Genomic DNA, 111,208 nt, shown 5'->3' with positions numbered 1-111,208 from the left:
GGCGATGGCGCGATGGACCGGGAGATCCACCGCTGCGTGATCGAGCTGAAGACCCGGATCTGCCACAGCGTGCCGGACCTGGTCGCGGCCCTGGCCACGCTGCGCGGGCAGGCCCGCCATCGCGCCGCGCTGCAGGGCCAGCAGATCCTGATCGCCGGGGTGCATCCCACCGCACGCTGGCAGGATCAGGCGATGCACCTGGGGCCGGCGTTCCCGCACTACACCGCGCTGGTCGACGAATACCAGGACATCGCCCGCAGCGCCTTCAGCTTCGGCATGCACCTGCACCTGGGCTTCGCGCCGGATGCGCCGCGCATGGCGATCATGAACCGGCTGCGGCATGTGCTGCCGGAGGTGCTGGCGCTGTCGGCCAGCTCACCGTTCTTCGAAAGCCGGGACACCGGCCTGCAGTCGTGGCGGCACAGCCTGCTCGACCGCTACCCGCGGATGGGCACCCCGGACGTGTGGACCAGCGAAGGCGAATACGTCGCGCACGTGCAGCGGCTGCGCCGCACCGGCTGCATCGGTCCCCAGCAGGGGCTGTGGCAGGACCTGCGGCTGCACCACCGCTACGGCACGCTGGAGGTGCGCATCATGGACACCCATCCGGAGCTGGCGCGCATCGGCCTGATCGCCACCCTGCTCAAGTGGGAGGCCGAGACGCTGCAGATCGAACTGCATCACGGCCGCGCAGGACCAACGTGGGAGCGCGCATGCATCGACGAGAACAAGTGGCGCGCCCGGCGCCACGGCCTGGCCGCGCGCTGGATCGACTGGGACCGCGACGAAGTGCTCGACACCGCCACCCGCTTCGAGCGCTGGTGGTCGCGCATCGCCCCGCGCGCGGCGCATGCGGCCGAGCGGCACTACTGGGAACGCGAGCTGGCCGATGCGCTGGCCGAGGGCAGTTTCGCCGACCGCGTGCGCCAGCGCGCCGAACACGACGCGCGCTGGTCGAGCACGCTGGCCTGGATGATCGCCCAGGGCGAAGACGACGAGATGCTGCTGGCCCGTGCGGAGGGCTGGTCATGAGCGCGCATCCCCGGATCGCCCTGCACCCGATGGGTGCCGAACCGCTGCGCCAAGCGCTGGCCGACGTGCGTGCGCCCCACCTGCCGCAGAGCCAGATGTCCGACCACTACGCCACCGGCAACCGCGCCCTGCACGACGCACTGCAGGCGAAGGTGGCCCATCTGGTCGAGGCGCTCGGCCCGCAACTGCGCATGCCGCGTCCGCACTGGCACGGCGCGAGAGCGGACGTGCTGGCGCTGGACCTGGCCTTCGTCGAGCATCCACGGCAGCCGTTCGAGCTTGCGTGGGTGGAGATCCAGGCGTTCACCTCGATGCTGCCGACCTTCCACACCCTGCACCAGGCGCAGCGCCGCCTGCACCGGCTGGACCGCCACTGGCTGCCGCACGACCCGGTACCGCACGGCAGCGACTGGGTCGGACATCTGCGCTGCTGGGTCGCGCCGAAACCGGCGACGGTGCTGATCGAGGATCGCCCGCGGCAGCGCCCCACCTGGCCCGACCTCGATGCCGCGCGTCACTGGTGGCAGGTGGCCGTGCACGACTGGAGCGAGCTGCTGCCCGCGCACGGCCTGCTCTACCACCCGGGCACCGCGCGCCACTTCGGCCACGTCTGGAACCGGCTGATCCTGTCCGACCTGGACCGTTTCGACCGACGCCGCGCCGAGGGCACGTTGATGGCGGCGGACCGGGTGAGCTGGCACAGCCATCCGGCCTGGTACGAAGGCATCCACAAGGGCAGCCTGGCCGACGTGGTGCTGGCCGAGCACGAGGCCTGCCACTGGGTGGAGGCCAGCCCGCTGTGCGCCAACGGCTGGCAGGCCGCCGACCGCTGGGTGGCCAAGGCGGTCGGCGGCCATTCCGGCAGCGGCCTGCTGCTCGCACCGACCGCCGAGCAGCTCGCCGCCCTGCCCACGCCGCGCCAGTGGATCGTGCAGAACCGCTTCCGGCAGACGCCGATCGGTGCGCATCCGCAGACCGGCCAGCCGTTGTTTGGCGAGGTGCGCTGCATGCTCGGCCTGGCCGACGACCGGCCGCCGTGGGTGATGGCGTGGATCCTGCGCCTGTCCACCAACGGCATCGCCACGCTGACCGGGCGGCAGACCGTGCCGGGCGAAGGCATGACGATGCTGTACTTCGACAGGAGCGCGGCATGAACCATCCCGTGCGCCGCTTTCCCCACCCTCCGTCGCCCACAGGGTGGGCTCCTACAGGTCCCCTTTCTGTAGCAGCGCACCCTGTGCGCGAAATACTGCGCCAGTCGCGGATGCACGGCCTTTCCCTCCTGTCCCGGTCATCGCTCCGGCCAATGCCAGGCCGGCTCATCCAACATGCGCTGGCCGACCAACCGCGTCTGACTCAGTTCCTTTTCCAGCCGCAGCGTGTGGCAGGCCGGCGTCTGTTCCAGTGCGGCGATCAGCCGGGCGGCGTGCGAGACCACCCACACCTGGCTGCGCGCGGAAGCCTGCACGATCAGCCGTGCCAGCGCTGGCAGCAGGTCGGGATGCAGGCTGGTCTCCGGCTCGTTGAGCACCATCAGCGGCGGCGGTCGCGGCGTGTGCAGGGCAGCGATCCACAGCAGGTAGCGCAGCGTGCCGTCGGACAGTTCGCCGGCCGACAACGGACGCAGCAGGCCGTGCTGACGGAAGGCCAAGCCGAAGCGGCCATCGCTCACCGTCACCTCGACGCTGGCGCCGGGAAAGGCATCCTCGACCGCCGCGTCCAGCGCTCGCGGGTCGCCGATCTCGCGGATGGTCTGCCACGCCGCGGCGAGATCGTGGCCGTCGTGGCTGAGCACCGGTGTGCGCGTGCCGAGTTGTGGCCAGCGTGCCGGCGCTTCGGCATCGGAACGGAAATGGTCGTAGAAGCGCCAGCCGCGCACCGTCTCTCGAAGGCGCAGCACCTCCGGCGCGCGCTCGGGATCGGCGACCTGGGTGAACAGGCTGTCGAACGGGTCGAGGTCGTCGGCCAGCACCCGCCAGTTGCGCCCCTCGCGGATGCGCACCAGCGCGCCGCGGCGAGACACCAGCAGGTTGGCCGGGCGCAGGAACGGTCCGGCCCAGATCGCCTCGGCCTTGATCTGCGGATCGGAGGCGAACCGTGACGAGGACGGCTCGGGCAGCCCAAGGTCGATCGCATAACCGAATTCGTCTCCGGCGAAGCCCATGCGCAGCGCCACCACCTCGCGTCGCGGCCCGCCCTGCACCGGCACCTCGCCCTTGCGCATCGCCCGGGTGATTTCCTCCGGACCGGCCCACAGCGTGGAGCCGAGACCGCCCTCGCGGGCCAGCGCATGCACCACGCGCCCCTGCGCCGTATCGGCAAGCAGGCGCAGCGCGCGATAGAGATTGGACTTGCCGCTGCCGTTGGCGCCGGTCACCAGGGTCAGCGCCCCCAGTGGCAGCACCAGCGAGCGCAGCGAGCGGTAATTGGCGATCGCCAGCGTGCCGAGCATGAGAGGATGCCTCCGTTTCCGGTCGTGTCCATGGCGGCGCGCTGCCGCCTCCGGCATGCTGGCGCGCGAACGTCGCAGCGGGTGCGACGCGGTCCCTTTCCCGCAGCGAAACGATCCCAGGAGCGGTTCAACGATGATGCCATCTACCGACCATCGCGCGGTGCACGCATGAGCGAAGTCTTCCTCACCGGCGCCAGCGGCTTCCTCGGCGGCCACCTGCTGAGCGAGCTGGTCGGCGCCGGCCACACGGTGCGCGCGCTGTCGCGCAGCGAGGCGTCGGACGCGGCCATCGCCGCGCTGGGCGGACAACCGGTGCGTGCGCGGCTGGGTGACCCCGACTCGCTCGCCGCTGCACTGGCCGGCTGCGAAGCGGTATTCCACGCCGCCGCCGACACCAGCATGTGGAAGCGGAACGCCGCACGACAGACGGCCACCAACGTCGACGGCACCCGGCACCTGCTGGCCGCCGCCCAACGCGCCGGCGTCGGCGCCTTCCTGCACACCTCCTCGGTCTCGGCGTACTCGCATCTCGTGCACGGCACGATCACCGAGACCACGCCGCAGCGCGGCGGCGAGAGCTGGATCAACTACGAGCACAGCAAGTACCTCGCCGAGCAGGCGGTGCGGGACACCCCGCTACCGTGGATCGTGTTCAACCCCTCGCACATCCTCGGGCCCGGCGACCGGCACAACTGGTCGCGACTGATCCGGCTGGTCGATGCGCAGAAGCTCCCCGGCATCCCGCCCGGCATCGGTGCCTTCGCCGACGTGCGCGAGATCGCCCGCGCGCAGCTCCGGGCGTGGCAGCGCCAGCGCTACGGCGAGTGCTACCTGCTCGGCGGCGAGCAGGCCAGCTTCGTCGACTTCGTGCACCGGGTCGGCGCCGCGCTGGGCCGGCGCACGCCGCGCGGCGCCACGCCGGCCTGGGCGCTGATGGCCTACGCGCGGCTGCTCGGCACGGTCGCCCGCTTCACCGGTCGCGAGCCGGACGTGACCCCGGAAGGCGCGGCGCTGACCTCGCATCAGCTGCGGGTGGATTCGTCCAGGGCCATTCGCGAGCTGGACTACGTGGAGACGCCGCTGGATTCGCTGCTCGGCGACACGCTGGCATGGATGCGCAGCGAAGGCATGCTGGCTGCGCGCTGAGCGGTTCCCGGCTACTGGTCTTCGTCGGCAGCGGTCAGGTGCAGTGCCGGCGGGGTTCCCACTGCGAAGCCACGCTGCCAGCGGCCGATGACCGGACGGCGCCCGCGTTCGCGGAACCCGGCCTGCTGCCAGGCCGCATGGCAGGCCGCGCTGGCCATGCACTCCACCGAGACCGCGTCCAGGCCCTCGCGCCATGCCGCATGGAGCAGCAGGTCCATACAGGCACGCGGCACGCCGTCGATCGCGCCGGCCGACCAGAAGTCGCGCACGTGCAGGACACCGCCCTCGACCTGGCAGGCGAACCATGCGTGCAGCGTGCCGTCGCGGTCGGACACCAGCAGGTAGCGCGTCGCCACCATTGGCCAGGCATCGAAACGCCACCGCAGGAAGGCGCTGTCCCGCACGGCCAGGGCCGTATCGCCCAGTCGGGATGCCTGCCACAGGACATCCGTCCGGGGATCGACACGGTCGCTCCATCCGGCCGTGAGCGACCGCGTCCACGCACTGCGCGCGAACAGCACCACCGCGACGACCGCATCAACCGGCAGCGCGGCGAGCGCCGCCAGCCAGCCGGGCATGCGCCGCGCCAGATAGCGACGGCTGCGCAGCACCCGCGCGTGCCGGCGCATCTCGCCGAGCACCGCGTAACCGAGTCGCTTCACCACAGCGAGCGACTTCGGATTCGGCACGCCGTAGAGCAGATCGAACCGCCCGGCGGATGCCTCCATCAGCGCCGCCTGCAGGATCATCGCCGGCCCGAGGCTGCGGTGTTTCGGATGCACCGCGAAATCGACCAGTACGCCGGTTTCCAGCCCCTGTCCGCCGGCCACCATGCGTCGCGGCCCGGCCGAACTGACTCCCACCCGCTCGCCACTGGCCTGGTCGCGCAACAGGCACACCGTCGGCTCGCCGAACGGACATTGCCGGTAGAACCAGTCGATCTTGGGACGATGCGCCTCCGGCCGGCCGAGCCGGCTCGCCCCCCAGATCCGGACGATATCCGCGGCGTCATCCGGCAACCGCGCCGGTTCGACCGTGTATGCCGGGGTGGACGGTGCGCTGCTCATGGCATGGCGGGAGGCGAGATCAGGGTCAGCGGGGGGAGGTGAAGATAGCGCGTGGTGCGCCGCTTGGCGCGGATATCGGCGTAGACCGCCTCGGCCGCGGCGGGTGCGAGCCCGAGCGGTGCACACAAGGCGGAGGCCGGCAGGTCATGCTCGAGCGCCCACAGCGCCAGGTCCATCGAGCGCCACGGCAGGGCGAAATAGAACTCGTCCTGGCCCTGCGCCAGGCTGTAGGTATCGGTGGTGGGCTCGGCCGTGGCCACGCACTCGGGCAGTTCCAGGTAACGCGCCAGGGCATAGACCTGCGACTTGTACAGGTGCGCGATCGGCTTGAGGTCGGCCGAGCCATCGCCGTTCTTCACGAAGAAGCCCTGGTCGTACTCCAGCCGGTTCGGCGTACCGACCACGGCGTAATTCAGCCGGTCGGCGTGGTGGTATTCGATGGTCTTGCGCAGGCGCTGCTTGTAGTTGGTAGCGGCGACGATCTGCAGGTATTCCGGCAGCGCCATCGGCGCATCGAAGCGGCGCCCGTCCGGCGCCTCGGCGACCAGCCGGAAGTGGTTGATGCCGCCCTCCCGGCCGCCGGCGATCACCACCTTGATGCGCCAGTCCTCGCGATAGTCCGGCAGCACGCGGCGCACGGCCTCGTCGCGCGAGCGGTAGCAGCCGATCGCCTCCAGCGCCGGGGCGATGTCCTGGGTCTGTACACGTACCCCGAGAAACGTCGCCAGCTCGCCGGCATCGCGCGCGCTGCGGCCGGAGGAATCGCGCTCGGGCAGGATCAGCGAGTACACCCGCGACGCGCCCGCCGCACGCACCGCCAGTGCGGCGCACACCGAGCTGTCCACGCCGCCGGAGATGGCCACCACCAGCCCGCGCCGATGCAGCGTCTGCGCCAGCGTGGCGCGTATCCACGCGACGATGCGCTCCACCTCGGCGGCCGGATCGATGTCCAGCACATTCCAGTCCAGCGTGGCCGTCATGCCGTCGCCTCCCCCGCCATCCGCCCGCTCACGCCCGGCGCGCCAGCAGGGCGCGCACCACGCCCTCGGCATCGGACAGTTCGCGCACCTCGGCGTAGTTCGTGTCGCGCTGCAGTCGGCGCGACATCGCCGGCCCCTGCCCCTTGCCGACCTCGAATGCCAGCCAGCCGCCGGACCGCAGCATGCGCGGGGACTCCTCCACCAGGCGTATCAGCAGGGTCACCCCGAGCGGACCGCCATCGAAGGCCTCGCGCGGTTCGTGGCTGGCGATCTCCGGGGCCATCACGCCCACCTTTCCGCTCTGGATGTAAGGCGGCGCGGAGGTGATCAGGTCGACCCGGCCGGTCAGGTCCGGCTCGTCGAATGGCGCCAGCAGGTCGCCTCGGCGGAACTCCAGCCGCTCCTGCATGCCGAGCAGGCGCCCGTTCTCCCCGGCCAGCGCCAGCGCCTCTTCACTGATGTCGCCCCCCATCACGCGCGCGCGCGGCACGCCCCAGGCCATCGCATAGGCCACGTTGCCCGAACCGGTGCAGACATCCAGCGCCAGCGGTTCGCCGGGCACACCGTCGAGCAGATCGACCGCCGCCCGCGCCATCAACTCGGTTTCGGCGCGGGGAATCAACGCACCCGGCGCGCTGAGCATCTCCAGCCCCATGAAGTTCTGCCGCCCGGTGATATAGGCCAGCGGCTCGCCGAGCAGTCGACGCTGCACCAGTCGCTCCAGCACGGTGACCGCGGCCGGGCTGGCCTCGATCGCGGGCAGCGGCCGGCGCATCGCCACGTGTGCGGAACACGGACGCCCCGCGGCGGTGTGCCAAAGCGCGCGCAGGGCGCTCTCGGGCGTTTCCTCCGGCTTGTCGGGCAGCACCTGCAGGCCGTCGGTGAGACGGGACAGCATGCCCTCGAACAACACACTCATCGATGCGACCTCACGATGCGAGCGACTCCAGCAGCGCGCGCTTGCTGACCTTGCCCGAAGGCGTGCGCGGCAACTCCTGCACGAACACCACCTGCTGCGGCACCATGAAACTCTCCAGTCGCCGCAGGCACAGCGCGCGGATCTGCCCGGTGCTGAGGCAGGCATCGTCCTGCAGCACCACGTAGGCGCGGATCGCCTGGCCGAGCAGCTCGTCCTCGACACCGACCACCGCTACCTCGCGGATACCGTCGATGGCGCTCATCGCGTTCTCCACCTCGACCGGGCTGACCTTCTCGCCGCGGGTCTTGATGATGTCGTCGCTGCGACCGACGAAGTAGAGGAATCCATCCTCGTCCATGCGGAACAGGTCGTGCGTGCACAGCACCCGCTCGCCCGGCAGCCGTCCCGGACGCAGCATGTGCTCGGACAGGTCCGGGCGGTTCCAGTAGCCGAGCATCACGTGCGGACCGCGCACGTGCAGCACGCCGATCTCGCCCGCCGGGGTCGGTTCGCCGGAGGGCGAGAGCAGGTACACCTCGGTCCCCGGGATCGCCTTGCCCACCGAGCCGGGACGCTGGTCGACCAGCTCCGGCTCCAGGTAGCTGACCCGCTTGCACTCGGTCAGGCCGTACATCTTGTAGACCAACGCCTGCGGAAAGATCTCGCGCAGGCGCGCGGCACTGTCGTCGGACAGCGCCGCGGCGGTATTGGTCACCCGCGTCACGCCGTCGAAACGCAGCGGCGACTTGCGGTGCGCGGCCAGCAGCATGGCGAACATGGTCGGTACGCCGGGGAACACCGTGACGCCTTCGGCCTGCATCCGCGCGAACACCTGCGCCGGGAAGGTGAACGAGCGCTCGAGCACCAGCGTGGCGCCGAGCCTCACCGCCATCAGCAGCTGGTACAGGCCGTAGTCGAAGGCCAGCGGCAGCGCGCACAGGATGCGGTCGTCGGACGACAGTCGCAGATATTCGACCAGGCTGCCGCCGGCGAACACCATCGACTGGTGCGTCTGCATCACGCCCTTGGGCGTGCCGGTACTGCCCGAGGTATAGATCAGCGCGGCCAGATCGGGGCCGATCACGGTCGGCTCCACCGGCTCCGGCGCGGCGGCACAGGTGGCCGCATCGAAGGGCGATATCGCCCGGTGCTCCGGGCATTCGCCGGAGCAGATCACCCCGCCGGGCAGGCGCGACCCATCCAGCAGCGGCAGGAACTGCTCGCCGATGTGCGCGTCGGTGACCAGCACCCGCGCGCTGCAGTCGTCGAGGATGAAGGCGAGCTTGTCCGACTTGGTCTGCGGGTTGACCACCAGGAACACGCCCCCGGCGATCAGCACGGCGTAGATCGCCACCACCGCGGGCCAGCCGTTGTCGAGGTAGATCGCTACCCGGTCGCCGCGACGGACACCGCGCGCCTGCAGCGTTCCGGCCAAGCGCCGTGCCGCCTCGAGCAGCTCGCGGTAGGTGTATCGCTGGCCTTCGGCGATCACCACCGGCTTGTCCGCCGTGGCCGGGTCGCCGGCGTGGTGCAGCAGGCTGTCGTGCAGCCGGCGGATCTCGCGCGCCGTCATACCGCGGTCGCAGCTGCGACCTTGCCGCTGGTGGCGCGATGGACGAACCCGGCCATGCTGTCCACCGAGTCGAAGTTCTGCGGCAGCAGGTCGTCCGCCCTCACCGAGATGCCGAACTGCGTTTCCAGGAACATCGCCAGCTCCAGCACGCCGGTCGAATCGATCACGCCCTTCTCGAGCAGCGACGCGTCGTTGGCGAGGACGGAGCCGTCATCGCTGAACATCAGGTTCTCCAGGATGTACGTCCGGATCTCGGCTGTAATCCGTGCCAGTTCTGCACTCACTCACCACCCCCTGTTTTGTGAATTGCATCACATTTTCGGGTTGTCTGCTCGACCGGCGATCAGGCCCCCGATCCGGGCCTGACCCGTTGGCGATGCACCAGCATGGTCGACAGGATGCCGACGAAGGCCTGGTTGTCGGCGAAACCGATCGCCTGACCACGGCGACACTTGTCGAACAGCCGCCCGACCCGTTCCGGGTCGAAATAGCCGGCCTCGCGCAGGCTGTCGCCGCTCAACACATCGGCCACGTAGTCCAGCGGCTCGCCGTCGAAGAAAAAGCTGCCGTGGTCCGGCGCCCGGTACGGCTGCTTGGTGCGGTGGCGGATTTCCTCCGGCAGCAGTCCGGCCAGGGCACGGCGCAGCACATCCTTCTCGGTCAGGCCGCGGATCTTCCAGTGGTCGGGCAGGCGGTTGCCGAATTCCACCACGCGATGGTCGAGGAACGGGAAACGTCCCTCGACCGAGTGCGCCATCGCCGGCCGGTCGCCCTGCATCGGCAAAAGGTAGGACGCCAGCAGCGAATGCGCCTCCACGTACTGGTCGCGCGCCAGCGGGCTCCAGCGTCCGATCGCCGGCGGCAGCGTGGCCTCGAAGGTGGCCAGCGGGTCCCAGCCTTCCACCTGGGCACGCCACTCCGGCGAGAAAAAGGCCAGCGCGCGCTGCGAGGTGGTCCAGCGCGGCAGATGCGCGAACACCGCACGATCGCGATGTTCCATGCCGCGGCCGAAGAACGACTGGGCCATCGCCGCATTCGCCACCGGCGAGTGCGCCAGGTAGCCGTACAGACGCTCGAACAGGCGCGGGCGCCAGGTCGATCCGGGCTGGCGCGCCCAGAACCGGCGCACCTTGGCCTCCTTGAACAGGTCGTAGCCGCCGAATACCTCGTCCGCGCCCTCGCCGGTCAGCACCACCCGGAAACCGTGCGCGTGCACGTCGCCGGCCAGCAGCATCAGCGGCACGCCGGCGGTGCGCAGCACCGGCGCCTCGGTATGCTCGATCAGCTGCGGAAAGGCCTGCCCGATGTCGCGTCGGCTGCAATGCAGCGTGGTGTGCTCGGTGCCCATGTGGGCGACCATCCGCGCCTGGAAATCGCTCTCGTCGAACTCGGCGTCCTCGAAGGCCACCGAAAAGGTGCGCAGCGGGTTGTTCGTGTAGTGGCGGATCAGCGCGACCACACCGGAGGAATCCAGCCCGCCGCTGAGGTAGGCGCCGACCGGCACGTCGGCCCGCAGTTGCAGCCGCACGGCATCCACCAGCAGTTCGCGCAGCGCGCCGGCGGCCTCGTCGATGGAGCCGAACGGTCGCTGCTGGTGGCCATCCCGGAGCTCGGGAAACTCCCAGTCCCAGTAGCGCCGCAGCGAACGGCGACCGTCGGCCTCCAGCGCCAGTACATGCCCCGGCGGTACGCTCGCCACGTCGCGGAACACCGTGCCGGGATCGATCGCGCCCCAGTAGGTCAGTGCCTGCGCCACCCCGTGCGGGTCGAGCACGCCCAGTTGCGGCAGCACGGCCAGCAGCGCCTTCACCTCCGAGCCGAACCACAAGCGGCCACCAGCGCTGGCGTGGAAGAGCGGGCGGATGCCGGTGCGGTCGCGAGCCAGCAGCAGGCGTCGGCGCTCGGCGTCCCACAGCGCGATGGCGAACTGGCCGTTGAGGTGATCGACGAAATCGTCCCCGTACTGCTCGTACAGGTGGACGATGACCTCGGTGTCGGAGTGCGTGTAGAACGCGTGGCCCTGCGCCTCCAGCGTCCGGCGCAGCTCGCGGTAGTTGAAGATCTCGCCGTTGAGCACCGTCCACACGGTGCCGCGCTCGTTGCGGATCGGTTGCTGGCCGGTAGCCAGGTCGATGATCGCCAGTCGCGCGTGGGCCAGCCCGACGCCCTCGCCCAGGTGATAGCCGAACCCGTCCGGACCGCGGTGGCGCAGGGTCCGGATCATCCGCTCCAGCGTCCCGCGCGTCGCTTCCGGCGTGTCCTGCCCTCCGACGAATCCCGCTATCCCGCACATGCGATGGGGCTCCCCCTGCCCGGCCCGGACGCGCTAGTTCGCCAGCCCGGCGGCGCGCGTCGTTCCGGCGGGACGGGAAGCATAGCCGCTGTGCCGGGGCGGACGGCTCAGTCGACCACCATCAGCACGCACTCGTCGGCCCCCAGGGCCCGGCAGCACAGGCCGATCACGTGTGCGGAACCGTCTCCGGTCATCGGCTCCATCGCGCCCTGCAGCAGGCCGGCGAAGAAGGTGCAGCCGGAATGGTCCGTCTTGCCGCACAACGGGCTGGCCCCCAGGTGCACCTGGCCGCCCTGCAGCTTCGCTTCGAGCAGCTCGCCCAGTGCAGGCAGGCCACGCCTGGCCAATGCCTCGTCCGGACTAAGCGGCAGGCCGCGGGTGCCCTGCCGGGCGGCGATCCAGCGCCCCACGTGGACACCGGCCAGCTCCAGCGTCGCCACCCGGGCCCCGGGAACCACGGCCTGCTCCATCGCCCGGACCAGCGGCAGCATCGCCGGATAGGCCCCGGGCAACGCCCGCATCAGGCGCTCCACCGCCACCGGGTCGGCATCCAGCGGCGTGGCCGCGTCGGACATCGGCGCCGCTGCGGGGACCGGTGCGGGTGCGGGTGCGGGCGACGCCAGCGCGGCCTCTTCCCGAACCTCGCGCGCCGACGGGATCCTGGTCATCTCGGCCGGCCAGGCCGCCCACGGAGGATCGGCGTCGATATCCGGCACGGGCAGCGGCTCGATCGCCTCGGCAGGGACAGTGCGCTCGGGGGCCCGGTCGAAGAACGCCATCGCCTCGGCGTTGGGCACGCGCGGTGGTGGCGGCATCGGCGGCCCGGTCAGCGAGCGCTTGCCCGGCACGGGCGGTGGGGCCGGAGGTGGCGGCGGCACGTAGTCGAACTGGCGCGCTGCGGCGAAGTGGGGGCGCATGTCTTCTCCATCGGCGGGCTCGATCGTGAAGCTCACCACCCGCTCGAGCTTGCCCAGGGCCGCATCGAGCGCCCGCCGGGAGCGCCGGTGCCCGCGCACCAGCAGGGACAGCAGCACGCCGTTGCGGTCGTCGACCAGCCGGTGCCGATGCAGCACGAACCCGTTCGCGGCAACGATCCGACCGATATCCAACAGCAGACCCTCGCGTTCGAGGGCAAGGATCTGCACTTCCAGCTCGACCATCAGCGTCCCCTGTCACTTGGCGCCGGCGCCGGGCAGCCGGCGACGACGACTTGCCGCTCAGAAGGCAAGGGGGAGGACTGTCGCACAAACCGGACGCCGACGGCATGCCCGGCGCCGCCCGCTCAGCCGTCGAGGCGGCGCCAGCCCTCGAAGACTTCCTCGCGCGCAATGCGGCCGTCGCGCATGTGGAACACGTGCAGCAGGCGCAGCTCGGCGCGTGAGCCGATCGGCACCGGCACGTTGACCAGGCCGTCGCCGGTGATGCGCAGGCGCACCAGGCACTCGTCCACCACCCGGTTGGCGGTGGCGAAGCGGTCCATCGGCTGGATCTCGATCTCGGCCATCGAGGCGAACATGCGCACGTAGTTGTCGCGGATCGCCTCGGGCGAGTCGAAGCGCTGGCCGCGGCCGGGAATCTCCAGCACGGCGTCCTCGGTGTACAGCGCGAGCACGCTGTCCGGGTCGCGCGCCTCGTCGCGCATGTGGCGGTCCACCACCTCCAGGTTGCGGGCGATCGGATCGAAAGCGGGGTGAAGCTGGGCGTTCATGATGATCTCCTTATTAGTCAGTCTTACTGACTAAATTGGACAGACAATCTGACCATGTGTCAACATGACCTATGGCCACGACCTTTCCCGATCGCCAGCGTACGCTCGGCAGCCTGCTCCGGCTGCCCTACCAGGCCCTGCAGTCCGCCGTGTATGGCGCGCTGGCCGAACGCGGCTTCGACGACATCCGCGCCGCGCACAGCGCGGTGTTCCGCCACATCGACGCCGACGGCACGCGCCTGACCGTGCTGGCCGAGCGCGCCGGCATGACCAAGCAGAGCATGGCCTATCTGGTGGACGCGCTGGCGCAGGCCGGCTACCTGACCACCGCGGCCGATCCCCACGACGGCCGCGCGCGGCGCGTACTGCTGACCCGCCGCGGCGACCAGGCGATGACCGCCCTGCTCGAGCTCAGCGCCGACTTCGAGCAACAGCTGGCCGCGCGACTGGGGGCAGCCAGGATGAAGCGGCTGCGCACCCTGCTCGAGGAACTGGCGGGCGTGGTCGAGCCGGCCGGCGCGGCAGACACGCCGTGAGCGCCTCGTTCACTCGATGAAACGGGCGTAGGCCTCCAGCGGCAGCCGCTCGATCGCCGGCACCGTGCAGCCCTCGGCCGGATGCCCCACCACCAGCAGCAGAAACGGCATCTCGTTGCGCGGGCGCCCGAGCAGCTCGTTGAGGAAACCCATCGGGCTGGGGGTGTGGGTGAGCGTGGCCAGTCCCGCACGATGCAGCGCGGCGACCAGCAGCCCGGTGGCGATGCCGACCGACTCCTGCGGGTAATAGCGTTTGTGCTTGTTGCCCTCGGCATCCACCCCGAAGCGCTCGTAGAAGATGCCGATCAGCCACGGTGCGGTCTCCAGGAACGGCTTGTCCGCGTCGGTGCCCAGCGGCGCCAGCGCCTCCAGCCATTCGTCCGGCGCGCGCCGCTCGTAGAACTCGCGCTCCTCCGCCTCGGCCGCCTCGCGGATGCGCCGCCGCAACGGCCCCCGCCCCACCGCCACGAACCGCCAGGGCTGCTGGTTGGCTCCACTGGGCGCGCTGCCCGCCGCGCGCAGGCAATGCTCGATCACCTCGCGCGGCACCGGCGTATCGGCGAAGTCGCGTACCGTGCGGCGGCTGGCCATCTCCTGCGCGAATGCCGCGGCTGCGGCGATACGCTGGGCGTCGGTGCAGGCGGGACGTGGCGGCAGCGGCATGACGACGGGAGGCGGCATCGGCTGGAGTCCTTGAGCAGAGGGAGTCGCATCATCCTAGCCGCTCCCGCCCATCGCCCCGCGGGACTACCTGCGGATGCGCACCGGCACTCCCTTGGATGCCGGCGTCTTCGATGCCTCGTCGTGGTACCACAGCGGCACCAGCGCGTTCATTTCCGGGTAGTAGCCGCCGAGGCAGCCATCGGGCAGGTTGAAAGGGGTGACCGTGAGGCCTTTCACTTCGCGCACCACGTCGTCGCCGGCATCGCCCACCAGGCTGACCACGTCGCCTTCCTTCAGGCCGGCGCGCTCCATCTCGGCAAGATTGATCAGCAGGATCTCGCGCGAGCCTTCCAGCCCGCGCAGACGATCGTCGTGGCCGTAGATGGTGGTGTTGAACTGGTCGTTCGAGCGCATGGTGATCAGGTGATAGCGCCCCGGCGCGGCGCCGACGCCGAGCGCCGACATCACAGTGGGATTGGTGAACTCCGCCTTGCCGCTGTCGGTCTTCCAGATCCGTTCGTGCGCCGGGTTGCCGCGGTAGAAGCCGCCGGGCTGGAACATGCGCGCGTTGAAGTCGTGGAAGTCGTGCGGATACGTTTCGGCGATCAGGTCGCGCACGAGGCTGTAGTCGGCGGTCCATGCGTCCCAGCGCCATTTCGGGTGCGCCGGCAACGTAGCCTTGGCCATGCCAGCAACGATCGCCAGCTCGGACAGCAGCCCCTCGTCAGCGGGCTTGCGCTTGCCGACGGAGCCGTAGATGTGGCTGAAGCTGTCTTCGATCGACACCGACTGCGGCCCGCTGGCCTGCATATCCTCCTCCGCGCGCACCAGGCACGGCAGCAGGTACGACGCGCGCCCGTGCACCAGATGACTGCGGTTGAGCCTGGTGGCGATGTAGACGGTAAGCGCCTGCTCGCGCCAGGCCGGCTCCATCACGTCGCGATCGGGAATCGCGCGCACGAAGTTGCCGCCCAGGCTGACGAACCCTTTCACCGTGCCGTTGCGGATGCCTTCGCAGGCATCGACTGTGGTGAGTCCGGTATCGCGCGGCGGCTCGAAATCGAACATCGCGGCGAGCTTGTCCAGCGGCACCAGTTCGGGCTTCTCGGAGATGCCCACGGTGCGCTGGCCCTGCACGTTGGAGTGCCCGCGCACCGGCGACATGCCGGCGCCCGGTCGGCCGATGTTGCCGCGCATCAGCATCAGGTTGACCAGCATGCCGATACTCTGCGAACCGTGCACATGCTGGGTGAGCCCCATGCCGTAGACGCCGATGACGTTCTTCGCCTCCACGTAGACGTCCGCGGCGGCTTCCAGGTCGGCACGGGCCAGGCCGCTGACGCGCTCGATCTCGTCCCACGATGTGTTCCGCGCCGTTTCGACAAACGCCTCGAACCCGTGCGTGTGCTGCCTGATGAAGTCGCGATCCAGCACGTCGGCCTCGCCGGCCGCACGCGCCCTGTCGTCGGCTTCCAGCACGCGCTTGCACAGGCCGGTGAGCGCGGCGATGTCGCCGCCAGGCTTCACCTGCAGGTACATGTGCGCCAGCTCGGTGGCCTCGCCGGTGAGCATCTGCAGCGGGTTCTGCGGATTGATGAAGCGCACCAGCCCCTGCTCGCGCACGGGATTGAACACGATGATCCTGCAGCCGCGTTTCACCGCCTCCTGCAGCGGATGCAGGAAACGCGGACTGTTGGTGCCCGGGTTCTGGCCGAAATAGAAGATCGCGTCGCAGTGCTCGAAATCCTCCATCACGCAGGTGCCGACCGGCGAACCGATCACCTTCTTGAGGCCGACCGAGGTGGTCTCGTGGCACATGTTGGAGCTGTCGGGAAGGTTGTTGCTGCCGTACATCCGCGCGAACAGCGCGTACAGGTAGGAGGTTTCCAGCGAGGCCTTGCCGGAGGCGTAGAACACCACCGACTTCGGATCCAGCGCCTGAAGCTCGCGCGCGATGCCCTGGAAGGCCTCCTCCCAGCTGCACGCCATGTAGCGATCGGTCGACGGGTCATAGCGCAGCGGCGCGGTCAGCCGACCCTGCATTTCCAGGTCATAGTCATCCCAGCCCAGCAGCTCGGTCACCGTGTGCCGGGCAAAGAACTCCGGCGTGCAGCGATCGCGGGTGAGATCCCACAACGTCGCCTTGGCGCCGTTCTCGCAGAACTCGAACGTATGCGGATGGGTCGGCTTGCCCCACGCGCAGGAGCTGCACATGTAGCCGCCGGCCTTGTTCTGGCGCATCAGCGTCTCGAGCACCGCGGGCGTGGACAACTCGCGGGCGAATACCTCCCCGATGCCCTTGAGCGACCCCCAGCCACCGGCCGGGCCTTCATGCTGGATCGACTCGTCGCGCTCGTCAGTCATCACGTGCCTCCGGGATCTGCGGGTTGGGTCCGGCATCTGCCAAGACCATGCAGCCTAGGAGAGTCGATCGCGCCGTCGCGTGAAGAAGTCGCACCTCGCGGCGCAAATTTCCGCGCCACCGGGGCGGTCACATCATGCGCTGGTTCTGGTTGAAGATGATCCACAGCGACCCGGCGACCATCAGGCCGATGATCACCGCCGTGAACAGGATCAGCTGCAGGTCATCGCGATGCGACTGCTTCAGGTCGATATGCAGGAAGCATCGGAAATGCGCCACCAGCTGCAGCACCGCCAACGCCGCGACCACGCCGAGTGTGGTGCGGGCGGGCCACGGATCCCAGGCGACCAGCGCGAACGCCGCGCCACTCAGTCCGAGTGCCAGCACCAGGCCCACCACGTAGTCGCGAAGCTCGCGACGGAACCCGCCATCGCCGTCCATCACAGCATTCCCCGCAGAAAGACGAAGGAAAAGATCATCACCCACACGATGTCCAGGAAATGCCAGAACAGCCCCAGCCGCAGCAGCCGCGTGCGGGTGGTCCGATCCAGGCCGGACATGCGCAGCTGCACCATCATCACCACGATCCACACGCAGCCGAGCGACACGTGCAGGAAGTGGGTCGGCACCAGCGCGTAGAACGCCGAGAGGAACGCGCTGACCTGCGGCAGCGCGCCCTTGCCTTGCAGGGTCGCGAAGTCGTGAACCTCCAGCCCGAGAAAGCCCAGTCCCAGCAGCAGGGTCAGCGCGAGCATGCCCTGCAGCAGGGCCATGCCCCGCCGGTATTTCATGGCCAGCGAAGCGATGCCGAAGGTGAAGCTGCTCAGCAGCAGCAGCAGCGTCTCCATCGCCGCCGGGCCCAGCTCGAACACGTCATGCGGCCCGGGGCCGCCCGCGGTGTTGACACCCAGACTGGCGTAGACGGCGAACAGCAGCGCAAACAGCACCGCGTCGCTCATCATGAAGACCCAGAAGCCGAACATCACCTCGCCGTCGGAGGGATGGGCATCGGACTCGTGCAGGTTGAGCCCGGGATGCCGGCGCTTTCCGGTGGTCGACCCGACGCTCATGCCGCCACGTCCGCCAGACCACGGTTGCGCGGGTCGCATTCGTGCTCGCGCGACACCGGTACGGCGGCGACCAGCGCCGCATGCCAGCGCGTCTCGGTGCGCTCGACCTGCCGCTCGCCGACGGTGCGACCGGACCGGCGCACGAAGCTCCAGCCGATCACCGCGAAGAGTGCGCCGGCCGTGCCGAGCCCGGCCATCCAGCCGATGCGCCAGACCAGGCCGAATGCGGTCGCCAGCCCGAGCACCCCGAGCCATGGACCGATCGCGCTGTTCTCCGGGAGCAGGATCGGCGCATAGCGGTCCAGCGCCGGATAGGCGCGGCCGGACCGTTTCATGGTCCAGAACGCGTCGCGTCCCTCCACCTCCGGCACTTCCGCGAAGTTGTATTCCGGCGGCGGCGAGGATGTCGACCACTCCAGGCTGCGGCCGTCCCACGGATCGCCCACGGTCACCCGGTTGCGGTCGCGATGCCGGATGCTCATGGCCAGCTGCAGCACCAGCGCGGCCATCCCCAGCACGATCAGCACCGCGCCGCCGGCAGCCAGCAGCAGCCAGGGCCGGAACGCCTCGTCGAACACCTCGGCGCTGCGCCGCGGCATGCCCTCCAGGCCGAGCACGTACAGCGGCATGAAGGCGAGATAGAAACCGGTCACCCAGCACCCGAACGCCACGCGCCCCCAGCGTTCTTCCAGCCGGAACCCGAACGCCTTCGGAAACCAGAACTGGTACGCCGCGATCATGCCGAACAGCGTGCCGGGGATCAGCATGTTGTGGAAATGCGCCACCAGGAAGGTGGTGTTGTGGACCAGGAAATCCACCGGCGGGATCGCCAGCAGGATGCCGGACAGACCACCGATCACGAACGTGACCAGGAACGCCAGCCCCCACAGCAGCGGCGTGGTGAAGCGCACGCGGCCGCGGAACATGGTGAGGATCCAGTCGTACACCTTCACCCCGGTGGGGATGCCGATCAGCATGGTGGCGATGCCGAACGCCGCATTGATGTGCGCGGACTGCCCCATGGTGAAGAAGTGATGCAGCCACACGGTGAACGACAGCACCGCGATGGTCATGGTCGCGAGCACCAGCGAGGTGTAGCCGTACAGCTTCTTCGCCGAGAAGGTGGAGAAAAGCTCGGAGAACACGCCGAACGAGGGCAGCACCACGATGTACACCTCGGGGTGGCCGAACAGCCAGAACAGGTTGGCGTAGACCATCATGTTGCCGCCACCGCCGCTGGTGAAGAAATGCATGCCCAGATAGCGGTCCAGCGCCAGCAGGGCCGTCGCCACGGTGAGCGCGGGCATCGCGAAGATCATCAGGATGCTTGTGCACAGCGCCGTCCAGCAGAACAGCGGCATGCGGAACAGGTGCATGCCCGGCGCGCGCTTCTTGTAGATCGTCACCGCGAAGTTGATGCCGGTGAGGGTGGAGCCGATCGAGCTCAGCGTCACCGCCCAGATCCAGTAGTCCACCCCCACGCCGGGACTGAAGCGCAGCTCGGTGAACGGCGCGTAGCCGGACCAGCCACCGGTGGAGAACGGCGCCAGCACCAGCGAGATCATCACCAGCGCGGCACCGGCAGCGGTCAGCATCAGGCTGATCGAGTTGAGCACCGGGAACGACACGTCGCGCGCGCCGATCTGCAGCGGCATCACGTAGTTGATCACGCCGGTGAGGAACGGCATCGCCATGAAGAAGATCATGATGCTGCCGTGGGTGGAGAACAGCTGGCCGAAATGTTCGGCCGAGATGAACCCGGACTGGTTGATCGCGTCGGCCTGCTGCAGCCGCATCACCAGTGCCTCGATCACGGCGCGGGCCAGCATCACCAGCGCCAGCACCACGTACATGATGCCGATGCGCTTGTGGTCCACGCTGGTGAACCACTCCCGCCACAGGTAGCCCCACCGGCCCTTCGCGGTGATGTAGCCGGCCACGCCGAGCGCGCCGAGGACCGCAACGAGCGCCGCACCCGCCGCCACCGGGCTGTCGGTCGGCAGCGCGGACAGGCTCAGCCGGCCCAGCCACGGCCCCGCGAGCACCTCAATGCGCATCGTTCATCCTCCCGGTGGCACGTGAGGCCATGGTGGACACGTGCACCTGTGACGACGCGTGGTACTTCGCCACGATGCGCCCGTACAGGTCGGCGTCGACTTGCCCGAAGCATTCGGGCGCGGCCGGCACGCCGCGCCGGGCGACCTGCCGGTACCGGCGCGCATCGAGCACGCCCCCACCCGCGCGCACCTGCCCGACCCAGCGGCTGAAGGCGTCGGCATCGACCGCGTGCACCACGAACTTCTGCCGCGCGAAGCCGCTGCCGTTGTACTGGGTGTTCTCTCCGGGAAAGTCCCCCGGCCGGTCGGCGCGCAGCCACAGTTGCGTGATCATTCCGGGCATTGCATAGATCTGCCCGGCGAGGCGCGGCACCAGCAGCGACTCCATCACCGTGTCGCTGGTCAGGTGCAGATGCACCGCCCTTCCCACCGGCAGCACCAGCGTGTCCAGCGTGGCGATGTGCTGGTCCGGGTAGATGAACAGCCATTTCCAGTCCAGCCCCACCACCTGCACATCCAGCGGCGCGGCGGACGAGCCCTGGCCGGGGGCGATCGCCCGGTACGGGTCGAGCGCGCGCGATTGGGTCCAGACCCGCACGGCGAGCAAGGCCACCAGCAGCGCGGGCACGCCCCAGATCAGCACTTCCAGCAGCCGGGAAAAATCCCAGCCGGGTCGATAGGCACTGCGCCGGTTGCGGCGACGGAACCGCCAGGCAACCCACGGCGTGAGCACGATCACCGGAACGACCACGAAGAGCATCAACACGGCCGCCTGGACCAGCAGTTGCCGTTCGGCCGCGGCGACGGGCCCGGCGGCGACCGCAACAATCGCAGCCCGGGTCGGCATCGCTGCCAACCCGGCGCGCGACGCGGTGCGCTTCGCGTGGCGTTCCGTCGATGTGTCCTGCACCTGAGCTCCTCGCTGGATCGACGGGCGCGTCGAGCCGCCGCCGAAGATCGCCATGCCGAAACCGTGATCGGGCGCGGCATCACTGCACGACCCTAGGCAGGCACCGCGCAAAGTCGCGTGAAGCGCCCGCGAAGCCGGCGTGCCCGGAGGACCCGGCAAGCGGCCCCCTCGCCTGCCGCTCCATGGCTCCATGGCTCCATGGCTCCATGGCCGTGACCGGACTGGCGGCAACCGCCCCCTCCCGCACCCGCCGATTTCCGCAGCGCGTGCCGACGCCCTCGCCGGAGCCGCTATGCTGGCCGGCGAGTCGGCACCGGGGCCTGCATCGCGCGGGGCGTGGTGCGCCGGACTGCCCGTCGTCACCGCCGCATCGAGGCCTGGAACATGCTCAAGTCGCTTGTCGTATCCGCCCTGCTCCTGCCGGGACTGGTCGCGCCCGTCGCGGCATCAACGGCCAACCTCCCGCCACGCCTCGAGCGCGAGGCGCAGGCGGTGACGATCACCCGTGACGACTGGGGCATCGCCCACGTGCACGGCAAGACCGATGCCGATGCGGTATTCGGCATGGCCTACGCACAAGCCGAGGACGACTTCCATCGCGTGGAAACCAACTACCTGCTCTCGCTGGGCCGCATGGCCGAGGCCAAGGGCGAGTCGTCGATCTGGCTGGACCTGCGGCAGAAGCTGTTCATCGACCCGGTCGTCCTGAAACAGGACTACGCACGAAGCCCGGCCTGGCTGAAGGCACTCATGAATGCCTGGGCCGACGGCCTGAACTGGTACCTCGCCACCCACCCTGACGTGCACCCGGAAGTCATCACCCATTTCGAGCCGTGGATGGCACTCTCCTTCACCGAAGGCAGCATCGGCGGTGATATCGAGCGGGTCGACCTGAAGCAGCTGAAGGACTTCTACGGCCAGCCCGGCGACGCGCCACTGGCGACGGTCGAGATGCGCCCGAGCTGGGTCGAGCCGACCGGCTCCAACGGCATCGCGCTGGCGCCCAAACTCACCGCCGACGGCCACGCGCTGCTGCTGATCAACCCGCACACCTCGTTCTTCTTCCGCTCCGAGCTGCAGATGTCCAGCGACGAAGGGCTCGACGCCTACGGCGCGGTGACCTGGGGCCAGTTCTTCATCTACCAGGGCTTCAACCGGCACGTCGGCTGGATGCATACCTCCACCGGCCTCGACGCGGTGGACGAATTCGCCGAGACCATCGTGCACAAGGACGGCAAGCTCTACTACCGCTACGGCAAGGCGCTGCGGCCGGTCACCACGCGGCAGATCACCGTGCCCTACCGTCAGGCCAACGGCACGATGGGCCGTCGCACATTCACCGCATACTTCACCCACCACGGCCCGATCGTGCGCAAGGATGGCGACAAGTGGATCGCCGAGGCGCTGATGAACACGCCGATCCCGGCGCTGGAGCAGAGCTGGCTGCGCACGAAGACCCACGACTACGCCAGTTACATGAAGGTGGCCGAGCTGAAGGCCAACTCGTCCAACAACACGCTGTTCGCCGACGACAAGGGCGAGATCGCCTTCCTGATGCCGCAGTTCGTGCCCAAGCGCGACAACCGCTTCGACTACACCAAACCGGTGGACGGCTCGGACCCGGCCACCGACTGGCACGGCCTGACCCCGCTGGACCAGCTGCCGCAGGTGGTGAACCCACCGAACGGCTGGGCCTTCAACACCAACGACTGGCCGTACTCCGCCGCCGGCCCCTACAGCCCGAAGCCCGCCGACTTTCCGCGCTACATGGACACCTTCGGCGAGAACCCGCGCGGCCTGCACGCCACGCGCCTGCTCACCGGCGCGAAGGAGGTCACGCGCGCCTCGCTGATCACCATGGCCTTCGACTCGTATCTCCCGGCGTTCGCGCGCCAGCTGCCGGTGCTGATCCACGACTACGACGCGCTGCCCGCCAGCGATCCGCTGAAAGACAAGCTGCGCGGCCCGATCGCCCTGCTGCGCGGCTGGGACTACCGCTGGGGCATCGCCTCGATGCCGACCACGCTGGCGGTGTTCTGGGGCGACACGCTGTGGGACGAGGTGAGCAAGGCAGACACCGCCGAGGGCCTGTCGATCTACGACGTGATGGCCGAGAAGGCCGGTCCGCAGGAACGCCTGCATGCGCTGTCCGAGGCGGTGGACCGGCTGCAGCACGACTTCGGCCACTGGGGTGTGCCGTGGGGCGAGGTGAACCGCTTCCAGCGCATCAACGGCGACATCCAGCAGCCGTTCGACGACAGCAAGCCGAGCATCCCGGTGCCATTCACCTCCTCGCGCTGGGGCTCACTGGCCTCGTTCGGGGCGCACCGCTGGCCGGGCACGAAGCGCTACTACGGCACCAGCGGCAACAGCTTCGTCGCGGTGGTGGAGTTCGGTCCGAAGGTCAGCGCCCGCGCGATCACCGCCGGCGGCGAGAGCGGCCATCCGGACTCGCCGCACTTCAATGACGAGGCCGAGCGCTACACCACCGGCAACCTGCGCGAGGTGTACTTCTGGCCGGAGCAGCTGAAAGGCCACACCGAGCGCGTCTACCACCCGGGCGAGTAGGGCCGGATGTCACGCCGCAACCGATGCCGGCCGTGACCACCGTTGCCATTGGATCGGCGTGCCGATCTCGCGGCGAAACGCTGTGCTAATTTCCGGCCCGTGCCACCAGGGGATGTCCTCGGCTTCATGACTGACAGATCTGTTTCATGACTGGCGGCTCTCCCGAGCGGGGGATGACATCGCCCGGACGCATCACGGCGATCCTCATCGCCTATGTCGTCCTGTCGCTTGCGATGATCTGGTGGTCGCGCCATGCGGCCCACATCGCCCAGATCTGGATCGCCAACGCGCTCCTGGTCGCCATGGCGGTGCGCGGCAGCCTGCGCCCGATGTGGCTGGTGGCACTGCTGGCGTTACTCGGCTCGGTCGCAGCGAACATACTGACGAGCATGCCGTGGCCTGCGGCCAATGGCGTCGGCATCGCCAACCTGGCCGAGGTCGCCGCCTGCCTGGGCCTCGCCCGTGCGCTGGGCCTGCGGTCCGACCGGAAGTTCGACGAGCAACCGTTCTTCCTGGGGCTGGTCGCCCTGATCCTGCTCGGGCCGGCGGTCGGCGCGGCAGCAGGAGCCACCGCGCTGAACATCACCTACGGCGACCACTGGCCCCACTCGTTCTTCAAATGGTGGGTCGGCGATGCGATGGGCATGCTGATCATGCTGCCTCCGTTGCTGGCCTACCGCACTACCCGGCTGCAATCGCTGGTGTGCGGCGGACAAGCTCGCGCGTTCTGGGGAACCCTGCTTTTCTCGCTCGGCACGACGACCCTGGCCATGCGGTATGCGCGCGAGCCCTTCATCATCCTGTCGATACCACTGCTGTTCGCCGCCTTCAGGCTGGGCGTGTTCGGCACGACCGTGACCTGCACTGCGAATGTCCTGGTGGTCTTCGGCCTGGCCATGGCCAGCGATCTCGACCTGGTCTCCGCGCCGCTTGGACTCGCATCGCTGCAGTCGACCGGTATGGCCGTGTATTCCGCCATGGCCGTCACCGCTCCCTGGCTGATCAGCATGGTGATGGCCCAACGCAAGCGCATCGGCCGCGAACTCGAACAGCTTTCCGACGAGCTGAGGCTCGTCACCGACAACGTACCCGCGCTGATCGGCCAGGTGGACACGCAACTGCGTTACCGCTTCGTCAATCGCCGGTACGAGACTTTCTACGGCAAAGCCGCCGCCGACCTGCTGGACCGGACACCCCGCGAACTGTTCGGCGACGCGTTCGCACACGAGGTGGAGCCGCGGATGCAGCAGGCGCTTCACGGGATGCCGCAGCACTATGTGGCAGGCACGCCCCAGGGGCGGCGGCTGGACATGTCGCTCGAACCCCAGCGGGACCGCGATGGCAGCGTCATCGGGCTCTTCGTCATGGCCCAGGACATCACCGACCGGGTCGAGCTGGAATCACGGCTGCGCGAGATCACGGACAACGTCCCGGCACTGATCGCCTATCTCGACAAGCAGCTCGTCTATCGATTCGCCAACGAGCGCTATGTCGAACTGTGGGGTGTTCCTCCTGCGGAGCTGGTCGGTCGCGCCTCGGCGGACGTCGCCGGCGAGCGCTATTCGCCGATGCTTGTGCCCCTGCAACAGGCCTGTCTGCGGGGTGAACGGGTCGAACGGGAACTGCATCTCGACGACGGCCGCGTGTTCGACCTGACCTACGTACCGCATGTCGTCGACGGCACGGTGCAGGGCATCTACAAGCTGGCCATCGACATCACCGCGCGCAAGCGGACCGAGGCCCTGCTATTCGAGGCCATGGACAAATCCCAGTTGATGCTCGACTCCATCGGCGACGCGGTTATCGCCTGCGACGTCACGCTGCGCATCACCATGATGAACCCGGTCGCCGCGGCCATGACCGGCTGGCCCGAAGAGGAAGCGCTCGGCCAGCCGTTCACCGAGGTGGTACGGCTGATCGACCAGGAGACCGGGCTGGCTTCGCTCAATCCGCTGGAAGTCGCGATCCGCGAGAACCGCACGGTCGGCCTGCAGCTCAACAGCAAACTGGTCCGCGATGACGGGCAGGACATCGCGGTGGAGGACGCGGCCTCGCCGATCCACAACCGCGACGGTGAGGTGATCGGCGGCATCATGGTGCTGCACGACGTCAGCGAGGCGCGCAGCATGGCGCTGAAGATGTCGCACCTGGCGCAGCACGACCACCTTACCGACCTGCCCAACCGGGTGCTTCTGCACGACCGCCTCTCGCTGGCCCTGAACGGTTTGCGGGCCAGCGACCACGGGGCCCTGCTGTTCGTCGACCTGGACCATTTCAAGCACATCAACGATTCGCTCGGACATCCTGCAGGCGACCATGTGCTGCGCGAGGTGGCGCGGCGGCTGCGCCAGGTGGTCCGCGCCGACGACACGGTGAGCCGGCAGGGCGGCGACGAGTTCGTGATCCTGCTCAACCGGCTGGCCGACCTGCGCGACGCCGCCCGCGTCGCAAAAAAGATCATCGCCTCGATCGAGCAGGACATCCCGTTCGAGGGGCGGATGCTGCACGTCTCCGCCAGCGTGGGCATCGCGACCTTCCCGGAGGATGCGCGCGACGCCGAGACCCTGATGAAACAGGCCGACACAGCGCTCTACCACGCCAAGCAGAGCGGACGCGGCAGGTTCAGCTATTTCACCCGCAGCATGAGCGAGCGAGCGGAGCAGCGGCTGGCATTGGAGCACGCGCTGCGCCGTGCCCTGCAGGACGACGAGCTGTTCCTGGTCTACCAGCCCAAGTTCCTGCTTCCCGGCCAGCGCGTGTTCGGGGCCGAGGCACTGGTCCGCTGGCGCCAGCCCGACGGCACCGTCGTGCCGCCGGACCAGTTCATCCGCCTGGCCGAGGAAAGCGGCTTGATCCACCAGATCGACGAGTGGGTCATGCTCAGCGCCTGCCGCCAGATGCGTGCCTGGCAGGAAGCCGGCATCGCGATAGTGCCGGTCTCGGTCAACGTGTCCCTGGCGCGGCTCGACGTCGATCGCCTGCTGCAGGGCACGCGACGGGCGCTCGACGCCACCGGCATCGCGGCGCACATGTTGGAGATCGAGTTCACCGAGAGCCAGATGTTTGCCCAGCAGGACCTCGCCAGGGCACTGCTGGCACAGCTCAAGGAACTCGGGGTCAGCCTGGCCGTCGACGACTTCGGCACCGGCTATTCGAGCCTGAGCTACCTCGCCGCGTACGAGTTCGACACGCTCAAGATCGATCGCAGCTTCATCCACAACCTCCACGAAAGCGCCAGGCACCAGGCGATCGTGCGGGCGATCATCGGCCTGGGCCATGCCCTCGGCTACCGGCTGATCGCCGAGGGCGTGGAGAAGATCGAGGATGCGCAGACCTTGCAGAACTACGGTTGCCTCGGCATGCAGGGCTACTTCTTCAGCCGTCCGCTGGCCGCCGAAGACTTCGCCGCCGTGTTGATGAATGCGCCCGCGCCGCTGGATGCGCGCTCCGGCTGAAGTCGTCCCGGCCAGGCGCCGGCGGCCCGGAGGTGCCGTTCAGGCGGTGGCCGCCCCCAGGCCGCGCGGTCGTGACCGGTCCCGCAGCCGCAGGAACGGCCGCTCGACGGCCATGTGCAGCACGCTGCCCATGGCCAGCGCGGCGGCGGCATAGACCACGAAGATCGCCACACCGTGCAGGTGTTCGCCCAGCGCTACCTGCACCAGGTGATAGGCGATCTTGTGGCTGAGATACAGGCTGTAGGAGATGCCCGCCAGCCAGCCGGCGCCGGGCACGCGCCAGCGGCCGAGCGTGCTGTTTTGCCCCGCCGCGGCGAACACCAGCAGGCCGAGTCCCACGGACAGCAGCGGCCAGCCGATCGCGTTGGGCAGCAGCCCGGCCCGGTCGCGGAACAGCAGCAGCGCGCCACCGGTGACCAGCAGGCCCAGCCACATCGCGGCTTGGGCGCGGGCCTGTGCCTGCATCCACCACTTTAGCCGGAACGCCTTCAGCGCAGCCAGCATCACTCCGACGAACAGTCCGTCCAGGCGGTCCCAGGTCGGGAAGTAGAGATCCTCGATGTACCAGTTGCGATCCGGCTGCACGGCAGTGTCGTGACACCACACACCGGTGCGCAGGGCGATGCCGCCGAGCACCACCAGCAGTGCGACCGCGAGCAGGGCCCTGCCCGAACGCAACCGCACCAGCGCGATCGCCAGCAACGGGAACAGCAGGTAGAAATGCTCCTCCACGCACAGCGACCACGCGTGCGAGAACGCCGGCTGGCTGCGGTAGTCGATCAGCAGGTTCATGGTGAAGGTGGCGAACTGCCACCACGGCGCAATGCCGGGCAGCTCGCGCAGCACCGGCACGCACTGGTAAAGCGCCAGCACCACCGCGAATGCGGGCAGGATGCGGTAGGCCCGGCGCCGGTAGAAGTCGCCCAGCGCGAGCCCTTCGCCGCGCGCCAGCGGCGCCAGCACCTGGCTGCCGATCAGGAAGCCGCTGAGCACGAAGAAGATGTCCACGCCGACCCATCCGTAGCGCACCAGCGGATCGAATGTCGGCCCCATCCCGCCGACCACCCAGGAGTGGAAAAGCATCACCAGGACGATAGCCAGCGCGCGCAGCGTGTCCAGGCCGGGGAGTCGTTGCATGGGCGTCCTTTCCGTGGAGATAAAGACGCCAGCATGCCGCGGGCGGCCATGGCAGAACCATGACCGGACGCGGGCACGATCAGGGCATCGCGTTCAGCGCACGCCGACGGTGCCGTTGGCGGCCTTCACCAGCCTGGCCGGGTCATAGCCCACGCCGTCCTTGAACACCGTCACCACGTTCTCGATCGCCTTGATGTCGGCCGCCGGGTTGCCGTTGACCAGCACCAGGTCGGCGACCTTGCCCGGCTCGATGGAACCGATGCGGTCGCCTTCGCCGAGGTAGCGCGCGCCGTTGAGCGTGGCGATGCGGATCGCCTCGACCGGCGTGAAACCGGCCTCGACCAGCAGCTCCACTTCGCGCTGGTCGCCGTAGCCGGCGATCACGCCGCCGAAGCCGGTCGGATCCAGCCCGGCCAGCAGGGTGCCGCCGGCCTTCACGAAGGCCCGCTCGAACTGCATCTCCAGCGTGAACAGCGCCGGCCACGGCGAATCCTTCTGCGCGGCGATGCGCTCGCGGGTCTTCAGGTACTCCACCCGCGTCTGCGGCAGCATCGCGTCGAGCACGCGGGTGTCCACCGGCGCGCGGCCGGGCACGAAGGTCTCGAACACCGGCAGGGTGGAGGTCACCGCCACGTGCCTGTCGACCAGGTGCCGGATCAGCGCCTGGATCCGCGCGTTGCCCACCCGCATCTTCGCGAGGTTGGCCGAAGCCTTGCGGGTGTCGGGGCACACGTCCGGCTGCTTGCCCGGGGTGAACTCGGTATCCACCACCAGGCCGTGCTCGAGGTCGTCGATGCCCAGGTCCGCCGCTTCGGTGAAACCGATCGAGCACAGGTGGCCGGTGACGATGATGTGCCGCGCGTGCGCCGCGGCGATCGCCGCCGACAGCTCGGCGCGGGTGATGTGCATGTAGGCCTTGAACGAGGTCGCACCCTCGTCCATCCAGTACTCCACCGTGGCGCGGGCATCATCGGCGCCGGTGAGCTCGTGCATCTGCGGGGTGAAGCTGCCCTTGCCTTCCAGGTACGGCCCGGTGGTGTGCATCTTCGGACCCGGTATCAGGCCCGCATCGATCGCCTTCTTCAGTTCCAGGTCGGTGTAAGGCTCGGTGCTGCCGGTGGTGCGGATGGTGGTGACGCCGCCGGCCAGGTAGAACTTGGGAAAGCTCGAACCCTGCTCCGGATACAGCGCGTCCTTCGCCGCCGGGTTCACCTTCGGCGCCGGGTAGAACATGTGGTCGTGCATGCCGACCAGGCCGGGGATCAGGCTCATGCCGTGGCCGTCGATCACTTTGGCGCCCTTCGGTGTTTCGACATGGGACCCCAGGGCGACGATGCGGTCGTCGTGCAGCAGCACGGTCTGGTCCTCGCGCGGCGCGGCGCCGGTGCCATCGATCACGCGAACGTGTTCGATGGCGATGTCACCCGCCGGCACGCTGACGAAAGCCTGCGTGGCGCGCGACAGCGTCGATGCCGTCGCGGCGGCCGGTACGGCACAGCCCAGGAGGCACGCGACGATGGCCGGCGCGCGAAAGCACGCGGCGCGGAGACGGATGGAGCTGGACATGGCGGATCCCTCGGCGGACGCGCCTCCCCCGGGCGCGAAGGCTCCCATCCTACGGGTTTCCGCTGCCGGTGCGCCCGCCTAGGCGGGGATCGCCAGCCCGCGCTGCACCGCCGGCCGCGCCAGCACCCGGTCCAGCCACGCCGCCACGTGCGGATAGCGATGGAACTGCACCAGCTCGCGCGCCTCGTAGAAGCCGATCAGGTTGCGCACCCAGCCGGCGGTGGCGATATCGGCGATGGTGTACTCGTCGCCGATCAGCCAGGTGCGGTCGTCCAGCCGGCTGTCGAGCACACCGAGCAGGCGCTGCGACTCGGCCACATAGCGCTCCAGCGGCCGCTTGTCTTCGTATTCGCGTCCGGCGAATTTGTGGAAGAAGCCCACCTGGCCGAACATCGGTCCGATCGCCGCCATCTGGAAGAACACCCACTGGATGGTCTCCCAGCGACGCAACGGATCGGCCGGCAGGAAACGCCCGGTCTTCTCGGCCAGGTACATGAGGATCGCGCCGGATTCGAACAGCGCCAGCGGTTCGCCGCCGGGACCATCCGGATCGAGGATCGCCGGGATCTTGCCGTTCGGGTTGAGCGCGAGGTACTCCGGCAGCTGGCTCTCGTTCTTCATGATGTCGATCCGGTGCGCCTCGTAGGGCAGACCGGTCTCTTCCAGCATGATCGACACCTTTACCCCGTTCGGCGTGGCCAGCGAATACAGCTGCAGCCGATCCGGGTGCTGCGCGGGCCAACGTCGAGTGATCGGGAAATCAGCAAGGCGCGACATGGGGTGCTCCGGGGGAAGGGAGTCGACAGCCTGCCAGAACTTCCGCTGCCGTGGTGCGCGTGGAAACCGCTCCGCTCAGGAACCCGGTTGCGATGCCGCACCTGGCAGCGCAGCGGGTGATGCCACGGCAGCGATGCGACGCAAGTCGTCGGACGACATGGCCGGCGGCGGCAGGCGCATGTCGCGCACCAGGCGCACCCGGTCCAGGCCGCGCTGGAAGTGCAGGCCGAGGCGGCCGACCATGTAACCGGGACGCCCGTAGTCATCCGGACCGAAAGTGTCCGGCTGGGTCGTCACCTCACGGCAAGGCAGGCGTCCGAGGAAGATCTGGTCCACCGCGTTCGCGCGGTAGTGCTGGCGTTGCGGGTGACTGTGGATGTCCACGCCGGTGGCGAGCATGCCGAGCGGACAGGCGTTGGTCACCGGGCTGGCGACATGCGCCCCGACGGTGAGCAGCACCGTGCCCCATGTGGCGCCATCGGGCGTGCGGCAGAGATTGCCGATCGCCTCCACCCCGTGCTTGCGCGTCCACGCGCGCAGTACGTAGGCGACGCGCACGGCGAAGCCATCCATGCCGGCCGGCGTGTCCGGCGCACGCAGTTCACCGATCCGGTGTACCGGCACGTCGTGCCCATGCACCGTGGCATGGGCCACCACCACCGGCGCTTCCGCCCGCACCTGCCAGGGCAGCAGCACCGCCCACACCAGCACACCCACCTTGATCGCCCGACGCATGTCCCACATGGCTCGTTCCTTCCGCTCGGCCACCCGCGCATGGCGTGCAGGCGCCCGTCACGCCCGCGCCTGCGGGCATGCGTGGATGACGTCATGAATCACCCGGCGACGAAGCGACCGGGTCCCGTGCCGGTCCGGCAACGCCGGCGCAGGGCACGAGATTGATCCTGGGCTTGCCGCCGGCCGAGCGCGAGCGCTGCGCGACGGATGCGCCTCATCGGCGACGAAACCGGGTCCCGAAAGAACAAAAGCGCCGCGCGTCAGCCGGCGAGATGCCGCGCAGTGACGCCGATGCCCGCGGCCACCACTGCGGCCGGCGTGCCCTGCGCCACGATGCGACCACCCTCGTCGCCTGCACCAGGCCCCAGGTCGATCATCCAGTCGCAGGCGGTGATCACACGGCGATCGTGCTCGACCACGATCACGCTGTGGCCGGTCTCGACCAGCCCGCGCAGCTGCGTCATCAGGCGGTCGACGTCGGCCGGGTGCAGGCCGGTGGTGGGTTCGTCCAGCACGTACAGCGTGTGGCCACGCGCCTGGCGCTGCAGCTCGGTGGCCAGCTTGATGCGCTGTGCCTCGCCGCCGGAGAGTTCCGTCGCCGGCTGGCCAAGCCGCAGGTAGCCCAGGCCCACGTCGCGCAACGTGGCGAGCGAACGCGCCAGCGCCGGCACGGCGTCGCCGAAGAACGCTACCGCGTCGTCCACCGTCAGCGCCAGCACCTCGGCGATGTGGCGGCCGTTCCAGCGCACCGCCAGCGTGTCGTCGTTGTAGCGGCTGCCATGGCAGGCCGGGCACGGCGCATACACCGAAGGCAGGAACAGCAGCCCGACCGAGACGAAGCCCTCGCCCTCGCAGGTGGCACAGCGCCCCTTGGCCACGTTGAAGGAGAAGCGGCCGGCATCGAACCTGCGCCGTCGCGCTTCCGGCGTGGCGGCGAACAGCTTGCGCACGTGGTCGAACAGGCCGGTGTAGGTGGCCAGGTTGGAACGCGGCGTGCGGCCGATCGGGCGCTGGTCGACGGTGACCAGGCGAGTCAGCGTCCCCATGCCCTCGACGATGCGTCCGCCGGCCGGCGCGGGGGTATCGCCGGGCAGCTCGTCGCCCTCTTCTTCCACTGTCGGCGCCGTGCCCAGCGCACGACCGACCAGTTCGACCAGCGCCTGGCTCACCAGGCTGGACTTGCCCGCGCCCGAGACGCCGGTCACCGCGGTCATCACGCCGAGAGGAAATGCCACGTCGGGTCCATCGACGTTGTTGCGTGTGATCGCTTCCAGGCGCAGCCATCCGATGGGCTCGCGTGGTGTGTGCGGTGGCGCTTGTTCCTGATCGAACACGTAACGGCGTGTCGCCGAGGCCGCGCACTCGGCCAGCCCCGCCAGCGGACCGGCGTGCAGTACCTCGCCACCCCGGGTGCCTGCGCCGGGACCGATGTCGATCACCCAGTCCGCCGCGCGGATCACGTCCAGCTCGTGCTCCACCACGAACACCGAATTGCCGCCGGCCTTCAGCCGCGCCAGCGCGCGCAGCAGGGCTTCGGTATCGGCCGGGTGCAGGCCGGCGGACGGCTCGTCCAGCACGTAGACCACGCCGAACAGCTGCGCCTGCAGCTGGGTGGCCAGCCGCAGCCGCTGCAGCTCGCCCGGCGACAGCGTGGGCGTGCTGCGCTCCAGTGACAGATAGCCGAGGCCGAGCTCGACCAGGGTGTCGATGCGCGCACCGACGTCAGCGACGATGCGTGCGGCAACCAGCTGCATCTCGGGATGCCCGTCGTGGCGCGAGGCCATGTCGTCCAGCGTGGCCCGCAGCTGTCGCGCCAGCTCGCGCAGCGGCAGGCCCGAGGCGTGAGCGATGTCATGCCCACCGAAGGTGACCGACAGCGCCTCGGGCCGCAAGCGCCGGCCGTCGCAGGCCGGACACGGGCGCGCCACCATGTAGCGCGCCACGCGCTGCTTGATCGCCGCGCTCTCGCTCTGCGCAAAGCTGTGCATCACGTAGGCGCGCGCGCTGACGTAGGTGCCCTTGTAGTTGCCCGGCTCGCCGCGCGCGTAGGCGGCCTGCGCCACTTCCGGCGCCACGTCGCGGTAGACCGGCACCACCGGCTGCTCGTCGGTGAACAGGATCCAGTCGCGCTGCTCGCGCGGCAGCTCGCGCCAGGGCCGGTCCACGTCGTAGCCCAACGTGGTGAGGATGTCGCGGTAGTTCTTGCCCTGCCAGCCCTGCGGCCAGCAGGCGACGGCGCGCTCGCGGATGGTCAGCGAGGGGTCCGGCACCATCGAGGCCTCGGTGGCATCGAACACCTTGCCCAGGCCGTGGCAGTCCGGGCAGGCACCGGCCGGCGTGTTCGGCGAGAACGCATCCGACTCCAGCAGTGCCTGTCCCGGCGGGTAATCGCCGGCGCGCGAGTACAGCATGCGCAGCGCATTGGACAGCGTGCTCAGGCTGCCGACGGTGGAGCGCGTGCTGCTGCCGCCGCGGCTCTGCTGCAGGGCGACCGCCGGCGGCAGGCCGTCGATGCGATCGACCGCCGGCGCACCGGCCTGCTCGATCAGCCGCCGCGCATACGGCGCCACCGACTCGAAGTAGCGCCGCTGCGCCTCCGCATAGATGGTGCCGAAGGCCAGCGATGACTTGCCCGAGCCGGACACGCCGGTGAACACCACCAACGCATCGCGCGGGATGTCCACGCTGAGGTTCTTCAGGTTGTGCTCGCGCGCGCCGCGCACACGCACGCAGCCGTTGTCGGCGTCGCCTGGCCCGCCCTGCTCCGCCGTCATGCCTTCCGGCTCCACAGGTGAAAGGCCCGACGACGGGTGACGTGGCACTTGGCAGACATGCAGGAGACTCGCAGCAAACGGAGTGGGCCGGAGCGGCCCTCGCCACTCCGTTCAGCCGTGCAGTCTACGCAAGCGCAACGGCTACCGCCTCGTTTGATCTGTCGTGGACCGCCGACTCAATTGGCTGCGTGCATGCGCTTGATGCGCACCGCGGACCCGCCCTTGAAACGCACGACGAACGTCGCCCCCTCGTGCACCTCACTTACCACCGGCACGGCCTGCGGTGGCGTGGAGTCGAGCGTGGTGCGGCTGTTGGCCACTTCCAGGCCGACCGGTACCAGCGTCATCGGTGGACTGAACGGCTTGAAGGCGACGAAGTGCGAGGCGCAACCCATGCAGCCACCCTGGATCACCGGCATCCGCTGCATCCAGATGAAGTACTTGTTCTCGTGCCGTATCCACACCCGCGACTCGCTGTGCCGGATCGGGCCCACCGCACCATCGGCGTTCCATACCCGCACTACATGCGCGGTGCGGCAGTCCGCCGTGGCGCACTCCTGCAGCACCAGGTACTCGTCGTCATTGAGGTGCACCGGCTGCACGCTGAGGATGTCGTCCTTCACCAGCGCCCTGGCCGGGAACACCACGGTGGGCATCCGTGGATCCACCCGGAAATTGCCGGAGATGAGATAGCCGCCGTGGGAGCGCGTGTAGGGAGCGGTGACCGTCACCCCAGGCAGGCTGGTCTGGCCAATCGCCGCCAGCGGCACGAGGCACGCAAACGCAAGAAATCTCGGAAATGAGCGGGAAGCCATGCGCGGAGACTCCTGTCGTCGAGGCCTTCCTGTCGGAGCCCCGAACCTTACGCCGTATGGCCGGAACAGAACAGTGCGCGCGCTTCGCACCGGAGCACGTCGTGGCTATGCTGCGGCAGCCGGTCCGGCGCTGTGACCCGGGGGGGACGCCATGCTTCGACACTCGCTGCGGGTTCGCCTGTTGCTTCCCGTCCTGGCGCTCGTGCTGCTGGCCACCGTGGCGGTCACCGTGGTGCTGGCCACGGTCGAAGCCGGGCGCGTGCGCCGCGATGCGACCATCGCCATGGATCGCGAAACCAGCGCGCTGCAGAGTCTGCTGGCCGTCACCCGCACGGTCATGCTCGACCGTGTACACGACGGTATGCGGCTGCTGCAAAGCCAGGCAGCCGCGCTCGGTGCACCGCATCCCGGCGGGCCGCTCGCCCTGCCGGGGCGGTCGCAACCGGTGAACGACCTGCTGCTGGGCAACACCCCGCAGGGCGACCGCTTTGCGCTGGTGGACAGCGTCACGTCCATCATGGACGGTACCGCGACGATCTTCTCGCGCAGCGGCGACGAGTTCGTACGCATCGCCACCAATGTGCGCAGGGAGGATGGCAGCCGCGCCATCGGCACCGTACTCGACCCGCAGGGACCGGTGATCGAACGAATCCGCCGGAACGAGAGCTACTACGGCGTCGTCGACATCCTCGGCAATCCGTATGTGACCGGCTACGAGCCGATCGTTCCGACCGATGGCGGCCGTGCGATCGGCATCTGGTACGTCGGTTACAAGACCGACCTGAAGGCGCTCGACCGGGTGATCGGCAACAGCCGGCTGCTCGATTCCGGCTTCGTCGCGCTGTTCGATGCCCGCGGCACGCTGCGTTTCCATTCGCGAACCGGCGCCACCACACGCCCGGCCGACATCGATCGCATCGTGAAGGAACGGCCGGGGGACTGGGTGATCCGCAGCCAGGCGGTCCCGGGCTGGGGTTTCACCCTGGTCGCGGCCTATCCGGCCAGCGACGTGAACGGTGCGATCGTGCGGCAGTCGGCGTGGATCGTCGCGATCGGCCTGCTGGTGTGCGCCCTGCTGCTGGGGTTGCAGTCGGCACTGATCTGGGTCCGGGTGCTCAAGCCGGTGCAGCACCTGACGGACGTGGCCGAGGAGCTGAGCCGCGGCCGGTGGAGCCACACCATCGCCGAGGTGGACCTGCACGACGAGATCGGTACGCTGGCCAGGGCGATCACCCGGCTGGCCAACAGTGTCCGCCTGGCGATGGACCGCTTGGGCAAACGTTGAAGCCGCCACCCCGAAGCACGCAGAGGCACGTCGCCCCATGGCCAACGAACTCCGCCCCCTGATCGAGATCCTCCGCGACCTGCGGGCGCTTTCGCAGCAGAAGGCATCGGGCTTCTTCTTCGTGGTCACCGAGGACAATCACTCCTGCACGATCCGCCTGCACGGCGGCCAGGTGGAGGACGTGGTGTTCAGCCGTCATCGCGGGGACGAGGCCGTGCAACTGCTCGCACGCGTGCCGGGCGGCCGCGCCCGGTTCCAGGCCGACCCCGGCCGCTCCGGTCCGGTGAGCGTTACTCTCGGGGCCGCCTCGCAGTCCTGGCTCGCCGGCGGCTTCGAGCAGGAGGCTCCGGCACCGCCGCTGGCGCCGGAGCCGGCAGCGGAGACCGGCACATCGGCGCATGCCGGGGTGGAGTGCCTCACCGGGCGGCAACGCGGCATCATCGAGCGCATCGCGCTGGACCATTTCGGGCCGATCGCCGACCTGTTGTGCGAAGAAGCGCTGGGCCGCCCCGGCAGCATCGACCGTGCCCTGGTCGAGCTGGCTTCCAACCTGCCTGCGCGGGACCAGGAGGACAGCTTCCTCGCCGAGGCGCGCCGCGCCCTGGGCCTGTATCGCTGACCGGGTGGAACAACACCGTGCCGGAGGCGGACAATCGACAGCCCCATCCTGCGGGAGCCCGCCATGCCTCCACGTCCCGATCCTCGCCTGGCCCGATTGCTCGGCATCGAGCATCCGCTGCTGCTGGCGCCAATGGCCGGTGCTGCCGACGAGGCGCTGGCCATCGCCGTGGCCCGGGCCGGCGGACTGGGCTCCCTGCCCTGCGCCATGCTCGACGCCGACACGCTGCGCGCCCAGGTAACGCGCTTCCGCACCGCGATCGAGGCGCCGATCAACCTCAATTTCTTCTGCCACGTCGAGCCGCTGCCGGATACCGTCCGCGAAGCACGCTGGCGCGAGCGGCTGGCGCCCTACTACGACGCGCTCGGCGTCCCCCGCGACACGCAGGCCCCGGCCGCGCAGCGGCGCCCGTTCGACGAACAGGCCTGCGCCACGGTCGAATCGTTGCGCCCGGAAGTGGTGAGCTTCCACTTCGGCCTGCCCGCACCGGAACTGCTGGCGCGGGTGAAGGCCTGCGGCGCACGTGTACTGGGCAGCGCCACCACGGTGGCCGAGGCGCGCTGGCTGGCCGCGCACGGCTGCGACGCGATCATCGCCCAGGGCTGGGAGGCGGGCGGCCATCGCGGCTCGTTCCTGGACGCCCCGGTCGCGACGCAGCCGGGCCTGCTCGCCCTGCTGCCGCAGGTCGTCGATGCGGTCGATCGGCCGGTGATCGCCGCCGGCGGCATCGGCGACGCGCGCGGCATCCGCGCGGCACTCGCGCTCGGGGCCGCGGGCGTGCAGCTGGGCACCGCCTTCCTGCTCAGCGACGAAGCGCGCATCCGACCGTTGCATCGCGCCGCGCTGGCATCGGCGCGAGCCGCGCAGACGGCGGTGACCAATCTGTTCTCCGGCCGCCCTGCCCGGGGCATCGCCAACCGGCTGATGCGCGAGCTCGGGCCGATGTGCGACGACGTGCCCGCCTTCCCGTCCGCCGGCAGCGCCCTGGCGCCGCTGCGGCAGCGCACCGAACCGGACGGTATCGACGACTTCGTCAACCTGTGGGCCGGCGAGGCAGCCCCGCTGGCGCAAACCGGTCCGGCCGAAGCGATCGCCCGTGCGCTGATCGACGCTTTCCCGCCATCCGGCTGATCGCTGCCGTCAGCGCTTGCGCGGAGCCCCGGGCCTGGCCACTTTCGGCCCCTTGGGTTTGGGCCGCGGCAGCGCCGCGGCCGTGGCGACGAGCAGACGGCCGAGCCGCTCGCCGTCATCGAGCACATCATCCATCCGCCAATGCGGTTTCGCCCCCGGGTAGGGCGGCGCCTCCTCCACCGTATCGAGCAGCGCGCGACCGGCGGTGGTCGGCTTGACGAAAAGCATGTTGTCGCAGACCAGCGCGACCACGCGCTCGTCCAGGTAAAGCGCGTACTCGCCGAACATCTTCCGGTACGAAAGCGCGCCGCCGAGCCCGGCCTGCTCGCAGACGTAGGCGACGAAATCGACATCCGAGCCCATCAGGACTTCGCCCCCGGAGTGGCCATCGACCGGGCGCGGGTCTTCGGATCGGTGGGGCAGCCGGTCGTCTGTGCGTTGTAGGCGATGCCGCTGATGCGCCACTGCCCGCTGCCGTCGCGCACCAGCGAGAAGCTGTCGATGCCGCAGTGCGAGAAGGCGCCGTCGAGATGGAAATCGTAAGGGGCCCACACCTGCGCCAGGCCATCGCCCAGCAGCACCTTCGGCGACCAGATGCGCTCGCGCCACTCGCCCTTGCCGGTAGCCAGCGCCTGCAGGAAGTCCTCATCGCGCTCCATCCTGATCGTCCCGTCGGGCTTGCGCACCGCGAACACGGCTCCCGGCACGAGCAGGGCCCGCATCGCCGCCGCGTCGTGCCGGACCATCGCGGCGAAGGTCTGGTCGATCACGGCGAGTACCGCCTGGCGCCCGCTGGCGGACGTGCCCGCCGCGAAGACGGGTGCGGCGACGGCCAGAGCCGTCGCGGCGAACGGGATCATTGCGGCACGAAGCAGGGGGCGCTGGCGCATGGCGGCACTCGAAGAAGGAAAAGGTGGCCAGAGCATTGCGCGTTTGCCCGCGCCTTGCACCTGACTTCACCCGGGCCTTGCGGCACATGCGACTTGCGACGGGAGGCTTCCGTACCCATGCAGATGGCTTCCGCCAACGATCCACGCGAGGTATCCATGCGTTCCTTCGGAAAACTGGCCCAGGGCGCCCGGCTGGAACGCCTGCGCGACCTGCCGCTGTGGGACGGCGATCGCCTGCGCAACATCCACCCGATGCTGCCCGGCCTGCGCGATCCGGCGACGCCGCGCCCGTCCCTGCGTGAATTCCTCTGCGAGGACGCCGAGCGGCGGCCATCGGCGCCATTGCCCGCGCACGATCCGCGCGAAGCCTGGCAGCGCAAGCCGGCCAGCGGCCTGCGCGCGACCTGGCTGGGCCACTCCACCGTGCTGCTGGAGATCGACGGCTGGCGCGTGCTCACCGACCCTGTGTGGGGCGAGCGCGCCTCGCCGTTCACCCTGATGGGGCCGAAGCGCTTCCAGCCGGTCCCGGTCACGCTGCGCCAGCTGCCGGAAGTCGACGCGGTGGTGATCTCGCACGACCACTACGACCACCTGGACTACCCGACCATCCGCGCGCTGGCGAAGTCGAACGTACCCTTTGTCACCTCGCTGGGCGTGGGCGCGCACCTGGAGGCCTGGGGCATCGCGCCGGAACGGATCACCGAACTGACCTGGTGGGAAACCCATCGCGTCCCCGGGACCGGCCTGACCGTGACCGCGGCCCCGTCGCAGCACTTCTCCGGCCGCGGGCTGAAGGATCGCAACCAGACCTTGTGGTCCTCGCTGGTGCTGTCCGGCGAGCGGCACCGCGTGTTCTTCAGCGGCGACACCGGCCTGACCACCGAGTACGAAGTCATCCGCGACCGGCTCGGCCCCTTCGACCTGGTGATGCTGGAAGTCGGCGCCTTCCACCCGTCCTGGGGCGACATCCACCTGGGTCCGGAGAACGCGCTCCAGGCCCATCGCATGCTTGGCGGCGGCGTGCTGCTGCCGGTGCACTGGGGCACGTTCTCGCTGTCCACGCATGCCTGGGACCAGCCGGTGGAAACCCTGCTGGCGCAGGCCGATCCGGCGCACGCGCACCTGCTGCTGCCGCGCCTGGGCGAACCGGTGGAACCGGGCGAGCGACGGCCCGCCTCGCCGTGGTGGCGACAGGCGCATGCGGGCAAGGCTGCCGCCACAGGGGCGCCCCCCGCGTCGCCGATCGGCGAGGGCGACGACACCGGGCTGCCCTGGCCCCTCGACTGAGCGGGACACCCGGCCGGCTGCAAACGTATGCAACCGGCCATGCGCTTCCGGCGGCACCGGCTTGCTGCTATCCGTGACGCTTCGCAACACGCCCGCCCCCCGATGCCCACGTCGCCTGTCCGCCTGATCGCCCGCCTCGCCCTGCTGATCGCCGTCGTCGCCGTGCCGGCGATGGCCTTCGGATCACCGCCGCTGCCGCACGTGGCTGCCGGCCGCATCGTGCGGATGCAGGAGAGCTCGCGCTTCGTGCCGCCGCACACGGTGGACGTGTGGCTGCCGCCGGGCTACCCCGCGCAGGCGCCCTACGCGGTGCTGTACATGTTCGATGGCAACATGCTGTTCGACGCCACGCAGACCTGGAACCACCAGTCCTGGCGCGCCGCCGACACCGCCACCAAGCTGATCCGCGAGGGCCGCACGCGCCCGTTCATCATCGTCGGCATCTGGAACGCCGGCGACCGGCGCGAGAGCGAGTACTACCCGCAGAAGGTCTGGCGCTCGCTCACCCGCGCGCAGCGCGAACGCGCCCGCGCGATGGATCTGAAGCTGCCGGTGGATCCCTATTCCGATGCCTACCTGCGGTTCCTCGTGGAAGAGCTGAAGCCGCGCATCGACGAGCGCTTCCGCGTGGCTGGCGATGCCGCCGACACCGCGGTGATGGGCTCGAGCATGGGTGGCCTGATGGCGATGTACGCGATCAGCGAATACCCGCGGGTGTTCGGTGCGGCCGGCTGCCTGTCCACGCACTGGCCAGGGACCGCGCTCAAACCGCGGGAGGGCAATCCGAGCCCGGACGCCTTCGTCGCCTACCTGCGGGCGCACGCCCCTGCGCCGGCCGGCCACCGCGTCTACTTCGACCACGGCACGGCCACGCTGGATGCGATGTACGCACCGACCCAGCAGCGGGTGGACCAACTGTTCCGCGCACGTGGCTACAACGAGGCGGATTTCCAGAGCCTGGTGTTCCCCGGCGGCGCACACACCGAGGCCGCCTGGGCGGCGCGGCTGGATCAGCCGATGACGTTCCTGCTGCCGCCACGCCGTTGAACCTGATCCCCCGCTGCCCCACGTACAGGGGTTCCGTCTCTTCTGCAGGAGTTGCCGCCGTGAACGCATCCACCGAACGCGCCATCCTCGCCGGCGGCTGCTTCTGGGGCGTGCAGGAACTGATCCGCCAGCAGTCCGGGGTGGTCGCCACGCGCGTGGGCTACTCCGGCGGCGACGTGCCCCATGCCACCTACCGCAACCACGGGAGCCACGCCGAGGCGGTGGAGATCGTGTTCGATCCGGCGGTCACCAGCTACCGCACGCTGCTGGAGTTCTTCTTCCAGATCCACGATCCGACCACGCGCGACCGGCAGGGCAACGACACCGGCATGAGCTACCGCTCGGCGATCTACTACACCAGCCCGGAGCAGAGGGCGGTCGCCGAAGACACCATCGCTGACGTCGAGGCCTCCGGCCTGTGGCCGGGGAAGGTGGTTACCGAGGTGGCCCCTGCCGGCGATTTCTGGGAAGCCGAGCCCGAACACCAGGACTACCTGCAGCGCTATCCGGACGGCTACACCTGCCACTTCGTGCGGCCGGGCTGGAAGCTGCCCCGGCGCGACCGCGCCTGAGCGAGGCTCGCCGGAGCGGTGTGGGAATCACACGCCGGGCCCACCGGGGCGGGCCGCTGCCACGGGCCTGAGGAACCAGGAACTGTGGAACTCGTCTTCACCAAGGGAACCGGCAAGTACGACCGGATGGACGTGCGCAGGAACGGCGTGCCGACCGAGGCCATCGACTGCCCCAAGCAGGGGATCATTCCGCACGACATGGTCCACTGCGCGGTGGAAAGCACCCTGCATCGCCGGGGCTTCATCGGCAGGGTCCACGACGGCGAGCCGGCGTCGTTCCAGATGCAGGGCGACGCCGAGAGCGACGGCGTCGAGCGGTTGGTCGAAGTCTTCCAGGGCGACGGTTGGTCGGGCTGGAATACCCCTCCCGCCGACATGCTGGATCTGTACCTGGTCACCTGCCGGGCCCGTGCGTGCGAACCCTTGCCGGTGCGGGTGGACGACGTAGACGCGATCCGAAGCTGCCTGCTCGGGCTGACCGCGCGCTGGGAGCCCCTCGCTGCCGGCGAGTCGCTGACCCTGCAGTTCGAGCGGCCATGAGTCGCCGCGCCGTCGTGCTCAGCTGGTGTGGTCGAGGATGATCTTCCAGCCGTCAGGCGTCTTCTCCCACAGCAGCGAATAGACGCCATCGTCCTGCGCGACACTGCCGTGCGCCTTGCGATCGAGATGGAAGTGGCCGGTCACCACGGCGTAACGCACCGCGCCGGACGCACCGGGCAACAGGCGGACGTCCAGATCGGAGAAGGTGAGCTGCCCCATCTGATCCCTCGTCGCGTAGTGCTCACGGTAGCTGGCGAGGATCTCCCGGTAGCCCTTGCGCACCGAGCTGCCGACGAAGGTGGTGTCCGGGGCGTCCTTGTAGCCTCGCATGAAGCCATCGACGCCACCCCGGTTCCAGGCCGCCTGCTGGTCGGCCATGACCCGGCGGATCGCCGATGCATCATCGACCGGCGCAGCCGCGTGGGCCACGGCGAACGTGCCGGCGAGCAGCAGGACCACGACGGCGTGGCGAAAGAGACGGTGCATGGCGGTTTCCCGTGGTGGACAGGCCACCGATGCTAGCGCGTGCGTTGTGTCCGGTGCGTCCGGATCAGCGGGAAGAGGGTCTGCGCCGGGTGGCCTTGGTGCGCTCGGCGGACTGCACCTTGTGGGCATTCATGATGGCGCCGATCAGGCCCGGGAAGCGCTGCTCGATCTCCGGGCAGCGCGAGGTGTTGCGCATCTCCACGCCATGGCGCTCGCTGCGGATCAGCCCAGCCTCGCGCAGCACGCGGAAGTGCTGGGACAGGGTGGACTTGGGAATGTCTCGATCCCGGATGGTCAGGAAGGTGGAACAGGTCTGCGCGCAGCCGGCATTGGCCAGCTCGGCGTAGATCGCCACCCGCACGGGATCGGACAGCGCATGGAGGATCGCCTCCACGCTGATGTCTTCGATCGAGGGATGGGTCAGGGGCCGCATGGCGGCGATTCTAGCAGCCCTTGATTCTTTGTTCTTAAGTTCATAAGTTACGAACTACGGCATTTAAGAACCCGTTCATCCCACCCCGCACACAAGGAACCACCCCATGAGCAAGCTCACCGGAAAAGTCGCCCTGGTCACCGGCGCCTCCAAGGGTATCGGCGCGGGCATCGCCCGCGCACTGGCCGCCGAGGGCGCGGCCGTCGTCGTCAACTACGCCTCCAGTCGCGCCGGCGCCGACGCCGTGGTCGCCGACATCGCCAAGGCCGGCGGCAAGGCCGTCGCCGTGGGTGGCGACGTGTCCAGCGCGGCCGACGCCAGGGCACTGGCCGACGCGGCCATCGAGCACTTCGGTCGCCTCGACATCCTCGTCAACAACTCCGGCGTCTACGAATTCGGCGCGCTGGAAGAAATCACCGAGGAGCATTACCACAAGCAGTTCAACGTCAACGTGCTCGGCCTGCTGCTGGTCACGCAGGCGGCGGCGAAGCACATGGGCGAAGGCGGCAGCATCGTCAACATCAGCTCGCTGGTGACCCGCATCGTGCCGCCGGCCAGCGCCGTCTACAGCGGCACCAAGGGCGCGGTGGACGCGATCACCGGCGTGCTGTCGCAGGAGCTGGGCCCGCGCAGGATCCGCGTCAACGCGGTGAACCCGGGCGTGGTGTCGACCGAGGGCACGCAGTCGGCCGGCATCATCGGCTCGGAGTTCGAGGCGGGCGCCGTGGCAAAGACGCCGCTGGGCCGCGTCGGCCAGCCGCAGGACATCGCCTCGATCGTCACCTTCCTCGCTTCGGACGATTCGTACTGGCTCAACGGCGAGATCCTGTTCGCCGCCGGCGGCGCGCGGTAACGCTCTGATTGGCTGCGTTTTGCCCGTCATGCCAGCGGCTCTCAACGGCCGAGGGGCCGCTCATGCCGGGATCCAGCGTATACAGGCCGTTGAGAGCAACGGCGCTGGATTCCTGCTTGCGCAGGAATGACGAGCAAAATCAGAGTATCCACAAGCGTCGTCGCGGGCACCTTGCCGTGGATGCCCGAGCGGGAGACGGCCCGCCCTTCACCGGGCGGGCCGTTTCGTTTTTCAGTGCGCCGCCGCCTCGGCAGTGCCGATCTCGGACAGCTCGTCCATCACCGACGCATCCAGGGTGAGCGATGCCGCCGCGAGGTTCTCGCGCAGATGGCCGAGCGACGAGGTGCCGGGAATCAGCAGGATGTTCGGCGCGCGCGCCAGCAGCCACGCCAACGCCACCTGCATCGGCGTGGTATCCAGCCGACTGGCGATGGCCGACAGCGCGTCCGACTGCAACGGCGTGAACCCGCCCAGCGGGAAGAACGGCACGTAGGCGATGCCGAGCGGCGCCAGTTCGTCGATCAAGGCATCGTCGGCGCGATGCACCAGGTTGTAGTGGTTCTGCACGCAGACCACCTCGGCGATGCCACGCGCCTGGTGCACCTGCTTCAGCGTGGCGTTGCTCAGGCCCAGGTGACGGATCAGTCCACGTTGCCGCAGTTCCGCCAGTGCGGTGAACTGCGGCTCGATCGACGACTCGGTCGGCCGATGCACGTCGCCCATGATGCGCAGGTTCACCACGTCGAGGCGCTCCACGCCGAGGTTGCGCAGGTTGTCGTGCACCGCGGCGGTCAGGTCGGCCGGGCTCTGTGCCGGGTTCCACGACGCATCCGCCCCGCGCGTCGCGCCGACCTTGGTCACGATGGTCAGCTGCTCCGGATACGGATGCAGCGCCTCGCGGATCAGCTGGTTGGTCACGTGCGGACCGTAGAAGTCGCTGGTGTCGATATGGTCCACGCCGCTGGCGATCGCCTCGCGCAGCACCGCCAGCGCGGCGTCGCGGTCCTTCGGCGGGCCGAACACACCCGGCCCCGCCAGCTGCATGGCGCCGTAGCCCATACGGTTCACAGGCCGGTGCCCCAGCGTGAAAGTGCCTGCGTTCACTTGCTTGTCCATGGTGCGCTCCGTTCGGGATGCGGCCGGAATGCCGCGTTGGCCGACACTCTAGGTGCGCGCCGCCGTTCTGATAATCCGGCACAATCGGGACGACCCGTACGGAATTTCGCACAATGGACACCGAGCTTCGCGATCTCTTCGCCTTTCTTGCCGTGGTGCGCGCCGGCGGTTTCCGCGAGGGTGGGCGCGCCAGCGACATCTCCGCCTCGCGCCTGAGCGAAAGCGTGCGCCGGCTGGAATCGCGCCTGGGCGTGCGCCTGCTCCACCGCACCACGCGCAGCGTGGTCACCACCGAAGCCGGTGCGCGCCTGGCCGAACGCCTGTTTCCGGCGCTGGGCGAAGTGGAGGCGGCGCTCGACGTGGTGAACCACTACCGCGACCGCCCGGCCGGCACGCTGCGGCTCAACGTGCCAGCGACGGTGGCGCGGCTGGTGCTTCCGTCCATCGTCACGCCGTTCCTGAAGGCATATCCCGAGATCCGTCTCGACGTGGTGGTCGAGGAGAGCTTCGTCGACCTGCTGGCCGCCGGCTGCGACGCCGGCGTGCGCTATGACGAGCGGCTGGAAAAGGACATGATCGCGGTACCGATCGGCCCGCGCGTGCAACGCATGGCCACCGCGGCATCGCCGGCCTACCTCGCCGAGCACGGTCGTCCACGGCATCCGCGCGACCTGCTCGAGCACGCCTGCCTGCGCGGCCAGTTCGCCAGCGGCCACATCCCGACCTGGGAGTTCGAACGCAATGGCGAGATCGTGCGCATCGATCCGGAAGGCCCGCTGATGGTGCGCCTGGGCGCCGCCGCCGACCTCGCCCTGCGCGCGGCGATCGACGGGCTGGGTGTCATCCACCTGTTCGAGGCGTGGCTGCAGCCGTACCTGGAGCGCGGCGAGCTCGAACCGGTGCTGCAACCCTGGTGGCAGACCTTCAGCGGCCCGTATCTCTACTATCCCGGCCGCCGACACCTTCCCGCGCCGCTGCGGGCATTCGTGGATTTCGTGAAGGAGGCCCCTGCCCCGACATGAGACGGGGCGCTGGCCAGAGGTGGTATCGGATGCGCGCGGCGGCCCGCTTCCGCCCCTGCGTCGCAAGCGCCGCCGCTTCTCGGATACCCGCCTGAAAGGAGCCGGGCGTCTGAGCTGGAGAACCGACCACCCGGGGCCGGACCATCACGTCCGCGCCGCCCGCGCCGACCCGCCACCTCACTCCGTTCTTGGCCGACTGGGAGTGTGATCCATCTCAGGGCAGGGTCTGCCAGCCCCCGGCAACCGCCACCCGCTCGGACTGCTCCGACGCTGGCCCTTGAGCACGGCGTCGTGGCCTGCCGCACCAAGCGCTGAATCCGCCGCGGCAGAGTCGCCACCACGACATCGCGCCGAAGGTCATGCACCAGCGACGAAGCGCCGGATCGCGTCGGCGGCCTGCTCGACGGTCCAGTCGTCCGAGCCCGGCCCGATCTGGACCTCCACCATCGTCCAGCCGTCCAGCGGCGCCTCGGCGAACCCGTCGAACAGCCACCACTCGCCGGCTTCAGCCATCTGGCGATGCTGCGCGGCGAGGACGTCCGGCCGACCCGGCAACCACAACTGGAAGGCATTTGTGTGGGGGCGCGCCGGATGCACCCGCACCTGCGGCACGGCCACCAGCGCAGCAGCCAGGGCGCGGGCCCGCTCGACGAATTCGCCCATGCGCGGCGCCAGCCGATCCAGTCCGTCCAGTGCGCTGATCGCGTAGGGCCAGGCGGTGACGAGGTTGCCGCCGTAGCGGCTCTTCCACGGCGCCAGCGCGGCGATGAACGCCTCGCTGCCGGCCACCAGCGCGCCACCCAGTCCACCCAGTCCCTTGTAGTAGGCGACGTAGACGCTGTCGGCCAGCGCCGCCAGTTCAGCCTCGGCCACACCATAGCCGGCCGCCGCCTCCCACAGGCGCGCGCCGTCGAAGTGCAGCGGGATCGCACGCCCGCGGCACCACGTCGAGATCGCCCGCAACTCATCCAGCGGCGGCAGCAGGAAGCCGGCCCGTCGCAACGGCAGCTCCACCACCACCGCCGCCAGCGGTTCGGTCACGGCCTGCAGCGCGTCCAGCGAAAGCGGCCGGTGGCGACCCAGCCGGATCGCGTTCAGTCCCGCCGCCCGCTCCAGCGCACCGGCCTCGTCCATGTCCATGTGGCCCATGGGATGAATCGCCACGTTGCGGCAGCCGCGTGCGTCGGCGTAGGCCTGCAGCACGCACAGCTGGGCGGTGACGCCCTTGATGAAAAAGCGCCCGGCCGGCTTGCCCAGCCGTACCGCAGTCACCTGCTCCAGCGTCGCCACGGCACCGCCGGCGCCATACTCGTCCACCGCATCGCGTGCCGCCGGATGCGCCGCCAGGCGGGTCATCGTCTCGGCCACGGGTGGCGCGGGTGGGCGGGAGAGGAACAGCCGGCAGGCCTGCTTGAGGGCGGGGTCGGTCACGGGACGACGGCTCGGTCGGAAACAATCGTCCATTGTGCCCCGGCACCGACACCGGGGCACGGGCCGTTCGGCACGACTCGTCCAGGCTAGTGCCGCAACAGCGACAACACGACCTCCAGCACGATCAGCAGCACGATGGCGATCTCCAGCCACTCCGAACGCCGGCTCGAGGCCTCCTCGTACAACGCGGCGTAGGTGTCGCGGATGATCGCCAGCTTGCGGTCGACCGACGCGCTGAGCGCAGGCACGCGGAACAGGCCGAGTGCGGCGCTGTAGACGCGCGCCAGGTAGACGTCCTCGGTGACCTGCAGCGCGTTGTCCACCTTCTCGGTGAGCTCGGTCGCCTCGGCCACCAGCATGTACAGCCCGCGCGCAAGATGCGCGAAGCGACGCGCCGCCAGCAGCGAGCCGGTGCCGCGCGCCTCCTGCACCCGCGCGTACATCCGGGGCAGCTCGTTGTCGAGCAGCGTGTCGTAGTAGCGGAACTCGACTAGCTGGGCGTTCGCCACCTCGAGCACGTCGGCCACGTCGGAGTCGCCGCGCGGTTCGTAGACGAACGCGCGGTCCCAGGTGAGCAGGACCAGGTCGTCCGTGTAGTAGGAATAACCGTGCGCCAGCAGTTCCCGGCGGGCTCCCTCGGACAGCGGGCGCGACTCGCCCGACAGCAACGCCGCCAGGTCGACCCGTTCGCGCAGCGTGGCGGCGTCCAGCGGCTCGTCGAAGGCCTGCACCACGCCGAGCAGGTAGTCCTCCTGCAATGACGCGTCGACGGCCGGCCGGTCCAGCGCCGGGGCGATGGCTTCGACCACATGCTGGCGCAGCGTCGTCCACAAGGTATCCGGCGCGGCCGGCCCGACCTCACGGTCCAGCGCGTTGAAGCGCGCGGCGAACGCCGGCCACTGCACGTCGGCCAACGCAACGCGCACGGCGAAGGCGGCGACACCGAAGTCGTAGAGCCGCACGCGGACGCGGGCGGCAACCTCGACGCCGTCCAGCACGAGGGTCAACGGCTCCAGCGTCAGTTCCAGCGGCGGCACGTCGAAAGCCACCGCCTTGGGTGGCGCGGTGAGCAACCGGCTGCGCCGCCCTTCCGCGCCGGCCCGGGCCAGCCATGCGGCCTCGGCCCGACCCAGGTCGATCGCATAGGCGATATCGAACAACCGCAAGGCCACCAGCTCGCCGTTGCGCACCGTCACGGAAGATTGCTGTGTCATCACGCCATCTCCGAGGGTGGACTCCGTCCTTCGCGCGGACCCGCGGGCGCCCCGAAGCGCCCGGCGATGATCGGCCCGGTGCCGGGCAAGGTCAAGACGAGAACGGGAAGCCGGGGCCGGCACCGGATCCCGGGGGAACCGGCTAAGCTGCCGACGTCCCACAACTGGAGGACGACGGCGTGTTCCATCCCCTGGACTGGCTCGGCCGCCGCCTGGCGGATTTCCTCGCCAAGCCGCGCCCGGTGGAAATGCACTTCAGCACGTCCCGCTTCCGGCTGCTCCAGTTCTCGCTGCGCAAGGGCGACGTGCTGCTGGTGGAGGGCAGCAGCCGCTTCAGCACGGCGGTGAAATACCTCACCCAGTCGAGCTGGTCGCACGCGGCGCTGTACGTCGGCGACACAATGCTGGCGGAGCGACCCGAACTGGGACCGCACGTGCTCATCGAAGCCGATGTGGCCGATGGCGTGCGCGCCGTCGCACTGCACAGCTACAAGAGCATGCACACCCGCATCTGCCGGCCGATCGGGCTCGACAAAGAGGAGCTGGCGGCAGTGATCGAGCACGCCCGGCGACGACTCGGCCAGCAGTACGACGTGAAGAACATCGTCGACCTTATGCGCTACCTGATGCCCACCCCGCCGATTCCCGGCCACCTGCGTCGCCGCCTGCTGGCGCTGGGCAGCGGCGACCCGACGCGGGCGATCTGTTCGTCGCTGATCGCCGATGCCTTCCAGAGCGTGCGCTACCCGATCCTGCCCCTGGTCGAACCGGCCGACCGCCGGCGCAAGGGTGCGCGGCAGGCGCGTCGCGAGATCCTGCACATCCGCAACTCGCGGCTGTTCGCCCCGCGCGACTTCGACATCTCGCCCTACTTCCTGATCGTCAAACCGCTGCTGGAGCAGCAGTTCGACATCCACCAGCTGCGCTGGGCCGAGCCGGAACAGCTGCCCCGGGACGACGGCGAGGATTGAGCCGCCGCGCCTCGACGGGCGTCGCCGGCCGGAGGCGGGCGGCGGGTAACGGAGGCAGCGGCACGCGGAGAGCCTGACGGAGTTTTATTCGGCGCGCGCAGGTCGTAACGTTCGACCACTTCGCTCTGCGACCGCTGGCCCCGATGCTGCAACCCTCCACCACGCAACGCCTTCGCCAGCGACTGACCGCCTGGGCGGCGGTCGCCCGGGCCGACCGCTGGTTTCCGCAATGGCCGCTGGCGGTCCTGCTGGCGCTGGGCGGCCGCTGGCTGTTGCAGGCCCTGCCCGCGGGCTCGCTGCACACCGTGCTCGGCGACCTCGTGCAGGGGCGACACGATCTGCCGCCCGGATCGCTCCCGCCGCTGCTGATCGGCGCGGGCATGCTGCTGTCGGCACTGGGGCTGCTGATGCGCTCGCGGCTGGCCTGGACCCTGGCGCTGCTGCTCAGCCTGACCGCGCTGACCAGCGTAGCGATCGGGCAGGCGCCGCACGGGCTCCACGCCCTGATCTACTTCGCGGTGCTGCCGCTGCTGCTGTTGTCGGCCTGGCGGCGCTTCGATCACTCCAGCCTGACCTCGGGCACGCTGTTCGCCCTGACCTCGGTGGCGATGCTGCTGCTCTACGCCACCTTCGGCGCCTACTACCAGGGCAGCGCCTTCCGGCCGCAGATCGCCGACCTGCCTACGGCGCTGTACTTCGCCGTGGTCACCATGAGCACGGTGGGCTACGGCGACATCACCCCGCAGACCGCCGACGCCCGCCTATTCACGGTGTCGATCATCGTGCTCGGCGTGGCGGTGTTCGCCACCTCGCTGACCGCGGTGGTGGCACCGATGGTGAGCCGCAGCCTGCAACGCATCGTCAATCACAAGGGACGCCGCATGAAACGCGAGAACCATTTCGTCGTGGTCGGCGACACGCCGCTGGCGGTCAACACCTGGCGCGAACTCAGCCGCCGCGGCCAGCCCGTCACGCGCCTGCTGCGACGCGCGCCGGATACCGCGCTGCCGGCCGACGTGGATGCCGTGTTCGGCGATCCCAGCGATGGCGACGTGCTGCGCCAGGCCGGCGCAGACAAGGCACAGGCGGTGATGGCGATGCTGGACAACGATTCGGACAACGCCTTCGTGGTGCTCGCCGTGCGCGAGATCGCCAGGGGCGTGCGCACGGTGGCGGCGGTCAACAACGCCAGCTACCTCGGCCGCGTGAAACTGGCCCAGCCGGATGTGCTGATCGCCCCGCAGATCCTCGGTGGCGAACTGGTGGCGATGCTGATGACCGGCGAGGAGATCAACGCCGACTTCGTACTGCACCGCGTGTTCCAGACGCCGGAGGCGCCCGCCTGATACGCGTCAGCCGCCGTAGCGCCTGGGAATCGGCCGGTCCGGCCGCTCGCCCTGCCAGTAGATCGTCACCACCCACCAGCGATGGCCGTCGTACATCAGCTGGAAGCTGTTGATGCCGCGCTGGAACGGCTTCTCGTCGGATGCGGCATGGCGCGACTCGTAGGTGCTGAACACCTGGACGATGTCGCCGTAGCGGTCGATCACCCGATGCGTCTCGCGCTCGAAGAACCCCTCGCCCTCGAGGAACGGACCGGCTGCCTGGATGTAATCCTCCACACTCATGACGCGGGCGGTGTTCACGCCATCCTTGCCCGTGTGCACGGCGATCAGCCGCGCTCCCGGAACGAACAGCGAGCGCAGGCGGTTCCAGTCGCGCTTCCGGCCCTTGGGGCCGGAGATGACGTCGTAGACCGCGGCCATGATGGCGTCCAGCGAGGACACATCCGAGGCGCGGGCGGCCGGCACCGGCGTGGCCGGCGGCGAGGCCTGGGCGATGGCGGAGGATGACGCCGCCGCAGCCATCCACAGCAGGCCACAGGCGGCAAGACTTCGAAGCATCGCGATGGTCAAGGCGGTTCCCCTGTCGGTCCAGGAAGCAGGCCACGGAGGCGGCCCGGCCGGTGCGGCCCAGGTGCCGCCCAATCTACCTCGGAGCGTGGCTGCTGACACGACGCTGTCAGCAGGCCACCTCGAAGATGGCGTCTCTTCAGCCAGGGAGCCACGGCCTTGTCCAACATCACGCTGTACGCCACCCGACCCGCCTTCGGCCTGCCCGATTCCAGCCCGTTCGTGATGAAGACCGAGGTGCAGCTGCAGATGGCCGGGCTCGCCTACGACAAGGTCGCGTCGATTCCCCCGCAGGCGCCGAACGGCAAGCTGCCCTACCTGGTGGACGGCGAGGAGACGATCAGCGATTCCACCTTCATCCGAGCGCACATCGAGCGCAGGTACGGCGTCGATCTCGACGCCAGCCTGGATGCACGCCAGCGTGCGGAAGCCTGGGCGATCGAGCGACTGCTGGAGGACCACCTGTATTTCGCGCTGGTCTGGTTCCGCTGGATCGACCCGGGCAACTTCGCCAAGGGCCCCTCGCAGTTCGCCAGCGGCGCGACGGAGGTCGAGCGCGAGCAGATGCGCCGCCTGCTGCAGGATCGCAAGCAGGCGGACCTGCGCGCCCAGGGTATCGGCCGTCACGCCCCGGACCAGATCGCCACGCTCGGCGAGCGCTCGATCGATGCGCTGGCTCAGCTGCTCGGCGACCGCAGGCATCTGATGGGCGAAGCATCATCTGGCGTCGACGCCACCGCGTTCGCGATGCTGGCCGGCGTTTCCACGCCGTTCTTCGACACGCCCCTGCGACGCGTCGTGGAAGCCCGCCCCAACCTGGTGGACTATGTCGAACGGATGATGCGGCAGTACTTCCCACTGCATGCATGGGTGGCCGGCACGCAGCCGGCACCGGCCTGATCGGCCACAAAAAAGAACCCGACGCCAGGGGCGTCGGGCTGTCGGCAACACCGTGATCCGGCGACGCTCTTCCGACGCCTGGTGCCGGGCGGTTCAGGAGCGGTCGGCCGCCTTTGCGCAATCGCTTTGCGTGCAGTCAAAGTTGACTTGGCTGCCGCGACCGACCATCACCGGCACCCTCGGATGGACCTTTACCGCCTTGCCGTCCACTTCAAGAGTCACGTCGTATACGCCGATCGGCAACGCGCGCAGCGAATAGCGGCCATCAGCGCCCACATGCGTCTTGCGCTGGTTTCCGTTGATGGTGCTGTGCGCAGCAACTACGTCACCGGCCGGTGCATGACCGAACACCGAGCCGGTCGTGGATTGTCCGAAAGCGGCCGCGGAAGCGACGAGACCAAGGGCAGCAACCACGGCGAGGCGCATGCCGCGAAGGGAGCGCGGACGATTGGCGTGGGTCTTGTTCATGGGGACCTGTTTCCTTGTGGCATCGGGGGAGATGGATGCACGCGGGCCGCCAGGGGTTTGGCGATGTGCCCGCGACGCGCGCCGTCCGCATGCGGACCGACGGCTGGCGCAGGCTAACCGCACCACGCCCTGCCTCGATGCGCCAAAGGTCACGAGAAGGCCACAGGTCATGGCCCGTCCCACGTATCGCGCGTCGGCGATCAGCCGTGCCTTGCGCAGCGGAAGCGCTCGCGGAACCGGTTGGCCTGGGGTTCGCCGGCGCCGAGATCGAGGTAGGTCGCCGGCCCGTGACAGACCCGTTCGGCGACACGCTGGCAGAGCCCCTGCGGATCGTCCGACGCCGTGCCCGGCGCCTGTGCCGCCAGAGTGCCGCGACAGGCGATCCAGGCGATGCCGTCAGGGCCGGGAGGGATCGAGCGGAACGCCTCCGCCCTGGCCAGGTCTCCCGCCAGCCAGTGGCCGCCGAAAGCCGCCCCGCCCGCCACCAGCAGCACCACCGCCAGCAGCAGGCTCCATCGAATCTTGCTTCGCCGTTGCATCCGTCCATCCTCCTGAAGACGCCTTCGACCGGCCCGCGCCGGCATCGTTCCCCATCATCGTCCATCTCCGGCAAATGCCGATCCAGCATCCTTCCCGGATCACGCCCACGGCTGACGCCGTGCGGATTGACGCCGGTCACGATCCTTTTCCACCGGAGTGCTATTTCTACGAACGGTTGCCACAGGGGGCACGATGAACGACACCCAAGCCGCCGGCCTCGTGCCGGTCATCCGCCAGCCGGAACAACTGGTGGCCTATCTCCTCGCCTATGCCGCCGGCGAGCCGAATCGGGCCCTACAGGAGCTGCGCATGACGCAGGAAGCCTGGACCGGGCTGGCCGGCGACGACGGTGGCGCCGCCTGGGCCCGCGCGGAAGCGTTCGGCCTGCCGCTGATCGATCTGACCGCAGTGCAGGCCGACCCGGCGGCACTGGCCCTGCTGCCTGCGGCCAGCGCGCGCAAGCTGCACGCGCTGCCCCTGCTGAGCGCACGCGGTTGCGTGGCCGTGGCGGTGGACGCCACCACCGAATCCTCGCTGCTGACCGCGGTGGACTTCGTCTCGCGCGAACGGGCGGTGCTGCTGGTCGCCCACGAGCGGGCCATGCGTGAGGCCATCGGCCAGCACTACGACCTCATCGAAGATGCCGAACTGGCCCGCCGCCTGGGCCTGGACCACAACGGTGCCGAGCATGGCGTGGACGAATGGAAGCGCCTGGCCGGCGAGATGCCGGTGGTGAAGATCATCCAGTCGGTGATCGCCGACGCGATCGCCAGACGCGCCTCGGACATCCACTTCCGTCCGGGCGAGCACTCGGTGGAACTGCTCTACCGCATCGACGACGACATGGTGCCGATCCGCCAGTTCCTGCGCTCGCTGGCGCCGGCGCTGGTCAGTCGCATCAAGGTCATCGCCTCGATGAACCTGGCCGAGCACCGCATGCCGCAGGACGGCCGCGCCACCTTCACCACCGAACAGGGCAAGCAGGTGGACCTGCGCGTGTCGGTGCTGCCCACGGTGTTCGGCGAGAGCGTGGTGGTGCGCCTGCTCGATGTCGCCGAGAGCCTCAAGACGCTCGACGAGATCGGCCTGAGTCCGGACGACCGGCTGGCGCTGGACGACCTGATGAACTCCAGCCACGGCGTGTTCCTGACCACCGGACCGACCGGCTGCGGCAAGTCCACCACGTTGTACGCGATGCTGCTGGAGATGCGCCGGCAGCGCATCAACATCCTCACCATCGAGGAGCCGGTGGAATTCCACATCGCCGGCATCCAGCAGATGCAGGTGAACCGGCCGGCCGGCTTCACCTTCGCCAGCGCGCTGCGCAACTTCCTCCGGCACGATCCGGACACGATCATGGTCGGCGAGATCCGCGACCGCGAGACCGCGGACATCGCGATCGAGAGCGCGCTCACCGGCCACCTGGTGCTGAGCACGCTGCATACCAATACCGCGGCCACCACGATTACCCGGCTGCTCGATCTCGGCATGGAACCGTTCCTGGTGCGCGCATCGCTGCTGGCCGTGATGGCGCAGCGGCTGGTGCGCCTGACCTGCGAACACTGCCGCGAACCGGAGCAGCCGCCCGAGCATGTCCGCGCACTGCTGGGAGCGGCGCCGGACGAGACCTTTTTCATCGGGCGGGGCTGCCACCGCTGCAACGGCTCCGGGGTGTTCCGGCGTGCGGCGGTGTACGAGCTGCTGCGGATCTCGCCGGCGATCCGGCGGCTGATCGTGCCCGGCGCCGAGGCCGACCGCATCCACGAAACGGCATTGGCCGAGGGCATGGTGCCGATCACCCGGGCCGCACTGGACATGGCCCGGCGCGGGCTCATCTCTCTGACCGAGGCCTACCGGGTGCGCGCCGAGTAACCGCGGCTTCACCGGCGCGGGTGTCGAATCGGGGGTCGTACGCCCGTCGTGTCCGGGCGGGTCCCCAGTCACTTCGCTACCGAGGAGAGCACCATGTCCTACATCGATGGATTCCTGATCGCCGTTCCGGTCGCCCGGCGCGATGCGTTCATCCAGCACGCGGGGACGTTCGACGCGATCATCCTGGAGTACGGCGCTGTGCGCGTCATGGAGTGCTGGGCCGACGACGTTCCGCACGGCAAGCTCACCGATTTCCATCGCGCGGTGCAGGCCAGGGACGACGAGGCCGTGGTGTTCTCCTGGATCGAGTGGCCCGACAAGGCCACGCGCGACGCCGGCATGGCGAAGTTCATGAACGATCCACGGGTGACCGCCGGCGGCGACATGCCGTTCGACGGCAAGCGCATGATCTTCGGGGGCTTCGCGCCGGTGGTGAGCCTGCCGGGAGGATGACCGGCTCCGGCGCCGGATGCGCCGCAACGGGAGGACGCCCAACGACCGGGGCTTCAGCTCCGCCAGGAGGCTGCCGATAACATCCTCCGGATACCGCCGGTTTGCCGACGCGGTCATAGTTGCGGAGACAAACCATCAACGCCGAACGCGCCTCCATCCAGTCCGCCCTGCAGCAGCTCGACCTGGCGCTGCAGCGTCATAACCAGTGGTACGACGCCGTCATCCGCACCCTCGTGTGCGACCTGCCAGGGGAGCCCGACGACGTCGCTCCGGACGCACATCACCGTTGCCCGTTCGGACGCTGGTACTACGAGGATGCGCCGGACGTGCTGCATCGGCACCCCGGGTTCGCGGCGATCGAGGAACAGCACGAGCGCATGCACGGGCTGGCGGCGAAGCTGCTGGGCTCGCTCGGCAACGGGCAATCCGTGTCGGTCACCGACTTCGATGCGTTCGCCCGCGAGCTGGAGAACCTGCGGCTGGAGATCTTTACGCTGCGACGCGACCTGGAGAACGCGCTGTACAGCCTCGACGAGCTCACCGGCGCCGGCAACCGGATCGGCATGCTCGGCGTCCTGCGCGAACAGCAGGCACGGGTGGACCGGGCGGTGCAGTCGTGCTGCGTGGTGATGATCGACATCGACCACTTCAAGCGCGTCAACGATACCTGGGGACATCCGGCCGGCGACCGCGTGCTGGCCGCCTCCGCCCGGCAACTGATGAAGCAGCTGCGCCCCTACGACAAGCTGTTCCGCTATGGCGGCGAGGAGTTCCTGCTGAGCCTGCCGGACACCGACCTGGACACCGGCCATGCACTGGCCGAGCGCCTGCGCGAAAGCGTGGCCGCACTGCTGATCCCCCTGGATGGGCACGCCTCGATCCACGTCACCATGTCGTTCGGCATCGCCCGGATGGAACCGGGCCTGGTCGTGGAGCAGGCCATCGCCCACGCGGACAAGGCCATGTACGAAGCCAAGCGGGCGGGACGCAACTGCACCCGCGTGTGGGTCGAGCACACGGCTACGGCAGACGGCACGCCGTCGGCTTGAGCGCGCGGATCGTTGTCGCCGGCCCGCGAGGATTCTCCCGGCACCGGCAATCCATCCGGCACGGACCTGCCGCCATCACTCCTGCGCGCGTGGCCGACGCGGCCATTTCGCTTGTGCCTCGACCAGGAACGACAGCGCCACCAGCAGACTGCCGATCGAGCCAAGCACCTGGAACGCACGGTTCTCCAATACGCGGTCGGAGAAATCATGCTCCCGCAACTGCAGGCGCAGCAGGCGAAGCTCCAGCGCCACCGATTCGTCCGGACCGTTCTCGGCAGCCGTCTGCGCCACCGCATCGGCATGCGCCCGCAACCGGGCCAGGCGCGCGCGCGCGTCGAGGGCGGAACGATGCTCCATCGTGCCGGCTACCGCACTGGCCACCAGGATCAACAGGAAGCCCAGCCCACGGAGCAGCGGTGGCACGTGGTCGCGCGAACGAACGGCCGACGCCCTGCTCATGACGCCGGCGCCTCTGCGCGCCGCCCCAGTTCGATGAGCATCCGCGCGGTGAGGTACAGCCGTGGGGGAATCGAGTCGATCTCGATGTACTCCCGCTTCGCGTGGTAGCCCCAGCCAGCCAGTCCCAGGCCCTCCAGCACGGCCGCATGGCCGGATCGGCCCGCGAAACCCGCGTCGGTACCGCCGTTGGTGGCCGGATGCATCAGCAGTCGACGCCCATCGAGTTCGGCGTAGATGCCGCGCGCCATGTCGGCCAGCGCACGCCCCCTCGGACCTGCCTCGTACATCGGGCGCAGCGGTTGCAGGGTGACCGTGACAGCAGTGTCGGGCACCAGGTGGCCGGCACGAACCCTGGCCTGCAGCGCCGCCCGCAACTGGTCGGCAGCACCCGGTTCGGTCGTCCGCACATCGCCCCCGGCCTCCGCAGTCTGCGGTATCTGGTTGCGCGCGGCGCCCGCACTGGCGGTGGTCCAGTTCAGCTGGGCACCTTTCACGCCCGCCGCCACGTCGCGGGTCTGCACCAGCTGATAGGCCAGCTCGAGCAGCGCATTGCGCCCCTGCTCCGGTGCCGCCCCGGCATGCGCCGCGCGGCCCTGGACCGACATCGTGACCTCGGCGGTGCCCGCCGCGCTGAGCAACACGCCTTCGTCCCCCGCCACCGCCCTGGATGGCGAGGGTTCGTACGACAGCACCACGTCGCTCTCCGCCCCGAGCCTGGCGACGGTTTCGCCCGAGCCGGTCGAACCGACCTCCTCGTCGGGATTGAACAGCACGGTGATGCGGTCGAAATCGTTCCAGCCGCGCGCGCGCAACAGCGCCAGCGCATGCAGGATCACCGCCACACCACCCTTGTCGTCGGCAATGCCGGGACCGTACAGGACGTCGCCGTCGCGGTGGTAAGGCTCGCTGGCAAGGATGCCGTGGTCGTACACGGTATCCATGTGCGCGATCAGCAACGCCCTGAGCCGCCCCTTGCCGCGGAACACGCCGCGCACCATGTCCGCGCCGCCGAGGGTGATCGGCATGCGGTCCACCTGCGCGCCAAGCCGGCGCAATCGCTGCGCCAGATAGCCGGCGATCCGGTCCAGCCCGGCGCGGTCGGTCGAACCCGATTCGATCGACACCAGATCGTGCAGCGTGGCGATGACCGCCGGCTGCTCGGCGCGGGCCGCGGCGCGCAGTCTTGCATCGGCGTCGGCCGCGCGGGCCGCACTCCCGGTGATTCCGGCGACCAGCGCCGCCCCAAACACCCAGCCCCACCTGCCGAACACGTCCATGACCGACCTCCCTGATTCCCCGAGCCGGATCATCCGATCCGGCGACAGTCGAAGCGTCGCCCCTCGACGCCCCCTGACTCGCCTACGCGGCCACCCCGCCGGCGGATGCCATCGCCCCCGGCCCGACGTTGGGCCAGCATCGCACCGAAGGCCTCTCCGGAGTAGGCAGCCCCTGCCCCGAAAACCGGGCACCAGCGCCGCAGGGGCCCCGCCCCCCGGGGGTTGTCCCCACTGGAAGTCCGGCCTGTTGCCCGGGGGACCGTCCTGGACAGGGACGCTCTTTCCAGCGGGCATCCCGGACTGGTTGAACGCCCTGTTCACAAAACATTTGCCAAGCGGCCCGGCAACGACTACTGTGCACTGGCTGAGTTTCAAGGGTCACGCGAACTGTGGCCCGATGCTGTAGTGAGCAGTTACACCTACACCGTTGTACCCGTTTCCTCCTTGTGACCAGCTCCTCGCCGCGCCATGCGGCTTTCATCCGTTCCAAGGAGATACAACGATGTCCCAGTCTGAAACCGGTACCGTCAAGTGGTTCAACGACGCCAAGGGCTTTGGCTTCATCAGCCGCGAGAGCGGCGATGACGTGTTCGTGCACTTCCGCTCGATCGTGTCCTCGGGCTTCAAGAGCCTGCAGGAAGGCCAGAAGGTGCAGTTCGTCGTGACCCAGGGCCCGAAGGGCCTGCAGGCCGACCAGGTGCAGCCGCTCTAACGGCATCCGCCGTCTGAGAAGAAAGGCCCGGCCTCGCGCCGGGCTTTTTTTTGTTCATCGCCCGGCCGCAGCGCCCGGCACCCCGATTCCCTAGGTGGCCCATGACCGACTTCAGCACGCTCCCGCTCAAGCCCGCCCTGCTCGCCAGCCTGGACACGCACGGCTATGCCGCGATGACCCCGGTGCAGGCGCAGAGCCTGCCGCCGATCCTGGCCGGCCGCGACGTGATCGCCCAGGCACGCACCGGCAGCGGCAAGACCGCCGCGTTCGGTCTAGGCCTGCTGCAGGCGCTGGACACCGACACCATCCGGCTGCAGGCGCTGGTGCTGTGCCCCACCCGCGAACTGGCCGACCAGGTCAGCAAGGCGATCCGCCGGCTCGCCGCGGCCATGCCCAACGTGAAGCTGCTGACCCTGTGCGGTGGCATGCCGCTCGGGCCCCAGCTGGCCTCGCTCACCCACGACCCGCACATCGTCGTCGGCACGCCGGGTCGCGTGCAGGAACACCTCAAGCGCGGCAGCCTGCACGGCGGCGGCATCAGGGTGCTGGTGCTGGACGAGGCCGACCGCATGCTCGACATGGGCTTCGGCGACGCCATCGACGATATCGTCGGGCGCATCGCCAGGCACCATCAGACCCTGCTGTTCTCCGCCACCTACCCGGAGTCGATCCGCGCCGCCAGCCGACGGCTGCAGAGCGAGCCGGTGGAGGTCACCGTGGAAACGCCGGTCGAAGCCGTGCCCACCATCGAGCAGCAGTTCATCGAGGTGGAACCGGCACACAAGATCGACGCGCTGGCCCAGCTGCTGGCCGCCGACCGCGGCCAGCACGCGCTGGTGTTCTGCAACATGCGCAAGGACGTCGACGCAGTGGCGCAGGAGCTGGACCGCCGCGGCTTTTCCGCCCTCGCCCTGCATGGCGACATGGAGCAGCGCGACCGCGACGAAGTGCTGGTGCGCTTCGCCAACCGCAGCTGCGGCGTGCTGGTGGCCACCGACGTTGCCGCGCGCGGGCTGGACATCGCCGCACTGCCGCTGGTGGTCAGCTACGACATCGCCCACGACCCGGACACGCATACCCACCGCATCGGTCGCACCGGACGCGCCGGCCAGAGCGGTCTGGCCATGACGCTATGCACGCCGCGCGAACGCCCGAAGGCGGAGAACATCGAGCAAACGCTGGGCGTGCCGCTGCCCTGGCGGTCGCTCAAGCTGGCTCCGCCGCGAGGCAAGACCCTGCACCTGGCACCCATGAAGACCCTGGTGATCGACGCAGGCCGTCAGGACAAACTGCGCCCCGGCGACATTCTCGGCGCGCTGACCGGCGACGCCGGCCTGACCGCCGCCGACATCGGCAAGATCGATGTGTTCGCCACCCGCGCCTATGTGGCGATCATCCGCGCCCAGGCAAACCAGGCGCTGGAGCGCCTGCGCAGCGGCCGCATCAAGGGGCGCAACTTCCGGGTGCGCGCGCTGGGCTGAACGCCCTGGCCGGCGAACCGCGCCGCGCCAGCACGCTCGCCGACGTTGACCCGCCCGCAGGCGCCAGCGCGGACGCGCGCGCCCGGGCCGGTCAACGCTTGCGCGGCGCCGAACCCTTGCCCGCGGGATCCGGCTTCTCCGGCTGCATGCCGGGATGACCCGGATCACGTTTGAAGTGGTCCGAGCGCGAGTAGCTGAGCGTCGCAGGGCCCGCAGCCTCCTTGTCGTGCCTGGCCTTCGGCTTGGCAACGGGCGAGCTGGCGTAAACGGAATGGACGTCCGCGAGGGACAGGGGTTTGGCGGGTGACTTCATCCTGGCGTCCGGTTCGGCGTGTGGATGGGAGATCCCGAGAGGAACGCTCGAGGGCGGGTGCGCGATCGGCTGTCGCCAGGCACGCGGGGGTTGCCGTGGATGTGGGCAACCGGTGATGCACGTTCGGCGCATCGGGACTGCATCGGACCGACACGGCCACTTGACGACTATACACGCCCGGCGATCGATCCCGGGCCAGCGGCCTGGAGCGCCTTCGCGGCCATCGGCGACGCGGATGACCAGGCAGCCATCCCGCCTTACGAAGACTTCTTCTCCCGTGGCGACCAGGGCGCCGCATTCCAGCAGGCGTGGTAGAACACCTTGAGCTTGGCGTAGACGCCCCAGGGATGAATCGCGAAGCCGTCACGGAACGCGGCACTGCGGCCATCGACCCAGGCCCCGATGGAACCGGCGAACAGCAGATCGACCAGTCCCGACGGCGGATAGTCGCGGCGGATCACCAGCGTGTCGCCCTCCGCACTGACCCCGTCGTTCGACGGCAACACGGTGCGACCGTCCAGCTGCAGGTACGAACGCGCGCCCCGCTCCACGATCTGCCGTGCGCGCCGGGCGCCCACTCTCTCGTATGCGGCCACTTCGGTGCGACCGGGGCGGCAGGTGACGGTGAGCCGGTGCTCGCCCTTGCGGTCCACCTGGCGCAGATCGATCGAGGGCGTCGGCGAGGCGATGTCGTACGTCGCCGTTGGCGGCAACCGGCCGTTGTTCACCGCGCCGGTTTTCTCCAGCGCCGCCGCATCCAGCCACCCCGGCGCGCCGGGGGCGGCGCCCATCGCAGCCAGGAGGTCGGCGGGATCGATCTGCATGGACTGCAGGTACCCACGCGATCGCGTGCTGTCCAACAGCGGGCGGGCGATTCCGAGCCGGTCCTTGCCGCTCGGCGCCCAGCGATACACGCCGCCGAAGAACGCATAGGCGCAGGCATCGACGCAGGTCGCCGCACGACTGTGCCCAGCGCCGGGCCAGTTCTTGCGCGGGGCGCCAAGATGGGTGGCCATGCCGCCGCTGCGGATCATCCGGCCCAACGCCATGCCGGTGGCGACATCGCCCTCGCTCGAGCTCAGGTAAACGTCCGAACCGGGCGAAATGCGCCCCGCGCGCACCAGTTGCCCGAAGCGTCGCGATGCGCCGGCGTCGATACGGCCGTACAGATAGACCTGTGGATGTCCGGCGACGGCAAGCGTCAGTCGATCGCGAATCACCCGGATGCGCAGCTCGCCCCCTTTCGCGTGAGCGACATCGGTCCCCAGGCCGAGCAGCAAGAGCAGCAAGGCCGGCAGGCACCGCCAGCGCTTGTCGCCCCCGCGCAGACGCATGACCGCCGCCGGCTTCGTCACACCCTGGACCATGATCCATCCGCTCGTTGCAAACCCTGCAATCTGGTCGATCATGCGTGTCCCGCGGATGAACATTCCGCCGCGCGCCTGCTTCGGGCCTGCCGCATTCGCTGCACCACGTCCCACGCCGTCTGCTCAGTGGATCGGGAGCTCCCAGCGGCTCCGTCCCGACGGAACCATGCGTGTCGACGGGGATGCCGCATCGGCACCCGCCTGGCGCCAGTCCAGCTCGACCGGCGCGCCATGGTTGTCCACCTCGAGCACGGCGGCTGCACCTTCCCGTCGCCAGGCCAGGTCGACCAGACTGTCGCCCACGCGCACGCCCTGCACGGAAAGCTTCTGCCACGTCGCCGGGGGTTGCGGAGCGAACACCAGCCGGTGCGAGGATGCATCGACCTCGAGCCCGAGCATGCCGCGGATGGCAGCCGAGAGGAAAGCCGCGGACGACCAGGTCTGCTCCGGCACCGACTCTCGCTGCGGCACGAAACGCTCGCCCGACTCTACCTCGTGCATGTGCCCCGGGGCGTCCTGCCCCGCCCACGGCACCAGCCGCAGCCACAACGCATTCGCCTGTGCGGCCCGGCCGGCCCGCCACATCTGCTCGGCCGCCGTTGCGGTGCCGAGGCCCCACACGCTGCCGCGGGAGTAGGCCTCCGGGTCGAAGTCCGGCGCACTCGACGGCTTGCTGCGTAATCCCCATCCGGTGAGGTAGTCGGGCGACGCCAGCCGGTCGAACGTCGCGGCCGCCTCGGCCCGGGTGGCTGCGCCGCTGCCGATCGCCGCGAGGTCCGCACCGCTGAAAGACTCGCCCGGCCCGCCGTCGCGGCGGAAGCCGCTGATCCAGCGCCGGTGCATGTTGTCCCGGTAGCGCGCGCGAACCGACGCACGCGCGCGGTCGCGATCTGCTTCAGCCTGGCTCGCCAGTGCCGGGTCACCCATGGAGCGTGCCATCGACGCCATCGCGTCGGCCGCCTCGACCCAGGACGCCGAGAGGGTGAGCTCGTCGGTCAGCCGGTCCTGTTCGTTTGCGCTCATCTTGTCGCCGGGCACCCGCGGCAGGCCGTCGCCGGCGTCGATGGTCGAGAGGCAGTAGCGCCAGGCAGCCTCCACCTGCGGCCAGTGCTTGCGGAGGAGCGCCTCATCGCCACTGGCCCTTACGTACCCGGCCAGCACCGGAAGGAAGTCGAACGCGATATCCACATGCACGTACATGAACGGATAGTCGCGCGTCCAATGCAGGAATCCGGCGCTCTGCGACAACTCGTGCCACAGCATGCCGCTGTCCGGATCCTGATAGCGCAGGATGAATGCGAGCTCCTCGGAGGCCCGCTCGAAATCGCCTTCCTGCACCAGTGCCCGCGTGGCGACCAGCCCGTCGCCGGCGAAGTACCACGCATACTGCGGCCGGCGCGCGCCATGCGAGGGACCGTAGCCGGCCACCGCGCCGCAGCCCAGCCGGGCATTGCAGCTCCATGCCTGCTCCAGCGCGACCTGCGCCCAGCGCAGCGCGCGGTTGGCGTCGGCATCCGGCGTGGTGATGCGCATGTGCAGCGCGTCGTCGAAGCGCACCACATCCGACGCCAGCGGTGCATCCGGGGCCGCCAGCAGTGCCGATGCGGTGGCGTGGACCTCCTCGCCGGTTTCGCTCTGTCCGGCGAACACCAGCGTCGCGCAGCGGGCATTGCCGCATGCCGTCGGATCCATCTCCAGGAAGAGCGGGCGCCCGAAGGTGCTGCCGCGGCGATCGTTGTTCGGCTCGCTGTGCGCGGCGGCTTCGGGCGACGCGACCAGCGCGGCGAAATGCCGACTGGGTTCCTTGAACAACAGGCCATGCGCGGACGCATCCCAGCCGAACTCCTGTCCCCCGATGCCTGCCGGCCACATCAGGTTGAGCGAGGGCTCGAACCGCGCGCGCACGCGCAGCTTCGGATCGCCCTCCACGCGCAGACGCACCCGTACGCCCGGCAGCATGCCGCGCGTCTCGATCCGCTCGGATACATGGAACCCCTCGCCGTGATAGCCGCGCACGAAACCCAGGGGATCGACACGGGCCGAATCCAGCACGTCGATGCCGCGGACCACACGGCCGTCGCCCCGCACGAACTCCAGGGCGTAGCCGGAGACGATCTGCAGCGGAAAACTCCACACCTCCAGGCCGTCCTCGCTGTAGCCGCCGGCGAAGGCGCGCAGGCCATGCGCCGCGAGGTAGCGGTCGTGACGGGGTTGCTGCACCGTCCACGCCGGAAGCTCGTTGGCGCCCGCCTCCCGGGCCAGGGCCGGCATCCCCGATCCGGGCAGGCCGATCATGGCGAGCAGAAGTACGGCAAGACTGCGCTTGGGCATCGTCCCCTCCGGTGGCTGCGGAGGGTCATTCTGCCTGCTGCCGCCGTGACCGGGGAGCCGCCGATCCGGGCCGGGGCAGGAGCGCCCTGCGCCGGCACCGCGGTCGGCGATCGTCGCCTCATTCGCGCAGGCTCACCGTCTGGCTCTTCCACACCGCGTCTTCGTGACGATAGAACAGGCTCAGCGAAGACGGCTTGTCGGCCTGTCGGGTGGCCATCAGGGTGGCCATGTCGAGCACCTCGAAGCGGTGGACGAAGCGCCCGTCGACCCGCGCCTCACGCGCGGCAAGCATCAGGTGGCTACGCGGCACCCAGCCGGCGAACTCGATGTAGCCCAAGTGAGGATCGTCGTCCGCGGGCGGAACCACATCCACCATCCATCGCTGCCCGACCCGGTGGAACAACCAGAGTTCGCGCCAGCTGGGCATCGGCTGCACCGCCAGGGCCAGCGCGGTGCCCTGCGGATTGGCCCGCGCCGAGCTTGCCCAGACCGTGCCGTACGTGCAGCGCTGCAGCAGCGGCGAGCTGTCGGCGTGCTTGCGATCGACCAGCTTGATGCAGGTCTCGCCGGGGCGCCCCGCCACCGTGACGATGTGCAGCCCTGGGCCTGGCTTGAGCTCTGCCTCGGCGGCCCACCGCGAGGCACCCACGCGCATCGCCGCGTCGTTGTAGGCGGCGCGATCGCGCTCGACCAGTGCACGGGTATCGACGGCGGCCAGTTCATCCAGGGCCCGCGAAGCGGCCGATCGGGCGGGTTGCCGGCGGCGCGAGCGCTCGAAGGCGATCTGCGCCCAGACCGATGCCATGCGCATGTGCAGACGGTTCTGCACGTAGCGCGGCAGGCCTTCATGCGGCACGCGTTCGAGCAGGTCGGCGCGCCACGTGTCGAAGGCGTCCCGCTGCACCGGCGTGAGCGCCGGATCGACGCAGCCCGGATCGGTCAGCGCCAGCGCCGCGGTCGCCTTCTGCATGACCGTGGCCGGCAGCGCCATGACGCGCCGGAAGGCTTCACCGTCATAGCACAGCGTCATGCGGCCGTCGTGATCGATGCTGTGGATCACCACGCCATAGTCCGCCACCACCTCCAGCTGTCCGGACAACCGTTGCTCGGCGGACTTGTCCCGATTCGCCGATGCCCGCCGCGCCAGTCGCGCGGCCATCACACCCAGCGCATCGAACGGCTCGGCACCGATCGCCTTGCCCGGCGCGGCCTTCAGGTAGGCCGCCGTGTAGGCCACGCCCAGCGCCTCGCTGCCCGGCATGTCGCGCAGGAAGCGCACGATCGACAGCAGCGCCGGCGCGTCGTCAGCGCCCGTGGGGAGCAGGTGCACCTGGCTCGCGCGCACGAATCCGGCGCGCTCGATGCGATGGTCGTACACCTGCAGATAGTCCAGCGTGCGCCCGCGCACCTCCAGGCTCTCGCCCTGCCACAGCAGCGCATGCCGGGCGGATGAGTCGCTCGCCTGGGCTCGCAGGGCAATGCCGTCCTGGGTGACCACCGCCAGCGGATATCCGGCTGGCGCGGACTGTGCGTGGGCCAGGCCCACGCACAGCAGCAGAGCCATCCATCGCAGCGCCCTCATGGCGCGTTGCCCGCCGCCGCACCGGCCTTGCGCGGAGCGCCGTCGATCAGCGCCTGGCCGATGAACCCACCGGTAGCCGGGGGCGGCGCGATGATCACCGAGATCTTGTCCGACAGCTTGTCGGCCAGGGTCTTCTGGATCAGCAGCGGGTGCTTGTCGATCAGGCTGCCGTCGCGCTCGAGCTGCTCGCTGTTGACCTTGCCGATCTGCTCCAGGCGGTAGGCATCGGCGTCGGCGAGCTTGCGCCGCGAATCGGCTTCGCCGGCCGCCTCGATCCGTCGCGCCTCGGCTTCGCCCTTGGCGGCGCGGATCCGCGCGGCGCTCTCCGCCTCGGCCTCCAGCTCGCGCTGCTCGATCTGCTTGCGCTTGAACGGCAGCACGTGCTTCATCGCCTCCTCCTGTCCCTTGGCCGCGATCACCTGCTCGTCGGCCGCCGCCTCCGCGGCGGTCTCCCGCTGTGCCTTCTCGGCCTCGGCCTGAAGCCTGGACTCCTGTACCTGCTTGGCCTTCAGCTGCAGCGTGTACTGCATCTGCTCGGTTTCCAGTTCGGTGGCCAGCACCTTGTTCATGCCGTCGCGGTAATCGGGCGGCAGGTCGACGTTGCCCATCATCACGTTGCGCAGGACGATGCCGTCGGCCGCCAGCATCGGCTTGAGCTCGCTCTCGATCACGCCCTGGATCTCCTGCCGCTTGGTCGAGAAGATCTCGCGCACGGTGTAGCGCGTGAACACCTTGTAGATCACCCCCTGCACAAGCGGCTCGACCAAGTCGTGGCCGATGTGGTCCGGCAGGGACTTCGCCACCTTCGGCAGCGTGGCCGGATCCACCGCGTAGCGGATCGCGAGTTCGACCCCGATCGACAGTCCCTCCGAGGACTGGAACGGTGCCGAACCATTCGCCTTGGCGCTGCGCTCGGGACGATAGATCTGGTCCTGCAGCGGGAAGGTGCGCAGGCTGTGGATGCCCGGGATCATCAGGCACACGCCCTCGCCCACCTCGGTCACCGAGCCGGTCCATGCATTGAGACGGATGCCGACCTGCTGCGGCCCGATGGTCTCGATCGGCGGATGCCGGTACAGCTCGTATCCGCCCAGCGCGATCGGGGCCAATACCAGCACCTTGCGATTGAGTACGCGCGCTGCCGCGCCCCTGAACCTGTTCGAATGGTCCGCCATCTCATTCCCTCCCTGTGTCATGTCGGTCGAATCGATTCGCCTGCGGGCCCGACGTGCATCCTGTGCCGGAGTCGCTGGACGCATGCCTGCCGTCGGCTCGCGCTCAGTAGGCCGCGGAGCGCGGCAGCGGGCGGGTCCGGGATACGGCGGGCCGGAGACCGGATGTGGCAGCCTGCGGGCAGGCACAGGACCGGAGCCGGGCCCGGGGTGGAGGCCCGCCAGTTGCCCCACGCCTGGCAGGAAATCCGGAGACCGTGTCGATCCGCCGAAGCGTCACTCGTCGGGAAGAGGAAGACGTTTCTCGTCCCATTCGATCAGGAGAACGCCCATGCAAAGCAAGAACACCATCTGCCTCTGGTACGACGGCACCGCACTGGAAGCGGCGACCTTCTATGCCGCGACCTTCCCGGACAGCGCGGTGCACGCCGTACACCGCGCGCCGGGCGACTACCCGGCCGGCAAGCAGGGCGACGTGTTGACGGTGGAGTTCACGGTGATGGGCATTCCATGCCTGGGCCTGAATGGCGGCCCGGCCTTCCGCCACAGCGAAGCGTTCTCGTTCCAGGTGGCGACCGACGACCAGGCCGAAACCGACCGCCTGTGGAACGCGATCATCGACCACGGCGGCCAGCCCAGCGCCTGTGGCTGGTGCAAGGACAAGTGGGGCCTGTCGTGGCAGATCACCCCGCGCGCCCTCACCGAAGCGATCGCCGACCCCGACCCCGCCGCGGCCAGACGCGCGTTCGAGGCGATGATGACGATGGGCAAGATCGACATCGCGGCGATCGAGGCGGCGCGGCGAGGGTGATGCCTGCGCCATCGCATCCGCAGGCAACGACGACAGCCACGCCGGGCACTTCGCCCGCTGCACTCGCCGTCCATTGGAGCGATCGGTTGCAGATGCCATGGCGGCAAAAAGAAAGGGCGGCCAGGCCGCCCTTCCCTCGTCCAGCGGGCGCTATCAATTGATCAGCTTGGACTCGTCCACGCCCTTCTGCCCCTGCTGGGCGTCCACCTGATGCAGGGCCGAGCGGGCAGAAAACATGCCCATCTTCACTTCCTGCCACACGTAGTAGATCTTGCCCGCAAGCATGTCGATGGTCAGCGTGGCGTCCTTTTCGGTCTTCGACGTGATGGTGTGCTGACCGGGCGGCAGCTCCTTGCGGACGTAAGTGTGGGCGGCGGTATCGCCCACGCTCACGCCGTCAACCAGCAGCGGCATCTTGATGGCTGCCCCCATGGTCTCGTTGCGGTAGATGTAGAGGACTGCGTTGTCGGGCGACGGCGTAAACGTCTTGGCCTGAGCATCGGCCGAGGTACTGGCCATGGGCACACTGGCGCAGCCGCCCATCATCAGAGCCATCGACATCACGCCAAAAGCGATCAATTTGCGAAACATGAATTTCCCCCTGTGTGGATGCATCCCACCCACCGGGAATCATGGTTCGAGAGCGCAATGAGCACGCTGCCTCCATGCAAGGCCCGCCGGGCGAGAACGATACCGTCCCGATTTCCCCTGACGGCCGCGCGATCCTACTCAAGCCGCAGCGCGACCACCAGACGGCCGCCCCCTCGACCGCGCGCAGCCAACAGCCGAAAAGGACCACCGGCCCGTGCCACGTCCCCTGCCACAGCATGGCAGGCCTGCGCCGGCTTCCCGTCTGTGGAGGCATTCGTGGTCGATGCCCGGGGCGTGACCATCCCGTGCTCCAGCGAGACAGGCGGGTGCCGTCGCTGCGTTCCGCCTGGCCAAAGGCACTTCATTCGTTCGGTGCCCCCGGTCGGTGCTTGGGGAAAGGATCGAGGGGCGACACAGTGACCGGGCAACAGCGACGACGTCCCGCCCCTACGCCGGCGGCCAAAGTGAGAAGACGGCTATCGCGAGGTTGAGCAGCCCGGGCCACTTCCCAGCCTCACCGAAAATCGCGGCCAGGACGGCGAGCAGGTCTTCGCACTTGGCTCTCCCCTTGCGCCGGGCAGTCTGGCGGGCTTGTCGCGATCTCACCCTGATTGACCCGCCCGGCCCGCTCTGCGGTCCGCTTCCGGCACTCAGTCGCGCTCGCCCTGGATGTCGACGCGACCAGACGAAATCACTGGACAGGGTGCATTGCCCTGGATAAGCGGCCAGACTGCAACGTCGGACGTGGCAACCGGGGCAGGCCAGGCCATGCTCTCCAGGAAAGCGCCACCGACACGCCGCAAGCCACATCCCGATCCTTCGGACACGTTCCGGCAGAGGTGGTCCAACCCGGCGAAGGCCGCTTTTCGGACCACCGTCCGATGGCCGGGCTCGACTAACCCCGCATGGTCTTCCCGGGCTGGTCGACGGACTTGTCGCCCTCGCGCCCGGATTGCTTCTTCGATTGCTTCTGGTCCTTCTGTTTCTTCTTGGCGATTTCGCGCTGACGCTTTTCGAACGCATAGTTGATCTTGGCCAATGTGCTGGTCCTTTGGGTCTTGGGAGGGAGAAAAAAGAGAGCGATCTCGATGCAACGGTGCGCTTGCGCGGTCGTGCGTGGCGACGGGCTAGCGTTGGTATCGGAGCAGGCGACCGCGGTAGGGAGGAACATCGTTGTCGTCCATCGGGCAACGCACTTCGTCCAGGGCGAAGCCCTGTGCTGCCAGCATGCGGTTGAAGTCCGCGCAGTGCCCACTTCCGGGATCGGTCACCAGCACTTCCGCCTTTCGATCGGCATGCCGTTCCACCACCCCGGCCAGCAGCCATGCCTGGTCGCGCTCGTACAGCACGTCGCTGGCGATGATCAGGTCGAAATGGCCAAGCGACGGCGTCGGCACGTCCCAGCGCAGCGCGCGATAGCGCACGACAGGCAGCGCATTCAGTGCCGCGTTGTAGGCAAGAAACGACTCGGTCAAAGGGTGCATGTCCGAAGCCACGACATTGGCGCCACGCCGCTGCAGCACCAGGCTGGCCAATCCGATACCGCAGCCGAGCTCGAGAATCCGCCGGCCAGCGATGTCCTCCCGCAGCATGGCCTGGGCAAGCAGACGTCCGGACGGCCAGATCTGGCCGAACAGGCTCCACTGCGCGGGGGAGATGCCCAGTCGCCGGGCGTGGCCATCGGGGTCCGTGAACTGTTGTTTGTCGCTGAGTACACGCAGCCGGTAGGTGAGTCCTCCGACATACACCTTTTCGCTGCGGGTGGAATAACCTGGCATCGACTCTCCGGGAGCGTCATCCCGCAGGCCGCGGGCCACACATGAAAAAGAAGCGTGGCGTGCGGGCGCGGAGCGGCCGGGCGGAACGCGCGGGAAGATGCAGGTTGCGGGCATGCATCGTACACCCTCCGGGCGACCCCGATGGCCGTGGCCTTCGCCGTCGCGGGGCATTGCACGCACACCCTCCTCCGGACCGCGCGCCCAGGCATGCGGTCCTCGCTACGGGGCTGTTCCGACACCCTGCGCCAGACTGTGCACCGATACCGGCCCGCCCGAAGCGGGAGCCGGACGCACCGATGGAGGCGCGCCCGGCACACGAGCCGGTGGGATGCCTGCCGGAATCAGCGCTTGCCGAACCTCGACAACTTGCCCATGGGGTCCGGCTTTGCCGGCTGCATCCCCGGATGCCCGGCGTCCCGCTTGAAATGCTCCGATCGCTTGTAGCTTGCCAGCGTAGACCTGGCTGGTTCGCCCTGCTTCGTCGGCGAACTTCCGTAGATGTCGTGGATGTCGGTCAGTGACAGCGGTTTCAACGGTGACTTCATGGTGGCGCCCCGGTCGGAAAGGTGGAAAGGCAATCCCGAGAGGAACGCTCGAGGACAAGAATCACACCCGGCCGCGCCGGATGTGCGTTACGACGTCCGCGGCGCAAGAGCGTCCACGAGTTTCTTCAGGGCGTCGGAGCCGTGGCTCAGTGCGACGACAAAGCTTCCGTACGCTTCGGGATGCTCATCGAGGGCCCGGCACAGGCGGCACCACTGGCTGGCATCGATACCTTCACCCGGATCGGCAGCGCTCATGTTGCCGGACAGCAGGACGTCAAGGCGACGAATGGCCTGCCGCGCGGAAAAAGACACCGGCTGGCCAGAAGCGGCCGCTTCGAGCACAGGCCTCGCCGTGAGGTTGCACCAGTCGACCAGAGAACTGTTTTGGAGCATCGATGCCTCCACCCTATGCGGGATCACGGCCGGCACCTGACGGTGATGCTGACTTCTCCACCATACATCCCCCGGTGTTAATCAACTATCGGAATCGCCAAAGGGTGACCTGGACGACGTGCAACGCCTGCGCTGTCCGCGGGACGGGGGCGGCACGCCCCACCAGCCGTACCGTCCGCGACCGGACGCTTCGCAGCGAAGGTCCGCGAACCACGATGCGCCCTGCTCGGGCTGTCTACACCTCGCATCGCACCAGCCGCAGGCGGACCCGTCGGCACGCTTCAATCGCCGCCCAGCGTGCCAGTCAGACGAGAGGGATGTCACTCGCGCTGCACCCCGTAACACACCGCGGGGACATCCACGGCGCAGGGGCGCGCATGCAGCGCCTACCGGCAACCGCCGCGCGATCCGTTGTCAGACGTCGATCTGGCGGCCAGCGCACTTACCGCGAGCAGCCGCGCGCTGGGTCACGACGACTTTCGCGCCACAGCCGAAGCCTCGCAGGTATCCCCCGCTGCTCCGGCCATCGCATTCCGGAGTGTGACCGCGCCATCGCGTCCTGCTGCCTCGGTGTCCAGAAACTCAGACCGACAGCGATGGCGACAGCGTGCCAACCAGGATCTCCGCCAGCCGGGCCACGGCCGCAGGCGGCTCGGCCTCGGCGCGATGCAGCGCCAACCCCAGCGTCGGCAACGCGGGCAGGCCTGCATCCTTCGCGGTCAGCGCGCGCACGCCCGCCGGCAGGCCCAGCGGCGTGCGTACGCTCACCCCCAGCCCGGCCGTGACCGCCGCCCATGTGCCGGCAAGGCTGGCGCTGGTGAACGCGATACGCCAGGCGATGCCGGCGCGGTCCAGGGCGTCGATGGCGGCACGCCGAACCAGGCAGGGTGCATCCAGCACCACCAGCGGCAGCGCCTCTCCGCGCCGGCGCAGCCTTGGGGTGCGCGCGCCGGCAGAGCCGATCCAGCGCATCGGCAGCCGCGCCATGCGCTCGACATGCGGGCTGCTCTCCTCGCCCTCCCAGGCCAGCACCAGGTCGAGCTTTCCGTGGTTCACCCCGTGCAGCAGCTCGGCATTGCGCGCGATGCGCGCCTCGATGCGCAGCTTCGGGTGAGCGCGCGCAAAGCGACCCAGCACCGCGGGCAGCAGGGTCTCGCCGAAATCCTCCTGCAGGCCGAGCCGCACTCGGCCTTCCAGCTCCACCCCTCGCACCGCGGCGGCCGCCTCGTCGTTGAGCTCCAGCAGTCGCCGCGCATAGCCGAGCATCACCTCGCCTGTCTCGGTGAGCGCCATCCCACGCCCCGCCTTGCGGAGCAACGGTCGCCCCGCCTGTTCCTCCAGCCGCTTCAGCTGCGCGCTGACCGCCGAGGTGGACCGGTTGAGCCGCTCCGCAGCCTTGGCGAAGCTGCCCAGTTCCACGCCCTGCACGAAGCTGCGCAGGACGTCCGGATCGAAGGAGACGCGGGTCATCTGATCATCCCGTTTTTATGGATATAACGTTCAAAAAATTCTGATTTCCGGGATTATCCTGCGGCGGTACGTTACGCCCCGTCAACCCACATGCGACGAGGCCGCACGATGCCGCACGATCCCCACCACGCCCGCAAGGCCATCGGCGACATCGCCCCCAAGCTGGCCGAGCTCACCGACGAGGTGCTGTTCGGCGATATCTGGGCACGCCCCGGCCTCGCCCCGCGCGAACGCAGCATCGCCACGGTCGCCGCGCTGATCGCACTCAACCGCACGGAGCAGCTGCCGTTCCACCTGCGCCGCGCGCGCGACAACGGCCTCACCGATGAAGAGCTGGTCGAGCTGACCACCCACCTGGCCTTCTACGGCGGTTGGCCGGTGGCCATGTCCACCCTCGCCGTGCTGCGCCAGCTCGACGACAGCCACTGAGGACGCCGCCATGCTCGCGATGCAGTACGAGATCACCCTGCCCGCCGACTACGACATGACGGTCATCCGCCGCCGGATCGCCGAGAAGGGCCACCTGCTCGATGGCTTTCCCGGCATCGGATTCAAGGCCTGGCTCTACTCGATGTCCGACGACCCGGTGCTGCCGGGCGGCACCAACCGCTACGCCCCCTTCTACCTGTGGCACGACGGCGAAGGCATGAACGCCTTCCTGGGCGGAGCCGGCTTTGCCGCGCTGACACGGGACTTCGGACGCCCCACCGTTCAGGCGTGGTCGGTCTGGCAGGCGCTGTCGTCAGGCGACCTGTCCACGGCGGTCTGCGCCAGCCGCGAGATCGTCCCCATCCCCGAGGACGCATGGATGGAACGTTGGCGGGAGCGCGAGAGCGACATGGCCCATGCGGCCTTGACCGAAGGAGCCCTGGCCGCCGTGACCGCCTTCGAGCCCACCAGTTGGACGCTGGTGCGCTTCCGCCTGTGGCCCGACTTCCGTGCCGGGCTCACCGACAACGCATGCCGCCTCTACCGCGTCGGCCACGTCTCGCAGGCCGCGATTTCGCACTGACCACCCTTCGAAGGAGAACCCCCATGCCCCTCGTCCGCATCTCGCTGCGTCGCGGCAAGCCCGCCGCCCATCTCGCCGCCCTGCGCAACGGCGTCTACGAAGCCATGCGCGAGACCTTCGGCGTGCCGGAGGACGACCGTTTCATCCTGGTCCACCAGCACGATCCCGCGGAGTTCGACTGCGATCCGCAGTACCTCGGCATCGAGCGCAGCGACGACCTGGTGATCGTGCAGATCGTCTGCAACAACAGCCGCACGATGGCGCAGAAGCAGGCTTTCTATCGCCGCGTAGCGGAAAAGCTCGCCACCGCACCTGGGCTGCGCCCGGAAGACGTGTTCATCAACCTGGTGGAAACCGCGCGGGAGAACTGGTCGTTCGGCAACGGCGTCGCGCAGTACGCATGAGATGCCGAGCCGCGCCCGACTCGGCGCGGCGATCGAAGGTGCGTTGCCGGCGGCGGAACCGATGCACCGACAGCCTGGATCCCCCGGCGTAGCGCGGCACCGTTGGCGATGGCAGAAGTCTCCGGGGCAGCGCATCCCTGCCATCGGTCACGGCATGACTGACGCTACAGGCAGGCCCGCATACCGGTCGCTAGGGTCTCCCCTTCCCCACTGCCGGAACGACCATGCCAGCCCTGTCCCGACGTGCATCCGCCCTCGTCATCGCCCTGGCCCCCTTGGTCGCATTGCCCGCTGCCACCGCCGGCAACGCACCGGGCTGCGGGACGCTCACCCCGCGTGCCTGTCTGGATACCGCCATCGACGCGATGGGCGGGCGGGCCCGGCTCCAGTCCGTGTCGCACATCGAATGGCAGGGCATGGGCCACACGCTGCTGATGGAGCAGTCCTATCGTCAGGAGCCGTTCCTGGCCTCGTACCAGCGCTACCACGAGTGGCTGGACTTCGCCGGCGCACGCGTGCGCAGCGAGCAGACGCTGACCTGGCCGCAGGCCGGCGGCACCAGCCCCACCGACATCACCTCCACCTTGGTGATGACGCCCCAGGGAGGCGACTACCGCAGCGGCGAGCGCAGCCAGCCACTGCCGGGGAATGCCCGAGTCGTCCTGGACGAGCGGCTGCAGATGGAGCCGATGCGCCTGCTGCTCACTGCAGATCACGCCACTCATCTGCGCTACGGGAAGCCGCAGATGCTGCACGGCGTACTGCACACAAGCCTGGCTTTCGACGTGGACGGCCGCACCTGGCAGGTCCTGCTCGATCCGGTGACCCACCTGCCGGATGCGCTGCAGCGGACACGCACCTTCGACGACTTCTGGTACGCCTGGGGCGACGTCAGCGAGCAGATCGACTACGACAACTGGATCCTGGTCGACGGCTTCCACTATCCGAGCACGCGCATCGAGGAGCGCAACGGCAAGGTCTGGCGCTCGACCCAGGTGCTCACGGTAACCATCGATGGAGCCACGCCAGCGAGCACCTTCGACACCACCCACGCGCGGCCGGCCGACGGGACCTTCGCCAGTCGCTGGGAGCTGCCGTTCGATGGCAAGCATCCGGTCGCACTGGCACCGGGCGTGGACCTTTACCCCGGCGCCTGGAACACCGCGCTGATCAAGCAGGACGACGGCGTGGTGGTGCTCGAGTCGCCGATCTCGCCGGTCTATACCGCGGGCCTGCTCGACCTGGCCAGGCAGCGCTATCCCGATCTCCCGATCAAGGCGGTGCTGACCACCTCCGATTCGTGGCCGCACGCCGCCGGCGTGCGCGAAGCGGTCGCCCGGCACCTGCCGGTCTACGCGCTCGACCTCAACCTGCCCCTGCTGCAGCGCCTGGTGGACGCGCCCCACCGGATCCACCCGGACCACCTTCAGCGCCAGCCGGCCGCTCCCGACTGGCGCATCGTGTCCGGCCGCACCGTGATCGGCAGCGGCGCGCAACGGATCGAGCTTTACCCGCTTCGCGGCGCGGATACGGGACGCCAGTACATGGTCTATTTCCCGGCATCCAGACTGCTGTACGCGAGCGACACGCTGGTGCTCGATCCGAAATCCGGCGCGCTGTACCAGCCGGAGCTGATGGCCGAGGTGGCGCAGGCAGTCGACCGCGCGCACCTGGACGTGCGCACGGTGTTCGCCATGCATCAGGGGCCGACGCCCTGGAAGCAGGTGCTTGCCCTGCTGAAGGCAGCCAACAAGGGGGCCACGAAAGGTGGTACGGATTGATGCCCTGGTGCCACGTCGCGAAAGCAAACAGGCGCCAGGAAGCGGTACACCAGATCCAACCGCAGAACGCCGCCTTGAAGCTTGTCCTCAAGCTGGGCTTTGCCCAGGAGGGACGTTGGCGTGAAGCGGACTTCTGGGGCGCGGGATCACGAGTTGCTGTTGTTTGCGCTGCTCCGCCAGGACCGATCAGATAGTGTGACCCACGGGGGCGGTGAGTCGCTCGCTTCAAGACCGTGCGCCCGGCCCCTGCTTCCTATACAGATCGGGCAAATCAGACTCCGTTCCGTTCGACCACGGCACTACAATGGCCTGCCCATTCACGACGTGACCCTACCGTGCGCAACCCCCTGCAGGATCAACTTCTCAAGGCAGGCCTGGTCAACAAGGCCAAGGTCAACCAGGTAGCGCGCGAGCAGGCCAAGCAGAAGCAGGGCAAGCAGGGCGCGGCGGTGCCGCGGGAGCAGGGCGTCGATGTGGAACGCCTGAAGGCGGAGCGCGGCGAACGCGACCGCGCGCTGGCCGCCGAGCGCAATGCCCAGGCCCGTGCCGCCGAGCTGCGCGCGCAGATTCGCCAGATCATCGACACGCACAGGGTCAAGCGCAGCGGCGAGATCGACTATCGCTTCACCGACGGCAAGGCGATCCGCAGCGTGCTGGTGAACGAAGCCCTGCGCAGCCAGCTCGCCAGCGGCACGCTGGTGATCGCGCGGCTCGACCAGGGCTACGAACTGATCCCCCGCGCCGCAGCCGAGAAGATCTACGAGCGCGATGCCGGCGCCATCGTCCTCGATCACGGCCGCGGCGGATCCGAGGCACCAGCCAGCGAGGACGACGCCTACTACGCCCGGTTCCAGGTACCGGACGACCTGATCTGGTAGGTCTCCGCAGAGGGAGCGGACTCGACGCTTCACTGCAGGCGCCATCGGACAGCGCGATCCGCCCGCGGCCTTTCTCTCCGACATGCAGAGCCCCCTCGCCTTTCCCGCGACGGTCCCGACACGCGGCGCGATGCCGGCATGCTGGACGCCATTCAGTCCGGCTGTCGCACTGGGCCCATCGTCCTGGAGAGGCCGAACGGGCCCGGGTTCGCCGCCCTCATCCATCGCGCCGGCCCCGGCGCCGTGTGGATCCGGAGCCCAGGCCAGGGAGCACCCTCTCCTACGGCCATGGGGCACGAATTCCCTGGCCTCCGGTCGCCTCCCGGAAAAGGCTTCCGCCCCACCATGTCGAGCCAATCCACCCGTCCGGCCCAGCCGGCCAGGTCCGCCAGACACCGGAGCGCCGGATCCGGCGCCCGTTCCGCCCCGGGGGCCTGTCGATTTCCTTCCGCCCCGTTCGTCGGCTCAACGACGCGGCGATCCCGCCGCGGCATCCATCCAAAGGAAAAGTGCATGAGCAAGCTGATCTTCATCAACCTGCCGGTGAAGGACCTGGAGCGGTCGAAGGCGTTCTACGAGGCGTTGGGCGCAGGCAACAACCCCGCCTTCAGTGACGATACCGCCGCGTGCATGGTGTTCTCGGACACGATTCACGCGATGCTTCTCACCCACGAGAAGTGGCGCCAGTTCACCAGCAAGCCGATCGTCGATGCGCACGCGAACGCGCAGGTGCTGCTTTGCCTGTCGGCAGACAGCCGCGACGAGGTGTCCAGCCTGGTCGCCAAGGCCAGCAGCGCCGGCGGCAAAGCTGACCCCACGCCCGTGCAGGACTACGGCTTCATGTACGGACGCAGCTTCGAGGATCCCGATGGTCATATCTGGGAAGTGATGTGGATGGACCCCAACGCCATCCCACCGCACGCCTGAGCAAGCCAGGCGGGATGGGTTCGAGTCGCAAAACAGCGAACCCGCCCCTGTTGTGCCCCCCGTTTCCCAAACCGCAGGAGAAGGCTGGTGGATGCAGAAAAAGAGACTGCCAGTGGCAACCATGCCACCGACGTGAAGCGGGTCTCCGACCGTGAAATGGTGGTGACGCGCCTGTTCGACGCACCGGCGCGCCGCGTATTCGAGGCGTGGACCAAGCCGGATCTGTTCCGCCAATGGTGGACGCCGGCCTCGTTCGGCATCACCTTCCTGGCCTGCGAGATGGACGCCCGCACGGGCGGCACCTACCGCCTCGAGCTCGGCCACCCCTCGTCGGACCAGCCGATGACGTTCTTCGGCCGCTACCTGGAGGTGACGCCCTGCTCCAAGGTGGTCTGGACCAACGAGGAGGGCGGCGACGGCGGTGCGGTCACCACGGTGACCTTCGAGGAACAGGACGGGCAGACGCGTGTCGTCATGCACGACCTCCATCCGTCGAAGGAGGCGCTGGACGAGACCATGGCGTCCGGCGGCAGCGACTGCGCGGCGGAGCAGTTCGCGCAGTTGAACGAGCTGCTGAACGGCGCGCACTAGCCGCGCCGGGCTCCCGCCGGATCGCTCCCCGGCGGGCAAGCCGCAGAGGGGCCGGGGGCGATGATCCCGGCCGGATTGCCTGCGCCCCCGTTCCCCGCCGGTCAATGCCCCGACCGCGATTTCCCGGTGAGCAGACCGCTGTCGTAGACGATCTTTCCGCCGACCAGCGTCAGCTCGCTGTGGATGCCGGGCAGTTGTCGGGTCGGCCAGCATGCCCGGGGCGCCGCCATGTCGCGATCGAGGCCCCGCTCACCCCACCGGACAAACCGTTCAGGATCGGGCTCCACCGCGGAGTGCCGGCCGCCTCCCCGGTGCGCCCGCTCCCTGCTTTCGCTGGACTGGATGCCAGCGCTTCGGTGAGGATAAAAGACAAATGGCCGTCCCCCCCACGTCGCCCGGAGAACTGCTGCAACTGCTTCCCGAGGCGGTGGTGCAGACGGATGCGCTGTGGACCATCACCTACCTGAATCCCGCCTGGCACAAGCTCACCGGCCATTCGGTGGATGAGGCGCTCGGCCGGTCCCTGCTCGACTTCGTGCATCCCGACGACACGGGAACCCTGAGAGCAGGCATGCCGGTGTTCCGGTTGCGCCTGGCAACGTCGGACTATCGCTGGATGCGTCTGCATATGCAGCCGAAGACCGACGCGGCAGATCGGGTGATCAGTCGCCAGGGTGTGCTGATCGAGATCACCGAGATCACCGAGCAGGTGCTGATCGAGGTCCGCCAGCGCTTCCTGCGGCTGCTGGAAACCATCGACGGCGTGGTCTGGGAGGCCGAGCTCGGTGTGGGCAATACGTTCCTCAGCCCGCAGGTCGAGCGCCTCTTCGGCTACACGGTGGAAGAGTGGCGGTCCGACCCGGGCTTCTGGCGGCATCACGTACATCCCGATGACCTGCCGGCGGCACTGGTCATCGACGATGCCGCATACCACGCGACGCACAGTTATGCGTACGAGATGAGTTACCGGCTGATTGCCAAATCCGGCAAGGTCGTCTGGGTGCGCGACCTGTGTCGCGTGGATGTCGACAAGGGACGTCCGAATCGCATGATCGGCCTGATGATCGACGTGACCCAGCAGAAAAACACCGAGCTCGAACTGCTGCAATCGGACAACCGCTATGCGCTCGCCACCCGCGGATCCAATGACGGCATCTGGGATTGGAACCTGCAGACGGACGTGCTGCATGTGTCCCAACGCTTCAATGAGATTATCGGGCTGGACGACGGCGGCCACCTGCACGATGGCGGCTGGAACTTTCTGCAACAGCTCATCGATCCCGATGACCACGAGCGCGTGCAAGCGGCGTACCGCCGGCACCTGTCGGGCAACCGCCCGAACTTTTCGGTGGATTTCCGCGCGCGCCACGGATCGGGACGATCGGTGTGGCTCAATTGGCGCGGGGTCGCCCAGTTCGAAGACGGCGTCGCCGTGCGGATGGCCGGGTCACTGAGCGACCTGGCCGAACGCGGCAGCTCCTACGACGCCCTGACCAACCTGCCCGGCCGGCCGTTGTTTCGCGATCGCCTCGAGCACGCCATCGCGCTGCATCAGGACCGGGCGTCCAGAGGCGGCGAGCCGCGGACTGCGGGCGACAACACCATGTTTGCGGTGCTGCTGCTGGACCTCGATCGGTTCAAGGCCGTCAATGACACCCTTGGACACCATGTGGGCGACCAGCTCCTGCAGCAGGTGGCGCGCCGGCTCGAATCCTGCGTGCGGGCGATCGATCTCGTCGCTCGCATGAGCGGAGATGAGTTCAACGTGCTGCTCGAGTCGGTCGATCACGCCGACGCAACCGACCGTGCCCACCAGATTGCCGCCGCGCTCGCGGCCCCCTACCGCATCGGCCCGCACACCGTGACTTGCGGCGCGAGCATCGGCGTGGTCAGCAGCCGGGCCGGCTTCGCCACCACCGACGACTACCTGCGCGCCGCGGACGCCGCCATGTACCAGGCCAAGAGCCAGGCATTGGGCGTATGCGTTTTTTCGGGGAGTGAGGGCAAAAAAAAAGGGAGCAGGTTCATCTGATCGCGGGTTGTTCAAGAACGGGTTTCAGAGTCGAAATTGCACAGCGGGCGCCATGAAAAGCGCGCCCTGACCACCGCCCTTTCCCAGCGGCATCGCTACCTGCGGGAACTGCACCAAATCCGATGGCGGGAGTACTGCGCCGGGCATGTCCACGCGCAGATAGCCAACCTGCCGCACCGCCGCCGTCGTCGCCCCGCTCACCGCTCGATACGACGTGCGTCCCGGGGACACCCGAGCGAAGTTCGCAGAACTGCGGACGACGCTGTCCGCATCGCGTCCGTTGTCCGCAGCGAGTGTCCGCGGACGGACGGCGCTTTTTCCAGGCGAGGGCGAAAACGCCGTAGCCATGCGCTTTCCGACGGCACGCGCGTGCTGGCACGGCCCTTGCCACTTCCACCGTTGAAAGCTTCAACCTCACTCAACGGAGAGCCGCCATGTCATTCAAAATCGAAACCCTGCTGCTGCGGAGCCTGTTCGGAAGCTGCGTGCTGATCTGCGCGATCGGCGTTGTCAGCATGCTGCTGGCATGACCGGACGATTTCTTGCCCATCCGGGCAGATGTCGCAGACAACTCGCCTGCGTGTCGCCATCCGGTGGAACCACCCGCCGGATGGCAGCGGACGATGTGCATCGAGACGTTCGGCGGCGTGCCGCGATCGAACGCAGGGTCCGCGCATGTTGTGTACGGGTAAATGCCGCCCCCAGGCAATCTATCCCCTTCCCCCTTCGATAAGAAGGTCGCCGCTCTGAACCATACCCTCTCGATTCGCTCCCTCTCCCATCGTGTCGCCCGTGGTCTGGCTTCGGCCTGTGTCGCAGGTGCCTTGGCCGCGGCAGGCATCTCCCCGGCCAGTGCGCAGTCCACCGCGGGCACCGCCGCAGGCGAGGTGCCTGCGGGCGACAGGGTCACCACACACAACGAGCACACCAGTGCCTGTCGAACGATGACAGTGGGCGCTATTGGCCGCTACGCGGCATCGGACCTTCCACTCGGCGAGTACAGCGTGGCGCTTGCGCGGGACGGACAGGCGATCGCCCTCAGCTGCCACCTTTGCCGGCATTGACCGGGCTGTCGGAACGACTTGCATCCACGCACCTGGCGGATCCCGCCGCGCTGGAAGAAGCCGCCATCGAGCCGGCCGCCGGCGCACTGCATGTCGATGCCGTCCACCGTCCTTCGTCAGTCGCGCCGACGGCGCGCGATGCGTGCCGGGTTTCCGATGCCGCGAGCTGGATCGAAACCCGCGCGCACGAAGACGGCGGTGCGCCGTCGCTGGATGTGCTGGCACACTTGGCCGGCCTCAGCCCATGGCATTTTCTGCGCGTGTTCCGCAGCGTGATGGGCATGAGCGCCAGCGCATACCGGGCTGCGCAGAAGCACTGAGTGCTGGCCGGTCCGATTGACGGCGCGTGGCCCGGTCGCACCAGGCCCCGATCGCCCGCAACGGGTTTCGATGCCTTACGGCCGTCGGTCCTGCCCCCACTCCTCTCTTCACACGTCGATGGAAGAGCCGTCGAACGCAGGCAGACCCGCTTCCGATCGAAGTGCAAGGAACCTGTCCTCGTTATCCTGCCCTCACTATCCAGAGGCCAGCAGGTCATAAGGCGGAAGGTTGCTGCTATCCCGCTCCTCGGCTTCGTAGGCAACACGCAATGCATCGGCGGCGCGCACGTAACCGGCAAGCAGATCTTCCCGATCGGTCAGATCGTCATCATCCCCGGCCCGGTTCACCTCTTCACTCAGTAGGCGGATCTGCGCCCGCACCGCCTGCACCGCCATCAGCAGGGTCTGACCATCGACTTGAGCCATGACGTTTACTCGGCAAGATATCGCCAGCGAACAGGACCGGATTCACTTCGCCACCCCATTCAAGTGACTCCGTACCCGCGGGCCACCATGGTAGCGTTCTCCGCAGCAAGCGTTTCATGAGGTCCGCGCAGCCCCCGCTGCCCCTCGCATCGCCAAACCGCCGGCGCCGGCCATGACGATACCCGCCGAGCCCCGCGCCTTGGCCCACTGACATGGGCAGCAGCCGCGGGGCTGTACCTGCCGGATCGCCCATCGCCGCCACGCACGGGCAGCGAGGGCGATCGTCGCTGTCGCGATCAGCGGCGCACGAAATCGGGAAGTGCCCGGTACAACGACGCCAGATGCTGCAACAAGGCCTGCTGATCGCCATCCAGTGCGGCGCGTCGGGATGCGTCGTCCAGGCTCGCAAAGGGGCCTTGCCTCCTGGCCCGGGCCAACTTCGCGGCAAGCAGGCGATCGCCCAGCAACAGGCGGAGCGCGGGTTCATCCGCGGTATTGAGGTCAACCACCAGCGGCAGTTTGCGCTCGACCGACCAGGGTTGTTCCGCGATCCGCACGTCCGGGTCGGCCAGCCACAGCGACGGCCCGAGTGCGGCATCAAGCGCCGTCTGGCCGGCCGCGACACGGGCGTCCAGCTTCGCAAGCGCGCGACGATAGGCCTTCAGTGCCGGCACAAACCCCGTGAGTGCGCCGCGTGCCCCTATGCAGGAAAGCTGCTCGGCCTGGTCATGCAGCGCCATCGAAGCAGTGGCACCGTAGGTGACGTCCAGGAACAGGCGCGTCACATCGTCCTTTTCTCCGGGATAGACCTCGCCCCACGCGCGCACCAGCGCGACCAACGGTGCCTGTGCCGGCCATTTGCCGACATGGGCGAGCACCTGCACCAGTTGGGCGTAGCGATGCGCTACCGCCTTGCTATCGGCCCCCACGTCGAGCAGCCGATACAGGAAGGTCGCGGCCACCCCCTCGGAGGCCATCATCTGGTCGCCCGACTTGAGATGACACGGATCGGCGGGCAGCGACGTTTCAGCGGCCAGCCAGCGCGCGTAGGCATCGCCATTCTCGCCGGGTGGCGCCGGCGCGAACACGAAATCGTTGTGCGGCACCGCCGTCTCGCGCACCCAGGTTTCGCGCCGGCTCAACCAGAGATCGGCCGCCGACGCCGCCGACCGTCCCTCCACCCTGGCGCGAAAGCCAGGCGTCACGGTCATGCGCGCTGCCAGTGGCTGCATCTGTATGCCGAAGCCCTCGTCGAAGGCGGTGACCGGATCGGTCACCGTGAACACCGAATGTGGCTGGCGCGAGGGCGTGGGCGGAACCGGGCCCAGCAGGCGACGCAGCAGCACATGGCCGTACTCGTGCGCCAGCACTTCCTCGAACAGGCCATCTTCCAGCGAGGCGCGGTCCAGCGTGATGTCGATGAAATAGTCCTGGCAGAAGGCAGGTCGACCCGGCGCACGTTCCACATAGAGGTCCTTGCGGGCAAAGCCGCCGTCCTCGTCGGAGATGTAGATCGCGATGCCGTTGCCGAGCGACGGACAGCTCGCCGGATGACTCCCGACCCTCCGCACCTGCGCGTCGATCGCCGGCAACATCTCCGCCACCCCGCTGGCGAGCACGGCGCGTACGCGCGACTCGAGCGGACCGTGGTAAGGCCTGGCGACAGGAACGAGGCGACCGTCCGGAGCCTTCAGCTCCAGCGCGTGACCCGCCCCGTCGTGTACCGGTTCCAACAGTTGAAAGGATTCCGCCGGCACGCCGGCATACGCTGGCAGGCTTACCAGTGCCAGCCACATGCATGTAAACCAAGGCTTTCGCATCACTTCGCTCCGGATCGACTGCGGCGCGGGGCGTGACGATCGAGCCCGCGGCGCCGCGCCATCCTAGAGGGCCGCCGGCGGCGCGACGCAGTGCAGGTTGTCCTTAGGTCCAAAGTCACGCACGCCTCATGCGCCTGGGGTCTCCCCGGGCTTCGGCGCCCCTTGCGACCGCTGCGCCACCATCGCTTCCGCGCCGGCCGGCGCCATGCAGCGCCACGCCAGGACATCCGGCGCGTCGAACCCGGCCCGTTCGTGCCCTCGATGGACGACACCCACGCGATACCCGCCTGCCCGGACCGCCCCAACCGCTTCCCCGGACTCTTACACTCCGCCTGCCGTGGGGTCACGGAGGGCGCGATGCTCTGCTTTACCGGCGTGCGCGCGACGCGGCGTGCGATATCCGCAGGGGCCGTTCCCAGCTCCGAAGCGAAGATGCGGCCCGCCCAGCCATCAGACCGTTCCCGCCTCCCGCCCGCATGCGTTCCACACCCCTCCCCTGCTTCAACACCTGGCGGTACTTCCGGCACGCTCACCGGCCCGATCGGCGGGGCTAGCGTGGCGGCTGTTCGACCAACGCAGGCAGGCATCGACATGCCGACGCTCGACCGCCGCCAGTTCCTCAAGCTCGCTGCCGCCATGGGCGCTACCCTGGCCTCCGGCTGCGTGCCCTCGCGTCCATCCGCCAGTGGCTGGCACGAGCGCCGTGACCTGTTCCCACAGGGCGTCGCCTCGGGCGATCCCGACCATCACAGCGTCCTGCTTTGGACACGTCGCCCGTACTCCGATGGTCGCGAGGGTGCCACGCTGCGGGCCGAAATCGCGGAGGATCCGGCATTCACGCGCGTGATCGCGACTGCGACGGCGCCGATACTCGCCAAGGCCGACTGGACCTGCCGCGTGTTGGTCGGCGACCTGCCACCGGCCGGCGAATACTGGTACCGCTTCGTCGACAATGAGGGCCACGGCAGCCGGATCGGCCGCACGCTGACCGCACCCGCGCCCGACGATCCGCGCCCCGCGCGCTTCGCCTTCGTCAGTTGCCAGACGATCTGCGAGGGCGCGCAGAATGCCTACCGCAAGATGATCTTCGAGGACGAACGCGCGGCGCCCGATGAGCGGCTCGGCTTCGTGCTGCACCTGGGCGACTTCTTCTACGAGGTCGTGCAGACCCCGGACCAGGTCCGGAACGGTCATCGCTACGACCGCATCATCAAATTCCCGGTGGCGTTCACGCATGGCCGGAAGGTCGCCAACAACCGCTTCACCGTGCCGGGTTCGCTGGACGACTACCGCGCGCTCTACCACGCCTACCTGCTCGACCCGGACATCCAGGACGCGCGCGCCCGCTTTCCGTTCGTGGCGATGTGGGACAACCACGAGTTCTCCTGGCAGGGCTGGCAGTCGATCCAGGAGTTTCCTGGCGAGGCCGGGCCGATCCCCGCGCAGACACTGAAGGTCGCGGCCAACCAGGCCTGGTTCGAATACCAGCCGGCGCGGGTCACACCGCCGGAACGCTCGCTGGCCAGCTTCGATGCGCCGCACGTAGTGGATACGCCAATCACCGAGTTCGACGATCACGGCCTGGGACGCGAAGCGAACAACCTTGCCGCCATCGACAGCCTGATCGGCTATCGCGCGCTACGCTGGGGCCGGCACATCGATCTGATGATCACCGACCAGCGCAGCTTCCGCTCGCACGACCCGGCGAACCGCAACGAGCTCGGCCCGCTGTTCGCGGGCGTGCCCTTCAGTTTCTATCCGGAGACACTGGCGATGGAGATCGACGCCGGCCGCGCGTTCGCCGATGGCCATCCGCCGGCCACGCTCTCCTTCGGCGACAGGACCATCGCCAATTTCCGCGCCGACGAGCCCGCCCAGACGATACTGGGCGCGACGCAGAAGGCGTGGTTTCTCCAGCGTCTGCGCACTGCGAACGCTACCTGGAAGATCTGGGGCAATTCGCTGGGCACGCCCGACTGGCGCATCGATCCGCAGCACCTGCCGCCCGAGCTTGGCAAGTGGACCGACGGCTATGGCGTGCTGGCCAGCGGCGACTGGGGCACCACTTACCGCGAACGCGCGGAGATCTTCGACACCGTGCGCGATGCGGGGATCACCGGCTTCGCCATCCTGTCGGGCGATCGCCACAGCTTCTGGGCAGGCCTTGCCACCAAGGCCTTGCCGCCGGCCGCGTTCGAGCCGGTCGGAGTCACCTTCGTCGTCGGTTCGATCTCCGCCCCGGGCATGGCCGAGGCGAACGAGCACAACCTCAAGGAGACCGACCCATTGCGCCCGCTGTTCGTCGCCAACCCGGGCGGTGGCCCGCCGCAGCCCACCGTCAACCTGTTGCTGCACCACGGCGTGCGTTCGGCACTGGAATACGCGCGCAGCGGTGACTTGGCGAAGGCGCACGCGGCGCGCAATCCGGAGATGGCTCCGCATCTGAATTTCGTCGACATGGGCGGCCACGGCTACGCCACCGTGCGCGTCGATGGCACATCGATGACGACCGATTTCGTCTGCATCCCGCGGCCGATAGAACGCAGCCCAGGTGTCGATGGCGGCCCGTTGCGGTATCGCGTCCGCCACACGATTCCACTCTGGCGGGCGGGCGAACGACCGACGATGCATCAATCGGTGTTGGAGGGCGACGCCGGCCTCGCGGTTTAGCCCGAAAAGGGACGGAGCCGATCAAGAGCAAGCCTGCCGGCGACGGGCAGCCCGCCGATCGATCGGACCGTCCCGTTCAAGCTCCGTGGCGATCGTTCCCTCAGCGGCGGCCGCGTCTCAAGCTGCCCAGTGTCCCGCTGCATCCAGCGCAACGGGACATCGACAAGGGCGCGACCTTTCTCCACGCGAACGTTCGCCACCACTTCAGGCGTCTGCGTTGCAACGCTCTTCGCGATCGCGGCATGGCCCTGCATGCGTTCGTCCTGATGGACAACCTCTTCCATCTGCTGGTGACGCTCGATGTGAACGGGGTGCTGTCTGGGGCCGCCTCATCGGGTGGACTTCCCGATCACTTTCGCTCGGGCATGCTGCGTCGATGCTCCTCGCACCCCTCGATACACACCTGGACGCAGTCGGTCAGCGCCTGCTCAACGAAGGTTACCGGCTGCTGGCTGGGCTTCCACTGCTGGCGCTGGCGTTGCTGGTCGTCACGCTGGCGTGGTGGCTCGGTGGCTGGGTCACACGTAGGCATCTGTTCATCACGCACAGCTATGCCAACCCCTTCCTGCGCGAACTGGTGGGCACCACCGTACGCTGGGCCGTACTCCTGACCGGCGTGCTGATCGCGCTGGAGATCATGAACGCCACCGCGCTGGTGGGCGCCGTGCTCGGCACTGCGGGCGTCCTGGGCGTGGTGCTCGGTTTCGCGTTCAAGGAAATCCTGGAGAACTACCTGGCCGGCATCCTGCTGAGCCTGCGCCAGCCCTTCGCGCCGGATGACCATGTCGAAATTGCCGGCCAGGAGGGCGTGGTGGCATCGCTCAACGCGCGCTCCACCGTGCTGATGACACTGGATGGCAACCACGTGCGCCTGCCCAACGCGCTGGTATTCGGCAGCGTCATTCTCAACTACACGCGCAATCCGCGACGACGCTTCGAGATACAGGTCGGCATCGGCGTCAACGAAGACCTCATCGCCGCCCAGCGTATCGGCGTGACCGAGATGCAGCGCATGGCCGGCGTGATCGACGAGCCGCCGCCGCGGGCGTCGATCCTCTCGCTGGGCGACTCCAACGTGGTGGTCGCGTTCCATGGCTGGGTCGACCAGCGGGCGCACGAGTTCACACAGGTCCGCAGCGAAGCCATCCGCCAGGTCAAGGCGGCGCTCGATGCCGCCGGCATGGACATGCCCGAGCCGATCTATCGTGTGCAGCTGCACGAAGCGCGTGCCACCGGCAAACCGTCCATACCCCCCGCAACGCAACGCGAGGAAGTACCCGATACCCGGGCCACCCGCGACATCACCCGACAGATCGCAGCCGAACCCTCGAGCCTGCGTGACAACCTGCTCGATCCCGAGGCACCCAGGGAGTGAGGGCACGGCGGACCGTGCGAAAGGGACAACGCAGCTCCCTGGCAGGTCGCCGCCCGCCACGAGCGCCACCGGCAAGCGCTGATCGTGCGGATCCACCCCACGCCGCTCCTCTGCTTCCTGGCATGCAAGTCTGCAAAGGCGCAAGCTCGGATATGTCGACCACGCCAAGGCATTACTCATGACCAGCATTTCAGGCACGACCTCCAACGGCTACACCTACGAGGGCGACTACGAGCAGGCCAATGCCGACCGCATCAACTGGAGCGCGACCTACCGGCTCAGGGGCATCTTCTTCGGCATGCGCCACGGACGCATCAACGAACTGCTGGAAATCCCGGCAGAGGAATTCGGCGACATGGTGAAAGACGCCATCGACCTGACCTGGGTGCAAACGAATTAGGTTTCGCCTGCCCGCACGTTCGGCGTCGGCGTTGAAGGCGGGCAAGGTCTCGAAATTGGCTGCAGCGCCGTTGCCGCATCCATCCCGCCATCCCACTGCAACGCTGCAACTGTCCCTGCCCGCCCCGTCGGGGCTCCTTCGCGCGGGATCGATCGAAGCCGGGCGGATGTCACGAACGGGGCCGCGTGGCTTGCTGCGCAGCGACTTTGGAGAGACAGGGCTCCGGCGCTCCATTGAACCCTCCGGGAGAGCGGGACGGGCTCATCACGTCCCCTCATCCCCGAAACCAGGATCGGGAGAGTGCACTCTACCCCCTGTTTTGTTCTACAGGTCGTATTCGGGCAGTTCGAAATCGTCCCGCACACTGCGCCCGGCGATCAGCCGGGTCAGCCACGGCAGGTTCATCGCGCGGATACCCATGTTGCGCAGCCAGATGCCGGCATGGGTGCGTGCCGCGAAGAAGTTGACGACGCCTTGTGCGGCGCGCTGCTTGCGGGCGATGAGTGGGCGCAACCTGGCCTCGTACGCCTGGAACGCACGCCGGTGGTCGCCGTTGGCGCGCAGCAATTCGCCCGTCATGACGTATGCCTCGGTCATCGCCAATCCCGTGCCCTCGCCGCCCATCAGCGAGATGCATGCGGCCGCGTCGCCGACCAGCGCCACCCGCCCGCGTGACCAGGCCGGCATGCGCACCTGGCTGACCACGTCGAAATAGAGATCCTCGGCGCGATCCATGGCATCGAGCATGCGCGGACATTCCCAGCCGGCATCATCGAACTCGTCTCGCAGCACCTGTCTGCGCGCCTGCAGGCTGCCGGGATCGGCGGTCTCCTCGCTGCGGAACACGAACAGGAACAGGCTGCGGTTGTCTCGCAGGGTGAACCGCGCGGCCTGCTTGCCGGGTGCGCTGTGGGTCACGTAGACCAGTTCGTCGCGCGGCCGGTAGCCCTCCACCACGCACGCCGCCACCCGGCAGCCCAGGTAGTGTTCGTAATCCGCGTCCGGCCCGAACACCTGCCGTCGCACATTCGAGTGCAGGCCGTCGGCACCGATCACCAGGTCGAACGCGCGCTGCCTGCCGCTGCGCAGGGTCAGACCGACCGCGTCGTCGTGCGCGTCGATCGCGGTGATGCTGTCGTCGAACAGCGTCTCGCAACGATGCGCCACCGTGGCGTAGACCGCTGCCGCCAGGTCGCCGCGCGGAAGGCTGGTGAAACATCCGCCCGCCAGCCGCTCGAAGGCGTCCGTGCGCATGCTCGCGCGCACCCGACCCGCATCGTCGACCGCCTCCAGACGCTGCACCTGGTAGCCGGCGTCACGCACCGCCTGCTCGATGCCCATGCGCTGGGCGACGCGGTACCCCACGCCCCAGAAATCGATCACGTAGCCCCCGGTGCGGAAGGCCGGCGAGTGCTCGATCAGGGTCGGCTCGTGCCCGGCGCGCAGCAGCCAGTGCGCCAATGCCGGGCCCGCCACGCCCGCGCCGCTGATGGCGACACGCAAAGGAGTCGATGTCATCGGAAAGTCCTTGCCTGAGGGATGCCAAGGCCCAGCACCGCCCGCTATGCTGGGCATGACCCGAAATATGACTGACTGGTCAGTCATAATCAAGGACGCGTTACGCATGGCCCCCAGGAAAGTCGACAAGCAGGCACGGCGCGAGGACATCCTCGCCGCCGCCATGGGCGTATTCGCCACGCATGGCTACCGCCAGACCACCATCGACCAGATCGCCGACGCCACCGGCATCAGCAAGGGTGCGGTCTACCTGAGTTTTGCCAGCAAGGAAGACCTGTTCTACGCCCTCTTCGAGCAGATGACCCAGGCCGCCATGCACCTGCCGGACGCCTCCGGAGAGGGTCCGCCCGCCTCGGCGAAAGCGCAGATCCAGGCGCTGTTCGACGGCATGCTGGCGATGATCGACGCCAACGAACACCTGATTCCGCTGACCCTGGAGTTCTGGTCCGCCTGCGGCGTGGAGGAAACCCGCGAACGTTTCGGCGGCCGGTTTGCCGAGCTGTTCGGCGCCTTCCGCACCCTGCTTTCAGGCCTCATCGAACAGGGCGTCCAACGCGGCGAGTTCCGCGACGGCCTGCCGGTCCAGGCGCTGGCTTCCGCCGTCATGGCCATGATCGACGGCCTGCTGTTGCAGCAATGGACCGATCCGGACATTCGCGCATCGCAGATCACGCGCGCCGCTCTGCCTTTTTTGCTGCGCGCGCTGGATGTCTGAAAGCCGGAGTCTCTATCCGCCGCCAGCGCCAATACCCGAACCAAACAGGGCTCAGAGTGCGCTTTCCGGGGTGTGTGCCTCAAAGGGTCGGCTCTGCCGCCCCGTCTTGACTAGTCACTTGTGTCACAGCGCTTGAAGTCCAAGCCGCTGATCTTGTTTGCAACGATGATCTCCGCCATGGCGTTCTTCGCCGCATCATTGACGAAGATCCGCCCATGTATGGCCGGCTCGATGAAGATGCAGGGTACGGATGGGACCTGCGACCCGAGGAATACGGGTACCTCGGCATACGGCCCATCGAACTCCGAGTGCTTGCGATCGATACACGACAGCACATTCGTGACGTTGTAGTAGTACTCGGTCTTGCCGTCCACGTTGATCTCCAGAAGCTGGCCGAACCGGGCCAGGAGATCGCCAAGGGCGGTGTGCACCTTTTCGTTGACCACCAGCCCCGTAGCCGTAAACGGGCTGACGTCGGCGCGAGGCGGGAGCTTCCTGCGTCCCTCCTTGGGCAGTACCGCAAGCTCGGGCCGGGCGTTCCAGTGAAGAGGTGCCCCGGGCACCCTGTTTTCGAACTGCGCCCAGAACGACTCGGACAGATCAGGATCGAACTGCATCTCGGACGAAGCGCCGACCAGGGCGACGGTATTCGTGAGGAAATGGGTAATTTCCCAGACGCTCATCGTTGGTGCTCCCGAAAATATGGAAAAGTGCCGTTCAATATCTTCTTATTGATCGACCTCAGCGCTCCGCAGCCGACTGCCATAACCGTCGCACCGGTCCTTGCATAGATATCAAGCCACCGAAAGGCGGCCATGTGGTAAGCGTCGGCATGAATCAGCCGATGCTTCAGCGCGTCACGAAGAGAGGGCTCCACTGAACGCCTGAACACGGAAGATGTACCCATTGTTCTCGTCGTTGGTGGCAATGCGCTACCTGAAAGCGGCGTTCGGAAAAGCAAAACAGGAGTCAGAGTCACCTTTTCTGAGCACACACCTCGGAAAAGTGCACCTTGCCCCCTGCTTTCCTTGACACCTCCCGTGAAGTGTGACGCAATGATTTTGCGATCGGATGGATCGCATTTATGGATGAAATCAGCATGATGCTCAACAAAACTCTCATTCTCGGACTCATCGCACTCTCCGCGCTTACCGGTAGTGCGATTGCTATAAGCGCCCCGTCTTACGACATCGATACCGTGTATTTTTCGGACGCGGCCAAGACCAACATGGTTGGAGAGTCCGAGCTGTACTGTACCGGCAAGCATGATCACTGGGGCCGAACCACACAGTATTACACTGTCGAAAAGTTCGCCTGTGGTGGTGCTGGCCCCTGCTCGCCCATTGGTTGCATGAGTGCTTCGATCAAGAGTTCAGGTGCGCTGAAGCAATCGCACCTCGAATAATCCGCCCTCGCGACCTACAAAGAGAGCCGCCTTGGGGCGGCTCTCTTTCTTTTGTAAAAAGGGCCCGTGGTCAATTAATGGCCCCTCCCAACCGGTCAAGGTGTGCCCGCCGATAGATCGTGCCGGTCCGTTGCAGCTCCCCAACAGCTGATCCCGTACCAAAGCGGGGGGGTAGAGTGAACTTTTTATGGCACCGCAGCCTTGAAAAGTCGACTCTGCCTTGAATTTTGCTATTACCTGGACGAATGAATACCCATGGCTCAAGTCGATGGTCAGACGCTGCTGATGGCGATGCAGGCTGTGCAGATGCAGATCCGCTTGCTGAGCGAGGAGGTGGATCAAACCAGCGAAGATGACGATCTCACCGAACAGGAAGACCTCCTTGCCGGGTACATGCGGGCTGCCGATGCCTTGCGTGTTGCCTACGAAACCGAAGAGTTGGTTGGCAGCAACCTACCGCCCTATGAGCTGCTTATCTCGGGAAGCTAAGGAAAGCCGGCGTCGGAAAAACCCGGGGCAGAGGGCACCTTTGTGCAGAGTGTGCGCCGACCACCTCTGGCTTCGCGCGGGCACGCCGCTCGATCCGGCGCGCGCCTCCGGTCGATCATGCTGATGGCCACAGGCCGGAACCCCGGTGTTGGACACGGCCCCGCCCCCGCAAGGTCGCGGCCACAAACCCCCGTGTCGCAGCACGACGTCCCCATCGTTGACAGTCCGACGTGCGGGGCATACAACTCATGGTCTGGCGCTTGCACAGCAGGTGCCTGCATTTCGAAAATTCTGGCGAATACAGGACGTATCCCATGAAAATCGTGAAGCCGATAGCCCTGCTCCTCGTTCTTGCAGCCTGCTTCCTCGGAGGGCTTTACGGCGGCCCCATCGTCAGGGCCGAGTACGCAAGAATCTTCCCCCCCCCGGCATTCGTGACCGGCGATTACGGCGCCATCTATGCCACTGCCGGCAAGAGCGTGGTCTTGTACAGCACCTCGACGTGCCCCTACTGCAAAAAGGTCCGCGCCCTTTTTGCAAAAAATCATGTCGACTACACCGATTACGTCATCGACAAATCCAGATCAGCCATCGCCAGCTTCAAGGACCTCAAGGGTGGCCCCGTTCCGATGATTTTCATTGGCGACAGAAAAATCATCGGATTCAACGAAAAGGTCATCATGGAATCCGTCCGCAAGCAGCAAAAACAAGAAGCCGCTCGAAATACGGGCCGGATCTGACGAGCGCAGGATCGCGCGTCGACCCGGGCCATCGAACGGTTGAAAAGAGTACGGCACTGGCCAAGTCGTGCGACTGCTCATGGCCAATCATCAAAAGGAGTTTGAAGAATGACGAACAAAAAGGTCTCATACGCGGCACTCGCGCTTTTCGCCATGGGGTTGGGCTTCGGAGCCTCCTCTGCCGTCATGGCCAGTCCCGGCTCCAGTTGCCTGCAGAGCTGTCGGTCCGACCACACCGAATGCGTCCAGAACTGCGGGGCCAATCCCACGTCCGCCTGCAAGGCGACCTGCGACTCGATCTACAACAACTGCAGGTCAAGCTGCGGTTGAGCGTGAAGGCCGGGGCAACCCGGCCTTCCTCCTGCCCCTGGCGTTCGCCCCTTGAGCGGGGCAGGCTGAGCTGCCCCCGATCTCCCGGGCATCCACGAGGCGGCGACAATCCCCGCACGGAGGCATTCCAAAACAAGGTTCAGAGTCGACTTTTCGAGCCAGCGGGGTCGCAGAAAGTGCACTCTGCCCCCAGTTTTCTTGCACCTCGCAGGCCGTCGCGGCTAACACGCGGCGAGCGAATCTGTTCATTGCCTGGCGCCCGTGCAGCGCGAGCCTGATTGCGACCTTGCCGGAAGCACCGCTCCTGCAGGGGGAAACTTCCAGCACTGTCGAGGCACGCGGGGGAGCCCTAGGGTGGTGTTGGCAGTACCTGCCTGCCGGAATGGAGCCCCAATGGATATCGTCAACGCTGACCGTCGCAGATTCGTCTGCGTCCTTGCAGGTGCGATTGCAGCCGGTGTCGCAGGTGTACCGTCGTTTGCCGAGCAGACTCAGCCGATCGGGCGGCGCTGGCCACTCTGGTCAATCCGGCGCGACGCCAGAACCATTTACCTCACAGCCGAGACACCGCCAAAGCGGGACGACTGGCGCGACACACGCATCGAGCATTTGCTGATGCGGTGCTCGTCCCTCTGGACCGAGACGAACAATGTGTACAAGGAGCCCCAGGGGACGCTCATTCAGCGCTATGGCATCGACCCCGCGCGCCCCCTCGATACCTGGCTGGACGCACAGGACAAAGCACGCTTGGTCAAGGCCGCGAGCGACTGCAAGGTGAAGCTCGACGAGCTCGCTCCGTACAAGCCATGGATCGTCGGCGCGTCTCTCCAGGACAGCTTCTACAGGGTCTCGGGCTGGACCGGAAAATCCGCCCGCGAGGTGCTGGCCGCAAGTGCCGTTCAGGCGGGCAAGCCATGGCATTGCGAATTCGAGGACAAGGACGACGTGATGGCCTGGTTCGGCGGAATGACGCCGCTGCAGGACACCCAGTTCCTGCGTTACGTGCTCGACGAGGTACTTGCTGGGCCATCGGCCGACACGCGCATATTCAAGGCCTGGGGCGCAGGCCAGCGCGGGCCTGCAGAAGAGGAAGTGAAGCGGTACGGTCTCGCATATCCGGAATTGGCCCGACGCCTCACTTTCGCGCGCAACCAGGCCTGGTTGTCCCGCTTCGAAACGATGCTCGACAGCCCGGGCACTCCGCTGGTTGTGGTCGGCCTCTACCATATGGTCGGGCCGTTCGGCATCCTCGCCCTCGCGCGGCAAAAAGGCTGGACGGTGGCGGTTGCTTAGGGCCTGACCGTTCCGCTCGAAAGCGCTTGCATACATCCACTTGGTTCGTGCAAATCGCCAACTGCCGATGGGACCGGGCACCGGCTTGGGTCTTCACGCTCCTGCCAAGACCTGACGCCTTCTCGCCCTGTTTTCAGGTGTGATCTTCACTTCCCGTCCGTGCCGACCGGCGCGTGGCGGGCAAAGAACGCCGCTATCGCGTTGTCTGCCTGCACCGACCAGATCGCGGCGACGTGGCCCTTGCCGGCGACGGGCACGAAGGTCTTGTCGGCCGAAGCAGCCGCGGCGAAATCAGCGCGCCCCTCCGCGATGGGAATGACCTCGTCCGCCGTGCCATGCACCACCAGCAGCGGTCCATGGAAGCGCTGCAACTCATGGGCGTTGCGGGTGCCGTCCTTCACGCTGGCCGCAACCTTCACAGGCCGGTGCAGCGCGCGGGCGACGTCGGTGGCCAGGGCATCGACCGAGGCTAACGGATCGAGCAACACCAGACCCGCCACCGCGGGCCGGCTGGCCGCCACGTGGCTGGCGAATACCGAACCCAGCGACCAGCCCACCACATACACCGGCCGCCCCGCTGCTTTCTTCGTCGCCAGGTCGTAGATGGCCAGCGCATCCGCGCGCGCCTTCGCCAGCGAAATGGCGCCGCCGCTGAAACCGGTGCCGCGGTAGTCGAAGGTGAGCAGATTCAAGTTGAGCTGGGCGTAAAGAAACCCGTCGCGGGCCTGCGTCCAGGCGTCACCGATGGTCTCGTTGTTGCCGTGGAAGGTGACCACGAAGGGGGCGCCGGCCACCGGCGAGGGATAGAACCACCCGCGCAGGGCCACGCCGTCGGATGCGGTCAGTAACACCGCCTGGCGCGAATCGTCCTTCGCCGCATCGGCCCACACGCCGGGTGGCAGCCGCTTGGCGGGATGGAACAGGCGGGCGTCGTCAAAGTGCAGGACACCGGAGGGCGCCGACGGCACATCCGCCGCCCGGACCACCCCCTGACCAAGCATCAGCCCGCCGAGAACGCTCGCTATCCACACGGCCATCCGCCAGCTCAACCCGGCGCGTTGCCCTTTCCTACGAAGCGCAAGAACCGTCGTCATAGACCCTCCCCCCCATACCCAGCTTTGCGTCGCTGCCTGGAAACGCTCGTCGCTCGCTAGAAAGACGAACCCGCCACCGGTTTCGGTCAGTCGCACGAGCTCAGTGAACCTGACCCCGTTCGTGATCCACTCATTACACCCAACCCGCTCTACCTCGTGATGGGAAGCCATCCAAGCGATCGCGCCCTTGGCAATTACCGCCTTCCGCGCATGGTGGCAACCACGCTCGGACGCCCTGCCCGCGGACGGCCCCGCCAAGCCCGCCCACGCGGGTCGGTTTAATTAGCCACGTCCCCTTTATTCTGGTGGAAACCACCCTCGGCCGCCCTGCCGCCTGCCGGCCCCGCGGGCGGCCCCGGCAAGCCCGCCTTCTCGGGCCGGTTTAATTGGCCACGTCCCCTTTTGTTCTAATTGGCCACATCCTCTTTTGTTCTTCCTGCCCTTTTTTGCTTTATTCGCGTCGCGATTTGCTTATGATCGCATGGCCGACCGAGGGGGTCGGCCGCAAATCCAATCAGGGGGAAATACGGATGTTCAAGAAGATTGTTGGTGCCGTCGCAGTGACGGCGCTCGTGTCCGGCTGCGTCTCCGTCCAAAACAAGCCGCTGGCGGCGGATGCGTCCAAGGCGCTTGCCCACAAGTCGCTGGCCTACACCGAATATGCCCGGGCCGACTTCGCCGCGATGACGGCGGGCAAGGCGATGTTCGGCGGACTGGGTGGTGCAGCAATGGTGCATGCAGGCAATGAGATCGTCACCGAAAACAATATCGGCGATCCCGCATTGGATATCAGCGCCGCGCTCGCTTCGCGGCTCGAAAAGAGCCAGAGCATGACCCTCGCAAGCGCGCCGGTGCAAGTACCCAAAGACGACGTGGGTACGCTGGTCGCCCATGCAAACGGCGCGGACTTCCTGCTGGATGTGAAGACGCTCAACTGGATGTTCGCGTACTACCCGAGCAGCTGGAGCCACTACCACGTGATGTATGCCGCTCGCATGCGGCTGATCGACGTGCACACCCATGCCGTAGTCGCGGAGACGATGTGCAAGGCCAGCCAGCCTGCCAAAGAAGCAGAAGCCCCCACTCACGACGAGCTGATTTCAGACCACGCAGCAAAACTGAAGAGCCTCGTTAATCAGGAGGTGCAAGACTGCGTCAACCTGCTTTCCAGCCAGATACTTCACGTCTGATCGCAAGAGCGTAATGGGACGGGGCTTGCTCCGTCCCTGCGATGATGAAGGAAGTCAGGTTCACTCTCGCCCGGAAAGTCGAACCTGACTTCTACTTCGATGCCATGGTCGAGGCCAAGACCCGGCGCTTCGCGGGTATCCGTCCGGCACATCGGCCACCGCACACCCGGTAAGCGGAGTCCAAGCCAGACCACCCGCTTCAATCATGCGGCGTAAGTGAACCTGGCCCCGTTAGCTGTTTTCATGGGTGTTCCAAAATTGTCCCTGACACCTTTTCCTGCCGGCCCCGCGGACGGCCCCGCCAAGCCCGCCCACGCGGGTCGGTTTAATTAGCCACGTCCCCTTTTATCGGCGAGCGGCGCCGGCAATCCAACCTTCGCGAGTCGATTTAATTAGCCACGTCCCCTTTATTCTACGCAAAGCACCAGCAAAAGCGATCGGATCATCAACGCACTCTCTCCCTTTGACCACGCCCCAATGCTTGACGGTGGCCAGTTTAATTAGCCACGCCCCCTTTATTCGCCATTACTCTTAATTCGGCATTCCAGGCTCAGGCCTTACAAACATACATGGTATTCAATACGTAATTGGCATTGGAAATATCTACCGACGATATTTCCTTGTAACCGGCAGCTACATCATCCCGCCTGCCACTTTTCAACTTCACCACGCTCGCAACAAATGCGTGAACACTCATTGGCGTTATAAGCCGAATCTTGTGATCAAGAAAAGCCTGTATCACATAAGCCACATTTTGATGAAAATAGACACAGAATCCATGATTATATTCAGAGGGATCGCCCATTAAAGTAAAGTTGAGAAATAATCCAGACGGATAAATATATTGCGAAGATGGCCATTCCTGCGGTTCCTTATTTATTCTCTCCAAAACGGCACCCGCAAAGTTTACGCATGACAATTTCGGCGACGTCAACTGAGTACTTATAATTGAGTTTAAGGATGGAATTTCCATCTTGAACTCCCTCAGCGCACCATGAATAGCTTCAAGCACCTGATCGACAGTAGGCATACAACCCCCTCATCCATTTGCATTGATTCGCAAGACAGAGACGTAGTTATACACTGAAACGTGGGCTGATTCAGTTACCGAGGGAACTCAAGTGAACCTGACCCCGCTTCCCGGCGAGACGACTTAATTAGCCACGCCCCCTTTTATTGCCTTTATTCGCTTTTCTGTAAATTATCCACGCCCCTTTAATTGGGTCGTCCCCTAAAAACACGCCACAAGTCAATTGGCGACCTCGCACGCAATACTTTTAGGGCAGTTCTAAGCCCTCCTCTAATAAAGAAAAGCCAAAGCAAGTAATCGCAGTATCTGACACATCCGCTCACGCTTCCTGAAAGAGCCAAGAAACTATCAGAACGGTCTGAGAAGGGCGAATCTTCGGAGCCAGATCGAACCTTTACGTCTCCGCGGACATCTTGCACCGCCACCTCAAGATTGGATAACGCTTGTTTCAACCACATTCCGTTAATTGCCACTCCTGGATCGTTCTTTCTCGACCAGTCAAGATACCAGTCCATCTCCTTTGCGATCACTTGAGGCACCACGCTTCCAAAAACAATCAGCACTTTGAGCTCCTCAAAGTTGCCGAAGCTACAAGCCATGTGCCTGACGTTGAGCACCAGTTCGCAGCCAAAGTCGTAAACTGCAAAACGCTCTCGCCGGCGATCAATACCCTTCCCTATTGACTGAATGGCCGCACCTAAAAGAAGACCAATGACAGTCCCGACCACTCCAAACAACGCGCTTATGATTGTTGCCTGTTCCGAGTTTAACGCTGAAAACACGACCAATCCTTTTCAATTACCCTACATTCCTCGCGACACCTGTTTTCTGCAAGGCAGCCTACTGAATCGTCATTCGGAGAGATGGGTAAAATATGGTTATCGGATTATCCACCGACTCCGGATCTTCAAGCGCCCGCCGAACCTGGCTACTTATCTCCGCCCTGTGCGTCTCCATCTTCGGCACCAGCGTGTAGATGTCCGTTGTATCAATACGGATAGTCCGCATTTGATTCACATCAAATGGCAAACGCTCAAAGGTTCGAGCAATTTGAACGACTGGCAAGCGCGCCGCATGTCTTATCGCTAATTCATAGAAAACATTTGGATTGTGAAATGACAGATCTGCAATTACGAGTCGCGACTGAAGGATATAATCAATAATCTGCCGAGTGATCGTCCCAGGCTTATCTATCGCATCCGCCCTTATCAATTTCAAGCCAAATGGCTCAAGGGCGGGCTCAACAATTGCGCTCACGAATAGATCCGAGTGTTTCCGCTGCTCGCTTCCCTCCTCGCCGATGGCTGTTATGTAGAAGCAGGTGGTCTCGAACTCTGCACGAGCTGCGGTAACAAGTGACCCGCCCTGATGGACCTTAGGCTCATCTACTGGCCTATTAAAGTCCTGTCCAATCGCGGACCTCCGAACACCGGAAAGGGAGTCCAAGTAGTGCTCAACGCTCACTATTCGCTCGGCACCGGAAAGCGTTTGAAGGAGCCCAACAAACCTGAGATTAAGTACAAACGTGTCAACGGCCTCCTCTGCCAACTCCTCCGGGATACCTGCATCCTTCGCAGCATCAATGAGAGAGGCCCTCGGCGGGAGCTTGTTTCCGAGAAATTTCTTATATATCGCATTGAAAGCTTCGACACCTTCGATGGCCAACGAAATGCGCGCCCGACCTCTCTCCCTATCGGAGACATCTTCATCGACCGACTTAAGTCCATCCTGCGTCAATTTAAGAAACTCAGCCTTGTAACTTCCCTCGGTTAATCCATACTTGTTAGCATTTGTGATTAACTGCCTACTAGCACCACTCTCCGGCGACTTCTTCAGGTGATCAAATAATGTCACCCGGCGAACTTGTTGACCGCTACCGAATTCCATAATAGAAGTCGCAAATTCAAGTGCCTCCTCGAAGGCACAAGCGGGAAACGGGCGCTGTAGCCTCGTTCGCCTTTTCTCGACTTCTGCTTCGACGCGCTGATCATGATTGGCCGCATCGGCCTCAGAAGAACCGCCTCCTGCGGCGGCTTCGCCGGCTTTTCCCTCAGTCCTTTTAGACATACCCCCTCCATTAATTTGACTGAATGACCTATACCACCACGGAACAATTCCTCGTCGACCATAAGCCGATCAAACCATCGGCAACTTCAACCCCTGCTCTTTGGCGCATTCGACCGCAACCTCATACCCCGCATCCGCATGCCGCATCACCCCGGTACCCGGATCATTCCAAAGCACCCGCCCAATCCGCTTGTCCGCCTCAACCGAGCCATCGCAAACAATCACCACCCCCGAGTGCTGCGAATACCCCATCCCCACCCCACCCCCATGATGCAGCGACACCCAGGTCGCCCCACCGGCCACATTCAACATCGCATTGAGCAACGGCCAATCCGACACCGCATCCGAGCCATCCTTCATCGCCTCGGTCTCGCGGTTTGGTGACGCCACCGACCCCGAATCCAGGTGGTCGCGCCCGATCACCACCGGCGCCTTCAGCTCGCCGTTGCGAACCATCTCGTTGAAGGCCAGCCCCAGCTTGTGGCGCAGCCCGAGGCCGACCCAGCAGATGCGCGCCGGCAGGCCCTGGAAGCGGATGCGCTCCCTGGCCATGTCCAGCCAGTTGTGCAGGTGGGCGTCGTCGGGGATCAGCTCCTTCACTTTCTGGTCGGTCTTGTAGATGTCTTCCGGGTCGCCGCTGAGCGCGACCCAGCGGAACGGGCCGACGCCGCGGCAGAACAGCGGGCGCACGAAGGCGGGCACGAAGCCGGGGAAGGCGAAGGCGTTTTCGCAGCCTTCGTCCTTGGCCATCTGGCGGATGTTGTTGCCGTAGTCGAAGGTGGGGATGCCCTGGGCGTGGAAGGCGAGCATCGCCTCCACGTGCACCTTCATCGACTGCTTGGCGGCCTTGGCGGTGCCGGCCGGATCGCTCTTGCGGCGCTCGAACCACTGCTCCACCGTCCAGCCCTGCGGCAGGTAGCCGTTGACCGGGTCGTGCGCGCTGGTCTGGTCGGTGACCGCATCGGGCTTCACGCCGCGCTTGACCAGTTCCGGCAGCACGTCGGCGGCGTTGCCGAGCAGCGCGATGGACTTGGCTTCGCCGGCGGCGGTGTACCTGGCGATGCGCGCCAGCGCGTCGTCGAGGTCGGTGGCCTGCTCGTCCACGTAGCGGGTCTTCAGGCGGAAGTCGATGCTCTTCTGCTGGCACTCGATGTTGAGGCTGCAGGCGCCGGCCAGGGTGGCGGCCAGCGGCTGCGCGCCGCCCATGCCGCCCAGGCCGGCGGTGAGGATCCACTTGCCCTTGAGGTTGCCGGCGTAGTGCTGGCGACCCATCTCGACGAAGGTTTCGTAGGTGCCCTGCACGATGCCCTGCGAGCCGATGTAGATCCACGAGCCGGCCGTCATCTGGCCATACATCATCAGGCCCTTCTTATCGAGCTCGTTGAAGTGCTCCCAGGTGGCCCAGTGCGGCACCAGGTTGGAGTTGGCGATGAGTACACGCGGCGCGTCCTTGTGGGTGGGAAACACGCCGACCGGCTTGCCGGACTGCACCAGCAGGGTCTCGTCGTCGTTCAAGTCGCGCAGCGAACGCAGGATAGCGTCGAAGCACTCCCAGTTGCGCGCGGCGCGACCGATGCCGCCGTACACCACCAGCTCGGCCGGGTTCTCGGCCACCTCGGGGTCGAGGTTGTTCTGCAGCATGCGGAACGGCGCCTCGGTGAGCCAGCTCTTGCAGCTCAGCTCGGTGCCGCGCGGCGCGCGGATGGTGCGGGTGGTGTCGATGCGGGTGGGGGCGTTCATGGCGATCTCGCAAAACCAGCGGAAAAAGCGATTGTGGCGAGCGGGGGGCGTGGCGGAAAGCGGCAGCGCGGCAACCCGCGCAACGGCGGGCATCGGCGCGGGACGCCATGCCGGTCAGCGCGCGCCATGCGCGAGCGCATCGCGAATGCGGCGGAGTTCGCCCTGCTGGTCGGGACGGTTGCCGAAACGTTGGGCAAAGGCCTGCTCCGTGTCGGCGAGGCCGGCACGCGGCTGGCCCATCTGCACGTCCGCGCGCAGGCACCAGCCATCCGGCATGTCGGGCTTCTCCTGGATCAACTGATCGGCGATGGCCCAGGCCTGGCCCCATTTCTTCTGCCTGGCGTAGATCTCTCCCAGCGTGGCCTGGGACCATATGTCGGTGCGGTCGAGCTGCACGGCCTGCTGCAGCTCGCCGACCGCCCGGTCGTCCTGCTTCAGCTTGATGTCGGCGAAGCCCATACCGCGGTAGATATCTCCCCGGCCCGGCAACTCGGGCAACAGGGCTTCGAATTGCTGATGTGCCCACGCGGGATGCCCCAGCTTGGCCAGCTGATAGGCGCGGTCCAGGTGATCCAGTGGCGCGTCGGCGAACCGGATCGCCTCGGAGGTGTACACCACGGCCAGGTCCTGACGTCCGGCGCGCCCCATGGTGTGGCCCGCGGACTCGAGCATCGGGACGTTCGATGCATGCGTGAGAGCGGACTCGATCCGCGCCAGCGACGTCGAGTGGTCGCACCCGCAGTTGTAGAAGTTGAAGGTGCGCGAATCGGCGTCGTTGGCCGCCAGGTAGAGCAAGGGATACCGGGCAGCCTGCGCGCGCGCCTGCCGGGCCAGCGCGTTCAGTTCATCAATGGAGCCACCCCACTTCGGTTCGGCGAGGATGATCGCGCTGAAGTAGAGGTAATAGTCCCCGGGCGATTGCTGCAGGCCCGCGGCCTCGGCCGCCAGGGCTTTGTCGCGACCGAACGCCATGCGGGCGATGTCCATCATGGCGCCGTAGGCGGGCGTGAGGCGCGGATCCAGCGCGATGGCGTGACGCAGGTCGACCTGGGCCTTTTCAGCCAGGTGGGTCATCGCGACCAGGGCCGCCCCGGGCGTGTTCTGGATGAAGTCGCCGCCGCGCGCATCGGCAGCCATGGACGCGTAGGCATCACCACTGGCCGCATAGGCAAAGGCGCTGCCCGGATCGGCCTGCTTCCAGGCATCGAGCGTGGCGCGGGCGTCGGCGGACGGATTCTCGAACGCGTTCTGGAAGATGCGATCGAGCCGGCCCCGGGCATCCGGCTGGGTGATCTGTGCCTGCAGGGCCTGGTCCAGGCGTTGGTCGAGCTGCTTTGCATGACCGCTGCGGATCAGCTGGCGGACATCATCGAAGCTGAGCGTCGGCTGGGCGTAGAACCGGCAGTACGCCGCGACAACTTCGGGTCGCCACCGGCTGTTGGGCGGGTCGGGATAGGACAGGCAGCGCTGCAGCGGGTCCGTGATGGTTTCGGCCTGCCGCACCCGGCCCAGAAAGCCTTCCAGTTGCTCGCGAGTGGGGGGCGGAACGTATCCGGCCGAGGCGACCGGTGGCGGCACCGTAATGACCGGGGGATGCATGACGACCTGCAGCGCCCCGCTGAACCGAAGCACCGCGACCAGTACGACCACGAGCGCGCAAAACACCGCGTAAGGCACCCATCCCTTGCCTGACATGTCCCTGTCCCCCGGCTAATCGCTGCGGCGAACATAGCACCGCCTCCCCGCAAGGACATGCGCCACCATATGCAGTGGTACAAGGCGTCGTCAGCGGTGTCGCGAGGGCATCACCAGCGGCATGGTGGGCGAGCGGCATATGCCCGTGAGCCAGTGCCGGGCCGCGTCGAGGGTCGGATCGTTCCCGTTCGCGGCATGGCCCGATACCGGCTGATCGGGAAAGATAGCCCCGCCATAGGCGTGGCCGGTGCGGTCCACGTCCACCGATGTGGTGACAAACAGCTCGCTGCCATCCGGCAAGTGGTAGCCGGTGTTGCCGGTGGTCAGGCCGGCGGTGGGCTGGCCGAACGAGCGCGTGTCCGGCCGGCCGCGGAACGCCACCGCCACCACCTCGCCGGAGCTGGCGGTATGCGGGCCGAGCAGCACGGCGACGCGGGCGTGCTCCAGCGCCGGGCCGTCAGGCAGATCCGCGCTGAACGGCTGGTGGGCGTAGACCGGATACACCTGCCCCCCAGCGCGACGGAAGCCGCCGACCACGCCGTCGCCCAGCAAGGGGCGCAGGCCGGCCAGCATCGGTCGCATATTGCCCCCGGGGTCCTGGCGCAGATCCACCACCCAGCCGCAGCGCGCCTGCGGCTGCACGCGGGTGATGCCGTCGATCACCCGGCGCGCGAACGCCTGCTGCGCTGCCGGCTGCACGCCGCTGAAGCCCGGCATGGCGATGTAACCGAGGTCTCCAGACATCGCCTCCACCTTCGGTGGAAACGTGGGAAAGCCACCGTGATCGAAGCGCTGCGTGACCGTTGGCGGCAGCATCAGACTGTGGTGATCGCCCAGCGCACCCAGCAGCGCGTGGATGGCCGGATACGCCGCAGCCGGCGGGCCCTTGGCCGGCACCATGGCGTGCAGTTTCGGCACCAGGGTCGACCAGTCCACCTGTGCGGCGCGCAGGGCGTGCTCGCGCACGATGGCAATGGCCGCGTCGAGCAGGCGCTGCGGGGTGAGCGGTGCCACGGGCGAGGGGTGTCCGATGAGGCGCAGGTCGGTGGTGCTGACCTCGCCTGCGCCGATCAACCCGGTGCCGAGGAAGATCTTCTCGCCGTCTGCCGGCACGTCCACCCGCACTTCGCGATGCGCCGCCGCGGTAGTGCCGAACACCGGGTGCAACTGCGAGTTGGCGAAGGCCTCCGACGGTCGCACACCGTCCACGCGCAGCCAGATCATCGCGCCCTGGGTCGCGTCGCGGGTCGACAGGTCGGCGGTGAGCGTGATGCGCTGGCCGCGATAGGGAACCGCGTCGAGCACGAGGCCCGACGCACCGAACTGGCCGGGCAGCGGATCGACGCCACGCAGGGTGACGCGCGCGCCCTGCGCATCGCGCGGGTCGCCGATGCCCTGCACCGTGTAGTGCGCGCGATCCGAGCCGGTGACGATCCAGGTCGGGGAGGACTGCGCGCGACCGGCGCCTGCCCCGACCAACAGCACTGCGAGCAACCCTGCCCTGAGCATCCAGCGAGCCATGGCGTTCCCTCGACATCGGCGAAGCGTCGAAAGTACGACGGCGCGGCGGCCGACGCCAGACGCACTGGAATGCCCCGCGTCGATTCGCAAATCGTTGCGGCGCGCCGGGGGACGCGGGCTACACCAACAGCCAGCCCGCGTGCAGCGCCAGCACCACCACGCTGATGCCCAGCCGCATGCGGCGGTAGGCCGGTGGCCACAGCGGGTCGCGCAGGTCGATGGCCAGCCAGATCGCGAAGCCGGCGGCGAGCAGCGCCAGCGCGGCAGGCGGGGTGTGCAGCAACAGCAGCGCGGCGAACGCGATCAGGCTGGGCATCACCGCCTCGACGAAGCGCGTGGGCGCCACGCCGCCGGCCAGGCCGCGCCCCCAGCGGGCGCCGCCGAGGAAGCTGAGGATCACCGCGCCGTAGGACACGAACACCGCAGCGGCAAAGCCGCTCCACGCCGGCCACGCGAACGCGGCGAGCAGTGCGCCGGCGAACGGCAGCACGCCGCTCCAGCCCAGCGCCAGCATGCCGCGCGGCAGGGACTCATCGGATGCATCGACCATGCAGGACTCTCCCGGCCGGCACCGCGCCGGCCCCCGCGCGCCATGATCGCCGATGCCGCGCCCGGCCCCAAGGGCGGGTGCTACACCGGCAGGCCGAGCGACTGCATGCGATTACGCAGGCCGTCCGCGCCCTGGAAGTGCCAGCCGTGCATGCCGAGCGCCTCGGCAGCGGCGACGTTCTTCAGCGAGTCGTCGATGTAGAGGGTGCGTGCCGGCTCGATCGCGTAGCGCCGGATCAGCCGGTGGTAGATCTCCGGATCGGGCTTGATGAGTTTCTCTTCGCCCGACACCACGATGCCCTGGAACCAGCCGAGGAAGTCGAAGCGCTCGCGCGCCAGCGGAAAGGTCTCCTGCGACCAGTTGGTGAGCGCATACAGCCGCACGCCTTCGTCGCGCAGGCGGGCGAGCAGGTCCACGGTGGGCTGGATCGGGCCACGCAGGGTTTCCAGCCAGCGCGTGCGGTAGGCGGCGATCTGCTCGGCATAGCCGGGATGTTCCGCGCTGAGGCCGGCCACCGCCTCGGCCCACGGCCGGCCGGCGTCCTGCGCCAGGTTCCAGGCCGGGGTGCACACCTCGGCGAGGAAGCGCTCCATCGTCGTCTCGTCGTCGAACAGCGAGCGGTACAGGTAGCGCGGATCCCAGTCCACCAGCACGCCGCCGAGGTCGAACACCACGGTGTCGACCCGGCTGCCGGCGCGGTCGGGCGAGGGCGGCAGGAAGGGCGACTTGGCGGCGGACGACATGGGCACGGACCGTGGCGGGAAAGCACTCATCCTAGCGCAGGGCGGCGCGACTCTCCGGCGGTCGCGGCGAGGTGGTCGGCGACCATCGCGGCGACCGGTGCATGCGCGATGCGCAGCAGGTCGAACACACCGGCGGCCTGCAGCGGCGCCGCCAGCTCCAGCACTTCGCGCTCCAGCCGCTGGCGGGCGGCTTCGTCGCTGGCGGCGAGCAGTTCGCGCAGTCGGGTGACGAAGCGATCGAGCTGTGGCTCGGAGGTGCGCGGCGCGGCGGCGCCCCGCCCGGCTGGCGGATGTGCGGGGCCGGCGAACAGCGCACCACGCGCGTGCATCGGACGGAAGGCGGCAGCGAGGCGCTGCATCAGCGTGGGCAGCGGAGCGGAAGCGACTTGCGTGGTCATGGATCGGGCCTCGATGGGGAACGGGAAGCGCGCGGCTTGTCGGCACGCGCGGCATCGGGCACGGTAAGACCTCAACTTAACTTGAGGTCAAGCATGGGCAAGGCATCGGATGTTCCGGCGCTGAGCGTGGGCCAGGTCGCCGCGCGCAGCGGGCTGAGCGTGTCGGCGATCCACTTCTACGAGACCAAGGGGCTGATCCGCAGCTGGCGCAACGCCGGCAACCAGCGACGCTACCGGCGCGACGTGCTGCGCCGGCTGGCGGTGATCCGCGTGGCGAACCGCACCGGGCTGCCGCTGGCCTCGATCGCGGCGGCGCTGGCCGAACTGCCCGACGAGCGCACGCCGACCGCGGCGGACTGGAAGCTGCTGTCCAGCCACTGGCGCGCCGAGCTGGACGAGCGCATCGCGCGGCTCACGCAACTGCGCGACGAACTCACCGGCTGCATCGGCTGCGGCTGCCTGTCGCTGAAAAAATGCCCGCTGCGCAATGCGCACGACCGGCTCAGCGAGGACGGCAGCGGCCCCCGCCTGCTCGACGCCGATGCGCTGTAGCACGCTGCGCCGCGGCTTGGCTCCCGGCTCCGCGCGGGGGCATGATCGACCGGCCACCAGCCGAGGGAGATCGCCATGACGACCAGGGTGCTGGGCATCGACCTGCGCGATGCCGGACGCGACGGGGTGTACCGGGTGGATCCGGACGACCCGGTGACGCTGGTCGGCGATGCGCAGCGGGCCGGGCTGGCGCTGGTCCGCGTCGACCTGTCCGACTGTCGCAACGAGCCCGCCGCGCTGGAGCGGATTGCGGCGCAGGCCGGCCTGCCGCGCACGGCCGCCGGCTCGTGGGCGCAGCTCGATGCGGCGCTGCGTGCCGACGGCGATGCCGGTCGCGTGCTGCTGTTCGACCACGCGGTGACGTTCTGCCGTGCGGCCCCGGAGGCCTATGCCGCGAGCCGCCGCGCGCTGGAAGAGATGGCGCGCGCCTGGCATGCGCGCGGCGTGCCGTTCTTCGTGTTCATGGAATTCCCGGACAACGAGACCCGCGACGCGGCGATCGACGCCTGAAGCGACCCGGGACGAGCGGCACTGGTGGAGGCCGGGCGCCGACCGGATGCTCCGCCGCAACCCCGCCCCGGAGCGCCGACGATGATCCTGCTCGCTGCCCTGCTGATGACTTCGACGGCAATGCCGTCGCCGAGCTGCCAGGTGTGGCGGCGCGAACAGGCGTTCGCGCGCAGCGTGCGCGAGCACGACGCGGCGGCGTTCCGTGGCTTCCTGGCCGCGGACGCGGTGTTCGACGCGAACGGCGGACACCCGCTGCGCGGGCCGGCCGCGATCCTGCCGGCGTGGAAGGCGGTCATCGACGGCAAGGCGCTGCAGCTGGACTGGCAGCCCGCTCAGGTGGTGACGAGCGCGGATGGCCGGCTGGCGCTGTCGAGCGGTCCGTACGTGATGACGACGACCGGCAAGGACGGCCAGGTGCATACCGCGATCGGCCGCTTCGCGACCACGTGGCGTCGCGGTCGCGACGGCGCGTGGCGGGTGCAGTTCGACGGCGGCGACGAAGGGCGCCCGGCCGACGCCGCGGCACTCGCCGCGTTCGACCGGCACCGCGACGCTCCCTGTCCCGAAGCGCGCTGAGCATTGATGTCCGAAAACGGCGAGTTCCATCGCGGGCGCGGTGCTAGCCTGCCGGCATGGACACCCCCTCCCCGCTCCCGCAGCCGCTGGACACACGCACCTGCGAACAGGCGCGGCTGAGCCGCGACGCGCGCTTCGACGGCCTGTTCTTCACCGCCGTCACCAGCACGCGCATCTATTGCCGCCCGGTGTGCCCGGCGCCGTCGCCGAAGACCGCGAACGTGCGCTACTACGCCAGCGCCGCCGCGGCCGAAGCGGACGGTTTCCGCCCCTGCCTGCGCTGCCGGCCGGAGCTGGCGCCGGGCAACGACGTCTGGCAGCGCGGCGAGCATGCGGTGGCGCGCGCACTCACGCTGATCGAGCACGGCGAGCTGGAGCACGGCTCGGTGGACACGCTGGCGGCGCGGCTGGACCTGGGTGCGCGGCAGCTGCGGCGGCTGTTCGTCGAGCATGTCGGCGTGCCGCCGATCCGCGTGCACACCACCCGTCGCCTGCTGTTCGCCAAGCAGCTGCTGACCGAGACCGCGATGCCGGTGACCGAGGTGGCGATGGCGGCCGGCTTCGGCAGCCTCCGTCGCTTCAACGCGGCGTTCGCGCAGGCGAACCGGATCGCCCCGCGCGAGCTGCGCCGGCTGCCGCGTGCACCGGCCGGCGCGCCGCTGGTGCTGAAGCTCGGCTACCGCCCGCCGTACGACTTCGCCGCGCTGCTGGCGTTCCTGCGCGGCCGCGCGCTGCCCGGCGTGGAGGCGGTGGACGAAGCCGGCTACAGCCGCGTGTTCGGCGATCCGGCCGCGCCGTCGTGGCTGCGGGTGAGCGCCGGCGCACGCGACGAGCACGCGCTGCGGCTGGAAGTGCATGGCGTGCCGCCGGGCGAACTGCTGGCAGTGGTGACGCGGCTGCGCCGCATGTTCGACCTGGACGCCGCGCCGCAGGCGATCGCCGCCGCGTTCCGCCGCGATGTGGTGCTCGGCCCGCTGGCGAAGAGGCACCCGGGCCAGCGCCTGCCGGGCGGCTGGGACGGCTTCGAGATCGCGGTGCGCGCGATCCTCGGCCAGCAGGTGAGCGTCGCCGCGGCGCGCACGCTGGCCGCGCGGGTGGTCGAGCGCTTCGGCACGCCGCTGGCCGCGTCGCCGCAGCCGGGGCTGGCGAGGCTGTTTCCTTCCGCCGCGCAGCTGGCCGACGCGGACCTCGGTGCGCTCGGCATCACCACGGCACGCGCGGCGACGATCCGCGGCGTGGCGCAGGCGCTGCTCGACGGCCGCATCGACTTCAGTCCGGACCAGCCGCTGGACGCGTTCGTCGAACGCTGGGTGGCGCTGCCGGGTATCGGCGCATGGACCGCGCACTACATGGCGATGCGCGGCTTGAGTCACCCCGACGCGTTCCCCGCGGCGGACCTGATCCTGCGCCGCGCGGCCGCCCCCGGCGGCGACGCGTTGAGCACGCGGGCGATGGAGCAGCGCGCCGAGGCATGGCGGCCCTGGCGCGCCTACGCGGTGATGCACCTGTGGCGCAGCGTGGTCGTTGCACCGAAGACGAAGCCTTCCCGATGAACGATACGACGATCCGCTACGTCGACCTGCCCTCGCCCTGCGGCGTGCTGCGGCTCAGCGCCGATGCGCACGGCCTGCGCGGCATCCATTTCGAAGGACGGCGCGGCCACGGTCCGGTGCCTGCCGGATGGGTGCACGACCCGGAGGCGCTGGCGTTCGCGCGCGAGGCGCTGGAGGAATACTTCGCCGGCACGCGCACGGCATTCGAGCTGCCACTGAACCCGCGGGGCACGCCGTTCCAGCTCGCGGTGTGGCGCGAGCTGTTGCAGATTCCGTACGGCGAGACGATCAGCTACGGCGAACTGGCGCGGCGCGTGGGCGACCCCGGCGCGGCACGGGCGGTGGGCGCGGCGAACGGTGCGAACCCGCTGCCGATCGTGGTGCCCTGCCACCGGGTGATCGGCGCCAACGGCAACCTCACCGGCTTCGGCGGCGGCCTGCCGAACAAACACTGGCTGCTGGCGCTGGAAGCCCGCGTGGCGCGCGGCGACCTGTTCGGCTGAAAACCCCGCGGCTCATTGGCCGCTGGCGCTGTCCTTCTCGGCAACCACCGGCTTGGGTGCCGGCGGCGGCACCGGCTGCGCCATCAGCGCGTCGCTGTAGCGCTGCACGCGGTCGCGCTGCTGGGCGTTGTAGAGCTGGTCCTGCGCCAGCTTCGCCTTGTCGACCTGGTCGTCGTTGGACGTGGTGCTGCCCGGCTTGTGCCGCGTGCTCTCCAGCGTGCGCTGGGTCAGCTGGTGCTCGACCTGGGCCTTCTGCAACTGGTCGCGCACTTGGCTCTGCTGCACCGCCTCGCGGAAGCGCTGCTGCGAGCTGGTCGACTGGATCGG

General features: G+C 68.1%; 106 protein-coding genes (2 of these 106 only partly in view). 47 read left to right on the top strand and 59 right to left on the bottom strand.

Translation table 11 applies throughout. From position 1 onward, the window contains the following. On the top strand, window positions 1-1,032 hold the 3' portion of the coding sequence (locus ATSB10_RS02270) for a carboxylate-amine ligase (protein ID WP_063670244.1). The gene continues 93 nt to the left of window position 1, outside the view; only the last 1,032 of its 1,125 coding nucleotides appear in the window; its start codon lies off the left edge, out of view; the stop codon is at window positions 1,030-1,032. Then, window positions 1,029-2,186, top strand: coding sequence for a hypothetical protein (locus tag ATSB10_RS02265; RefSeq protein ID WP_063670243.1), 1,158 nt, complete (start codon window positions 1,029-1,031; stop codon window positions 2,184-2,186). The genes ATSB10_RS02270 and ATSB10_RS02265 overlap by 4 nt, the downstream gene beginning before the upstream one ends. Before the next feature lie 137 nt (window positions 2,187-2,323). Here the strand turns inward: ATSB10_RS02265 and ATSB10_RS02260 are convergent, their stop codons facing one another. Further along, complete coding sequence (locus ATSB10_RS02260) at window positions 2,324-3,484, bottom strand: AAA family ATPase (protein WP_063670242.1); 1,161 nt, start codon at window positions 3,482-3,484, stop codon at window positions 2,324-2,326. A 168-nt stretch (window positions 3,485-3,652) separates the two neighbouring features. Between ATSB10_RS02260 and ATSB10_RS02255 the strand changes: the two genes are divergently transcribed. Then, entirely contained in the window at window positions 3,653-4,630 is a 978-nt protein-coding gene (locus ATSB10_RS02255; RefSeq protein ID WP_063670241.1) for an NAD-dependent epimerase/dehydratase family protein, read from the top strand. An 11-nt stretch (window positions 4,631-4,641) separates the two neighbouring features. Here ATSB10_RS02255 and ATSB10_RS19175 read toward each other — a convergent pair whose 3' ends face one another. From ATSB10_RS19175 to ATSB10_RS02215, 8 genes are all read right to left on the bottom strand, one after another. Beyond that, complete coding sequence (locus tag ATSB10_RS19175) at window positions 4,642-5,697, bottom strand: GNAT family N-acetyltransferase (RefSeq protein ID WP_063670240.1); 1,056 nt, start codon at window positions 5,695-5,697, stop codon at window positions 4,642-4,644. Continuing rightward, entirely contained in the window at window positions 5,694-6,677 is a 984-nt protein-coding gene (gene nadE, locus ATSB10_RS02245) for an NAD(+) synthase (RefSeq protein WP_063670239.1), read from the bottom strand. The genes ATSB10_RS19175 and nadE overlap by 4 nt, the downstream gene beginning before the upstream one ends. A 28-nt stretch (window positions 6,678-6,705) precedes the next feature. After that, window positions 6,706-7,596 carry a HemK family protein methyltransferase gene (locus tag ATSB10_RS02240; protein ID WP_063670238.1) on the bottom strand — a complete coding sequence of 297 codons (891 nt, stop codon included), beginning with the start codon at window positions 7,594-7,596 and terminating at the stop codon, window positions 6,706-6,708. Window positions 7,597-7,606: 10 nt separating this feature from the next. Next, window positions 7,607-9,169, bottom strand: a complete 1,563-nt coding sequence (locus tag ATSB10_RS02235; protein WP_083966051.1) for a class I adenylate-forming enzyme family protein — start codon at window positions 9,167-9,169, stop codon at window positions 7,607-7,609. Then, window positions 9,166-9,393 carry an acyl carrier protein gene (locus tag ATSB10_RS02230; RefSeq protein ID WP_063670237.1) on the bottom strand — a complete coding sequence of 76 codons (228 nt, stop codon included), beginning with the start codon at window positions 9,391-9,393 and terminating at the stop codon, window positions 9,166-9,168. Before ATSB10_RS02230 ends, ATSB10_RS02235 begins: the two co-directional genes overlap by 4 nt. A gap of 119 nt (window positions 9,394-9,512) precedes the next feature. Continuing rightward, complete coding sequence (gene asnB, locus ATSB10_RS02225; protein WP_063670236.1) at window positions 9,513-11,462, bottom strand: asparagine synthase (glutamine-hydrolyzing); 1,950 nt, start codon at window positions 11,460-11,462, stop codon at window positions 9,513-9,515. Between the two features lie 107 nt (window positions 11,463-11,569). Continuing rightward, a complete protein-coding gene (locus ATSB10_RS02220; RefSeq protein WP_063670235.1) occupies window positions 11,570-12,622 on the bottom strand; it encodes a hypothetical protein in 1,053 nt (350 codons plus the stop codon). 122 nt (window positions 12,623-12,744) lie between these two features. After that, window positions 12,745-13,170: a nuclear transport factor 2 family protein gene (locus ATSB10_RS02215; RefSeq protein ID WP_063670234.1), complete on the bottom strand. Its 426-nt coding sequence runs from the start codon at window positions 13,168-13,170 to the stop codon at window positions 12,745-12,747. Between the two features lie 71 nt (window positions 13,171-13,241). Here ATSB10_RS02215 and ATSB10_RS02210 point away from each other — a divergent pair, with 71 nt between their 5' ends. Then, on the top strand, window positions 13,242-13,706 hold the full coding sequence (locus ATSB10_RS02210; protein ID WP_063670233.1) for a MarR family winged helix-turn-helix transcriptional regulator: 465 nt from the start codon (window positions 13,242-13,244) through the stop codon (window positions 13,704-13,706). A gap of 9 nt (window positions 13,707-13,715) precedes the next feature. Here ATSB10_RS02210 and ATSB10_RS02205 read toward each other — a convergent pair whose 3' ends face one another. The 6 genes from ATSB10_RS02205 to ATSB10_RS02180 all read right to left on the bottom strand — a co-directional run bounded on the left by ATSB10_RS02205 (window position 13,716) and on the right by ATSB10_RS02180 (window position 20,960). Beyond that, window positions 13,716-14,387, bottom strand: coding sequence for a nitroreductase family protein (locus tag ATSB10_RS02205; RefSeq protein WP_063670232.1), 672 nt, complete (start codon window positions 14,385-14,387; stop codon window positions 13,716-13,718). A gap of 66 nt (window positions 14,388-14,453) precedes the next feature. Then, window positions 14,454-16,733, bottom strand: a complete 2,280-nt coding sequence (locus ATSB10_RS02200) for an FdhF/YdeP family oxidoreductase (protein ID WP_063670231.1) — start codon at window positions 16,731-16,733, stop codon at window positions 14,454-14,456. 127 nt (window positions 16,734-16,860) lie between these two features. Beyond that, window positions 16,861-17,172 (bottom strand): cytochrome o ubiquinol oxidase subunit IV, encoded by a 312-nt coding sequence (locus ATSB10_RS02195; RefSeq protein ID WP_063670230.1) that lies wholly within the window; start codon window positions 17,170-17,172, stop codon window positions 16,861-16,863. Further along, entirely contained in the window at window positions 17,172-17,801 is a 630-nt protein-coding gene (locus ATSB10_RS02190; RefSeq protein WP_063670229.1) for a cytochrome c oxidase subunit 3, read from the bottom strand. The genes ATSB10_RS02195 and ATSB10_RS02190 overlap by 1 nt, the downstream gene beginning before the upstream one ends. After that, window positions 17,798-19,858, bottom strand: coding sequence for a cbb3-type cytochrome c oxidase subunit I (locus ATSB10_RS02185; protein ID WP_063670228.1), 2,061 nt, complete (start codon window positions 19,856-19,858; stop codon window positions 17,798-17,800). The genes ATSB10_RS02190 and ATSB10_RS02185 overlap by 4 nt, the downstream gene beginning before the upstream one ends. Continuing rightward, a complete protein-coding gene (locus tag ATSB10_RS02180; protein WP_236886473.1) occupies window positions 19,848-20,960 on the bottom strand; it encodes a cytochrome ubiquinol oxidase subunit II family protein in 1,113 nt (370 codons plus the stop codon). Before ATSB10_RS02180 ends, ATSB10_RS02185 begins: the two co-directional genes overlap by 11 nt. Before the next feature lie 192 nt (window positions 20,961-21,152). Here ATSB10_RS02180 and ATSB10_RS02175 point away from each other — a divergent pair, with 192 nt between their 5' ends. Then, window positions 21,153-23,336 (top strand): penicillin acylase family protein, encoded by a 2,184-nt coding sequence (locus tag ATSB10_RS02175; protein WP_063670227.1) that lies wholly within the window; start codon window positions 21,153-21,155, stop codon window positions 23,334-23,336. A 173-nt stretch (window positions 23,337-23,509) separates the two neighbouring features. Then, window positions 23,510-26,791: a bifunctional diguanylate cyclase/phosphodiesterase gene (locus ATSB10_RS02170; protein WP_063670226.1), complete on the top strand. Its 3,282-nt coding sequence runs from the start codon at window positions 23,510-23,512 to the stop codon at window positions 26,789-26,791. Between the two features lie 39 nt (window positions 26,792-26,830). On the opposite strand, the gene ATSB10_RS02165 is transcribed toward ATSB10_RS02170, so the two are convergent. From ATSB10_RS02165 to ATSB10_RS02140, 6 genes are all read right to left on the bottom strand, one after another. Beyond that, entirely contained in the window at window positions 26,831-27,928 is a 1,098-nt protein-coding gene (locus tag ATSB10_RS02165; RefSeq protein ID WP_063670225.1) for an acyltransferase family protein, read from the bottom strand. A 93-nt stretch (window positions 27,929-28,021) separates the two neighbouring features. Next, a complete protein-coding gene (locus ATSB10_RS02160; RefSeq protein ID WP_063670224.1) occupies window positions 28,022-29,494 on the bottom strand; it encodes an amidohydrolase family protein in 1,473 nt (490 codons plus the stop codon). Between the two features lie 78 nt (window positions 29,495-29,572). Then, the gene (locus tag ATSB10_RS02155) at window positions 29,573-30,271 is read right to left on the bottom strand and encodes a glutathione binding-like protein (protein ID WP_063670223.1); all 699 of its coding nucleotides are present in this window, start codon (window positions 30,269-30,271) and stop codon (window positions 29,573-29,575) included. Between the two features lie 75 nt (window positions 30,272-30,346). After that, window positions 30,347-31,015, bottom strand: a complete 669-nt coding sequence (locus ATSB10_RS02150) for a hypothetical protein (RefSeq protein ID WP_063670222.1) — start codon at window positions 31,013-31,015, stop codon at window positions 30,347-30,349. A 251-nt stretch (window positions 31,016-31,266) separates the two neighbouring features. Next, on the bottom strand, window positions 31,267-33,780 hold the full coding sequence (locus ATSB10_RS02145; protein ID WP_063670221.1) for an excinuclease ABC subunit UvrA: 2,514 nt from the start codon (window positions 33,778-33,780) through the stop codon (window positions 31,267-31,269). Window positions 33,781-33,956: 176 nt separating this feature from the next. Continuing rightward, complete coding sequence (locus ATSB10_RS02140) at window positions 33,957-34,595, bottom strand: hypothetical protein (protein WP_157468999.1); 639 nt, start codon at window positions 34,593-34,595, stop codon at window positions 33,957-33,959. 151 nt (window positions 34,596-34,746) lie between these two features. Here ATSB10_RS02140 and ATSB10_RS02135 point away from each other — a divergent pair, with 151 nt between their 5' ends. From ATSB10_RS02135 to ATSB10_RS02125, 3 genes are all read left to right on the top strand, one after another. Continuing rightward, window positions 34,747-35,880, top strand: a complete 1,134-nt coding sequence (locus ATSB10_RS02135) for a Cache 3/Cache 2 fusion domain-containing protein (RefSeq protein ID WP_063670219.1) — start codon at window positions 34,747-34,749, stop codon at window positions 35,878-35,880. A gap of 37 nt (window positions 35,881-35,917) precedes the next feature. Next, window positions 35,918-36,499, top strand: coding sequence for a hypothetical protein (locus ATSB10_RS02130; RefSeq protein ID WP_063670218.1), 582 nt, complete (start codon window positions 35,918-35,920; stop codon window positions 36,497-36,499). Window positions 36,500-36,562: 63 nt separating this feature from the next. After that, window positions 36,563-37,630, top strand: a complete 1,068-nt coding sequence (locus tag ATSB10_RS02125; protein ID WP_063670217.1) for an NAD(P)H-dependent flavin oxidoreductase — start codon at window positions 36,563-36,565, stop codon at window positions 37,628-37,630. A gap of 9 nt (window positions 37,631-37,639) precedes the next feature. On the opposite strand, the gene ATSB10_RS02120 is transcribed toward ATSB10_RS02125, so the two are convergent. Next, complete coding sequence (locus ATSB10_RS02120) at window positions 37,640-37,993, bottom strand: TfoX/Sxy family protein (RefSeq protein WP_063670216.1); 354 nt, start codon at window positions 37,991-37,993, stop codon at window positions 37,640-37,642. Further along, complete coding sequence (locus ATSB10_RS02115) at window positions 37,993-38,520, bottom strand: nuclear transport factor 2 family protein (protein ID WP_063670215.1); 528 nt, start codon at window positions 38,518-38,520, stop codon at window positions 37,993-37,995. The genes ATSB10_RS02120 and ATSB10_RS02115 overlap by 1 nt, the downstream gene beginning before the upstream one ends. Before the next feature lie 156 nt (window positions 38,521-38,676). Between ATSB10_RS02115 and ATSB10_RS02110 the strand changes: the two genes are divergently transcribed. The 4 genes from ATSB10_RS02110 to ATSB10_RS02095 all read left to right on the top strand — a co-directional run bounded on the left by ATSB10_RS02110 (window position 38,677) and on the right by ATSB10_RS02095 (window position 41,966). Further along, window positions 38,677-39,807 (top strand): MBL fold metallo-hydrolase, encoded by a 1,131-nt coding sequence (locus tag ATSB10_RS02110; RefSeq protein WP_063674302.1) that lies wholly within the window; start codon window positions 38,677-38,679, stop codon window positions 39,805-39,807. Between the two features lie 102 nt (window positions 39,808-39,909). Next, entirely contained in the window at window positions 39,910-40,854 is a 945-nt protein-coding gene (locus tag ATSB10_RS02105; protein ID WP_063670214.1) for an alpha/beta hydrolase, read from the top strand. Window positions 40,855-40,913: 59 nt separating this feature from the next. Beyond that, on the top strand, window positions 40,914-41,426 hold the full coding sequence (gene msrA / locus ATSB10_RS02100) for a peptide-methionine (S)-S-oxide reductase MsrA (protein WP_063670213.1): 513 nt from the start codon (window positions 40,914-40,916) through the stop codon (window positions 41,424-41,426). An 84-nt stretch (window positions 41,427-41,510) separates the two neighbouring features. Then, on the top strand, window positions 41,511-41,966 hold the full coding sequence (locus ATSB10_RS02095) for a hypothetical protein (RefSeq protein ID WP_063670212.1): 456 nt from the start codon (window positions 41,511-41,513) through the stop codon (window positions 41,964-41,966). A gap of 18 nt (window positions 41,967-41,984) precedes the next feature. Here ATSB10_RS02095 and ATSB10_RS02090 read toward each other — a convergent pair whose 3' ends face one another. Next, window positions 41,985-42,452, bottom strand: coding sequence for a YybH family protein (locus ATSB10_RS02090; protein ID WP_063670211.1), 468 nt, complete (start codon window positions 42,450-42,452; stop codon window positions 41,985-41,987). 64 nt (window positions 42,453-42,516) lie between these two features. Next, window positions 42,517-42,885: an ArsR/SmtB family transcription factor gene (locus tag ATSB10_RS02085; RefSeq protein ID WP_063670210.1), complete on the bottom strand. Its 369-nt coding sequence runs from the start codon at window positions 42,883-42,885 to the stop codon at window positions 42,517-42,519. Window positions 42,886-42,991: 106 nt separating this feature from the next. Here ATSB10_RS02085 and ATSB10_RS02080 point away from each other — a divergent pair, with 106 nt between their 5' ends. Further along, entirely contained in the window at window positions 42,992-43,738 is a 747-nt protein-coding gene (locus tag ATSB10_RS02080; protein ID WP_063670209.1) for a glucose 1-dehydrogenase, read from the top strand. 231 nt (window positions 43,739-43,969) lie between these two features. Here ATSB10_RS02080 and ATSB10_RS02075 read toward each other — a convergent pair whose 3' ends face one another. Then, the gene (locus ATSB10_RS02075; protein WP_063670208.1) at window positions 43,970-44,854 is read right to left on the bottom strand and encodes an aldo/keto reductase family oxidoreductase; all 885 of its coding nucleotides are present in this window, start codon (window positions 44,852-44,854) and stop codon (window positions 43,970-43,972) included. Between the two features lie 113 nt (window positions 44,855-44,967). On the opposite strand from ATSB10_RS02075, the gene ATSB10_RS02070 reads away from it, so the two are divergent. Then, complete coding sequence (locus ATSB10_RS02070) at window positions 44,968-45,876, top strand: LysR family transcriptional regulator (protein WP_063670207.1); 909 nt, start codon at window positions 44,968-44,970, stop codon at window positions 45,874-45,876. 357 nt (window positions 45,877-46,233) lie between these two features. Here ATSB10_RS02070 and ATSB10_RS02065 read toward each other — a convergent pair whose 3' ends face one another. Then, window positions 46,234-47,307: a threonine aldolase family protein gene (locus tag ATSB10_RS02065; RefSeq protein ID WP_083966048.1), complete on the bottom strand. Its 1,074-nt coding sequence runs from the start codon at window positions 47,305-47,307 to the stop codon at window positions 46,234-46,236. A gap of 86 nt (window positions 47,308-47,393) precedes the next feature. Next, complete coding sequence (locus ATSB10_RS02060) at window positions 47,394-48,521, bottom strand: hypothetical protein (protein ID WP_063670205.1); 1,128 nt, start codon at window positions 48,519-48,521, stop codon at window positions 47,394-47,396. A gap of 179 nt (window positions 48,522-48,700) precedes the next feature. On the opposite strand from ATSB10_RS02060, the gene ATSB10_RS02055 reads away from it, so the two are divergent. Both ATSB10_RS02055 and kch read left to right on the top strand, forming a co-directional pair. Further along, window positions 48,701-49,492, top strand: coding sequence for a YiiX/YebB-like N1pC/P60 family cysteine hydrolase (locus ATSB10_RS02055; RefSeq protein ID WP_063670204.1), 792 nt, complete (start codon window positions 48,701-48,703; stop codon window positions 49,490-49,492). 143 nt (window positions 49,493-49,635) lie between these two features. Continuing rightward, window positions 49,636-50,838 carry a voltage-gated potassium channel protein gene (gene kch, locus ATSB10_RS02050; protein WP_063670203.1) on the top strand — a complete coding sequence of 401 codons (1,203 nt, stop codon included), beginning with the start codon at window positions 49,636-49,638 and terminating at the stop codon, window positions 50,836-50,838. A 6-nt stretch (window positions 50,839-50,844) separates the two neighbouring features. On the opposite strand, the gene ATSB10_RS02045 is transcribed toward kch, so the two are convergent. Then, a complete protein-coding gene (locus ATSB10_RS02045; RefSeq protein ID WP_063674301.1) occupies window positions 50,845-51,396 on the bottom strand; it encodes a hypothetical protein in 552 nt (183 codons plus the stop codon). A 168-nt stretch (window positions 51,397-51,564) separates the two neighbouring features. Between ATSB10_RS02045 and ATSB10_RS02040 the strand changes: the two genes are divergently transcribed. Further along, entirely contained in the window at window positions 51,565-52,305 is a 741-nt protein-coding gene (locus tag ATSB10_RS02040; RefSeq protein ID WP_083966047.1) for a glutathione S-transferase family protein, read from the top strand. Window positions 52,306-52,398: 93 nt separating this feature from the next. On the opposite strand, the gene ATSB10_RS02035 is transcribed toward ATSB10_RS02040, so the two are convergent. Both ATSB10_RS02035 and ATSB10_RS02030 read right to left on the bottom strand, forming a co-directional pair. After that, the gene (locus ATSB10_RS02035) at window positions 52,399-52,773 is read right to left on the bottom strand and encodes a carboxypeptidase-like regulatory domain-containing protein (protein WP_083966046.1); all 375 of its coding nucleotides are present in this window, start codon (window positions 52,771-52,773) and stop codon (window positions 52,399-52,401) included. A gap of 200 nt (window positions 52,774-52,973) precedes the next feature. Then, window positions 52,974-53,312, bottom strand: a complete 339-nt coding sequence (locus tag ATSB10_RS02030; RefSeq protein WP_063670202.1) for a hypothetical protein — start codon at window positions 53,310-53,312, stop codon at window positions 52,974-52,976. Window positions 53,313-53,505: 193 nt separating this feature from the next. On the opposite strand from ATSB10_RS02030, the gene ATSB10_RS02025 reads away from it, so the two are divergent. From ATSB10_RS02025 to ATSB10_RS02015, 3 genes are all read left to right on the top strand, one after another. Continuing rightward, window positions 53,506-55,185 carry a GspE/PulE family protein gene (locus tag ATSB10_RS02025; protein ID WP_063670201.1) on the top strand — a complete coding sequence of 560 codons (1,680 nt, stop codon included), beginning with the start codon at window positions 53,506-53,508 and terminating at the stop codon, window positions 55,183-55,185. Between the two features lie 93 nt (window positions 55,186-55,278). After that, on the top strand, window positions 55,279-55,638 hold the full coding sequence (locus ATSB10_RS02020) for a DUF1428 domain-containing protein (protein WP_063670200.1): 360 nt from the start codon (window positions 55,279-55,281) through the stop codon (window positions 55,636-55,638). A gap of 119 nt (window positions 55,639-55,757) precedes the next feature. Continuing rightward, window positions 55,758-56,687 carry a diguanylate cyclase gene (locus ATSB10_RS02015; protein ID WP_083966045.1) on the top strand — a complete coding sequence of 310 codons (930 nt, stop codon included), beginning with the start codon at window positions 55,758-55,760 and terminating at the stop codon, window positions 56,685-56,687. Window positions 56,688-56,762: 75 nt separating this feature from the next. Here ATSB10_RS02015 and ATSB10_RS02010 read toward each other — a convergent pair whose 3' ends face one another. Both ATSB10_RS02010 and ATSB10_RS02005 read right to left on the bottom strand, forming a co-directional pair. Further along, window positions 56,763-57,146 carry a hypothetical protein gene (locus ATSB10_RS02010; protein WP_063670199.1) on the bottom strand — a complete coding sequence of 128 codons (384 nt, stop codon included), beginning with the start codon at window positions 57,144-57,146 and terminating at the stop codon, window positions 56,763-56,765. Continuing rightward, on the bottom strand, window positions 57,143-58,423 hold the full coding sequence (locus ATSB10_RS02005; RefSeq protein WP_063670198.1) for a glutamate carboxypeptidase: 1,281 nt from the start codon (window positions 58,421-58,423) through the stop codon (window positions 57,143-57,145). The genes ATSB10_RS02010 and ATSB10_RS02005 overlap by 4 nt, the downstream gene beginning before the upstream one ends. 502 nt (window positions 58,424-58,925) lie before the next feature. Between ATSB10_RS02005 and ATSB10_RS02000 the strand changes: the two genes are divergently transcribed. After that, complete coding sequence (locus ATSB10_RS02000; protein ID WP_017462431.1) at window positions 58,926-59,135, top strand: cold-shock protein; 210 nt, start codon at window positions 58,926-58,928, stop codon at window positions 59,133-59,135. A gap of 101 nt (window positions 59,136-59,236) precedes the next feature. Next, window positions 59,237-60,616 carry an ATP-dependent RNA helicase DbpA gene (gene dbpA, locus ATSB10_RS01995; RefSeq protein WP_063670197.1) on the top strand — a complete coding sequence of 460 codons (1,380 nt, stop codon included), beginning with the start codon at window positions 59,237-59,239 and terminating at the stop codon, window positions 60,614-60,616. A gap of 91 nt (window positions 60,617-60,707) precedes the next feature. On the opposite strand, the gene ATSB10_RS01990 is transcribed toward dbpA, so the two are convergent. The 5 genes from ATSB10_RS01990 to ATSB10_RS01970 all read right to left on the bottom strand — a co-directional run bounded on the left by ATSB10_RS01990 (window position 60,708) and on the right by ATSB10_RS01970 (window position 67,384). Beyond that, window positions 60,708-60,929, bottom strand: a complete 222-nt coding sequence (locus tag ATSB10_RS01990; protein ID WP_063670196.1) for a hypothetical protein — start codon at window positions 60,927-60,929, stop codon at window positions 60,708-60,710. A gap of 257 nt (window positions 60,930-61,186) precedes the next feature. After that, on the bottom strand, window positions 61,187-62,263 hold the full coding sequence (locus tag ATSB10_RS01985; RefSeq protein WP_236886472.1) for a hypothetical protein: 1,077 nt from the start codon (window positions 62,261-62,263) through the stop codon (window positions 61,187-61,189). Between the two features lie 156 nt (window positions 62,264-62,419). Then, entirely contained in the window at window positions 62,420-64,627 is a 2,208-nt protein-coding gene (locus tag ATSB10_RS01980) for an amylo-alpha-1,6-glucosidase (RefSeq protein WP_063670195.1), read from the bottom strand. Between the two features lie 118 nt (window positions 64,628-64,745). Further along, complete coding sequence (locus tag ATSB10_RS01975) at window positions 64,746-66,209, bottom strand: SH3 domain-containing protein (RefSeq protein WP_236886471.1); 1,464 nt, start codon at window positions 66,207-66,209, stop codon at window positions 64,746-64,748. Then, window positions 66,206-67,384 carry a prohibitin family protein gene (locus tag ATSB10_RS01970; protein WP_063670193.1) on the bottom strand — a complete coding sequence of 393 codons (1,179 nt, stop codon included), beginning with the start codon at window positions 67,382-67,384 and terminating at the stop codon, window positions 66,206-66,208. The genes ATSB10_RS01975 and ATSB10_RS01970 overlap by 4 nt, the downstream gene beginning before the upstream one ends. Window positions 67,385-67,712: 328 nt before the next feature. Between ATSB10_RS01970 and ATSB10_RS01965 the strand changes: the two genes are divergently transcribed. Beyond that, on the top strand, window positions 67,713-68,192 hold the full coding sequence (locus ATSB10_RS01965) for a VOC family protein (RefSeq protein WP_063670192.1): 480 nt from the start codon (window positions 67,713-67,715) through the stop codon (window positions 68,190-68,192). A gap of 153 nt (window positions 68,193-68,345) precedes the next feature. Here the strand turns inward: ATSB10_RS01965 and ATSB10_RS01960 are convergent, their stop codons facing one another. The 6 genes from ATSB10_RS01960 to ATSB10_RS01940 all read right to left on the bottom strand — a co-directional run bounded on the left by ATSB10_RS01960 (window position 68,346) and on the right by ATSB10_RS01940 (window position 72,969). Further along, entirely contained in the window at window positions 68,346-68,783 is a 438-nt protein-coding gene (locus ATSB10_RS01960; protein WP_063670191.1) for a DUF2846 domain-containing protein, read from the bottom strand. An 895-nt stretch (window positions 68,784-69,678) separates the two neighbouring features. Next, window positions 69,679-69,822, bottom strand: a complete 144-nt coding sequence (locus tag ATSB10_RS19530; RefSeq protein WP_169816696.1) for a hypothetical protein — start codon at window positions 69,820-69,822, stop codon at window positions 69,679-69,681. An 88-nt stretch (window positions 69,823-69,910) separates the two neighbouring features. Next, on the bottom strand, window positions 69,911-70,561 hold the full coding sequence (locus tag ATSB10_RS01955) for a class I SAM-dependent methyltransferase (protein WP_063670190.1): 651 nt from the start codon (window positions 70,559-70,561) through the stop codon (window positions 69,911-69,913). 341 nt (window positions 70,562-70,902) lie between these two features. Next, complete coding sequence (locus tag ATSB10_RS01950) at window positions 70,903-71,106, bottom strand: hypothetical protein (RefSeq protein ID WP_083966044.1); 204 nt, start codon at window positions 71,104-71,106, stop codon at window positions 70,903-70,905. A gap of 87 nt (window positions 71,107-71,193) precedes the next feature. Then, complete coding sequence (locus tag ATSB10_RS01945; protein WP_063670188.1) at window positions 71,194-71,499, bottom strand: hypothetical protein; 306 nt, start codon at window positions 71,497-71,499, stop codon at window positions 71,194-71,196. A 582-nt stretch (window positions 71,500-72,081) separates the two neighbouring features. Next, the gene (locus ATSB10_RS01940; protein ID WP_063670187.1) at window positions 72,082-72,969 is read right to left on the bottom strand and encodes a LysR substrate-binding domain-containing protein; all 888 of its coding nucleotides are present in this window, start codon (window positions 72,967-72,969) and stop codon (window positions 72,082-72,084) included. A 108-nt stretch (window positions 72,970-73,077) separates the two neighbouring features. Here ATSB10_RS01940 and ATSB10_RS01935 point away from each other — a divergent pair, with 108 nt between their 5' ends. The 9 genes from ATSB10_RS01935 to ATSB10_RS01895 all read left to right on the top strand — a co-directional run bounded on the left by ATSB10_RS01935 (window position 73,078) and on the right by ATSB10_RS01895 (window position 81,978). After that, complete coding sequence (locus tag ATSB10_RS01935; protein WP_063670186.1) at window positions 73,078-73,398, top strand: carboxymuconolactone decarboxylase family protein; 321 nt, start codon at window positions 73,078-73,080, stop codon at window positions 73,396-73,398. Between the two features lie 10 nt (window positions 73,399-73,408). Beyond that, window positions 73,409-73,981, top strand: coding sequence for a DUF4865 family protein (locus tag ATSB10_RS01930; RefSeq protein WP_063670185.1), 573 nt, complete (start codon window positions 73,409-73,411; stop codon window positions 73,979-73,981). 23 nt (window positions 73,982-74,004) lie between these two features. Next, a complete protein-coding gene (locus ATSB10_RS01925) occupies window positions 74,005-74,385 on the top strand; it encodes a tautomerase family protein (protein ID WP_063670184.1) in 381 nt (126 codons plus the stop codon). A gap of 224 nt (window positions 74,386-74,609) precedes the next feature. Beyond that, window positions 74,610-76,166, top strand: coding sequence for an MBL fold metallo-hydrolase (locus ATSB10_RS01920; protein WP_063670183.1), 1,557 nt, complete (start codon window positions 74,610-74,612; stop codon window positions 76,164-76,166). Between the two features lie 335 nt (window positions 76,167-76,501). Continuing rightward, window positions 76,502-77,044 (top strand): DUF2058 domain-containing protein, encoded by a 543-nt coding sequence (locus ATSB10_RS01915; protein ID WP_063670182.1) that lies wholly within the window; start codon window positions 76,502-76,504, stop codon window positions 77,042-77,044. A 513-nt stretch (window positions 77,045-77,557) separates the two neighbouring features. Further along, on the top strand, window positions 77,558-77,971 hold the full coding sequence (locus tag ATSB10_RS01910) for a VOC family protein (protein ID WP_063670181.1): 414 nt from the start codon (window positions 77,558-77,560) through the stop codon (window positions 77,969-77,971). Window positions 77,972-78,058: 87 nt separating this feature from the next. Beyond that, window positions 78,059-78,562: an SRPBCC family protein gene (locus tag ATSB10_RS01905; RefSeq protein WP_063670180.1), complete on the top strand. Its 504-nt coding sequence runs from the start codon at window positions 78,059-78,061 to the stop codon at window positions 78,560-78,562. 373 nt (window positions 78,563-78,935) lie between these two features. Continuing rightward, window positions 78,936-80,594, top strand: coding sequence for a sensor domain-containing diguanylate cyclase (locus ATSB10_RS01900; RefSeq protein ID WP_063670179.1), 1,659 nt, complete (start codon window positions 78,936-78,938; stop codon window positions 80,592-80,594). Between the two features lie 1,051 nt (window positions 80,595-81,645). Next, window positions 81,646-81,978 carry an AraC family transcriptional regulator gene (locus ATSB10_RS01895; RefSeq protein WP_157468995.1) on the top strand — a complete coding sequence of 111 codons (333 nt, stop codon included), beginning with the start codon at window positions 81,646-81,648 and terminating at the stop codon, window positions 81,976-81,978. A 195-nt stretch (window positions 81,979-82,173) separates the two neighbouring features. On the opposite strand, the gene ATSB10_RS01890 is transcribed toward ATSB10_RS01895, so the two are convergent. Together ATSB10_RS01890 and ATSB10_RS01885 are read right to left on the bottom strand one after the other, a co-directional pair. Then, window positions 82,174-82,404 carry a Tsi2 family anti-toxin gene (locus ATSB10_RS01890; protein WP_063670177.1) on the bottom strand — a complete coding sequence of 77 codons (231 nt, stop codon included), beginning with the start codon at window positions 82,402-82,404 and terminating at the stop codon, window positions 82,174-82,176. A gap of 296 nt (window positions 82,405-82,700) precedes the next feature. Next, window positions 82,701-84,200, bottom strand: a complete 1,500-nt coding sequence (locus ATSB10_RS01885) for a hypothetical protein (protein WP_063670176.1) — start codon at window positions 84,198-84,200, stop codon at window positions 82,701-82,703. Window positions 84,201-84,581: 381 nt separating this feature from the next. Here ATSB10_RS01885 and ATSB10_RS01880 point away from each other — a divergent pair, with 381 nt between their 5' ends. From ATSB10_RS01880 to ATSB10_RS01865, 3 genes are all read left to right on the top strand, one after another. Next, window positions 84,582-86,894 carry an alkaline phosphatase D family protein gene (locus ATSB10_RS01880; protein WP_236886470.1) on the top strand — a complete coding sequence of 771 codons (2,313 nt, stop codon included), beginning with the start codon at window positions 84,582-84,584 and terminating at the stop codon, window positions 86,892-86,894. Window positions 86,895-87,270: 376 nt separating this feature from the next. Further along, on the top strand, window positions 87,271-88,269 hold the full coding sequence (locus tag ATSB10_RS01870) for a mechanosensitive ion channel family protein (RefSeq protein WP_063670173.1): 999 nt from the start codon (window positions 87,271-87,273) through the stop codon (window positions 88,267-88,269). A gap of 178 nt (window positions 88,270-88,447) precedes the next feature. Then, window positions 88,448-88,669, top strand: coding sequence for a hypothetical protein (locus ATSB10_RS01865; protein ID WP_063670172.1), 222 nt, complete (start codon window positions 88,448-88,450; stop codon window positions 88,667-88,669). Window positions 88,670-88,993: 324 nt separating this feature from the next. Here the strand turns inward: ATSB10_RS01865 and ATSB10_RS01860 are convergent, their stop codons facing one another. Then, a complete protein-coding gene (locus ATSB10_RS01860; RefSeq protein WP_205631084.1) occupies window positions 88,994-90,187 on the bottom strand; it encodes an FAD-binding domain in 1,194 nt (397 codons plus the stop codon). Between the two features lie 67 nt (window positions 90,188-90,254). Between ATSB10_RS01860 and ATSB10_RS01855 the strand changes: the two genes are divergently transcribed. Further along, window positions 90,255-90,902, top strand: coding sequence for a TetR/AcrR family transcriptional regulator (locus tag ATSB10_RS01855; RefSeq protein WP_169816695.1), 648 nt, complete (start codon window positions 90,255-90,257; stop codon window positions 90,900-90,902). Window positions 90,903-91,012: 110 nt separating this feature from the next. On the opposite strand, the gene ATSB10_RS01850 is transcribed toward ATSB10_RS01855, so the two are convergent. Then, window positions 91,013-91,585, bottom strand: a complete 573-nt coding sequence (locus tag ATSB10_RS01850; protein ID WP_063670169.1) for a hypothetical protein — start codon at window positions 91,583-91,585, stop codon at window positions 91,013-91,015. 401 nt (window positions 91,586-91,986) lie between these two features. On the opposite strand from ATSB10_RS01850, the gene ATSB10_RS01845 reads away from it, so the two are divergent. The 4 genes from ATSB10_RS01845 (at window position 91,987) to ATSB10_RS01825 (ending at window position 95,159) form a co-directional block, all read left to right on the top strand. Further along, window positions 91,987-92,307 carry a DUF6289 family protein gene (locus ATSB10_RS01845; RefSeq protein ID WP_063670168.1) on the top strand — a complete coding sequence of 107 codons (321 nt, stop codon included), beginning with the start codon at window positions 91,987-91,989 and terminating at the stop codon, window positions 92,305-92,307. 255 nt (window positions 92,308-92,562) lie between these two features. After that, window positions 92,563-92,796 carry a Tsi2 family anti-toxin gene (locus ATSB10_RS01840; RefSeq protein WP_063670167.1) on the top strand — a complete coding sequence of 78 codons (234 nt, stop codon included), beginning with the start codon at window positions 92,563-92,565 and terminating at the stop codon, window positions 92,794-92,796. Between the two features lie 314 nt (window positions 92,797-93,110). Further along, a complete protein-coding gene (locus ATSB10_RS01835; RefSeq protein ID WP_063670166.1) occupies window positions 93,111-93,536 on the top strand; it encodes a glutaredoxin family protein in 426 nt (141 codons plus the stop codon). A 723-nt stretch (window positions 93,537-94,259) separates the two neighbouring features. Then, a complete protein-coding gene (locus ATSB10_RS01825; protein WP_063670164.1) occupies window positions 94,260-95,159 on the top strand; it encodes a TraB/GumN family protein in 900 nt (299 codons plus the stop codon). A 146-nt stretch (window positions 95,160-95,305) separates the two neighbouring features. Here ATSB10_RS01825 and ATSB10_RS01820 read toward each other — a convergent pair whose 3' ends face one another. Next, window positions 95,306-96,349, bottom strand: a complete 1,044-nt coding sequence (locus tag ATSB10_RS01820; protein ID WP_169816694.1) for an alpha/beta hydrolase — start codon at window positions 96,347-96,349, stop codon at window positions 95,306-95,308. Between the two features lie 434 nt (window positions 96,350-96,783). On the opposite strand from ATSB10_RS01820, the gene ATSB10_RS01815 reads away from it, so the two are divergent. Then, window positions 96,784-97,443, top strand: coding sequence for a hypothetical protein (locus ATSB10_RS01815; protein ID WP_063670162.1), 660 nt, complete (start codon window positions 96,784-96,786; stop codon window positions 97,441-97,443). A gap of 550 nt (window positions 97,444-97,993) precedes the next feature. Here the strand turns inward: ATSB10_RS01815 and ATSB10_RS19170 are convergent. From ATSB10_RS19170 to ATSB10_RS01780, 9 genes are all read right to left on the bottom strand, one after another. Next, the gene (locus ATSB10_RS19170) at window positions 97,994-98,473 is read right to left on the bottom strand and encodes a hypothetical protein (protein WP_157468993.1); all 480 of its coding nucleotides are present in this window, start codon (window positions 98,471-98,473) and stop codon (window positions 97,994-97,996) included. A 185-nt stretch (window positions 98,474-98,658) separates the two neighbouring features. Continuing rightward, window positions 98,659-99,255 (bottom strand): hypothetical protein, encoded by a 597-nt coding sequence (locus tag ATSB10_RS19165; RefSeq protein WP_157468991.1) that lies wholly within the window; start codon window positions 99,253-99,255, stop codon window positions 98,659-98,661. A 58-nt stretch (window positions 99,256-99,313) separates the two neighbouring features. After that, the gene (locus tag ATSB10_RS01810) at window positions 99,314-100,540 is read right to left on the bottom strand and encodes a hypothetical protein (RefSeq protein ID WP_063670161.1); all 1,227 of its coding nucleotides are present in this window, start codon (window positions 100,538-100,540) and stop codon (window positions 99,314-99,316) included. A gap of 69 nt (window positions 100,541-100,609) precedes the next feature. Further along, complete coding sequence (gene hutU / locus ATSB10_RS01805) at window positions 100,610-102,280, bottom strand: urocanate hydratase (RefSeq protein ID WP_063670160.1); 1,671 nt, start codon at window positions 102,278-102,280, stop codon at window positions 100,610-100,612. Between the two features lie 114 nt (window positions 102,281-102,394). After that, a complete protein-coding gene (locus ATSB10_RS01800) occupies window positions 102,395-103,975 on the bottom strand; it encodes a DUF4034 domain-containing protein (RefSeq protein WP_083966039.1) in 1,581 nt (526 codons plus the stop codon). Between the two features lie 90 nt (window positions 103,976-104,065). Beyond that, on the bottom strand, window positions 104,066-105,496 hold the full coding sequence (locus tag ATSB10_RS18840) for a S41 family peptidase (protein WP_083966038.1): 1,431 nt from the start codon (window positions 105,494-105,496) through the stop codon (window positions 104,066-104,068). A 118-nt stretch (window positions 105,497-105,614) separates the two neighbouring features. Continuing rightward, window positions 105,615-106,046 carry a DUF3429 domain-containing protein gene (locus ATSB10_RS01790; protein ID WP_063670158.1) on the bottom strand — a complete coding sequence of 144 codons (432 nt, stop codon included), beginning with the start codon at window positions 106,044-106,046 and terminating at the stop codon, window positions 105,615-105,617. Window positions 106,047-106,126: 80 nt separating this feature from the next. Further along, a complete protein-coding gene (locus ATSB10_RS01785; RefSeq protein ID WP_063670157.1) occupies window positions 106,127-106,789 on the bottom strand; it encodes an HAD family hydrolase in 663 nt (220 codons plus the stop codon). A gap of 26 nt (window positions 106,790-106,815) precedes the next feature. After that, a complete protein-coding gene (locus ATSB10_RS01780; RefSeq protein ID WP_063670156.1) occupies window positions 106,816-107,187 on the bottom strand; it encodes a hypothetical protein in 372 nt (123 codons plus the stop codon). Between the two features lie 93 nt (window positions 107,188-107,280). Between ATSB10_RS01780 and soxR the strand changes: the two genes are divergently transcribed. The 5 genes from soxR to ATSB10_RS01755 all read left to right on the top strand — a co-directional run bounded on the left by soxR (window position 107,281) and on the right by ATSB10_RS01755 (window position 110,881). Continuing rightward, window positions 107,281-107,739, top strand: a complete 459-nt coding sequence (gene soxR / locus ATSB10_RS01775; RefSeq protein ID WP_063670155.1) for a redox-sensitive transcriptional activator SoxR — start codon at window positions 107,281-107,283, stop codon at window positions 107,737-107,739. Window positions 107,740-107,814: 75 nt separating this feature from the next. After that, window positions 107,815-108,249: a barstar family protein gene (locus ATSB10_RS01770; RefSeq protein WP_063670154.1), complete on the top strand. Its 435-nt coding sequence runs from the start codon at window positions 107,815-107,817 to the stop codon at window positions 108,247-108,249. 81 nt (window positions 108,250-108,330) lie between these two features. Further along, window positions 108,331-108,825: a YybH family protein gene (locus tag ATSB10_RS01765; RefSeq protein WP_063670153.1), complete on the top strand. Its 495-nt coding sequence runs from the start codon at window positions 108,331-108,333 to the stop codon at window positions 108,823-108,825. Window positions 108,826-108,881: 56 nt separating this feature from the next. Further along, window positions 108,882-110,378 (top strand): DNA-3-methyladenine glycosylase 2, encoded by a 1,497-nt coding sequence (locus tag ATSB10_RS01760; protein ID WP_063670152.1) that lies wholly within the window; start codon window positions 108,882-108,884, stop codon window positions 110,376-110,378. Beyond that, window positions 110,375-110,881, top strand: coding sequence for a methylated-DNA--[protein]-cysteine S-methyltransferase (locus ATSB10_RS01755; RefSeq protein WP_063670151.1), 507 nt, complete (start codon window positions 110,375-110,377; stop codon window positions 110,879-110,881). Before ATSB10_RS01760 ends, ATSB10_RS01755 begins: the two co-directional genes overlap by 4 nt. A 12-nt stretch (window positions 110,882-110,893) precedes the next feature. Here ATSB10_RS01755 and ATSB10_RS01750 read toward each other — a convergent pair whose 3' ends face one another. After that, window positions 110,894-111,208 carry the 3' portion of a hypothetical protein gene (locus tag ATSB10_RS01750; RefSeq protein WP_157468989.1) on the bottom strand. 108 nt of this gene lie beyond the right edge of the window, so only the last 315 of its 423 coding nucleotides appear in the window; the start codon falls outside the window, past its right edge — the gene reads right to left on this strand; the stop codon is at window positions 110,894-110,896.

Source organism: Dyella thiooxydans (genome assembly GCF_001641285.1).
Classification (GTDB): Bacteria; Pseudomonadota; Gammaproteobacteria; order Xanthomonadales; family Rhodanobacteraceae; genus Dyella_A; species Dyella_A thiooxydans.
This window is presented reverse-complemented; position numbering and strand designations above follow the sequence as displayed.

What these genes read in the sequence shown, in the direction of transcription:
- ATSB10_RS02265 (WP_063670243.1), top strand. Translation starts at nt 1,029, where the DNA reads ATGAGCGCGCATCCCCGGATCGCCCTGCACCCGATGGGTGCCGAACCG.
- ATSB10_RS02260 (WP_063670242.1), bottom strand. Translation starts at nt 3,484, where the DNA reads ATGCTCGGCACGCTGGCGATCGCCAATTACCGCTCGCTGCGCTCGCTG.
- ATSB10_RS02255 (WP_063670241.1), top strand. Translation starts at nt 3,653, where the DNA reads ATGAGCGAAGTCTTCCTCACCGGCGCCAGCGGCTTCCTCGGCGGCCAC.
- ATSB10_RS19175 (WP_063670240.1), bottom strand. Translation starts at nt 5,697, where the DNA reads ATGAGCAGCGCACCGTCCACCCCGGCATACACGGTCGAACCGGCGCGG.
- nadE (WP_063670239.1), bottom strand. Translation starts at nt 6,677, where the DNA reads ATGACGGCCACGCTGGACTGGAATGTGCTGGACATCGATCCGGCCGCC.
- ATSB10_RS02240 (WP_063670238.1), bottom strand. Translation starts at nt 7,596, where the DNA reads ATGAGTGTGTTGTTCGAGGGCATGCTGTCCCGTCTCACCGACGGCCTG.
- ATSB10_RS02235 (WP_083966051.1), bottom strand. Translation starts at nt 9,169, where the DNA reads ATGACGGCGCGCGAGATCCGCCGGCTGCACGACAGCCTGCTGCACCAC.
- ATSB10_RS02230 (WP_063670237.1), bottom strand. Translation starts at nt 9,393, where the DNA reads ATGTTCAGCGATGACGGCTCCGTCCTCGCCAACGACGCGTCGCTGCTC.
- asnB (WP_063670236.1), bottom strand. Translation starts at nt 11,462, where the DNA reads ATGTGCGGGATAGCGGGATTCGTCGGAGGGCAGGACACGCCGGAAGCG.
- ATSB10_RS02220 (WP_063670235.1), bottom strand. Translation starts at nt 12,622, where the DNA reads ATGGTCGAGCTGGAAGTGCAGATCCTTGCCCTCGAACGCGAGGGTCTG.
- ATSB10_RS02215 (WP_063670234.1), bottom strand. Translation starts at nt 13,170, where the DNA reads ATGAACGCCCAGCTTCACCCCGCTTTCGATCCGATCGCCCGCAACCTG.
- ATSB10_RS02210 (WP_063670233.1), top strand. Translation starts at nt 13,242, where the DNA reads ATGGCCACGACCTTTCCCGATCGCCAGCGTACGCTCGGCAGCCTGCTC.
- ATSB10_RS02205 (WP_063670232.1), bottom strand. Translation starts at nt 14,387, where the DNA reads ATGCCGCCTCCCGTCGTCATGCCGCTGCCGCCACGTCCCGCCTGCACC.
- ATSB10_RS02200 (WP_063670231.1), bottom strand. Translation starts at nt 16,733, where the DNA reads ATGACTGACGAGCGCGACGAGTCGATCCAGCATGAAGGCCCGGCCGGT.
- ATSB10_RS02195 (WP_063670230.1), bottom strand. Translation starts at nt 17,172, where the DNA reads ATGGACGGCGATGGCGGGTTCCGTCGCGAGCTTCGCGACTACGTGGTG.
- ATSB10_RS02190 (WP_063670229.1), bottom strand. Translation starts at nt 17,801, where the DNA reads ATGAGCGTCGGGTCGACCACCGGAAAGCGCCGGCATCCCGGGCTCAAC.
- ATSB10_RS02185 (WP_063670228.1), bottom strand. Translation starts at nt 19,858, where the DNA reads ATGCGCATTGAGGTGCTCGCGGGGCCGTGGCTGGGCCGGCTGAGCCTG.
- ATSB10_RS02180 (WP_236886473.1), bottom strand. Translation starts at nt 20,960, where the DNA reads ATGGAGCCATGGAGCGGCAGGCGAGGGGGCCGCTTGCCGGGTCCTCCG.
- ATSB10_RS02175 (WP_063670227.1), top strand. Translation starts at nt 21,153, where the DNA reads ATGCTCAAGTCGCTTGTCGTATCCGCCCTGCTCCTGCCGGGACTGGTC.
- ATSB10_RS02170 (WP_063670226.1), top strand. Translation starts at nt 23,510, where the DNA reads ATGACATCGCCCGGACGCATCACGGCGATCCTCATCGCCTATGTCGTC.
- ATSB10_RS02165 (WP_063670225.1), bottom strand. Translation starts at nt 27,928, where the DNA reads ATGCAACGACTCCCCGGCCTGGACACGCTGCGCGCGCTGGCTATCGTC.
- ATSB10_RS02160 (WP_063670224.1), bottom strand. Translation starts at nt 29,494, where the DNA reads ATGTCCAGCTCCATCCGTCTCCGCGCCGCGTGCTTTCGCGCGCCGGCC.
- ATSB10_RS02155 (WP_063670223.1), bottom strand. Translation starts at nt 30,271, where the DNA reads ATGTCGCGCCTTGCTGATTTCCCGATCACTCGACGTTGGCCCGCGCAG.
- ATSB10_RS02150 (WP_063670222.1), bottom strand. Translation starts at nt 31,015, where the DNA reads ATGTGGGACATGCGTCGGGCGATCAAGGTGGGTGTGCTGGTGTGGGCG.
- ATSB10_RS02145 (WP_063670221.1), bottom strand. Translation starts at nt 33,780, where the DNA reads ATGACGGCGGAGCAGGGCGGGCCAGGCGACGCCGACAACGGCTGCGTG.
- ATSB10_RS02140 (WP_157468999.1), bottom strand. Translation starts at nt 34,595, where the DNA reads ATGGCTTCCCGCTCATTTCCGAGATTTCTTGCGTTTGCGTGCCTCGTG.
- ATSB10_RS02135 (WP_063670219.1), top strand. Translation starts at nt 34,747, where the DNA reads ATGCTTCGACACTCGCTGCGGGTTCGCCTGTTGCTTCCCGTCCTGGCG.
- ATSB10_RS02130 (WP_063670218.1), top strand. Translation starts at nt 35,918, where the DNA reads ATGGCCAACGAACTCCGCCCCCTGATCGAGATCCTCCGCGACCTGCGG.
- ATSB10_RS02125 (WP_063670217.1), top strand. Translation starts at nt 36,563, where the DNA reads ATGCCTCCACGTCCCGATCCTCGCCTGGCCCGATTGCTCGGCATCGAG.
- ATSB10_RS02120 (WP_063670216.1), bottom strand. Translation starts at nt 37,993, where the DNA reads ATGGGCTCGGATGTCGATTTCGTCGCCTACGTCTGCGAGCAGGCCGGG.
- ATSB10_RS02115 (WP_063670215.1), bottom strand. Translation starts at nt 38,520, where the DNA reads ATGCGCCAGCGCCCCCTGCTTCGTGCCGCAATGATCCCGTTCGCCGCG.
- ATSB10_RS02110 (WP_063674302.1), top strand. Translation starts at nt 38,677, where the DNA reads ATGCGTTCCTTCGGAAAACTGGCCCAGGGCGCCCGGCTGGAACGCCTG.
- ATSB10_RS02105 (WP_063670214.1), top strand. Translation starts at nt 39,910, where the DNA reads ATGCCCACGTCGCCTGTCCGCCTGATCGCCCGCCTCGCCCTGCTGATC.
- ATSB10_RS02090 (WP_063670211.1), bottom strand. Translation starts at nt 42,452, where the DNA reads ATGCACCGTCTCTTTCGCCACGCCGTCGTGGTCCTGCTGCTCGCCGGC.
- ATSB10_RS02085 (WP_063670210.1), bottom strand. Translation starts at nt 42,885, where the DNA reads ATGCGGCCCCTGACCCATCCCTCGATCGAAGACATCAGCGTGGAGGCG.
- ATSB10_RS02080 (WP_063670209.1), top strand. Translation starts at nt 42,992, where the DNA reads ATGAGCAAGCTCACCGGAAAAGTCGCCCTGGTCACCGGCGCCTCCAAG.
- ATSB10_RS02075 (WP_063670208.1), bottom strand. Translation starts at nt 44,854, where the DNA reads ATGGACAAGCAAGTGAACGCAGGCACTTTCACGCTGGGGCACCGGCCT.
- ATSB10_RS02070 (WP_063670207.1), top strand. Translation starts at nt 44,968, where the DNA reads ATGGACACCGAGCTTCGCGATCTCTTCGCCTTTCTTGCCGTGGTGCGC.
- ATSB10_RS02060 (WP_063670205.1), bottom strand. Translation starts at nt 48,521, where the DNA reads ATGACACAGCAATCTTCCGTGACGGTGCGCAACGGCGAGCTGGTGGCC.
- kch (WP_063670203.1), top strand. Translation starts at nt 49,636, where the DNA reads ATGCTGCAACCCTCCACCACGCAACGCCTTCGCCAGCGACTGACCGCC.
- ATSB10_RS02045 (WP_063674301.1), bottom strand. Translation starts at nt 51,396, where the DNA reads ATGCTTCGAAGTCTTGCCGCCTGTGGCCTGCTGTGGATGGCTGCGGCG.
- ATSB10_RS02035 (WP_083966046.1), bottom strand. Translation starts at nt 52,773, where the DNA reads ATGAACAAGACCCACGCCAATCGTCCGCGCTCCCTTCGCGGCATGCGC.
- ATSB10_RS02030 (WP_063670202.1), bottom strand. Translation starts at nt 53,312, where the DNA reads ATGCAACGGCGAAGCAAGATTCGATGGAGCCTGCTGCTGGCGGTGGTG.
- ATSB10_RS02025 (WP_063670201.1), top strand. Translation starts at nt 53,506, where the DNA reads ATGAACGACACCCAAGCCGCCGGCCTCGTGCCGGTCATCCGCCAGCCG.
- ATSB10_RS02020 (WP_063670200.1), top strand. Translation starts at nt 55,279, where the DNA reads ATGTCCTACATCGATGGATTCCTGATCGCCGTTCCGGTCGCCCGGCGC.
- ATSB10_RS02010 (WP_063670199.1), bottom strand. Translation starts at nt 57,146, where the DNA reads ATGAGCAGGGCGTCGGCCGTTCGTTCGCGCGACCACGTGCCACCGCTG.
- ATSB10_RS02005 (WP_063670198.1), bottom strand. Translation starts at nt 58,423, where the DNA reads ATGGACGTGTTCGGCAGGTGGGGCTGGGTGTTTGGGGCGGCGCTGGTC.
- ATSB10_RS02000 (WP_017462431.1), top strand. Translation starts at nt 58,926, where the DNA reads ATGTCCCAGTCTGAAACCGGTACCGTCAAGTGGTTCAACGACGCCAAG.
- dbpA (WP_063670197.1), top strand. Translation starts at nt 59,237, where the DNA reads ATGACCGACTTCAGCACGCTCCCGCTCAAGCCCGCCCTGCTCGCCAGC.
- ATSB10_RS01990 (WP_063670196.1), bottom strand. Translation starts at nt 60,929, where the DNA reads ATGAAGTCACCCGCCAAACCCCTGTCCCTCGCGGACGTCCATTCCGTT.
- ATSB10_RS01985 (WP_236886472.1), bottom strand. Translation starts at nt 62,263, where the DNA reads ATGCGTCTGCGCGGGGGCGACAAGCGCTGGCGGTGCCTGCCGGCCTTG.
- ATSB10_RS01980 (WP_063670195.1), bottom strand. Translation starts at nt 64,627, where the DNA reads ATGCCCAAGCGCAGTCTTGCCGTACTTCTGCTCGCCATGATCGGCCTG.
- ATSB10_RS01975 (WP_236886471.1), bottom strand. Translation starts at nt 66,209, where the DNA reads ATGAGGGCGCTGCGATGGATGGCTCTGCTGCTGTGCGTGGGCCTGGCC.
- ATSB10_RS01970 (WP_063670193.1), bottom strand. Translation starts at nt 67,384, where the DNA reads ATGGCGGACCATTCGAACAGGTTCAGGGGCGCGGCAGCGCGCGTACTC.
- ATSB10_RS01965 (WP_063670192.1), top strand. Translation starts at nt 67,713, where the DNA reads ATGCAAAGCAAGAACACCATCTGCCTCTGGTACGACGGCACCGCACTG.
- ATSB10_RS01960 (WP_063670191.1), bottom strand. Translation starts at nt 68,783, where the DNA reads ATGTTTCGCAAATTGATCGCTTTTGGCGTGATGTCGATGGCTCTGATG.
- ATSB10_RS01955 (WP_063670190.1), bottom strand. Translation starts at nt 70,561, where the DNA reads ATGCCAGGTTATTCCACCCGCAGCGAAAAGGTGTATGTCGGAGGACTC.
- ATSB10_RS01950 (WP_083966044.1), bottom strand. Translation starts at nt 71,106, where the DNA reads ATGAAGTCACCGTTGAAACCGCTGTCACTGACCGACATCCACGACATC.
- ATSB10_RS01945 (WP_063670188.1), bottom strand. Translation starts at nt 71,499, where the DNA reads ATGCTCCAAAACAGTTCTCTGGTCGACTGGTGCAACCTCACGGCGAGG.
- ATSB10_RS01940 (WP_063670187.1), bottom strand. Translation starts at nt 72,969, where the DNA reads ATGACCCGCGTCTCCTTCGATCCGGACGTCCTGCGCAGCTTCGTGCAG.
- ATSB10_RS01935 (WP_063670186.1), top strand. Translation starts at nt 73,078, where the DNA reads ATGCCGCACGATCCCCACCACGCCCGCAAGGCCATCGGCGACATCGCC.
- ATSB10_RS01930 (WP_063670185.1), top strand. Translation starts at nt 73,409, where the DNA reads ATGCTCGCGATGCAGTACGAGATCACCCTGCCCGCCGACTACGACATG.
- ATSB10_RS01925 (WP_063670184.1), top strand. Translation starts at nt 74,005, where the DNA reads ATGCCCCTCGTCCGCATCTCGCTGCGTCGCGGCAAGCCCGCCGCCCAT.
- ATSB10_RS01920 (WP_063670183.1), top strand. Translation starts at nt 74,610, where the DNA reads ATGCCAGCCCTGTCCCGACGTGCATCCGCCCTCGTCATCGCCCTGGCC.
- ATSB10_RS01910 (WP_063670181.1), top strand. Translation starts at nt 77,558, where the DNA reads ATGAGCAAGCTGATCTTCATCAACCTGCCGGTGAAGGACCTGGAGCGG.
- ATSB10_RS01900 (WP_063670179.1), top strand. Translation starts at nt 78,936, where the DNA reads ATGGCCGTCCCCCCCACGTCGCCCGGAGAACTGCTGCAACTGCTTCCC.
- ATSB10_RS01890 (WP_063670177.1), bottom strand. Translation starts at nt 82,404, where the DNA reads ATGGCTCAAGTCGATGGTCAGACCCTGCTGATGGCGGTGCAGGCGGTG.
- ATSB10_RS01885 (WP_063670176.1), bottom strand. Translation starts at nt 84,200, where the DNA reads ATGTGGCTGGCACTGGTAAGCCTGCCAGCGTATGCCGGCGTGCCGGCG.
- ATSB10_RS01880 (WP_236886470.1), top strand. Translation starts at nt 84,582, where the DNA reads ATGCTCTGCTTTACCGGCGTGCGCGCGACGCGGCGTGCGATATCCGCA.
- ATSB10_RS01870 (WP_063670173.1), top strand. Translation starts at nt 87,271, where the DNA reads ATGCTCCTCGCACCCCTCGATACACACCTGGACGCAGTCGGTCAGCGC.
- ATSB10_RS01865 (WP_063670172.1), top strand. Translation starts at nt 88,448, where the DNA reads ATGACCAGCATTTCAGGCACGACCTCCAACGGCTACACCTACGAGGGC.
- ATSB10_RS01860 (WP_205631084.1), bottom strand. Translation starts at nt 90,187, where the DNA reads ATGACATCGACTCCTTTGCGTGTCGCCATCAGCGGCGCGGGCGTGGCG.
- ATSB10_RS01855 (WP_169816695.1), top strand. Translation starts at nt 90,255, where the DNA reads ATGACTGACTGGTCAGTCATAATCAAGGACGCGTTACGCATGGCCCCC.
- ATSB10_RS01850 (WP_063670169.1), bottom strand. Translation starts at nt 91,585, where the DNA reads ATGAGCGTCTGGGAAATTACCCATTTCCTCACGAATACCGTCGCCCTG.
- ATSB10_RS01845 (WP_063670168.1), top strand. Translation starts at nt 91,987, where the DNA reads ATGGATGAAATCAGCATGATGCTCAACAAAACTCTCATTCTCGGACTC.
- ATSB10_RS01840 (WP_063670167.1), top strand. Translation starts at nt 92,563, where the DNA reads ATGGCTCAAGTCGATGGTCAGACGCTGCTGATGGCGATGCAGGCTGTG.
- ATSB10_RS01835 (WP_063670166.1), top strand. Translation starts at nt 93,111, where the DNA reads ATGAAAATCGTGAAGCCGATAGCCCTGCTCCTCGTTCTTGCAGCCTGC.
- ATSB10_RS01825 (WP_063670164.1), top strand. Translation starts at nt 94,260, where the DNA reads ATGGATATCGTCAACGCTGACCGTCGCAGATTCGTCTGCGTCCTTGCA.
- ATSB10_RS01815 (WP_063670162.1), top strand. Translation starts at nt 96,784, where the DNA reads ATGTTCAAGAAGATTGTTGGTGCCGTCGCAGTGACGGCGCTCGTGTCC.
- ATSB10_RS19170 (WP_157468993.1), bottom strand. Translation starts at nt 98,473, where the DNA reads ATGCCTACTGTCGATCAGGTGCTTGAAGCTATTCATGGTGCGCTGAGG.
- ATSB10_RS01810 (WP_063670161.1), bottom strand. Translation starts at nt 100,540, where the DNA reads ATGTCTAAAAGGACTGAGGGAAAAGCCGGCGAAGCCGCCGCAGGAGGC.
- hutU (WP_063670160.1), bottom strand. Translation starts at nt 102,280, where the DNA reads ATGAACGCCCCCACCCGCATCGACACCACCCGCACCATCCGCGCGCCG.
- ATSB10_RS01800 (WP_083966039.1), bottom strand. Translation starts at nt 103,975, where the DNA reads ATGTCAGGCAAGGGATGGGTGCCTTACGCGGTGTTTTGCGCGCTCGTG.
- ATSB10_RS18840 (WP_083966038.1), bottom strand. Translation starts at nt 105,496, where the DNA reads ATGGCTCGCTGGATGCTCAGGGCAGGGTTGCTCGCAGTGCTGTTGGTC.
- ATSB10_RS01790 (WP_063670158.1), bottom strand. Translation starts at nt 106,046, where the DNA reads ATGGTCGATGCATCCGATGAGTCCCTGCCGCGCGGCATGCTGGCGCTG.
- ATSB10_RS01785 (WP_063670157.1), bottom strand. Translation starts at nt 106,789, where the DNA reads ATGTCGTCCGCCGCCAAGTCGCCCTTCCTGCCGCCCTCGCCCGACCGC.
- ATSB10_RS01780 (WP_063670156.1), bottom strand. Translation starts at nt 107,187, where the DNA reads ATGACCACGCAAGTCGCTTCCGCTCCGCTGCCCACGCTGATGCAGCGC.
- soxR (WP_063670155.1), top strand. Translation starts at nt 107,281, where the DNA reads ATGGGCAAGGCATCGGATGTTCCGGCGCTGAGCGTGGGCCAGGTCGCC.
- ATSB10_RS01770 (WP_063670154.1), top strand. Translation starts at nt 107,815, where the DNA reads ATGACGACCAGGGTGCTGGGCATCGACCTGCGCGATGCCGGACGCGAC.
- ATSB10_RS01765 (WP_063670153.1), top strand. Translation starts at nt 108,331, where the DNA reads ATGATCCTGCTCGCTGCCCTGCTGATGACTTCGACGGCAATGCCGTCG.
- ATSB10_RS01760 (WP_063670152.1), top strand. Translation starts at nt 108,882, where the DNA reads ATGGACACCCCCTCCCCGCTCCCGCAGCCGCTGGACACACGCACCTGC.
- ATSB10_RS01755 (WP_063670151.1), top strand. Translation starts at nt 110,375, where the DNA reads ATGAACGATACGACGATCCGCTACGTCGACCTGCCCTCGCCCTGCGGC.